Below are 107,868 nucleotides of genomic sequence, written 5' to 3'. Positions count from 1 at the left end.
CTGCTGAGCCAAACACGGCCAATCGTTCCGCTGAGCCTGAGGCTCGCCCCCTCCACCAGTCGCTCTCCGCTGCGCTCGGCGACTGGTCCCCCTCCCGCCGCTTCGCGGGGGAGGTAAGGGAGTGCGATCGGGTCCAACGCGGAGCTTGCGTCCGGCGCTGCGCCGCCCTCTCCCGGCCTCTCCCACAGCGCTTCGTGCTTGGGAGAGGAGCTCCGGTCACGTTCTTCGGGTGGCGGTTCGTCGGCTACGGCTGGGCGTTGAGGCGGTAGCCGACGCCGGGGACGGACGCGATCCGCGCTCCGCCCAGCTTGTGGCGGAGCTGGCCGATGTAGACCCGCAGGTACTGGACGTCGGCGCTCTCGCTGCCCCACACGGCGCGCAGCAGGTCGGCGTGGCGGACCGGCCGGTCCAGCTGGAGGGCGAGCTCGCACAGCAGGTCGTATTCCTTGGGCGAGAGGCTGACGGGATTGCCGGCCCGGCTGACCGTGCGCATCCCCAGGTCGATGACCAGGTCGCCCGCCGTCACGACAGGCTCGGCGCCGCGGGCCTGGACGCCGTGCCTCAGGGCGGCCCGGAGCCTCGCCAGCAGTTCGTCGACGCCGAAGGGTTTGGCGACATAGTCGTCCGCGCCCAGGTCCAGGGCCTCGACCTTCACCGCCTCTGCGTCCCTGGCCGAGAGCACCACGATCGGCGTCGTGCCCCGCGCGCGCAGGTCGCGGATGACGGTCAGGCCATCGCGGTCGGGCAGGCCCAGGTCCAGCAGGATCACATCCGGCGCATAGTGGTTGAACCAGCGCAGGCCCTCGGCCGCGGTGCGGGCCGATACGGGCCGATAGCCGGCGGCCTTTAGCGTCGCCGTCAGCGCATTGTTGAGGTGCGCGTCGTCCTCGATCACCAGCACGGTCGCCGGATCGCCGGTCATGGGGCGGGCGCCGTCAGCCGGACGGCGGCGCCGCCGTCCTCGCGGTTCCGCGCTGTCGCGTCACCGCCCATGGCGCGAAGGAAGGCGCGGGCCAGCGCCAGGCCCAGACCCGTTCCGGGCGCACGGCCGTCGCCGGCCTCGCCGCGGACGAAGCGCGCGAACAGCGCATCGGGATCGGGTCCGAAGCCTGGACCGCGGTCGCTCACCTCGACCCAGCCCTGATCATCCGCGCGGCCCGCGGCGATCTCGATGTCGCCTTCCGGGGCATACTTGGCCGCGTTGGCGAGCACATTCGCCAGGGCCGTCTCGAACAGCGCCGGATCAACCTGCAGCGTGACGCCGGGCGCGACCCGATTGAGGACCGTCCGCCCCCGCAGCACGCCCGCCGCCCGCGTCAGGGCCGTCTCCACCAGGTCGGCGGCGTCGCAGGCCTCGCGACGGTCGCCCAGCGCGCCGGATTCGACCCGGTTCATGTCGAGCAGATTGTCCACCATCCCGGCCAACCGGGAGGTCTCGGCCTCGGCGCCGGCCAGCAGTTCGGCGCGGGCCTGGTCGTCGTGCTGGCCGCCGAACCGCTGCAGGCTCTGCAGGGTGAAGAGGATGGTCGAGAGCGGCGTCCGGAGATCGTGAGAGACCGCGGCCACCAGGTCGCTCTTCAGTTGCTCGCCGGCGACCGCGACCTGGTTCGCCATCGCCTGTGCGGCATAGGCCTCGCGATCCAGCGCCACGCCCAGATAGCCCAGCACCGTCTCCACCAGACGCTCCGGCTGAAGGGGCCGCCCGGCGTCGAGCCGCGACAGCGCGACGCCCAGAACCGCCTGCCGCCGCAGGGGCGTCTTCAGGGGCCAGAAGTCGAAGCTGGACTCGCCCACGGGATAGGCGCCGCCGCGTGTGGCCAGACCCGCCGCCGCCGCCCAGCGCGCCGCGTCCAGGTCGGCCGGCGCGAGCGCTTCGCCATCCGAGGCGCCGCCCCTCAGCTCATCGCCGTCGACGAGGAGGACGCAGGCCCGCGTGTGGAACATCCGGGCCAGGGCGTCGGCGCACCGGCGCGCCAGGCCCTCGGGACTGCGCTCGGCCATGAGGTCACGGGCGAGCTCGCGCACCGCCGCGGCCCGGTCGGCCGCCTCGACCGCCTCCTGGGTCCGGCGCCGGGCCTGCGCCGCGACGGCGCTCACCGCGACCGCGACGAGGAGCAGGAGCACCAGGGCCAGCACGTCGCCCGAGTCGGTGACCCTGAGCGTGTGGCGCGGCTCCAGGAGGAAGAAGTTGTACGCCAGCACCCCCAGGCCCGCGGCGCTCAAGGCCGGTCCGGTTCCGAAGCGGATCGCGCTCAGCACGACGGGCAGGACGAACAGCAGCGACAGGTTCGGAACCCGCACGGCCGCCTCGAGCCACAGCGCCAGCGCCGTGGCGGCGGCGACAAGGCCGGCGGCGACGGCATAGCCGAGACCGGGGCTGGGGGTTCGCGCGGGTTGCGTTTCGACGGCAAGGCTCATGGCCAGGCCCCTTCAGGACTTCGCCCTCAGAAATGCGATCCGGTGGCCCGGCTGCAAGCGCTTCCGACGTTCGCGCCCCGCAACCACATGGGATCTTTATGTGGCCCGGCGCGAGAAGGCGGCTCCGCTCACACTGAGGGCTCCATGTCCGGCATCACCGCCCCCGACGAGACGCCGACCGCGCCTCCCAGCCTCAAGACCTTCCTCGCGCTGGCCCTCGGTTCGGCGGGCGTGGTGTACGGGGACATCGGGACCAGCCCGCTCTACGCCTTCAAGGAATCGATCTCGCACCTGCGCGGCCCCGGCGGCGCGCTCGCGCCCGCCGACGTGACCGGCGTCGTCTCGCTGATGTTCTGGGCGCTGATGGTGATCGTCACGCTGAAGTACGTGCTGATCCTCATGCGCTTCGACAATCGCGGCGAAGGCGGGACGCTGTCGCTGATGGCCCTGGTCCAGCGCGCCGGAGGCCGTGGCGCCGGTCTGGTCATGCTGATCGGCATGCTGGGCGCCGGGCTCTTCCTCGGCGACGCGATGCTGACGCCGGCGGTCTCGGTGCTGTCGGCGGTGGAGGGCCTTCGCATCATCGACGGACTCTCTGGGCGGATCGATCCCTTCATCGTTCCGATCGCGCTGGCCGTCATCGTCGCCCTCTTCGCCGTGCAGCGGCGCGGCACTGGCGGCGTGGGCCGCTGGTTCGGGCCCGTCTGCGTCGTGTGGTTCGTGGTGCTGGCGGTCCTCGGCGTCAGGTCTATCGTCGAGGCGCCGGAGATCCTCTGGGCGCTCGATCCCTCGCGCGGCTTCGAGGTCTTGCGGGGGCACCCCGGACTGGCCGCGCTGATCCTGGGCTCGGTGTTTCTCACCGTCACGGGCGCCGAGGCGCTGTACGCCGACATGGGCCACTTCGGGCGCAAGCCGATCAACGCGACCTGGTTCGCGCTCGTCTTCCCCTGCCTGACGCTCAACTACCTGGGTCAGGGCGCGCTGGTGCTGAGCGACGCCGAGGCCGCCGAGAGCCCGTTCTTCCTGCTGGCGCCGGAGTGGTTCCAGCTTCCGCTCGTGGCGCTCGCGACCGCCGCCACCGTGATCGCCAGCCAGGCCGTGATCTCGGGCGCCTTCTCGCTGACTCAGCAGGCGGTCCAGCTCGGGCTGCTGCCGCGCCTGACGCTCAGGCCCACGTCCGAGCATCACGCGGGCCAGATCTATGCGCCGCAGGTCAACTGGATCCTGCTCCTGGGCGTCACCGCCCTGGTGCTCGGCTTCGGTTCGTCCAGCGGACTGGCCAGCGCCTACGGCATCTCGGTGGTCGGCGCGATGATCACCTCGTCGATCCTCGCCGTCGTCGCGATCCACCGGCTGCACAAGCGGTCGATTCTGGTGTCGCTGCTGGTGTTCCTGCCGTTCCTGCTGGTCGAGGCCGGCTTCCTCGCCGCCAACCTGATGAAGGTGGCGCACGGCGGATACATCCCCCTGCTGATGGCCGCCGGGCTGATCTTCGTGATGTGGACGTGGACGCGCGGCCGCGCCCGCCTCGCGCGCGCCGAACAGAGCGACCTGGACGTCGCCGACGTGGCGGCGATGCTCAAGGCCCGTCCGCCGATGCGGGCGAGAGGGACCGCGGTCTTCCTCGCCGCCGACCCGGGCAAGGTTCCCAGCTCGCTGCTGCACAACCTGAAGCACAACCAGGTCCTGCACGAACGGGTGGTGCTGCTGACGGTGAAGACCGTTCGGCGGCCGCGGGTCTCGGACGCCGATCGGGTGGAGATCCACGAGCCCGCGCCGGGCTTCACCGCTCTGACGCTCACCTTCGGCTACATGGAGACGCCGGACGTGACGCGCGGGCTCGCGCTGGCCCGCGCCAGGGGGCTGAAGTTCGACATCATGAAGACATCGTTCTTCGTCAGCCGGCGCAGCCTCGTCCTTCGTCCCCGCAAGGGCCTCGCCCAGGTCCAGGACCGGCTCTTCGCCTACCTGCTGCGCAACTCGGAGCGCGCCGCCGACTACTTCCGCGTGCCGCCGTCCCGGGTCGTCGAACTGGGGGCGCAGGTGTCCATCTAGGGGCGCTCAGCCCTTCAGCGGCACGCCCTTGGTGGTGAACTTGGTCCCCGGGTGGCGGTTGGGGCGGCGGGGGCCATTGCCGCCGCCGGGCTGGTGCGCCGGGATCAGCTGGTCCGGCCTCGGGCCGATCAGGTCGGCGCGGCCCATGGCGCGCAGGGCGTCGCGCAGGATCGGCCAGTTCTCGGGGTCGTGGTAGCGCAGGAAGGCCTTGTGGAGGCGGCGCTGGCGCAGGCCCTTGACCACCTCGACCTTCTCGCTGGCGCCGTGGCGCACACCCTTCAGCGGGTTGACGCCCGAGTGGTACATGGCCGTGGCGGTGGCCATCGGCGAGGGCAGGAACGTCTGCACCTGGTCGGCGCGGAAGCCGTTCTTCTTCAGCCAGATCGCGAGGTTCATCATGTCCTCGTCGGTCGTGCCAGGGTGGGCGGCGATGAAGTACGGGATCAGGTGGTACTTCTTGCCCGCCTTCTTGGCGGCGGCGTCGAACATCTCCTTGAAGCGGTCGTAGCTGCCGATGCCCGGCTTCATCATCTTGTCGAGCGGGCCGTTCTCGGTGTGCTCGGGCGCGATCTTCAGCAGGCCGCCGACGTGGTGGGTGACCAGCTCCTCGACGTATTCCGGGCTGGTGACGGCCAGGTCGTAGCGGACGCCCGAGGCCACCAGCGCCTTCTTGACCCCCTTCACCTCGCGGACCTTGCGATAGAGCCGGATCAGGTCGTCGTGGCTGGTGTTCAGGTTGGGGCAGATGTCGGGGAACACGCAGGACGGAAGGCGGCAGGCCTTCTCGATCTTGGGGTCCTTGCAGGCCATCCGGTACATGTTGGCGGTGGGGCCGCCGATGTCGGAGATCACGCCGGTGAAGCCCGGGGTCTTGTCGCGGATCTGCTCGATCTCCTTGAGGATCGAGGCCTCAGAGCGGCTCTGGATGATCCGGCCCTCGTGCTCGGTGATCGAGCAGAACGTGCAGCCGCCGAAACAGCCGCGCATGATCGTCACCGAGAACCGGATCATGTCCCAGGCGGGGATCTTGGCGTCGCCGTACGACGGGTGCGGGGCCCGGGCGTAGGGCAGGTCGTAGACCGCGTCCATCTCCTCGGTGGTGAGCGGGATCGGCGGCGGGTTCAGCCAGATGTCGCGGTCGCCGTGGCGCTGGACGAGGGGGCGCGCGTTGCCGGGATTGCTCTCGCGGTGGAGCACGCGGGAGGCCCGCGCGTAGGCCTCGGAGTCGGCCTCGACCTGTTCGTAGGACGGCAGTCGGATGACCACGTCGCCGGGCTTGCGGGCGGCGCCCTCGTCGGAGGAATCGAGGTCGTCGGCCGGCAGCTCGGCGTAGTGCTCGGGGACCTTGCGGAAGAGGGCGACGCCGCGGACGTCGGCCAGGTCGCGCGGGGCCTCGCCGGCGGCCAGCCGGTTGGCCACCTCGATCACCGCCCGCTCGGCGTTGCCGTAGAGCAGCAGGTCGGCCTTGGCGTCGGCCAGGACCGAGCGGCGGATCTTCTCGGACCAGTAGTCGAAGTGGGCGATGCGGCGCAGCGACGCCTCGATGCCGCCCAGGATGATGGGAACGTCCTTGTAGGCTTCGCGGCAGCGCTGAGCGTAGACCAGGGTGCAGCGGTCGGGCCGCTTTCCGCCCTCGCCGCCGGGGGTGTAGGCGTCGTCGCTGCGGATCCGGCGGTCGGCCGTGTAGCGGTTGACCATCGAGTCCATGTTGCCGCCGGTGACGCCGAAGAAGACGCGGGGGCGGCCCAGCGCCTTGAACGGCTCTGCGGATTGCCAGTCGGGTTGGGCGATGATGCCGACGCGGTGGCCCTGGGCCTCCAGCAGGCGGCCGATGATCGCCATGCCGAAGCTGGGATGGTCGACATAGGCGTCGCCGGTCACCAGGACGATGTCGCAGGCGTCCCAGCCCAGGACATCCATCTCGGCGCGGCTCATCGGCAGGAACGGCGCGGGCGGGCGCGTCCGGTGGGAAGTCCCGGAAATCAGGGGGGTTTCGGGAGGAACTTCCATGGCGGCCGACGGATAGGCTCAAGGCGCCCGGAACACAACCGGCCAGACAGCCTCACCGCGGCCGAAATTAGGGCTTCGGCGGGTACTTCTTCGCCGCATCCTCCCAGCGGAAAGGCAGGACGTCGGGCGTGACGGCGATCTCGGTGGTGACCTTCAGGGGATAGCGGCCGCCGCTGTCGAAGGTGACCTCGATGAAGTAGGCGGTGTAGCCGGCCGTCGGGGGCTTTGGTCTTGCCGCATAGGTCAGGTCGGCGCGGACCGGCACCGCGGCGCTGGTGTAGGCGGCGCCGATCGTGTCCATCCGGAAGTCGCGGGCCCTGGGATTGGTGGCCTGCCAGAGGCGGACCTCCTTCGGCGGGATGCTGGGCTTCACCACCAGCGTGCCGTCCGGCTGCTTCGTCCACGTGATGGTCGGGCGGTCGCGGCCGCTGATCACCGCGTCGTAGAAGGCGATCAGGGTGTCCTGGGCGTCGGAGCCCGCCAGGTTGTGCCGCGTGTTGGGCACATAGCGAATGTGTTTTTCCTCCGGGATGCCGGCCCAGTAGAACTGGGAATTGTCGGGGAGGAAGAACTGGTCGCCCGAGGCGTTGATCAGCATCTTCGGCATCTTCAGCGCGGCGCGGTGTCGGTAGTTGTAGGGGTCCTCGATCGCCAGGACGGCCTGGTACTCGGGCGTGCCGATCTTGCCCGGGAAAAGGCCGTGCTCGACGTAGTCGTCCAGGGCCGAGGAAAAGAAGCCCATGGCCTCGAAGTGGTGCTTTGTAATCGCCTCGCTGTTCAGCGCGTCGATCACCAGCGGGATCAGGGCCACGACCCGGGGGTCCACGGCGGCCACCAGCCAGGCCGTCCAGCCGCGCTTCGAGGCGCCGGTGACGACGAACCGTTCCACCTTGGTGCGACCGCCGGCGTCGGTGGCGAGGAAGGCCTGCACGGCGTCCATCGCGCGGACGCCGCTCTTCACCATGGCCAGGCGGACCAGCCAGGTGTCGTCCTTCGTGGAGAAGTGCTTCACCCGCGTGTAGGCGATGATGTCGTCCTCGACCCTGGGCTTATCGGGGCTGTCGGTGAACCGCAGCGGCTGGTTGGGGACCATGGCCAGCTCGGCGACGACGGTGTGGGTCTCGGTGGCGATGCGCATCGCGCGCTCCGAGGCCTTGGCGGGCGCGGGGTCGTTGTTGTCGCCCTGCCAGATGATCAGCATGCCCGTGGCGCCGCGCACCTCCTTCGGCTTCACGATGGTGAGCCAGTGTTTCCAGACCGGCTTGTCCACGTCCGCGGCGGTGCGCCAGCTCTGCGACGTGAGTTCCAGGACGTAGGTGGTGGCCTGGCCCTCGTCGACCGTGCGGATCAGCGTCCAGCCAAAGGCCGGGTCGGGCGCGTGGACATAGGCGTCGAGCGCGTTCGGCTGGGCGGCCGCCGGCGCCGCCGCGATCAGGAGCAGTCCCAGGGCCAGAGCCCGTAGCCATGCCGCCATCGCCAGCCTCCCCTGCCGATCCGTCCGCGCGGACCTGCCACAGGGGTATCCCAGACCGCGGGGGTTGCGAAGCCGAACCTAGAGCTTGGGCGCGATGTAGCCGCGGACGTTTTCGTCGATGGCCTGAGCGATGGCGAGGGTCTTGGCGTCGCCGCCGATCGGGCCGATGAGCTGGGCGCCGACCGGCAGGCCCGATGCCGTCAGCCCGGCGGGCACCGCCGTCGCAGGAAGGTGCAGGGCCGTGGCGGGCGCGATCCAGGTGAGGATCGAGTTGTAGGGGATCGCCTTGCCCGTCGACAGTTTGAGCTCGCGGCGCTGGAAGGGGCGCTTGTCGTGCGGGAAGGCCGGGACCGGGGTGATGGGCGCCAGGATCGCGTCCCAATCGCCGAGGGTCTCGACCATCTCGTGGCGAAGGCGGGCCCGAACGGCGTCGGCGGCCAGCCACTCGCGGTGGCGGGCAGTGTAGGCCATGGCCATGGCGGCGTTGGACAGAGGCCCCGCGCCGCGCTTGATGGCGCCCTTGGCGAAGAACCGCAGCCGCTCCATGCCGCGGATGAAGCCGGGCGGCATGTCCTCGCCCAGCACGCCGCCCAGCAGCGTCTGGTAGGCGAACAGCAGCGCGCGCATGTCGACAGGGCTGGCGATCGGCTCGACCGTGGCGCCGGCGGCGCGCAGCTCGTTCGCGAAGGCCTCCAGGGTGGCGCGGACCTCCGGATCGAGCGGACACTCGGGGTCGTCGAGCCAGAGGCCGATCTTGGTTTCCTTGAGGTCCGCGGGCGGGGCCTTGGGGGCCAGCGGGCCGTCCTCGAGGATCGACAGCAACAGGCGCAGATCGCGGGCCGAGCGGGCCATGGGTCCCACGACGTTGAGGTCGCGCTCAGCGTACGAGCCCGGGTGCGGCGGGACGTGCCCGCGCTGCGAGACCATGCCCCAGGTGGGCTTGTGGCTGAAGACGCCGCAGAAGCCTGCGGGCACCCGCAGCGAGCCGCCGATGTCGGAGCCGATCTCCAGCGGCGTGACCCGGGCGGCCAGGGCGGCCGCCGCGCCGCCGGACGAGCCGCCGGGCGTGCGGGTGGGATCCCACGGATTGTTGGTGGGTCCGTAAAGCGGGTTGGTCGACTGCCAGTCGCCGGCCATGACGGGCACGTTGGTCTTGCCCCAGATCACTGCGCCGGCGTGACGGGCGTGGGAGACGGCGACCGCGTCTTCCGTCTGGCGGCGGCGCAGCTGGGCGATCCCGGACGACGCGGCCATGCCCGCCACGTCGAAGGTGTCCTTGACGGTCATGGGCAGGCCCGAGAGCGGGCCCAGGGTCTCGCCGCGGGCGCGGGCGTCGTCCAGGGCGCGGGCCCGCTCCAGGGCGCGCTCGGGGTCGGCGGCGACGACGGCGTTCAGAGTGGCGTGGGTCTCTGCGTGGCGGGCCAGCGAGGCCTTCAGCAGCTCGACCGCCGAGATACGCTTTTCGCGGAGCGCCGCCAGCTGGGCGGTGGCGTCCTGGTCGAGGACATCGCGCGCCATCGTCAGGCGTCCTTCATGCCCAGCACATCCTGCATGTCGTAGAGGCCGGGCGGCTTGTCCGCCACCCAGCGGGCGGCGGCTACGGCGCCCCGGGCGAACAGGCCGCGGTCGCGGCCCGAGTGGCTGAGGGTGAGGATCTCTTCCTCGCCGGCGAAGATGACGCTGTGCTCGCCGACAATGCCGCCGCCGCGCACGACCGAGAAGCCGATCTCGCCCGACGGCCGGGCGCCGGTGATGCCGTCGCGGGCGCGGCGCTCCACCTGGCTGAGCCGGACGCCGCGGCCCCTGGCGGCGGCCTCGCCCAGCATGAAGGCGGTGCCCGATGGGGCGTCGACCTTGTGGCGGTGGTGAGCCTCGAACACCTCGATGTCGAACAGGTCGGCCGGCAGCGCGCGGGCCGCCTGGGCCACCAGGCCCATCAGCAGGTTCACGCCCAGGGAGTAGTTGCCCGCGAAGACGATGGGATTGCGCGCGGCGGCCTGCGCGATCGCGGCGCGTTCGGCGTCGGACGCGCCGGTGGCGCCGATCACCAGGGCCACCGGCTTGCCGGCGGCCTGGGCCGTAAGGGCGACCGAGGCGGCGGGGGTGGTGAAGTCGATGACCACCTGGGCGGCGTCCAACGCCTCGGCGGCCGAGACCAGGCCGTCGCCTTCCGCGCCGGGACGATCGAAGCGAGCGACGAGGGCCAGCGCGGGATCGGCGCGGACGACCTTCTCGACCGCCTGCCCCATGCGGCCCAGAGCGCCGGCGATGGCGATGCGGATCGGGTCGGACAAGGCGGCGGTCTCCAGCGTGCTGCGCTTAGGTCGCGCGTGGCGAAGGTCGGGTCAACCTTCCCTGGCGCTGAACACGCCTCGGGCCGCGGGTCTGAATCGAAGCAGCCCGCACCGGTTCGCGATGCGGGCTGCTCGATACGCGGAGCTATGAAGGCTCAGGCCGCGGCCAGATCCCTGCGACGGCTGCGCAGCATGGCGCCGGCGGCGCCGAAGCCCAGGATCATCAGCGCCCAGGCGCCGGGCTCGGGAACGGCCGTGTTCTCGATCGGCCAGCCGATGGCGAAGGTCTGGCGCATCGGGTTCCGGGACTGGTCGGTGATCGTATAGACGCGGTCGTTGGCGTCGGCGAGGCTGGTGTAATTGCCGCTCACGTAGTCGCTGAAGTAGGTCTGATACTGCAGGAACTGCGAGGCGTTGAGGTTGTTGCTCTTCACCGTGACGACGCGGTCGGGGTTGGCCACCTGCCAGATCGCCGCCTGGATCGCCGCCGTGCGCATCGCGGTGTCGTAGTCATTCGGCTGTGCCTGGTGCAGCAGCCAGCCGGTGTCGACCAGGTTGGTCAGGTCGTCGATCTGCGCCGCGTTCAGCTGGTTGGCGGGCGCGTTCGGGCCGTAGTTCGTGAACAGCGGCTGGCCGGCGTCGCCGTAGGTCGACGTGTACGTGTAGTTCAGCGTCGTGTTGATGTACATGCTATGGTAGATGTCGATGCAGAAGCCATAGATGTAGTAATCGCTGGCGTCGAAGGCCGGGCTGTACCCGTTGTCGTTCACGCGGAACGTCACGCCGTTCGAATAGACGTTGCCGAGGCCCGAGATGTTGGCCTGGAACGTCGTGTTCATCGTAGCGTATTCGAGATAGATGTTCTGCACCGCCGCCGCGGGCGTCGCCATCGTCGCGACCGTGGCCGCCGCGGCGAACGCCGCCAGCATCTTCGTCTGGATCTTCACCCCAACCCCCTGAAATTCCCGGCGCTCATCATCGACGACGCCCCAGCGCACACCCCCGTGGCGCCAGTCCTCATTGGCCGTAGTTCAGGGTGCATTGCAAAACGACTCTCCCCTAAGGCGAGCGGCGATTGGCGGAACGTCGCGGTCAATTCTCGCGCGCGTCGCGGCTGAGATCGTGAAGCTCGGAGATGCGGGCGACGTAGACGTCCTCGACGGCCCAGGGCGCTTCGCGGGCGGCGGCCGCGCGGGCCTGGACCCAGCGGGTCTGCTGGCGGCGCAGCGCCGAGGCGGGCACCCCGGCGGCCTCGGCGTCGCGATAGGCCTGCTGCAGCTGGCGGTCGCGGGCTGCCAGACGGCGATCGGCGCAGACCAGGGCCTCACCGGGATCCGCCGCCGCGCAACGGTCGGCGCGGGCGACGCGCATGGGCCCTTCGCCGCGTGGCGCGATGCGGCGCGGCGTGGGCGGGACGGTCCTGGGAGGCGAGGTCTTGGCGACCTTGGCCTTGGTCATCGTGGGCTTCGCCTTCCGGGCGGGCTCGGCCTTTGCCTTCTGGATCCTGGCTTTTTCCGCCGTCGCCTTCTGGAGCTTCGCCTTCTGGAGCCGCGCCGCCTCGGCCTTGGCGGCGACCTTGACGACCTTGGCCTTCGCCGGCCTGGCCTTCGCATCGGCCTGCTGGATGGGTTTCTTGCGGCCGGCCGCGGCCTTGGCGAGCGACTTTTCCGGCTTGGCGACGACGGTCCGCCTGGGGGGGCTGGCTTCGGCGCGGGCCCTGGGTTTCGGCTCGGCCCTGGCGAGCTTGACGGCTTTCGCGGGTTTGGCCTGCGCAGGCTCGGGGGCGGCGCCGGCGACGCGGGTCGGGGGCGCGGGCCTGGCCTTCGGCCTGGCGACGACCGTCTCGACGGCCTTCGGCGCAGGCGGCGGCTCGCGCCTGACGGCGAGCTTCGGCCCGGCGAGGGCGGGATTCGGGGCCGGCGCGACCACGGCGTCCACGCGCACCAGACCGGCGGCGCCGGCGGCGAGCGGCTCGACCGGGATCAGGCGGGCGACGGCGCGGGCGCGGTCCGCGGGCGTCACATCGGCCGGCAGCACCTCGAGCAGGGGGCCGGCCGGGGCTGGGCGGTCATCGACCACCACCTGCAGCGTGGGCGGCGCCGGCTTCGCCACGGCGAGCTGCGGAGGCGCGGGCGACGTCGGCCGGGCCCACAGCCCCAGGCCGACGCCCAGCACGCAGGCGCCGAACGCGCCCGCGATGACGAACCGGCTCGGGCGAAACGGACTGGCGAGCGGCGGCGGCTCGGTTGCGGTCGTAGGCGGTGGGGGCAGAGAGTCCTGCGCCATGAAAGAACCCTTGTACGAACGGGTCCCTCGACGCACATGGCAGAGCTAAGTGAACGCGCACGCGCGTTCGACGACGCCCCAACCCCGAACTCTCTCCCACGTTCAATTTGAGGCCAAATCGTGCCCACGACAATCCCCACCCTGGAGACAGAACGCCTCATCCTGCGGGCGCCAGAGCCGGCGGATTTCGAGCCCTGGGCGGCCTTCTGCGCCGACCCCGAGGCCGCCGAATTCCTGGGGGGAGCGCAAGAGCGCCCCGGCGCCTGGCGGATCATGTCGACCATGGCCGGCGCCTGGCTGAGCCGCGGCTTCTCGATGTTCTCGGTGGTGGAGAAGTCGTCCGGCCGGTGGGTGGGCCGCGTAGGGCCCTGGCAGCCCGAGGGCTGGCCGGGCACCGAGGTGGGCTGGGGCATCGCGCGCGAGTTCTGGGGCCGGGGCTATGCGCCCGAGGCCGCCGAGGCGTCCATCGACTGGGCGTTCGACACCCTGGGCTGGACCGAGGTGATCCACACCATCGAGGCGCCGAATGTGAAGTCGCAGCAGGTGGCGCGGCGCCTGGGCTCGCGAATCCTGCGCCAGGCGGTGCTCCCGGCCCCGTTGAACGTGGCCGTCGACTGCTGGGGCCAGAGCCGCGAGGAGTGGCGGGCGCGGAAACGCTAGCGTTCTCCTCTCCCTCTCCGCTTCGCCGGGGAGAGGAGGCCGACTTCAGATCCAGCCCTTGTCGCGCAGTTTGCCGGCATAGGTGCGGCTGACCGGAACTTCAGAGCCATCCCTGAGGGTCAGCGTGGCCCGGCCGTCGCCGCGCCGGGCGTCGGCGATGGCGTCGCGGGCGACCCACCAGGAGCGGTGGACCTGGGCCCCCTCGATGCCCTCCAGCTCGGAGACCGCGTCGGCCAGGCGCATCAGGATCAGGTCCTGGCCCTTGGAGGTGTGCAGGCGCAGATAGTGGTCCTCGGCTTCGACCGCCCAGACCTCGGCGCCGCGCAGCTTGAGAGGCAGGCGCTCCAGGAATTTCACCGGCGCCGGCGCATCGACACCCGCCACGCCGCTGCGGTTCTCGATCAGCACGTTGATGGTCGTGATCGCCAGAGAGACCAGCAACACCGGCCCAAACAGGATCGGCAGCGTGCTGAGCGGCGCGTTGGAGTTGAAGATCGTCCGCGAGGCCGCCCACACCACGACGGTGAACGGCCCCGACATGACCAGGGACGCGACGATGGCGTCCAGCCAGATGTTGCCGGTGCGCCCGCGGCCGCCGTTGAAGAAGTAGCGCGCGACGAAGGCGCCCCAGAGGTAGCCCAGGAACATCAGGCCCATCCAGTAGGCCAGCCGCAGGCTCAGCGGCGCATCGTCGGTGCCGAACGCGCCCGAGAAGGTGAGGAACAGGCCGGACACCACGGCGACGACGGCGCCCCGGATCCAGCCGCGGAGCTCCTCGTAGGGGCCCAGGCGCAGGAAAATCGTCTTCATCGGCCTGCCGCTCGCGAAGCGTGAACGGCGCGGCGCGGTCGTTCGCGTAGCTCCGCCGTCATCCGACGCATCCGCGCTCGCACCGTTTCCAGACCGCCGTCATGTCCTGGCTCAACGGGCCGCGGACCGCCGCGCCACCCTTACGAAGCTGGAGATAAAGGATGTCGTCTGTTTCGCAAACGCCGGGCCGCGTGACGGTCAACGCCCCGACGAGGTTCGCGCTGTCCATGGTCGTGGTCGCCGTGATCGTGGGCGCCTCGCTGAGCGGCGCCTGGGGCGCGGTGGCGCGGATGGCCATGTCGGCCCGCCTGCATGCGCCCGACATGGCGCTGTTCGAGACGCTGTCGCCCGCGATCAAGATCCACCTGCTGACGGCGCTGGCCGCGCTGGTCCTGGGCGCGGCGCTGATGGTCGTGCGCAAGGGCCGGACCTTCCACCGCGTGGCGGGCTGGGCGTGGGTGGCGCTGGTGGCGACGACGGCGGGCGCCACGCTGTTCATCACCAGCCTGAACCACGGCGCATGGTCGATCCTGCACCTGTTCACCGGCTGGGTGCTGCTGACCCTGCCGCTGGCGGTGATCTGGGCCAAGCGCCACGCCGTGCAGCGGCACCGCAAGACGATGATGGGCCTGTTCTACGGCGGGTTCGCGATCAACCTGTTCATCGCCCTGATCCCCGGCCGGACCCTGTGGATGATGTTCCTGGGCTGAACCCAAGCCTGCGCCCGCCGCGGGCCCATTCGGCCGGGACTGCGGCGGGCGGCCTTGTTGGGGGCTGCTCTCTATCGGTGAGCACAGACGTTCCGTCACGTGAACTTCGTGCGCGTGAGGGGCGTTTCTGCCCCTCACGCGGTTGTCATCGCAGGGGCCGGCGCCTATAAGCCCGCACACTCGCCGCAGGGGCGAGCCTCCCTGACAGCCGCCCCCAAGGCCTCATGAACATCCACGAACACCAAGCTAAAGCCGTCCTCGCGGAGTTCGGCGTCGCGGTTCCGCGCGGACATGCCGCGTTCACGGTCGACGAAGCGGTCCAGGCCGCAGAGAAACTGGGCGGACCGGTGTTCGTCGTGAAGTCGCAGATCCACGCCGGCGGGCGCGGCAAGGGCCGCTTCGAGGGCCTGGGCCCCGACGCCAAGGGCGGGGTTCGCGTCGTCAAGACGGTGGCCGACGTGAAGGCCAACGCCGAGGAGATGCTGGGCCGCACGCTGGTGACCATCCAGACCGGGCCCAAGGGCAAGCAGGTGAACCGCCTCTACATCGAGGAAGGCGCCGCCATCGCCAAGGAATTCTACCTGTCGCTGCTGGTGGACCGCGAAACGAGCCGGGTCTCGGTCGTGGCCTCCACCGAAGGCGGCATGAGCATCGAGGACGTGGCGCACGAGACGCCCGAGAAGATCGTCACCTTCTCGATCGACCCGGCCACCGGCGTGTGGGGCCACCATGGCCGCACGCTGGCCAATGCGCTGGGCCTGAAGGGCGGCCTGGCCAAGGAAGCCGCCACCCTGCTCGGCCAGCTCTACGAGGCCTTCGTGGCCAAGGACATGAGCATGCTGGAGATCAACCCGCTGATCGTCACCGAGGACGAGCACCTGCGGGTCCTGGACGCCAAGATCAGCTTCGACAGCAATGCCCTGTTCCGCCACAAGGACATCCAGGCGCTGCGCGACGAGACCGAAGAGGACCCGAAGGAGATCGAGGCCTCGAAGTACGACCTCAGCTACATCGCCCTCGACGGCGAGATCGGCTGCATGGTCAACGGCGCCGGCCTGGCCATGGCCACCATGGACATCATCAAGCTGTACGGCGCCGAGCCGGCCAACTTCCTGGACGTGGGCGGCGGCGCCGACGAAGCCAAGGTGACGGCGGCCTTCAAGATCATCATCGCCGACCCGAACGTGAAGGGCATCCTGGTCAACATCTTCGGCGGCATCGCCCGCTGCGATATCCTGGCCCAGGGCGTCGTCGCCGCGGTGAAGCAGGTGGGTCTGAAGGTGCCGCTGGTCGTGCGCCTTGAGGGCACCAACGCCGAGCTGGGCAAGAAGATCATCAACGAGAGCGGCCTGAACGTCATCGCCGCCAACGACCTCTCGGACGGCGCCGAGAAAATCGTCAAGGCCGTGCGGGGCGCTGCGTAAGACATGTCGATCCTGATCAACAAGAACACCCGCGTCATCTGCCAGGGCATCACCGGCGCGCAGGGCACCTTCCACTCGGAACAGGCCATCGCCTACGGGACGAAGATGGTCGGCGGCGTCACGCCGGGTAAGGGCGGGACCACCCACATCGGCTTGCCGGTGTTCGACACCGTGGCCGGCGCGGTGAAGGAAACCGGCGCCGACGCCAGCGTGATCTATGTGCCGCCGGCGTTCGCCGCGGACTCGATCCTGGAAGCCATCGACGCCGAGGTGCCGCTGATCGTCTGCATCACCGAGGGCATCCCGGTGGCCGACATGGTCAAGGTGAAGCGCTCGCTGAGCGGCTCGAAATCCAGGCTGATCGGGCCCAACTGCCCGGGCGTCCTGACGCCGGATGAGTGCAAAATCGGCATCATGCCGGGGAACATCTTCAAGCGCGGCTCGGTGGGGGTGCTTTCGCGCTCCGGGACGCTTACCTATGAGGCCGTGTTCCAGACCACTCAGGCAGGGCTCGGCCAATCCACGGCCGTCGGCATCGGCGGGGATCCCGTCAAGGGCACCGAGTTCATCGAGGTGCTCGACTTGTTCCTGAAGGACCCCGAGACGGAGTCGATCATCATGATCGGCGAGATCGGCGGTTCGGCCGAGGAAGACGCCGCCGAGTTCCTGAAGAACCACGCCGTCAAGAAGCCGATGGTGGGCTTCATCGCCGGTCGTACGGCGCCTCCGGGCCGCCGCATGGGCCACGCCGGCGCGATCATCTCGGGCGGCAAGGGCGGCGCGGAAGACAAGATCGCGGCGATGGAGGCGGCGGGCATCCGCGTGTCGCCGTCGCCGGCGGCGCTGGGCACCACGCTGGTCGAGGTGCTGAAGGGTAACTAGCTGTTTTCACGACGGTCGGGGCTGGCCGACGTGGTAAACGGTTAATCAATACGGGGTATGGGCATGCGGGATCCCTCGCGTGCCTGGGGGGCAAAACTTAGGTATTGGGCGGTCCGCGCTCGGCTCCTTCTTCCGAAGTCCGTGGGCCCGCCCCCATAAGGCGGACGAAATGGCGGACGACGCAGGCCTGATCAACGAAGTTCTGGCCGAAACCTCTTTCCTCTACGGCGGCAACGCGGCCTTTGTGGAGGATCTCTACGCGAAGTGGGAGGCGAACCCCGCCTCGGTCGAGCCCTCGTGGCAGGCCTTCTTCGCCTCGCTGGGCGAGAGCGGCGCGGCCGCCAAGCCCCAGTGGGTGAAGCCCGCCGCTCCGGCCCCGCGTCCCGACTGGATGAGCGCGATCGACGGCATGTGGCCCGCGGTCGAGGCCAAGCTGGCCAAGGGCGTAGAGGCCCGCAAGCCCGGCGTCAGCCAGGACGAGGTCCGCGCCGCCACGCTGGATTCGCTGCGCGCGATCATGATGATCCGGGCCTACCGGATGCGCGGCCACCTGAAGGCCAACCTGGATCCGCTGGGCATCGCGACCACGCCGGGCGATGCGTCCGAGCTCGAGCCCGCCAGCTACGGCTTCTCGGAGGCCGACTTCGACCGTCCGATCTTCCTGGACTACGTGCTGGGCCTGGAGACCGCGACGATCCGCGAGATCCTGGCGATCCTGCGCCGCACCTACTGCGGCAACGTCGGCGTGCAGTACATGCACGTGTCGAATCCCAAGGAAAAGGCCTGGCTGCAGGAGCGGATCGAGGGCCGCGACAAGGAGATCACCTTCACCAAGGAGGGCAAGGTCGCCATCCTGAAGAAGCTGATCGAGACGCAGGGCTTCGAGGCCTTCCTCCATCGCCGGTTCCCCGGCACCAAGCGCTTCGGCCTGGACGGCGGCGAGGCGATGGTCCCGGCGCTGGAGCAGATGATCAAGCGCGGCGGCGCGATGGGGGTGAAGGACATCGTCATCGGAATGCCGCACCGGGGCCGCCTGAACGTGCTGGCCGCGGTGATGGGCAAGCCCTACCACATCATCTTCCACGAATTCCAAGGCGGCTCGTCGCTGCCCAGCGACGTCCAGGGTTCGGGCGACGTGAAGTACCACCTGGGCGCCAGCTCGGACCGCGACTTCGACGGCAACAGCGTCCACCTGTCGCTGACCGCCAACCCCAGCCACCTGGAAATCGTGAACCCGGTGGTGATCGGGAAGGTGCGCGCCAAGCAGGCGTTCACGCTGCGCGAACAGCCCGACGCCGGCCGCGGCCACGTGCTGCCGCTGCTGCTGCACGGCGATGCGGCGTTCGCCGGCCAGGGCGTGGTGTCGGAGTGCTTCGCGCTGTCGGGCCTGCGCGGCTACGGCGTCGGCGGGACCATGCACTTCGTGGTCAACAACCAGATCGGCTTCACCACCAGCCCCAAGAACAGCCGCAGTTCGCCCTACCCGACGGATGTGGCGCTGGCGGTCGAGACCCCGATCTTCCACGTCAACGGCGACGATCCCGAGGCCGTGACCTTCGCGGCCAAGGTGGCGACCGAGTACCGCCAGCTGTTCGGCAAGGACGTGGTGGTCGACATGTTCTGCTACCGGCGCTTCGGTCACAACGAGGGGGATGACCCCACGATGACCCAGCCGCTGATGTACGCGAAGATCAAGAACCACCCCTCGGTGCGCGATCTTTATGCGGCGCGCCTGATCGGCGAGGGCGTCTGCACCCAGGCCGATGTCGACGGCTGGATCGCCGAGTTCGACAAGTTCCTCGACGCCGAGTTCGAGGCCGGCCGCAACTATGCCGCCAACAAAGCCGACTGGCTGGACGGCAAGTGGTCGAGCGTGAAGCTGGCCTCGGGCGACGAGCGTTACGCCACCGGCGCGCCCAAGCAGAAGCTGCTGGACCTGGGCCGCAAGCTGACCTCGATCCCGAGCACGGTCGCGGTCCACAAGACGGTCGAGCGCGTGATCGCCGCCCGCCGCGAGGCGATCGAGAGCGGTGAGAACATCGACTGGGCGACGGCGGAATCGCTGGCCTTCGCGACCCTGCTGGACCAGGGCTACCCGGTGCGCCTGTCGGGCCAGGACAGCGTGCGCGGCACGTTCAGCCAGCGCCACTCGGGCATCATCGACCAGAAGACCGAGGAGGTTTACTTCCCCCTCCGCAACCTGGGTCCGAACCAGGCCCACTTCGAGGTGCTGGATTCGGCGCTGTCGGAAGAGGCGGTGCTGGGCTTCGAGTACGGGTTCTCGCTGACCGACCCCGACACGCTGACCATGTGGGAAGGCCAGTTCGGCGACTTCGTGAACGGCGCCCAGGTGGTGATCGACCAGTTCATCAGCTCGGGCGAGCGCAAGTGGCTGCGGATGAGCGGCCTCGTCATGCTGCTGCCGCACGGCTACGAGGGCCAGGGTCCCGAGCACAGCTCGGCGCGCCTCGAGCGCTTCCTGCAGCTGTGCGCGGAAGACAACATGCAGGTCGTCAACTGCACGACGCCCGCCAACTACTTCCACGTCCTGCGCCGCCAGCTGCTGCGCGAGTTCCGCAAGCCGCTGGTCGTGATGACGCCCAAGTCGCTGCTGCGCCACAAGCGGGCGGTGTCGAACCTGTCGGACCTGGTGACGGGCACCGGCTTCCACCGGGTGATGATCGACGGGGCCGAGGCCGACTGCGAGGTCGGCGGCGTGACGCTGCGCCCGGACGCGGAGATCAAGCGGGTCATCCTCTGCTCGGGCAAGGTCTACTTCGACCTGGTGGAGCAGCGCGCCAAGACCTGCCGCGACGACGTCTACATCCTGCGCCTGGAGCAGTTCTATCCGTGGCCGCTGAAGTCGCTGAGCAACGAGCTGAAGCGCTTCAAGAACGCCGAGCTGGTCTGGTGCCAGGAGGAGCCCAAGAACATGGGCGGCTGGCAGTTCGTCGACCCCTGGCTGGAGCTGACGCTGGAGCGCCTGAGCATCAAGGCCAAGCGCGCCCGCTACGTCGGCCGCCCGGCCTCGGCCTCCACCGCCGCCGGCCTGATGAACCGCCACCTGAAGGAACTCGAGACGTTCCTGACAGAGGCGTTTGCCTAGGGTAAACCCCGCCCGTCTTTCCGAACTCTGTTTGTGTGATCCAAGGAGCGCTACCCCCCGATGGCCGACATCATGACCCCGGCTCTGGGTGAATCCGTCACCGAAGCGACCGTCGCGCGCTGGGCCAAGAAGGCCGGCGACGCGGTTCGCAAGGACGAGATCCTGGTCGAGCTCGAAACTGACAAGGTGAGCCTGGAAGTCGCCGCGCCCGCCGACGGCGTGCTGGCCGAGATCAGCGCCGAGGAAGGCGCGACGGTCGAGCCCGGCGCGGTGCTGGGCAAGATCACCGAAGGCGCTGCAGCCGCGACGGCCCCCGCTGCGGCGTCGCCCAAGACCGAGGCGCCCAAGGCCGAAGCCAAGCCCGCGCCAGCGCCCGCGCCCGCTCCGAAAGCCGCCGCCGAGCCGGTGCTGGCCCCCTCGGCGCAGCGCGTGGTCGCCGAGAACAAGCTGGACGCCGCCGCGATCCCGGGCACCGGCAAGGACGGCCGCGTGACCAAGGGCGACGCGCTGGCGGCGCTGGAAGCCCGGGCGAAGGCCCCCGCCGCGCCGGCCGCGCCCGCCGCCCCGCGCGCTATCCACGAGCGCGAAGAGCGCGTGAAGATGACCCGCCTGCGCCAGACGATCGCGCGCCGGTTGAAGGAAGCCCAGAACAGCGCCGCCATGCTGACCACCTTCAACGAGGTGGACATGTCGGGCGTCATGGCGCTGCGCAACCAGTACAAGGACGTGTTCGAGAAGAAGCACGGCGTGAAGCTGGGCTTCATGTCCTTCTTCGTGAAGGCGGTGACCCACGCGCTGAAGCAGGTGCCGGACGTCAACGCCGAGATCGACGGCACGGACATCATCTACAAGAACCACTACGACATCTCGGTGGCCGTCGGCACCGACAAGGGCCTGGTCACGCCGGTCGTCCGCGACGCCGACATGATGGGCCTGGCCGAGATCGAGAAGGAGATCGGCGCCCTCGGAAAGAAGGCCCGCGACGGCCAGCTTTCCATGGAAGACCTCCAGGGCGGCACGTTCACGATCTCGAACGGCGGCATCTACGGGTCGCTGATGTCGACGCCGATCCTGAATCCGCCGCAGTCGGGCATCCTGGGCATGCACAAGATCCAGGAGCGGCCGATGGTCGTGAACGGCCAGATCGTGGTGCGGCCGATGATGTACCTGGCCCTGAGCTACGATCACCGGATCGTCGACGGCAAGGGCGCCGTCACGTTCCTGGTCCATGTGAAGGACGCCATCGAAGACCCGCAACGCCTGTTGCTGGACGTCTGATCCCGGCCTCGGCAGACTGGCGGCCAGCATGCCGCTGGTCGCCGTCGCCCATTTCATCGACCTCCCGGAAGCCCAGGTGGCGGCCTCGGCGCTGCACGCGTCGGGCATCGACGCGGTCGTGCAGAACGAGGTGGTGGGCCAGAGCTTCTACCATCTGCAACGTGCGTTCGGCGGCTTCCGCATCCTGGTCCCGGAAGAGGACGCCGCCGACGCCCGCGCCTTCGTCGCCGCTGGCCGGTCAGAACCGCGCCCGCCGCCTGAACCCGGCGTCCCGCCGCCGCGCACGCGCACCGCGGTCGGCATGTTCCTGGCGCTGTTCCTGGGCTGACCGCAGCCGCGGCGTCTTGACGCTCCTGGCCCCCGATTTCCGAGGCTTCGAAGGCGAAGCACGCCTGAGGCAAGCGACACGAGACGGGCTTGCCTAACGTCGTTTCCCAGAATTCACAGAAAATTCAGCGTGCGAGTGAAATGGTCCCGGGTCGAGACTTGGGGGGATGCATGAACGCGCCGATCGTGGGAGCCAGGGCCTGGGCGCCAGATGTCGCCGTGACGCTGGACGTGCTCGCGGCCGAGATCGAGTTGTCGGCGGCGCGCTGCATCTTCCTGGACCGCCTCATCGGCGAAGTGATGGAAGGCCTGCCCGAGGCCGACCGCGCCCGGATGGTGCAAGGTCTGCATGCGGTGGACCTGCTGTCCCAGCACCTGACCGGCCTGTCGGCGTTCGCGCGGGGCGTCAGCGCCGCCGCGCCGCCGGGGCTGGGCGTGCCGGTGGACGCCGCGATCTCCGAGATCACCCTGGGTGCGCTGGCCGAGCGGTTGACCGCCGGCCTGGGCGGCGCAAACGATGACGCGGGCGACGAGCCCGACGACGGCGACGTGGACCTGTTCTAGGAGCGCGCCGCACATGCATTTCGACGGACGCGGAAGCAAGATCATGGTCGTCGATCATGATCGCACCACCCTGGAGATGGTCCAGATCCGGCTGGACGTGGCGGGATTCCACCCGCTGGCCGCCCGGAGCAGCCTGGCCGCGCTGGAGGCGCTGAAATCCAGCCGGCCCGACGCGGTGATCCTGGAACGCAACATGCCGGTGCTGGATGGTCTGGCGTTGCTGCGCGAGATGGCGTCGCTGCCGGGCCGGCAGATGCCGCCGGTGCTGCTGGTGGGCCGCAACATCGCCGCCGAGGATGTCCGCATCGGCGTCCAGCTGGGCGTGCGCGACGTGCTGGCGAAGCCCTACAGCGGCGCCGCGGTGCTGGAGCGCCTGACGCGGATGCTGAAGAAGGGCGCGATGGCTCAGCCATCGGCGCCCGCCGCCGCCCAGGCCCTGGGCGATCCCCGCCAGCAGGTCTATCTGAACTGCTGAGGCGTATCGGCGATCCTTGCCGGCTCATCTGACGCTTTCGAGGCTTCAAGGCCGGCGAATGGGCGCAAGGCACATTTGTCTTGTGCGCATCCTTCAAACCGGACTCCACTTTTGCGGGGCGCGCACTAGGTTGCGCGCCCATCTGAGGCTTAGGCAGCACCATGGCTGACACCATCACCTACGACGTCGTCATCATCGGGGGCGGTCCCGGCGGCTACAACGCGGCGATCCGCGCGGGCCAGCTGGGGCTCAAGGCCGCCTGCGTCGAGAAGCGCGTCACCCTGGGCGGCACCTGCCTGAACGTCGGCTGCATGCCCTCGAAGGCGTTGCTGCACGCCTCGGAGATGTTCGCCGCCGCCAGCGGCGAGTTCGCCCACCTCGGCATCGAGGTCCAGCCCAAGCTGAACCTGCCGCAGATGATGAAGCAGAAGGGCGAGTCCGTGACAGCCCTGACCAAGGGGATCGAGTTCCTCTTCAAGAAGAACAAGGTGGACTGGGTGAAGGGCGCGGGCCGGATCGCCGGCGCGGGCAAGGTCGAGGTGACCGGCGAGGACGGCAAGGTCACGACGCTGGAGGCCAAGAACATCGTCATCGCCACGGGCTCGGAGCCTTCGAGCCTGCCGGGGGTCGCGGTCGACCAGCAGCGGATCCTGGACTCGACGGGCGCCCTGTCGTTGGCCGAAGTGCCGAAGCATCTGGTGGTGATCGGCGCCGGCATCATCGGCCTGGAACTGGGCTCGGTCTGGCGCCGCCTGGGCGCCAAGGTGACGGTCGTCGAGTTCCTGGACCGCATCACGCCCGGGATGGACGCCGAACTGGCCAAGACCTTCCAGCGCGCGCTGACCAAACAGGGCATGACCTTCCAGCTGGGCGCCAAGGTGACCGGCGCGAAGACGTCGAAGAAGGGCGTCACGCTGACCTGGGAGCCCGTCGCCGGCGGCGCGTCGCAGGAGATCGAGGCCGACTACGTCCTGCTGGCCATCGGACGGCGCCCCTACACCGAGGGACTCGGGCTGGAGACTGTGGGCGTCACCCCTGATAAGCGCGGCTTCATCGAGACCGACCACCTGCAGACGTCGACGCCCGGCGTCTGGGCCATCGGCGACGTCACCTACGGGCCCATGCTGGCCCACAAGGCCGAGGAGGACGCGGTCGCCTGCATCGAGATGATCGCCGGCAAGTACGCGCACATCGACTACAACCTGGTGCCGAGCGTGGTCTACACCAGCCCCGAGGTCGCCTGGGTGGGCAAGACCGAAGAGCAGCTGAAGGCCGAGGGCCGCGCCTACAAGGCCGGGAAGTTCCCCTTCACCGCCAACAGCCGCGCCAAGATCAATCACGAGACCGAGGGCTTCGTGAAGGTTCTGGCCGACGCCGCCACCGATGAGATCCTGGGCGCGCACATGGTCGGGCCGCAGGTGTCCGAGATGATCGGCGAGTACTGCGTGGCGATGGCCTTCCGCGCCGCGTCGGAGGATGTGGCGCGCACCTGCCATCCGCATCCGACCCGCTCGGAGGCGCTGCGCCAGGCCGCGATGGGAGTCGAAGGTTGGACGATGCAGGCCTGACCGGTCCGGGCCGCCTCGTCCCGGTGGGGAGGAGGCTGAGCCTTCCGCGCCATGTCCCTCGGGCCTGACCTCACGCTCCGCCGCGCGCGGGCGGATGAGCTGGCGGCCTGCGCCGCCCTCTACGTCCGCGTCCTGCGCGACACGTTTACCTGGGTGCCGCGGGAGCGGCACCGCCCGGAGGATTTCCTGAGCGCCGCGCGCGACGAGGAGATCTATGTGGCCGTCGAGCGTGGACGGATCGTGGGCCTCGCGGCCCTCTACAGGCCGCAGATGTTTCTCCATTCGCTGTACGTCGACACCCGTGGACGCGGCGTGGGCAAGGCGCTGCTCGACCACGTGCTGGCCCAGACCGGCGGGGTTCTGGCGCTCAAGTGCCAGGCCGCCAACCTGGGCGCCCAGGCCTTCTACGACCGAGAGGGCTTCGTCTGTATCGAGGCGGGCGAGGACAACGGGGTGAAGTGGCTGCGCTACGTCCGGACCTGAATGGCGGGCCTGCCAGCCGGGTGATGCGTGATGAGGGATTGACGGGCGCCGCGTGACCGAACCTTAACTTGGCCGACGCACGGCATGGTGGCAGTTTGCTGCGGCCTCGCGATAGGGAGATCGCAATGCTCGCCATGATCGTCGCCGCGGCTGTGGCCTCGAACCCCGCCCCGCGGGTGTTCGTTGCGCCGTCCGCCGAGTCGGCGACGAGCGTGTGCAAGGCCGAGGGCCGCTACGAGATCGCCGACCCTGCGCTGCTCTATCGCGACGACGGCAAGGCCAGGCTGCGCTCGCTGGGCGACCTGCCCCGGGCCAACCATGAAAAGGCGGTGATGCGGATGATCGGGCCCTGCTCAAACCCGATGGTCGTGCGCTACGGTGTCGGTCGCTGATGAGTTTCGCAGCCTTCATCTTCGCGGCCACCGTGGTCGTCTCGGGCCCTTCGGGCGAGCCGGTCGACGCGACCGAACGCGCCCAGATCCGGTGTCGCCCCGCGCCCTATTTCGTGGCCGAGCGCGGCGAGCGCCGGAAAGCGCAGAAGTCCATCCTGACGGGCACCCGGGTGCCGATCCGCCGCGGCTGGTACGAACGCCGCGCGCGGCCTTGCCACCTGATGCACGCGCCCATGCCGCCGGGCGGCTACGGCCCCCTCAAGGTCGCCGACGAATAGTCCTCAGCCCCCTCCGCGAGGCGGGGTCTCACGCATGCGGATGGGCACGGCTGTAGGCGCCGAGCAGGGCCGTCGCGTCGACCTCGGTGTAGCGCTGGGTGGTCGACAGCGAGGCGTGGCCCAGCAGTTCCTGGATCGACCGCAGGTCGGCGCCGGCGCCCAGCAGATGGGTGGCGAACGAGTGGCGCAGCGCGTGGGGCGTGGCGCTCGCGGGCAGGCCCAGCCGGCCGCGCAACAGCTGGACTGTGGCCTGGACATGTCGGGGCGACAGGGCGCCGCCGCGCTTGGCCCGGAACAGAGCCGCATCGCCGTCGATCACCTGCGGCAGCAGGGACAGGTAGGCGTCCACCGCCTCGCGCACCGCCGGCAACACCGGAACCATGCGGGTCTTCGAGCCCTTGCCGGTGATGCGCAGCATCTCGGGCAGCGGGGCGTCGGATCGCTTGAGCGACAGCGCTTCCGAGATGCGCAGGCCGCAGCCGTAGAGCAGCGACAGCACCGCCTGGTCGCGGGCGGCCTCCCAGTCCTCACGGTCGGGGTCCAGGGCCGGCTCGGCCAGCAGGCCCTGAGCCTGGTCCTCGGTGACCGGGCGCGGCGCGCCGGGCGTCACCCGCGGCCCGCGGACCAGCGAGATCGCGGCGTTGGGGGCGTCCAGCCGGCGGTCGAGGAAGCGGTGGAAGGTGCGGATGGCCGACAGGGACTGGCTGAGCGACCGCGGCGACAACGGGTGATCGCCGGTGCGCAGATGGGCCAGCCAGGCGCGCACTTCCGCCGGCGTGACGGTGGTCAGGCCCTTGACGCTGAGGCTCTCGCCCCGATGGCGTTCCAGGAAGGCGATGTAGCGGCTGGCGGCGAAGCCATAGGCTTCCAGCGTGCGCGGCGAGGCGCGGCGCTCGTGCGCCAGGTGCTGGAGCCAGGCCTGGCGGGCCTGTTCGGCGCTCAGAGCAGCGGCCATCGCTCGGCCGTGCGCTCGACCACCCGGGCCAGGAACGCGATGAGTTCGGAGCCCATCTCGGGCGTGAAGCCGTCGGGGTCGGCCGAGCCGAAGGCGAGCAGGCCCTGGCGCGAGGGCTCCCACAGGGCCATGCGCACCATGGCGACCGAGGCGATCGGTCCGGCTGCGTCGTCGAACAGGCCGAAGGCGGTGGGCAGGAGGCCCATGCGGACCATGCGGCGCGGTCCGTCCAGCAGGAGGTCGACCTGGCCCTCCACCAGCGGACGCCATCCCGCGGGCGGCAGGTTCTCGCACTCCAGCGCGATCACCCCCGCGGCCAGGCCGAAGCGCAGGCGCGCCAGATCGTCGACGCGGCGCGCGAGGTCGGAATGATTGCGCGCGTCCAGCAGGTCGACCACGGCGCCGTGCGTCTGGGCCTGGGCGGCGAAGTTGGCGCGGGCGGTCTCTTCCAGAATCTGGCGCTGTTCGGCCTCGCGCTGGTGGGCGGCGTGCACGCGCGCCATCGGCGCGAACTCGACGACATTGCCGCCGGCGACCGAGAGCCCGAGTTCCGCCAGCAGGCCGGCGTCGGCCTTCAGGAAGTCGGGGTTGTCGGCCAGGAACCGGCGGACCGCCGACGGGTCCAGCGCGTCCTGCGGGACGGCCGCCGCCGGCGCTGCGTCCGCGCGCGGGACGGTCAGGGCCTCCGCTGCGTCCGGACGGGAAGCCGGCTTCGGTTCCGGCTGACGGGTCGGCGGGGACTCGAAAGCAAACTCACCCTGCGACCCGTCCATGACACTCAAGCCCCTACAGAATCGACTGACCCGTCTTCGACCAGTCGGCCATGAACTGTTGGAGACCCGCTTCGGTTAACGGATGCTTGAAAAGCGCCTCGAAGACCGCCGGCGGGATGGTGGCGCAGTCGGCGCCGGCGAGGGCGGCTTCGGTCACGTGCTTGGGCGTGCGGATCGAGGCGGCCAGGATCTCGGTGTCGAAGTCGTAGTTGTCGTAGATCGCGCGGATCTCGTTGATCAGGTCCATGCCCACCGCGCCCTGGTCGTCGAGGCGGCCAATGAAGGGGCTGATGTAGGTGGCGCCCGCCTTGGCGGCGAGCAGGGCCTGGGCGGCGGAGAAGCACAGGGTGACGTTGGTCTGGATGCCCTGGGCCGAGAATTCCCGGGTGGCGATGAGACCGGCGCGGGTGAGCGGCACCTTGACAACCACGTTCGTGGCGACGGCGGCCAGCTTCTGGCCCTCGGCCAGCATGCCGGCGGTGTCCATGGCGGCGACCTCGGCCGAGACCGGACCCTCAACGATCTCGCAGATCTCGGCGATCACCTCCAGCATGTTGCGGCCGGACTTGGCGATCAGCGTGGGATTGGTGGTGACCCCGTCGACCAGGCCGGTGGCGGCGAGGTCCTTGAGGACGGCGGTGTCGGTGGTGTCGAGGAAGAGCTGCATTGTCTGACCTTGGAGGCTTGCCATCTTCAGGCACTTGTCGGGCCTGCTTGTAGCTGCGAAGCCCGTGACAAGAAACATGAGCCGCATCGCTTCCGTCCTCATCCCCATGCCGCTGCCCGAGGCGTTCGACTATGCCGAGCCCGAAGGCATGGGCCTCGCGCCCGGTGACCAGGTGGCCGTGCCGCTGGGCCCGCGCCTGATCCGGGGTGTGGTGGTGGAGGTCCGGGACGCGCTGGGCGGGAATCGCCCGCTGAAGCCGGTGGCCGAGCGACTGGCCGACCCCGCGCTGCCGCCGGGCACCGTGGAGTTCATTCAGTGGGCGGCCCGCTATGCCGTGGATGCGCCCGGCCAGCCGCTCGCGATCGCGCTGCGCGGCGCGCGGGCGCCCAAGCCGCGACCCATGCGGGTGCTCGTGCCGACGGGCGTGCCGCCGGCCCGGCCCACGGCGGCGCGGACCAAGGTGCTCGAAGCCGCCGTCGCGCCGATGTCGGCGGCCGATCTGGCGCGCGCGGCGGGGGTCTCGTCCGGCGTCGTGAAGGGCCTGCTGGACGAAGGCGCGCTGGACGTCCGCGAGATCGTGGCCGAGGCGCGCTTCGATCCGCCCGACCTGGGCCGCTCGGGCGCGGAGCTGAACGCCAGCCAGGCGGCCGCGGCCGAGGCGCTGAAGGCCGTGGTCGGCGGCTTCAACGTCACCCTGCTGGACGGTGTGACCGGCTCGGGCAAGACCGAGGTGTACCTGGAGGCGGCCGCCGCGGCGCTGGCCGCCGATCCGGACGCCCAGGTGCTGATCCTGCTGCCCGAGATCGCGCTGACCCAGGCGGTGATCGCGCGGGTGGCCGCCCGCTTCGGCGCCCAGCCGGGCGAGTGGCATTCCGACGTCGCCCCGCCGGCCCGGCGGCGCGTGTGGGAGGCGGTGGCCTCGGGGAACTGCCGGATCGTGGTGGGTGCGCGCTCGGCGCTGTTCCTGCCCTTCCGGCGGCTGAAGCTGATCGTCGTCGACGAGGAGCACGACGGGTCGTTCAAGCAGGAAGAGGGCTTCATCTACCATGCGCGCGACCTGGCGGTGGTGCGCGGGCGGATCGAGGACGCCGCGGTGGTGCTGGCCTCGGCCACGCCGTCGCTGGAGAGCCTGCGCAACGCCGAGACCGGGCGTTATCGCTGGCTGCGGCTGTCTACGCGCCACGGGACAGCCCGGCTGCCCGACATCGAGCTGATCGACCTGCGCGAGACGCCGCCCGAGGCGGGCCGCTGGCTGTCGCCGCCGCTGGTGCGGGAAATGGCCGAGACCTGGGCGCGGGGCGAGCAGACGCTGCTGTTCCTGAACCGCCGGGGCTACGCGCCCCTCGTGCTCTGCAAGGCCTGCGGCGAGCGGATGACGGCGCCCGACACCGACAGCTGGCTGGTGGAGCATCGCTATACGGGACGGCTGGTCTGCCACCTGACCGGATTCTCGATGCCGAAGCCCTCGGCCTGTCCGCACTGCGGGGCCAAGGACAGCCTCGTCTCGATCGGGCCGGGCGTCGAGCGAGTGGAAGAGGAAGCGCGCGCGCTGTTTCCGGAGGCGCGGATCGCCGTCTTCTCGTCCGACACGGTGTTCGACGCCCGCGAGGCGCGCCGGCTGGTCGAGGCGATGGCGGCGGGCGAGTTCGACATCCTGGTGGCCACCCAGGCGGCGGCCAAGGGCCACAACTTCCCGAAGCTGACCCTGGTGGGGGTGGTGGACGCGGACCTCGGCCTGCGCGGCGGCGACCTGCGGGCGGCCGAGCGGACCTATCAGCTGCTGGCCCAGGCCACCGGGCGGGCGGGGCGCAGGGACCGGCCGGGGAAGGCGCTTTTGCAGACCTACGCGCCCGAGCATGCCGTGATGCAGGCGCTGAAGGCCCAGGACCGTGACGCCTTCGTCGAGGCCGAGATGGCCGAGCGCGAACTCTCAGGCCTGCCGCCGTTCGGCCGGCTGGCGGCGGTGATCGCGTCGGGCCCGGACGCGGCCCAGCTGGAGGCGTTCGTCCAGGGGATGGCCAGCCAGGCGCCGAACACCCCGGGGGTGGAGGTCTACGGGCCCGCCGACGCGCCGCTGGGGCTGGTCCGGGGGCGCCGCCGCAAGCGGTTCCTGGTGCGGGCCGACCGGACGGTGGACCTGTCGGCCTACATGGCGGCCTGGCGGGCGCGGGTGCGGCCCCCAGGCCAGATCCGTGTGGCGATCGACATCGACCCCTACAGCTTTCTCTGAGCCTTCCTCCCCTTTCGGGAGGGAAGGGTCAGTGCAGCGTCTTGTCTTCGAGCGCGGGCTTGTTGCGCCGGCGCGCCAGCATGTTCAGGGCCTCGACCCCCGCCGAGAACGCCATGGCGGCGTAGATGTAGCCCTTGGGCACGTGCACCCCGAAGCCGTCGGCGATCAGGACCGCGCCGATCATCAGCAGGAAGCCCAGGGCCAGCATGACGATGGTCGGGTTCTCGTTGATGAAGTTGGCCAGGGGGTCGGCGGCGACCAGCATGATGGCGACGGTGATGACCACGGCGGCGATCATGATGGGCAGGTGGTCGGTCATGCCGACGGCGGTCAGGATCGAGTCGATCGAGAACACGATGTCGATCAGAATGATCTGGAAGATCGCCGATCCCATGTTGGCCACGACCTTTCCGCCGGCGTCCATGACGCCGTGGCCGTCGCTGGGCTCGACCTTCTCGTGGATCTCGGTGGTGGCCTTCCACACCAGGAAGAGGCCGCCCGCGATCAGGATCAGGTCGCGCCAAGAGAACGCGAAGTCCATGCCGGGGGGCGCCGGGAAGGGCAGGGTGAAGACCGGCTTCACCAGGCCCACGATGAAGGCCAGCGTCGACAGCAGGCCCAGGCGCATGATCAGCGCCAGCGCGATGCCGATCCGCCGCGCCTTGGCGCGCTGATGCTCGGGCAGCTTGTTCGAGAGGATCGAGATGAAGATCAGATTGTCGATGCCGAGCACCACCTCCATCACAATGAGGGTGATCAGTGCGGCCCAGGCGGCCGGGTCGCTCAGCAGCGCAGCGATGTCCATCTATCTCTCCCCTCGAGTGCGGGCATACATGTAACGGCTCACGTGCGAAAATCCAGCCCCGGACGTTCGATCGGGCGGGCGCCACATTTTTAGGCGCTCTTCCCGCTCACGGGTTCGTGACGAGGAATATTCTCCTCTTGGGCGAGTCTGGCCAGGAACTTTCTGCCGACCGGCCACCTCTTGTTTCGCCTTGTTACCGTTGCGTGAGGCGGGCGTATCAAAAGGTTACAGGTGGTTAATGAGAAGTCCAGACCGAGCTGTCGTTTAGCTGAATTGGGGAATGCAAACGGATGTTCGCCAATAGTTTTCTTGAGAGGATGTTAGTCCGCGCTCGAAAACAGGCGAATACTAATCTGTTGGGGAGTCTTCCGCTGCACATGCCTAAGCCAAGCTGTGGATAAACAGGGCGCGACGTCTCGACGCGCGGCGTAAACCCTCTTTTCACTGAGCGCAGATATCGTTACCCCTTCACGCCGAGAGTTCGGGGAGTCACCGAGTATGCGCAAACGGACGCGGACCCTTGTGGGTTCCTTGGCCGCTGCGGTCTTCTTTGCAGTCGCGCCAGCTGGCGCGATCGCCGAGACGTACTGGCAGTGCGTGCCCTTCGCGCGCCTGATTTCGGGCATCCAGATCTTCGGCGATGCGCGTACGTGGTGGAGTCAGGCCGTCGGCAAGTACGAGACGGGCGTGGTTCCGCGCGCGGGCGCCGTGCTGTGCTTCAAGCCGACGTCGCGTATGCGGCTGGGCCATGTGGCTGTGGTCAGCCAGGTGCTGACCGACCGCGTCGTGCAGATCACCCATGCCAACTGGAGCCCGATCGAAGGCTCGCGCGGCAAGGTGGAAAAGGACGTCACCGTCATCGACGTGTCGGCCAACGGCGACTGGAGCCAGGTGAAGGTCTGGTACGACCCCAACCGCGACCTCGGCGGCTCGACCTATTCGGTGCACGGCTTCATCTATCCCGACGCCACGTCGCGGATGCTGGCCGCCAGCGGCGTGACGCGCTTCCAGAACGGCGCGATCGCCGTGGCTCAGCAGGCCGCCCAGCAGATGGCCAGCGCCGTGCGTCCGAACAGCCAGGGCCCGATGAGCGTCCTCTCGCAGGCCGCCGACTCGACGGATCGTATCGCGGCGCTGATCGCGGCCGCGACGCGGCAGGACAACGGCTCCAACTGATCTTCCGCAATTGACGGCTTCGCCGACGCGCCTTCACAGAAGGGCGCGGAGGCGGCGCCATGCACAATGTCCTTCGGCGCGGACAGAGCGCCTTCCAGGTCGAGACCCCGGGCCCCGGCTGGCGGCCCGACGCCGAGGTCGTGTGGATCGACCTCCTCAGGCCCACCCGCGAGGAAGAGCTGGCCGTCGAGGCGGCCCTGGGCGTCGATCTGCCCACGCGCGAGGAGATGGCCGCGCTGGAGCCGTCCAGCCGCCTCTACCAGGAGGGCGGCGCGACCTTCATGACCGCCACGCTGCTGGCGCGGAGCCACGAGAACAAGCCGTTTGGGACGCCCGTCACCTTCGTACTGGTCAAGGGCCTGATGGTGACGCTCCGGTACGAGGAGCTGCGGGCGTTCACGGTGTTCTCGGCCCGGGCGCTGGAGGAGGAGAAGACCAGCGCCTCGGAGACGCTGCTAGGGCTGCTGGACGCCGTGGTCGAGCGTCTGGCCCAGGTGCTGGATGACACCGGCCGAAACGTCGAGGACGCGTCCACAGCCATCTTCGACCGCCCGCGCGCCGGCAACTTCCGGCCCTTGATGACCAGCCTGGCCCAGGCCCAGTCGGTGACGGCCCTGGCCCGCGCCAGCCTCGTCAGCGTGGGCCGCCTGCTCAGCTTCGCGGCCCTGGCGCCCGAGATCGCCGACCAGCACGCCTGCCGCGCCCATCTCAAGACGCTCCAGCGCGACACTCAGTCGCTGACCGAACACTCCAGCCATCAGTCGGCCCACGTGGCCTTCCTGCTGGATGCGGCGCTGGGTCTGATCAACATCGAGCAGAACGGCATCATCAAGTTCTTCTCGGTGGTGGCCGTGGTGTTCATGCCGCCGACCCTCGTCGCCTCGATCTACGGAATGAACTTCGACGTCATGCCCGAGCTGCACTGGGTGTTCGGCTATCCGATGGCCTTGGTGGCGATGGTGGTGGCCGGGATCCTGCCGGTGCTTTGGTTCAAGAGACGGGGCTGGCTCTAGGTTGTCATTACACATCCTGAGGTAGCATTTCGGCTTTCCTTAAGGCTGTCCCGCAACCCATCCTTAAACGCGCTGGGCCATGGTGAACGACAGGCTCCCATGTCGTCCGTCCCGCAACAGCATCATCTGGCTCTCGACGTCCACGCGCTGCGCGAGGCGCTGGACGCCCACCAGCGCTATCTGGCCGGCCGGTCAGGCGGGCGACGGCTGTCGCTGCACTATGCCGATCTCGCCAACTGCAGCCTCGAAGGCATCGACCTGCGCGACGCCGACCTGACCGGCGCGAAGCTGGCCGGGGCCACCCTGGCGCGGGCCAATCTGAGCCGGGCGATCCTGTTCGGCGCCGACCTGCGCGAAGCCGACATGCGGCACGTGAACCTGAAGCGCGCCGACCTGCGCGGCGTGTGCATGCGCGGCGCAAACCTGGCGGGCGCCGAGCTGGCCGGCTGTGATCTGCGCGAGGGACGTATCGCGTTGCAGGACAAGCTGGACGGCTTCCGGATCCTGCGCCACGAGCACCGGCCCGGCGAGCTGAACTACGCCGTGCTGTCTGGCGCCAACCTGCAGGGCGCGCAGATGAGCGGGGCCGTGGCCATGACCTCGGACTTCACCGACGCCAACCTGTCGGGCGCGGTGCTGACGGGCGCCAAGCTCATGCGGGCGGTCCTGGATGGAGCGGATCTGTCGGGCGCCGACCTGGCCGGGGCCGACCTGTCGGGCGCCTCGATGAAGCGGGCGGTGCTGAACGGGGTGAACCTCAACCAGGCGCGGCTGGACGACTGCGACCTGACCGGCGTGCTGCGGGCGCCGCCGCCGATCTTCTACATCGACGACAAGTCGCTGACCGAGGTCCTGGCCGAACATGAGGCCTATTGCGACTCGGGCGGCCGTCGCGGTCAGGTGATGAAGCTCTCCGAGGTCGACTTCCGGCCGGTCCGGACACTGAAGCGCCGTCGGCTGTCGGGCCTGTCGGCGCCCGTCTCGATCTTCTTCGGGATGGATCTGGAAGGCGTGCAGCTGCAGGGCGCCGACCTGTCGGGCTGCGATTTCCGGGGCGCCAACCTGCGCGAGGCCGACCTGCGCGGCGCGCGATTCACCGACGCCCAACTGGCGCGGGCCGACCTGCGCGGCGCCAAGATGGGGCCGCTCAACATCGCCGAGGGCCGCTACGTGCGGACCGACTTCACCCGCGCTTCCCTGAGAGGGGCCGACCTGCGGGGCGCCCACGCGCCCAAGGCGCGCTTCCTCGAAGCCGAGATGGATGGCGCCCGCGTCGCCGGCTGTGACCTGGCCGGCGCCGAGCTCGAGGTCTGACGACAGCCCTAGAGGGTCGATGGTTCCAGGTTCTCGACGGCGAAGTCGGCGGCCTGCAGCATATGCTCGACCACGATGGACCGGTGGCAGCCGCGGTGGTCGGCCTCGTAGCAGAGCAGGGCGGTCTTCTTCTCCCGGGCGATCTCGATGGCCTGCGCCAGCTGCAGCTGGGCGGCGGGCTCGGCCATGTGGGCCTCGAAGATCTCGCGCATCTCGGCGGTCTTCCCGCGCCGGGCGGCCAAGCGGCCTTCCTTGGGCGTGCCCAACTCTCGGAGGTGCACGTACCGGATGCCGGCGTCCTCCAGGCTGGATGAAAGCAGACCCTTGGAGAACCCGGCGCGGCGCGAGGCCGCCACGGCGCGCACATCGATCAGCACCTCCACGCCCGCGGCCTTGAGGGTGTCGATCACCCTGGCCTGAGGCGCGCTCTCGTAGCCGATCGTGGCCAGAGGGATGGCGCTGGAGGTCGGAGTCACGGAGCTTCCTTGGCGCCCTCGCGGGTGTGGGCCTCGATCAACGCTTCCGCCGCCCCCTTGGCTGCACCGGCCGGGCCATCGTCGCCGAAGAGCTGGCTGGTGACGTAGACGCCCTCGATCAGCAGCAGCAGGCTGTCGGCCAGCTTCTTGGGCTTCCGGGCCCCCATCGCCTTCGTCATGCTTCGCAGGCGGTCGCGCATCTGGGCCTTGTGGTCGACGGCCACCTTGCGCCCGGGATGCTTGCGATCGGGATACTCGACCGCGGCGTTCGTCAGGCCGCAGCCGCGATAGCCGGGTTTGGCGGCGCGGGCGCCCAGATCCTCGAAGAACGCCATCAGGCCCGCCCGCGGATCGTCCGGATGCCGGTCGACCGAGGTCTGGAAATAGCCCCAGAACCTCTCGGCCTGCCCCTGGAGGTAGGCGGCGATCAGCTGGTCCTTGGATTCGAAGGCGCGATAGAGGCTGGGCTTGGTGGCTCCCGCGCGGGCGACGATTTCGTCCACGCCGACGGCCCGCGCCCCCTCGCGGTAAAACAGGTCGCTGGCGGTCGACAGGATCCGATCCGCGGCCTTTTTCGGCGCTTCTTCCGGGGTTGTCAGACCTTTTGTCATGGCAGGGCCTTGTGTGTTACTGACCGGTACGTATCTAGTGCTCGAGGTTCGAGGGGACACCGGTCGGTAACATGAAGATAGTCGCACGCCGGCCGTTCGGCCAGAACTACGCCTGGGTGGTCGCCGGCGTCACATTTCTGGCCCTCCTTGCGGCGGCCGGCCTGCGATCGGCGCCCGGCGTGCTGCTGACGCCGTTACACGACGCCTTCGGCTGGAAGCGGGGCGCATTGTCGGCCGCCGCCGCGGTCGGCATCTTCCTTTACGGCCTGGTCGGACCCTTCGCGGCGGCTCTGATGCAGACCCTGGGACTCAGGCGCACGCTCCTCGCCGGCCTGACCCTGATGAGCGTCTCGACCGCGCTCAGCCTCTTCATGGCCCAGCCGTGGCAGTACGTGGTCACCTGGGGCGTGCTGTCGGGCCTGGGCAGCGGGGCGGTGGCGCTCTCGATGGGCGCGACCGTGGTCAACCGCTGGTTCGCAACCCGGCGCGGTCTGGTCATGGGCCTGCTCAGCGCGTCCACCGCCACCGGTTCGCTGATCTTCCTGCCCGGCATGGCGGCCCTGGCCCAGACTGGCGGCTGGCAGCCGGTGGTGATCACCGTCTCCCTGGCGGCCGCGGCGCTGGTCCCGCTGGTGTTCTTCCTGATGCCCGAGCGGCCGTCCGACATCGGCCAGGCGCCGTACGGCGCGACCGAGGTCGAGCCGCCGCCGCCCCCCGGGCGGCCCCGGGACGCGGTGAAGCTGGCGCTGGGCGCGCTGGCGCGGGCGTCGCGCAACCCGGCCTTCTGGCTGTTGTTCGGCACCTTCTTCGTCTGCGGCTTCACGACGAACGGGCTGATCGGAACCCACCTGATCTCGTTCTGCGGCGACAAGGGCCTGGTGCTGGTTCAGGCCGGGCTGTTGCTGGCGGCCATGGGCGTGTTCGACATGGTGGGCACGACGGCGTCGGGCTGGCTCACCGACCGCTACGATCCGCGCAAGCTGCTGTTCGTCTACTATTCGCTGCGTGGCCTCTCGCTGATGGCGCTGCCGTTCCTGGACTTCAATGTCATCAGCCTGTCGATCTTCGCGGTGTTCTACGGCCTGGACTGGCTGGCGACAGTCCCGCCCACCGTGCGCCTGGCGACGGAGAACTTCGGCGAACGCGAGGGGCCCATCGTGTTCGGCTGGGTCGCGTGCGGCCACCAGATGGGCGCGGCGACGGCGGCGTTCGGCGCGGGCGTGCTGCGCGACCTGCAGGGACGCTACACGGAGAGCTTCGTGATCGCCGGCATGCTCGCCCTGGCGGCGGCGTTCGCGGCGCTGGCCATCGCCCGGGGCGGCGCGCGGCCTGCGACGCCCGTGCCGGCGTGACCGGGTTTCCTCTCCCCGGGGAACCCCGCTAGTAGGGGCGCTATGGACGCCAAGGTGGATTTCGAGCCGCGGTCGCGGCAGGTCGCGCTTCCGACGCGGGGCGGGAAGATGGCGCTGCTGGACTTCGGCCCGGCGGACCGACCCATCGACATCGTCTTCTCCCATGCGAACGGCTTCAACGCCCGCACCTACCGCAGCATCCTGGCCCCGCTGGCGGGGTCCCTGCGGGTCGTGGCGATCGACATGCGCGGCCACGGCGGCTCGACTCTGCCGGCGGATGTCGAAACCCGCGGCGGCTGGAACGACTTCCGGGACGACCTGCTGGCCTTCCTCGACGCCGAGACCCAAGGCCCGGTGGTGCTGGCGGGGCATTCCATGGGTGGCACCGCCAGCCTGCTGGCCGCCGCACATGCGCCCGAACGGGTGAAGGCGCTGGTGCTGTTCGATCCCGTGATCTTCGCCATGGGCATGGCGCGCGACCCCGCCAACGACAACCCGTTGGCCGAGGGCGCCCTGCGCCGGCGCGCGGTCTTCCCTTCGAAAGCCGCCGCGGTCGAGGCCTACACCGGCCGGGGCGCGTTCCGCAGCTGGAGCGCCGAACAGTTGGCCGACTACGTCGAGGGCGGATTCCGCGAGACCGACGCGGGCGAGGTGACGCTGACCTGCGCGCCGGCGTGGGAAGCGTCGAACTTCCGCACCCACAACTACGACGTCTGGTCGGCGTTCCGGGCGACGCGCTGCCCGGTGCGCATCCTGCGCGCCGCAGCGGGTTCGACCGCGCGGCTGGACGAGGGCCAGGCCGAGCTCGAGGCGACCGGCCGCTTCCGCATCGACGTGATCCCCGGGACCAGCCATTTCCTGCCGATGGAGCGCCCCGAACTGGTGCGCGAGACGCTGGTGGCCGTCGCGGCGGGCTGACAGTCGACGCCATTCCGGCCCATCCTGCGCCCGGTTTGCAGGAGGGCGCTTATGGCCGAACAGCTGAAGGGCAGGACGCGGGCCGTCGATATTCTCATCCGGGGCGCCAACAGCGTCGGCGAGCTGCTCCTGATCTACGCCGGTTTGGTGGTGATCGCCGCCGCGGGATTCGCCTTCTTCGAGGGCAAGTCGTTCGGCGATGCGCTGTGGTGGTCGGTCGTGACGACCACCACGACCGGCTATGGCGACATCAGCCCGCAGACGCTGGGCGGTCGGGTGATGGCCGGCTTCGTCATGCTGACGGCGATCCTGTTCGTCCTGCCGCTGCTGATCGGGCGGATCGCGCTGGCGCTGATCGAGAACCGCGACGCCTACACCCACGAGGAGCAGGAGGCGATGAAGGCCGAGCTGGCCGCCATCCGCGCCGAACTGGCCCGGCTCAACGCGGCGCGGGACTCACAGCCCTAGCCCCGGCACGGCGTCGGCCTCCACGCGCGCCAGCTCGTCGTCGGACAGGGTGATGAGCTTCCGGGTGGTCAGGTCGAACGACACCGCGATGGCCTCGGCGCTGGCCCATGGACGGCCGGTGTCAGGGTCCAACATCCAGTGGACCAGCCTGCGGATGCGCGCATCGCCGCCGGCCGAGCCCGAGCGCAGCTCCAGCCGGTCGCCGACGCGGGGCCAACGATGGTGGACGAGGCGGTACTCCACGGCCGCGCCGCCGATCCTGGGCGGGCCGTCGTCGACGTTGCCGGGGCGGCGACCGGAGAACAGGTTGGGGATCGCGTCCGAAAGGCGGTGCATGAACCCCTCGGTGCGCAGACGGCCGAACGCGTCGCAGTGGGCGAGGTCGACCACGCCCAGGCCTGTGCGGCGCAGGCCCAGCGCCTCGGCGCGGACCAGGCTGGCCTGGGTCTCGACGGGACCGAGCCCGATGGAGCGGGGTCCGGCCCCCTCCGGCGCCTCGGTCATCAAAGCCTCGGCGCGGGCGCGAATGCGATCCGGCCAGGGGAAGGGGTGGCCGTCGCGGGCCGTGGCGTGGGCCACGACGGTCTGGATCGCCGCCGCGAGCGTCCCGTCGTGGTGGCGCATCAGGAACGAGAGCCGAGCTTCGGTCGCGCCGATCTCCAGCACCCCGCCGGTCATCGAAAGGGCCGCGCCGGGGCGCGCCTCCTTCAGAAACCGGATGTGCTGCTCGCGGACGATCAGCGTCGCCTCGGTCGAAGGCGCGAACACGCGCGGCATGCCCAGCTCGGCCGCCAGGCCCGCCAGGGCCTCGATCGACTTGGCGACATAGAACCCGACGTTCAGGTGGCCCATGGAGTCGCTCTCCCAGGCCGCCACGCCGCCGCGCCAAACCTCGATCGCCGCCATGCCCATCCCCACCGTTGCGCGGGGAACTTACGGGCGCCCGCCGGAGGCCGCTACCTCGCGCGCGCCATTCAACTGCGGTGGCGCGTCAGCGCCGGTCATGTTCGACCACGAACCATACGAACGCGCGGTTTGGTCCGCACCGCGAACAGCAGGCTCCGTTCGTGTGGTTCGTGGTCGATTAGGACAGCGCCTGCGGCGCGCCCTGAACCGGCCAGGTCAGCGCCTGGCGGCGGATGGGTCGAGGCTGGGGTCGGATGGGCGAGGGCCGCCGTCCCCGGCCCCTTGGCGAGGTTCGGGATTGGCGGCGCCCGGGTCGATGGAGTCGTCCCTGTTGACCGAGGGGTAGCGCTCGGCGCCGGCGTTGTCGGGGGCGTCGTTCAGCGGCCGGGCGGCGTTGTCCTTGCGGCCCTGGCTCTGGATCTTGTCGTCGGCGTGCGTCTCGGCGCCCATGGGGAAACTCCTTGCGCGTGTAGGATCGTGTCCAAAGCGCAACTGCGGGCGGTATCGTTCCGATGCGTTTTCCGGGGTCGAACGCGCGCGCGGGCGGCGCCACAATGTGGAGACTGATTTGAGGGGGCCGAAGGCGGCGATGGCGGGCAAGCCCACAAAGGTCCTGGTCAAGCGCCACGCGCTGGTGACCAGGCTCACGCACTGGCTGAACGTGCTGGTGATCAGCCTGCTGCTGATGAGCGGGCTGCAGATCTTCAATGCGCACCCGGCGCTGTACTGGGGCGCCAAGTCCACCTTCGCAGAGCCGTGGCTGGCGATGACCAAGGAGGAGATCGGCGACCAGCCGCGCGGGATCACCACCGTCGGCGGGCTGAAGTTCGACACCACCGGCGTGCTGGGATGGTCGGGCCCTGAGGGCATGCGCGAGCAGCGCGGCTTTCCCTCCTGGGCCACGGTCCCCAGCTGGCGCGACCTGGCGACGGGCCGCAACTGGCACTTCTTCTTTGCCTGGCTGTTCGTGCTGAACGGCTTCGTCTACCTGGCCTGGGGGCTGCTGGGCGGCCATCTGCGAAAGGATCTGCTGCCCAATCGCGACCAGCTCGCGCCCGGCCACATCCTTCACGAGATCAGCACGCACGCGCGGCTCAAGTTCGCCAAGGGCGAGGAGGCGCGGCGCTACAACGTGATCCAGAAGTTCACCTACCTCGCGGTGATCCTCGTCCTGCTGCCGACGATGGTGGCGACGGGGCTCTGCATGTCGCCTGGGTTCAACGCGGCGGCGCCGTGGCTGGTGGATGTCTTCGGCGGGCGGCAGTCGGCGCGCTCGATCCACTTCATTTCAGCGGGGCTGATCGTGGCGTTCGTGGTGGTCCATCTGGTCCTGGTGGTGCTCTCGGGCCTCTGGAACAACATGCGCTCGATGATCACCGGCCGTTACGCCATCGAAGTCGAAGGAGGACGGTCGTGAGAAGGAGGTCGGGCGTGAGCCTCAACCGCCGCCACTGGCTGACCGCCGCCGGCGCGACCGTGACGTCGCTTTGGCTGGCCGGTTGCGACAAGCTGGCCACCAATTCCACCTTCACCGGCGTGCTGCGGGTGGCCGAAAAATGGACCTACCGGGCCCAGCGGCTGGTCGCCGACCGCAACGCGCTGGCCGCCGAGTTCACGCCGGCCGACATCTCCAAGGACTTCAAGGCCAACGGCACACTGCGACCGCAGGACGACGAGTACACAGAGCTGATGGCGGGCGGCTTCGCCGACTACAGGCTGGTGGTGGATGGACTGGTGGAGCGGCCGCTGGAGCTGACGCTGGGCCAGGTGCGGGCGTTGCCGTCGCGCACCCAGATCACGCGGCACGACTGCGTCGAGGGCTGGTCGTCGATCGGCAAGTGGAAGGGCGCTCGGCTGTCGGCGCTGCTGGCCCAGGCCAAGCTGAAACCCGAGGCGAAGTACATCGTCTTCCACTGCTTCGACACGCTGGAGCAGACGCTGGACGGCTCGGGCCGCTACTACGAGAGCATCGACCTGGTCGACGCCATGCACCCGCAGACCATCCTGGCCTACGAGATGAACGATGCGACCCTGCCCGTGCGCCACGGCTATCCGCTGCGCCTGCGGGTGGAGCGCCAGCTCGGGTACAAGCACGCCAAGTACGTGATGCGGATCGAGGCGGTGTCCGACTTCAGCCAGATCGGCCGCGGCCAGGGCGGCTTCTGGCCCGACCGCGGCTACGAGTGGTACGCGGGCATCTGACCCTGCCCTTCCCACGCAGTGGGAAGGGGGACCGCCCGCCGAGGCCGTAGGCCGAAGAGCGGGTGGTGGGAAGGGCAAGCAGCCGGCAGAGCGCCGGCTTCATCCGCCCAAGGTTTCAGCACATCAGCTCGCAAAGTCGTGGATGAGGCATGCCCTCTCCACCCCCCCCCCCGCTCTTCGCCTCCGGCTCGGCGGGCGGTCCCCCTCCCCCACTTCGTGGGAAAGGCAAGGCGTGGCCCTAGAACGGGCTCTTGTTGAGCTCGGCCTCCTTGGCGCACGTCGCCGCGTCGGGCTTGGGGCCCGAGGCGCGCAGGGCGGCCAGCTCGGCGCGTGCGGCTTCCAGGTCGGCGCGGTAGGCCGGCGACGACTGGGTCAGCGCGAACTGGGCCGAGGCCAGCAGCATCCCGGCGTCGACGGCGCTGACCGTATGCACGCCGCAGACCGCGCGGCTGTCGGCGAAGGCCCGGCCGCGGGCCAGCACCTCGGCGGCCCGGTCGGGCGCGATCTCGGCCACCACCAGCGCGTCGCCCCATCCCAGCTGGGCGTGGCCCGACGGATAGTCGAAGCTGTTGTCCAGCGCTGGGCTCTTCTCGGTGCAGATGTTCCCACCCCAGCGCTTGTACGGCCGGGCGCGGCTGTAGACCGCCTTGGCCGCCGTATTCAGCCGTCCCACGTCCATGGAGGTGCGGGTCAACACCAGCGCCAGCTTGGGGGCCGAGGCGGCGTCCAGCTTCACGCCGACGGCGCATGAGAAGTTCGCGACGCGGTTGGTGATCGCATAGGGCACATCGGCCTGAGCCTGGGCCCAGCGGGGACTACCCTCCAGCTTGCGGGCCGCCTCGTACAGGCGCTTGTCCTCGAGATCGCGGGCGTCGCCCTCCTTGGGCGCGGGCCGCAGGATCTGGGCCGGGTCGGGCGTGGTGGTCAGATAGCCCGATGGCGGCGGCTGTCCCGTCGCCGATCCGAAGGCCGCAATCCCGGCGACCAGCGCCGCCAGCCCGACACGCACCCGCATGACTCTCTCCCAGTTTCTTTCGCCAAGGGGTGTCGCAAAGCGCGGCCGCGGGCGCAACCGCCCGCTCGGCGAACGGCGGAATTGAATAATCTTGACATAGGAATTGATTTTCTTAAGCTCAAGCCATGGCGGAAGAGAAGAAACAGGATTGGCAGGCGCTGACCGAGCTCACTCAGGGGCGGCCGATGACGGTGGAGCGCGTCCGACTGGCGGACAGCGGCATCGCCATAGAAGGCGCTTTCGAGCTGCCCCGGTTGGCCCAGCTGTCGGCCGAGGACCAGATCTTCGTCGCCGCCTTCCTGCGCAGCCACGGCTCGATCAAGGAGATGGAGCAGGTGTTCGGGGTCTCGTACCCGACCGTGAAGGCGCGCCTGAACCGCATCGCCGGCATGCTTGAGCTGGTCGAGATCAACGTGCCGCCCAGCCGCAGCGAGGTGCTGGAGCGCCTGGGCCGCGGCGAGATCACCGCCGACCAGGCGGTCGCCGAACTGGAGGGGCGCCGATGAACGCACCCATGGCTGTGCGCCGTCATGGCGACCTGGCCGCGATCCGCGATCGCGCCGCGCGTCACCGCCGCCCGCACGCCGTCGAAGGGCGTCCGACACGGGTTACCCTGTGGCTTCCCCTGACGCCGCTGTTCGCGGCGCTCTCCCCTTTCGCGATGCTCCTGGCGCCGCTGCTGCTGCTGGCGCCGCCGATGTGGCGAACGAACCCGTACCAGACTGCCTTCAACGTCGGCTGGGTCCTGCTCTCGCTGAGCGGGACCGAGATCGACGTCGACACCCACGACGCCAAGATCCGCATCCGGATCTTCTGAGGAGCTTCCCATGAGCGAAGATCGCCGCACGATCCTCGAGATGCTGGCTGCAGGCCGGATCACGGCCGACGAGGCCGACCGGCTGCTGGCGGCGATGGAGACCCGGGGGGGCAGGTCCGGCTCGGACCCCGCCGGCTCCGGCTATCCGGCCAACCGCGCCGCGCCCAAGTACCTGCGCATCTCGGTCGACAGCGAAGAGCCCGACGACGACGGGCCGACCAAGGTGAACATCCGGGTGCCGATGCAGCTGCTGCGCGCCGGCGTGCGGCTGGCCAGCATTATTCCGCCCAAGGCGCGCGACGAGGTGAACGCCGCGATGCGCGAGAACGGCGTGCCCTTCGACCTCCACCAACTGAGGCCCGAGAACCTCGAGGAGCTGGTCGAGCACCTGGGCGACCTGCAGGTCGACGTCGACGAGAAGCGCACCAAGGTGCGCATCTTCTGCGAATAGCGTCCGAGCCGGCGATGGCTCGCCGGCTCGGTTTCCCGGGGTGCTACGCCTTCAGGAAGAGGTCGGCCCAGCGGGGCTTCTTGCGGGCCTTGTGGCTGCCGCGGTGCCAGGCGTCGGAGGCGATCAGCGGGACCACGGTGGTGGCCTCGGCGAACACCATCTGCTCCCAGGTCACGTCGACCTTGCCCCACGAGCAGGCTTCCTTCAGCGTCGAGGACGAGCAGGCGCCGTCGCGCACGTCGGCCACGGTGATCTGGACGGCGTACTTGTGCATGTCGACCTCGTGGCCGAGGATCTCGGCGCAGACGACGGTGTCCTGCGCGAAGTTCTTCGGCACGCCGCCGCCCACCATGAAGAGGCCGGTCGCGCCGGCCTTCAGCTTGATCTCGGTCAGTTCGCGGAAGTCGGCCACGGCGTCGATGGTGAGGTAGGGCTTGCCCGCCTTCATCCGCTCGACCTGATGCTTCACTAGGCCGAAGCCGGCCGACGAGTCGACGAAGGCCGGGCAGAAGATCGGCACGCCCTCCCGATAAGCCACCTCGACCAGGCTGTCCGGCTTCTTCGCGTTGCCGGCCGCCAGCCACTTGCCCATCTCGTGGATGAACTCGCGGCTCGAGTAGGGGCGCGGCTCCAGCAGTTCGCACAGCGCGTAGATCGTGCCGTCGCAGTTCTGGAGCTCTTCCTCGTCGATGTAGGTGTCGTAGATGCGGTCGATGTACATCTCGCGCAGCTCACGGTCGTCGACGGTGGAGTCGGCCTGGTAGTGCTTGAAGCCGAGGGCTTCGAAGAAATCCATGTCGACGATCGAGGCGCCGGTGGCGACGATCGCGTCGATCATCCCGTACTTCACCATGTCGCGGTAGATGTGCATGCAGCCGCCCGCGCTGGTCGAGCCGGCCAGGGTCAGCCAGGTCGAGCAGTCGGGGTCCTGCAGCGACATCGACCAGATGTCGGCGGCGCGCGCGGTGTCGCGGCTGGTGAAGCTCATCTTGCGCATGGCGTCGATGACGGGCCGGGCGTCGTACTGGTCGATCGCCACGTGCTCGACGGTGTTGGCCAGGAGCTCGGCCTTGCGGTTGGTGTTCGCCGGAGCGTTCATCTTCTGAAGTTCCCTTCTGAGGGTGATCGCCCGTCGCCATAGAAAAAGGCGCGACCGGGACGGAGCGACCGGCCGCGCCTATAACACTTGAATCCGACAGTTGTTACCGCTTGCGGCGGCTCTTCCCGGCGCGGCCCTTGGGGCGCGAGAGGCGAACGACCTTGCGGTCTTCCTCACGCTCCTCGCGGGGCAGTCGGATGGTGCGACCGGCCAGGCCGAACATCGAGGCCATCGGGGCGTCGCGGACCTCGACGATCTCGGCTTCGCCGAAGCCGTTGAAGTTGGTCGTCATGGCCACGCCGTACGCGCCCAGCATGCCGATCTCGATGTAGTCACCCTCGCGGATGTCTTCCGGCAGCCAGAACGGGCCCGGCATGTGGTCGATCGAGTCGCAGGTCGGGCCGTAGAAGCGAAAGGGCTTGAGGGCGCCTTCCACTTCGTGGGCGTCGTCGCCTTCGCCGCGGTAAAGCTTCACCGGGAAGGGCCACTTCATGTGCGCCGCATCGAACAGCGAGCCGTAGCTGCCGTCGTTGAGATACAGCGCGTCGCCCTTCTTGAGCTCGACCTTGGTCAGCACCGAGGAGGCTTCCGCCACCAGGGCCCGGCCGGGCTCGGCCCACAGCTCGGTTTCCTCGTGCACGCTCATCTCGCCGAAGCCGCGCTGGATGGAGTCGACATAGTCGCTCATGTCCGGCGGGATCATGCCCGGGTAGACCGACGGGAAGCCGCCGCCGACGTCGACGATGTCGACCATGACGCCGGCGCGCACGATGGCGCGCTGGGCCTGGGCCATCGCCGCCTGGTAGGCGGTGGGCCGCATGCACTGGCTGCCGACGTGGAAGCTGACGCCCATCTTGCCCTGGGTGGCGCGGCGCGCGGCCAGCAGCAGGGCCGGAGCCTCGTGCAGGTCGACGCCGAACTTGCCGGCCAGGGAGTAGGACGCGCCTTCCGCGACGACCGCGAGGCGCACGATCAGGGTCAGGTCCTCGGCGCCGCCAGTGGCCTCGAGAATCTTCGCCAGCTCCTCATGCGTGTCGAGCGCGAAGGTCTTCACGCCGAAGCGGTTGTACGCCTCTGCGATCGCCTTGCGGCTCTTCACCGGATGCATGAAGGCCATGCGCGCGCCCGGGGCGAACTGCGCCACGAGCTCGATCTCGCGGATCGACGCCACATCGAACGAATTCACGCCGTTCTGCACGAGGGTCTCGATGACCCACGGCGAAGGGTTCGCCTTCACAGCGTAGAAAACGTCGCCCTTAAAGCTGTCCTGGAACCAGCGCGCCGCTACCGCCACCGCGTCGGGTCGCGCAAAGGCGACGGGACGCTCCGGTGACCGCTCACGGACAAGGTCCAGGGGCGTATGGTACGTCTGCACCTCACGCAACCCCCAACGGATTGTTGAACCAAGTCCGGCGTTAGCAGCGCTTTTGAGGACATCGGGTCCGCCGGAAGGCGCGCATTTAGGGGCAATGGACCCCCATGTAAAGTCTCGTGTTTGCGACTTTTTGCGCGTTGTCTCGCGTGGGCGAGCGCGAGGCGCCGTCCAGGGGGCCGCGACGGGGGCCCCCGAGGGGGCGACCGGTCCTTACTCTTGGCGCAGTTGTAGGCCGTTCGCCCGTTAGGGGGCGCCGTTTTGGCCGAAGGGCTCGCGAGCCCGGGCCCGCGCTAGACCGCATGGCGCCAGACGTGCCATGAAGCCGGGTTTGTTACGGGAAAGCTCCGACCGACCACATGCCTGACGCCGCCGTTCTGTCGATACGGAACGTCTCCAAGACCTTCGGCCAGCGCCGGGCCCTCGACGGGGTGTCGCTGGACGCCAGGAAGGGCGAGATGATCGCCCTGATCGGCCCTTCGGGATCGGGGAAATCCACCTTGCTGCGCTCGATCAGCGCGCTCCAGACGATCGACGCCGGTCCCGGCGAGATCGTGGCCTTCGACGGCCCGGTCCAGAAGGACGGCCGCATCGACTCCAACGTGCGCAAGACCCGCACGCGGATCGGCATGATCTTCCAGCAGTTCAACCTGGTGGGCCGGCTGTCGCTGTTCACCAACGTGGCGCTGGGCTCGCTGGGCCGCATCAGCTTCTGGCAGGCGGCGCTGGGCCTCTGGCCCGCCGAGACCAAGCAGGCGGCGATGGCGGCCCTGCACCGCTTCGGCGTCTCGGACTACGCCACCCAGCGCGCCAACACGCTGTCGGGCGGCCAGCAGCAGCGGGGCGCGATCGCCCGCGCGCTGGTCCAGAAGGCCAAGATCATCCTGGCCGACGAGCCCGTCGCCTCGCTCGACCCCGTCTCGGCCCGCCGGGTGATGGAGATCCTGCGCGAGCTGAACAAGAATGACGGCCTCACGGTCCTCGTCACACTCCACCAGGTTGACTACGCCCTGCGCTATTGCGACCGCGTGGTGGCGCTGAAGGCCGGCAAGGTCGTCTACGACGGCCCCTCCGATGGCCTGAAGCGCGAACAACTCATCGACATCTACGGCCCCGAATTCGAGGACGTCTTCTGGGAAGGAGCGCCCACATGATCCGCCGCACCCTCATCCTCACCCTCTCCGCGGCCGCGCTGGCGCTCAGCGCCTGCGGCAGGCCCCAGGAGAAGGCCGCCGACACCGGCGCGCCCACCGAACTGACTTTCTCGATCCTGTCGGCCGAGAACCAAGCGTCGATGGAGCCGCTGTGGACGCCGCTGCTCACCGATCTGTCGGAGTCGATCGGCGTGAAGGTGAAGCCCTACTTCGCCACCAACTACACCAGCCTGGTCGAGGCGATGCGCTTCAAGCAGGTGCACATGGGCTGGTTCTCGGCCTCGCCTGCGTTGCAGGCGGTGCGTCGGGCCGACGCCGAAGTGCTGGGCCGCGTGGTCGATGCCGGCGGCGAGGCCACCTACAAGTCGGTGATCATCGTCAAGAAGGGCAGCGGGATCACGCTCGACAAGGTCCTGTCCTGCGACAAGACCCTGAACTTCGGCCTTGGCGACACCCAGTCCACCTCGGGCACGCTGGCGCCGATGACCTACCTGTTCACGCCGCGCGACATCGAGCCGGCCAAGTGCTTCAAGTCGGTGCGCTCGGCCAGTCACCAGGCCAACGCCTTCTCGGTGGCCAACGGCGTTCTGGACGTGGCGACCAACAATTCGGTCGGCCTGCTGTTCTTCGCCCGCCAGAGCCCCGAGCTGGCCGCCAAGGTCGAGACGATCTGGGAGAGCCCGCCGCTGCCGGAGTCGTCGATCGTCGTGCGCCGCGACCTGGACCCGGCGCTGAAGGAGAAGATCCGCCAGTTCTTCCTGACCTACGGCACGGGCACGGACGAGAAGGCCGCCCGCCAGCGCGAGGTCCTGAAGGGCCTGGCCTATGGCGGCTTCAAGCCGGCCGACAACAGCTACCTGGATCCGGTGCGCGAGATGGAGGCCGGCGAAGCGCTGGCCGCCGCCAAGCGCTCGGGCGACGCCGGCCGCATCGCCAAGGCCCAGGCCGAGTTCGACAAGATCCGCGCCGAAGCCGCCCAGAAGCGCGCCATCGAGCCCGCCGCCGCCCAATGACCGCGACGACGAGTCCCGCCGGCGCGGTTCCGCCGCCGCCACAGAAGACGCTGGCCCAGAAGGTCCCGGATCTCCTGATCTGGGGCGTGCTGGTCGCTCTGCTGCTGATCGCGTTCGGCCCGGCCGAGCTCTACAAGCTGCCGCTGCTGTTCTCGAACTCGTCCAACATGCAGGAGCTGGGACGCGGGTTCGTCACCCCCGACTTTACCAACTGGCAGCTCTACGTCTCCAAGATGTGGCAGACGATCCAGATGGCGATCTGGGGCACGTTCCTGGCGATCCTGACGGCGATCCCGCTGGGCCTGCTCGCCTCGCGCAACATCACGCCGTGGTTCATCCAGTGGCCCATCCGCCGCGCGCTCGACATCGTCCGATCGATCCCGGATCTGGTCATCGGCATGATCTTCCTGGTGGCCGTGGGGCCGGGGCCGCTGGCCGGCGTGATGGCGCTGGCGATCGGCACCTCGGGCGTGCTCGCGAAGCTGTTCTCGGAAGCCACCGAGTCCATCGATCGCGGCCCCGTCGAGGGCGTGCGCGCCACCGGCGGCGCCAAGCTGCATGAGATCGTCTGGGGCGTGATCCCCCAGGTGGCGCCGCTGTGGACCAGCTATGCGCTGTACCGGTTCGAATCCAACAGCCGCAGCGCCACGGTGCTGGGCCTGATCGGCGCGGGCGGCATCGGCCAGGTGCTGTACGAGAGCATGAACAGCTTCAGCTATTCCGAGACGGGCGCCATCGTGATCGTGATCATCGTGGCGGTGGTCGGCATCGACATGCTGAGTCAGGCGATCCGCGGGCGGCTTCTCTAGCCTTCCCTCCCTCCGAGGAGGGTGGACGAGGCGGAGCCGAGGCCGGGCGGGGGCGTGTTGATCCTCCCTGACCTCTGCATTCCGGCCCACACTTCCCCACCCTGATCGCTCCGCGATCTGTCCCTCCCCGACGGGGAGGGATGGGGCTCAGCTCTTGAACTTCGCCAGCAGTTCCCGCAACTCGGGCTCGTCGACCAGGCTCGCGGCCTCGGCGGGCGACGACCACAGGCGGTCGCGCTCGGCCATCTCGGGCCAGATGTCGCGGGCCTCGGTGACCTTGAGCGGGAACACCATCACCCGCACGTGCTGCAGCCGGCCCGAGGCCAGGCGCTTGTCGTAATGATAGACGCCCAGCTGCTTGTGGCGCGGCTCGCCCAGCACGCCGGCCTCTTCGTAGGCTTCCTGGGCCGCGGCGTGCTCCGGCGCCATGTCCTTCATCGGCCAGCCCTTGGGGATCACCCAGCGGCGGCTCTCGCGCGACGTGATGAGCAGGATCTCGACGGCGCCGTCCGCGCCCTTGCGCCAGGGCAGGGCGGCGTACTGGGTGCGCGGCTCCCGATCGGGCTCGGGCCGCAACCTGTCCGTCTTCTTGCCCATCGGCTGGCTTCGACGCTCCTGCGCCGCTCGAACGTCCGTCGAGCCTGGAGCCGGGCGATTTACGCGGGGTTGCGGCCCGCGCCAATCCCGGATGTCACAAAAGCGTCATAGAGCGGCGCGGTCAGCCGGCGTCCTGCCCGCGCCGGCGCACCCGGGCCAGCCGCCGCAGGCGCCGCCAGAACCGCGTCTTCTCGGGCTCGGGATAGGGCTGCAAGTTCTTCACAAAATCCTCGGCGCAGGCCCGCCACGAGAACTTCTCGGCGAAGGCGCGCACCCGCTTGCGGTCAAGCTCCAGGCACTGGAGGCAGGCCTCGCGCAGGCCCTCGGTGGCGGTCAGCGCCAGGACGCCCGCGGCCGAGCCCGGGATCAGGTCGATCGGCCCCGGCGCCGGATAGGCCGCGACCGGCGTGCCGGCCGCCATGGCCTCCAGGATCACCAGCCCGAAGGTGTCGGTCAGCGACGGGAACACGAAGACGTCGGCGCAGGCGTAGTGGTCGGCCAGCTCCTTGCCCGACTTCGGCCCCTTGAAGACCACGTCCGGGTACTTCTCCTTCAGCTCCTCCAGCTGCGGTCCGGGCCCCACGACCACCTTCGTGCCGGGCAGGTCCAGGGCGACGAAGGCCTCGATGTTCTTCTCCACGGCCACGCGGCCCACGTAGAGGAAGATCGGCCGGGGCAGGTCGGCGAAGATGTCGGGCTCGCCCTCCGCCCGGGGTCGGAAGATCTCGGTGTCGACCCCGCGCGACCAGGCCGAGATGTTGCGGAAGCCGTGGTTCGACAGCTCCTCGCGCATGGTGGGGGTGGCGACCATCAACCGGCCCGACGGCTTGTGGAACCACTTCATGTACGCATAGCCGGCGGCCAGCGGCAGGGGCAGGCGGGCCGAGACGTATTCCGGGAAGCGGGTGTGGTAGCTGGTCGTGAACGGCAGCTTCCACTCCACGCAGATGCGCCGCGCCGCCAGGCCGATCGGGCCTTCGGTCGCGATGTGGATGGCCTCGGGCTCGAACGCCTTGAACCGCTCCTGCACTGGCTCGTAGACGCCGATGGCGACCTTGATCTCGGCGTAGGTGGGCAGCGGGAAGGTCTTGAACTGGCCGGGGTGGATCACCTCCACCGTGTGGCCCATGCCCTGGAGCTCGCTGACCACGCGGGTGAGCGTGCGGACCACGCCGTTGACCTGCGGCTCCCAGGCGTCGGTGGCCACCAGGATGCGCATGGGCCGCAGGGCGTCGCGCGGCGCTGTGATCGCCTCACGCAGGCGGCGGTCCGACCGCACCGGCTTGGGCTTGTCGGGCTGGCGGATGGCTTCGTTCTGCAGGAAGGCCCAGAAGGCCCCCAGCAGCGCTTCCTTGGTGGGGAAGTGGCGATAGACCGTCCGCTCGCCCACGCCCGCATCGCGCGCGATCTCGGCGAAGTTCAGGTCTTCCAGGCTGCGGGTTTCCAGCTGGCGGCCCACGGCGCGCAGGATCTGCTCGCGGGTCTCCTCCCGCTGGCGGTCGCGCAGGTTCGGCAGGGGGGCTTTCATGACAGTGGCACTGTCATGAGTTCGAGCGGTAAGTCAACGCTGAGCGCCGTTCGCCCAAACTGGCGCTAAGGGCCGCACCTGGCGCCCAATCCGCGCACAAAGAGCCACTCCGGCGCATCCGGCCCTGCCTGCGGCGACGTAGGGTCTGGCATGACACGCCCTCATATTGCTAGGGGCGTAGCGTGAGCAGGCCCTCCCCAGGTCGCTGAAAATTGGGTCCGATGGACGCCAGAACCTATTCCATGCGGGCGACGCCCAAGTCGCAGAGAACGCGCGCGCGCATTCTCGACGCGGCGATGCGTCTGTTCGCCGAGATCGGCTACCACGCCGCCTCCAACGCGGTGATCGCCGACGCCGCGCAGCTGACCCGTGGCGCGATGCTCTATCACTTCGCCACCCGCGAGGAGCTGGTCGAGGCGGCGGTGGCCCACATCGACCTCGCCCGCGCGCGCCTGTTCGAACAGGCCGCCACAGCCCCGGCGCCGCCCGGCGTCGACGCCGCCGAGCAGGCGATCGATTCATACTGGGCCCTGCTGCACGAGCTGCCGTTCCGCGCCTTCGCCGAGCTGGAGGCCGCCGCGCGCACCGATCCGATGCTGGCCGAGCGGCTGGCAGGCGCCCAGAGCGCCTTCGACCACGCCCAGCTGGGCGGCGACCGCGTGGGCGCCCTGGTCTCCGCCGGGGACGATCCCCGCTCGCAGACCAGCCGCGACCTGGGCCGCTTCCTGCTGGAAGGCCTGGCCAAGGGCTCGATGACCTACGACGAGACCGCCCGGCGCGAACGCCTGCTGCAGGTGGTGAAACGCGCCGTCCGCATGCTGAACCGCAAGGGCGACCTCCACGACCTCTGGGGGGATTGAATTCACCTCCCGCCGCTTCGCGGCGGAGGCTAGCCCGCCAGCACGTCCTTGGGGTCGGCCTCGTTGGCCAGGGGTTCGCCCGTCACGAAGCGGGCGAGGTTCTCCAGGAACAGCGCGTCGTTGCGGGCCGCGTTGCCGGTGCTCATGCCCGATGAGTGCGGGGTCAGGGTGACCCGCGGGTGGTCCCAGAACGGGCCGTCGGCGGGCTGGGGCTCGGCCTCGAAGACGTCCAGGACGGCATGCTCAGGCGCGCCCTTGTCCAGGGCCGCCAGCAACGCCGGTTCGTCCACCAGGCCGCCGCGGCCGACGTTCACGAAGATCGCGCCCGGCTTCATGGCGCCGAAGAAGGCGGCGTCGGCCATGTGGCGGGTCTCTGCGGTCAGCGGGCAGGCCAGCACCACCACGTCGGTCTGCGGCAGGATCGAGATCAGGTCGGCCGGTGGGATGATCTGGTCGGCTGAGGCGTCGGCGGCGGGATTGCGGCGGACGCCGGTGATGTGAGCCCCGAACGCGCGGGCCCGGTCAGCCACGCCCCTGCCGATGGCGCCGAAGCCGACGATGGCCCAGCGCGAGCCCGAGATTTCGCGGAACGGATAGCGCTCCCACTTATGCGCGGCCTGGGCGGCGCGGCGCCTGGCTCCGCCCTGCAGCGCGTCGAGCACGCCCCAGAGGACATAGTCGGCCATGCCCACCGCCTGGCCGTGGCTGGTGGTGAGCCGGGCGCCCTTCTGGACGATCTGCTGGAAGACCGGATTGTCGAAGCCCGCCGCCCCGCTCTGCGCCCATTTCAGGCTGGGCGACTTCAGCATCGTCACCATGAAGGTGCGTGCTTCCGGGACGAAGAAGACATCGCCGTTGATCCAGGCCGCGTCGGCGTCGATCTGATCCGGGGGAAGGATGCGGCCGTTGGAGACTGTGGTTCCGCCGGGGCCCATCACCAGGGGTTCGACGCCGGGGATCGCGTCGATCTGCGCCTGCAGCCGGCGGTACGACGTTTCGAAGATCAGCAGGCGCATCGATCTCTCCGGCCACGGTCCTGGCGCTGCGGCGCCGCTAAAGCAGAACCGCAGAGATCGCAGAGATGCGCAGAGGGATCGAGCGATCCGTCATCTCTGCGTGTCTCCGCGCTCTCTGCGGTTTGTCCGAGAGCGCCTGCGGCGCGCGAGGGCGCCGCAGGATATATCAGCGTCCGCCGCCGGGCTTGGCCGCGGGGGCCGCGCTGGTGGTGGCGGCCGGGGCCGACGGCATCGGATGGCCCGAAGCCTGCTGGCGCATCCGCTGGCGCATGACCTGCAGCGCCGCCATCAGTTCGTTGTTCTCGACGCCGCCCGACTTGTCCTGGTCCATCTGAGCGTAGAAGGGCTTCAGGCGGTCGCCCAGTTCACCCTTGAACTCGGCCTGCTGGATCTTGCCGTCGAGGTTGTCGTCGAACATGCCGAACAGGCGGTTCTGGTCCATCAGCTCGTCGTAGTTGGTGAGCTTGGTCGCCGTCTCGTCCACCCAGCGGTAGCGGATCGCCGTGTAGAACATCTCTTCCCAGGACTGGTCGCCCCAGACGATGGTCTTGCTCGGATCCGGGTTGGCCGGGTTCTGCTTGGAGTTGTCGTACCAGTAGTTGGCGATCAGCTTCGAGCCTGCGGGAACCTTCAGCGGCTCGGCGAAGGTGTATTCGCGCTGCCAGTTGAAGTCGTAGCGCGGCATCGCCAGCACCTGCTTCTTCGAGCCGTCCGGATACTGGATCCAGAGGTCCGAGGCATAGCCGCGGTAGTGAGCGTGCGGGAACGCCGAGTACAGCAGCATTTCCTTCGGCACGTCGAGCGAGGCCGTCTCCTTGTGGCGCGCCTCGCCGGCAGGGATGCGGATCGAGTTGTCCACGATCACCGAGTTGCGCATCACCAGGCCGGGCTTCTCGTTGTCCTTGTAGAAGTAGAGGCCCAGGTACGACTTGTCGGTCACTTCCTTGCCGAAGGGGGTGTAGTGAGCCTGGAAGCCCACGGCGCCGCCCGGCGGGAGGTAGGTGCCGATGTTGGAGGGCCACAGCGTGGCCTCGGCGCCGACCGCGTAGCCGCCCATCGAGGCGCCCCAGCGGCTCTCGTTGCCCTTGCCGTCCTTCGGCATCTCCTTGAGGTAGCCGGTCAGGAAGTGGTGCACCGCCTGACGCTCGCCCACCTTGTAGGCCGAGGCCTTGACCCACTTGCCTTCGGTGAGCGGATTGGCCACCGCGGGGCGCTGATAGTCGACCACGCCCGACGCCGGGATGGTGTAGGCCGGAATCTCGAGAATCAGGTCCGGCTTGCCCATCGGCCACTCGGCCAGGGCGGGCCGCTTCTTGGCCAGCGGATCGGGGCCCGCGCCGCGCTCGGCGCCCTGCTCAACCCAGCGGACGATCGTCTTGATCTCGGACGGGGTGAGGCTCTTGTCGTCCTGCCACTTGCCGATGTGGGCGTCGACGTTCCAGGGCGGCATGCGGTCGGTGCGGATGACCTCGCGGATCATCGGCGAGAAGCCCTTGACCTTCTCGTAGCTGGTCATCGCGAAGGGGCCGATGCCGCCCTCGATGTGACAGGCCACGCACTTGGCTTCCAGGATCGGCGCGACGTCCTTGGCGTAGGAAATCTTGGCCACCTTGCCGCGGTCGGGGAAGTCGATCAGGCAGCCCGGGCTTGGCTTGCCGGCGGCCATGGCCTGGCGGCCGGCCAGCGTCGCCTCGATGGCGTCGGCGGTCCAGGTATGGCTCGCCACGGCCTTTTGCGCGCCGTAGTCCAGCCGATCGTCCAGCGGGCCGCGATAGACGACCTTCCAGGTCTTCGGATCGATCACGAAGAACTCGGCCGTGCGCGTGACGCCCAGCTGCTCGCCGACCAGCTGGTTCTTGTCCATCAGGATCGGCAGGTCGTAGCCGTACTCGGCGGCCTCCTTGGCCACCTCCTCGGCGCTGTCCTGCAGGTTCGAGTTGAGCATCATGAACTTGACGCCCATGGGCTCGTACTTGGCGCGCAGCTCCTTCACCTTGGGCGCCAGGTTGCGCACGATCGGGCAGCCGTTGCCGTGGGTGATCAGCACGACGGCCTTGGCGTCGCCCGCCTCGCGATACAGCTCGTGACCCATGTAGTTCTGGTCGGCGAGCATGAAGTTGTCGATCTGCAACGGCATCGCCGTCGCGGCGCCCTCGGACGTCGAGGTCGGGGTCGCGGCGGAGAGCGCGTTGGGCGCCGAGCTGTCGCTGGCGCAGCCGGCCAGCAGGGCGGTCGCGGCCGCCGTGGCCAGGGCGGAAAGGCGCACCTGCATCATTCCATAGTCCTCCCAAGGGCCGCGGCGGAGGTTCATGCCCCGTCCGGGTCCAACCCTAGAATTGCGTGTTACTCGAAAACATAATCCAGCAGACCGACGTTGCATCATTATTTCTAATCAATGTTCAGATGCAGATTGACGGGTGTGTCATCTTCGCGACAGGCGTGTGGCTGCGTCTGCCCGGCGAGCCGTATCCCCCTACCTTTGAACGTCATGGCCGGCCTTGTGCCGGCCACCCAGAAGCACCGCCGTTCGGAGGTTCGCAGCGGCGCCTCCGCCGATAGCCTTTAAGCGCCCGCGTATCTGGGTGGCCGGGACAAGCCCGGCCATGACGTTCAGAGAGTTGGAGTTGGAAGGTCTGCTACCGCGCCGCCTCGGCCGCGATCCAGGCGTCGATGCGGGCGTCCAGCATGGACATCGGCAGGGGGCCGGCCAGCAGGACGGCGTCGTGGAACTTCCGGATGTCGAAGCGCTCGCCCAGCCGGGCCCGGGCGCGCGCCTTCAGCTCCAGGAACTTGAGCTCGCCGATCTTGTAGGCCAGCGCCTGGCCGGGCCAGGAGATGTAGCGGTCGACCTCGACGGTGATGTTGAGCGGGGCCAGCGCGGTGTTCTCCAGGAAGCAGGCCTCGGCCTGTTTCCTGTCCCAGCCCTTCCAGTGGATGCCGGTGTCGGCCACCAGCCGGCAGGCGCGCCACATCTCGTAGCTGAGCTGGCCGAAGCGCTCGTAGGCGTCGCGGTAGATGCCCATGTCGCCGGCCATCTTCTCGGAATAGAGGCCCCAGCCCTCGACGAAGGCGGTGACCCCGCCCTCGCGCCGGAACATCGGCACGTCCTTAAGCTCCTGGGCCAGGGCGATCTGCAGATGGTGGCCGGGGACGGCCTCGTGGGCGGTAAGGGCCGGCAGCTCGTAGAGCGGCCGCTGGTCCAGCGCATAAGTGTTGACCATGTAGCCGCCGGCGACGCCCTGGTCAGGGCTGCCCTGGAAGTAGCGGCCGGTGGTGTAGGCCGCCTCGATCTCGGGGGGCACGGGCCGCACGCCGTAGGTGAGGCGGGGCAGGGTCCCGTAGTAGCCGGGCAACTTGTCGTCGATCCGCTTGGCGATCTCGGAGGCCTTCTCCAGCAGCTCCTGGCGGCTCTTGGCGTAGAACTTCGGGTCCTTGCGCAGCATGGCGATGAAGGCCGGGAGGTCGCCTGTGAACCCCGTTTCCTTCATGACCGACAGCATCTCGGCGCGGATGCGGGCCACCTCGGATTCGCCCAGGGCGAAGACCTCGTCGGGCGTCTTGTCGGTGGTCGTGAAGTCCTTCACGGCGAAGCGGTAGAAGGCTTCGCCGCCCGGGGTGACGCGGACGCCCAGGCCCTTGCGGGCGGCCGGCGCATACTCGGTCTCGATGAAGGTCGCGAACTCGCGCTGGACGGGGCGGATCCTGTCTCGGACGACCGCCTCTGCACGCGCGGCCAGCGCCGCCCAGCGGTCGGCGGCGACGCCGTCGGGCCGGGCGCGGAACGGCCGCAGCAGCGGGTCGCCCTCGATCGGCGCGGCCGCCGCGGCCTTGGCGCGGGCCATGATGATGTCGATGGTGGGCCTGGGCTGGGTGAAGCCGGTCCTGATGCCGCGCCGGGCGTTGGCGACGTTGTCGCGATAGTAGCCGGGCAGCGCCTCCAGCCGGGCGATCCAGGCTTCGGCGTCGGCGATCCCCCGCATCGGCGTGGTCGAGGCCACATAGTTCAGCAGATCCTCGAAGCCGCCGTCCGACGAAACCGGCATGCGGGCGGTGTCGAACTGGATCTGCCCCACCCGGCTCTCCAGCTCCCAGGCCATGTAGCCGCGATTCAGCGCGGCGCTGTCCGACAGCCCCTGCGCCGGGATCGCCGCCAGCCGCGCCTGGAACGCCTTCAGCGCCGCCAGCCGGCGCGCATCGGCGGCGGGAGTCACCTCGGGCAGCTTCGACAGCGCGGCGCGGTCGCCCTGCCGACCGGCCGTGATCGGGTCCTCGGCCAGCAGCCAGGCGTCATAATCCGAGGCCAGTTTCGAGATCGCGGCATCGTCGGCCAGCGCCGGCCCGGCGGCCATCACGAACACGGCGGCGGCGAACAGGTGGCGGCGCATACGTTTTCTCCCCGAAAGGCGGCCAAGCTGGCGCGTGTTCGCCCGCGCGACAAGCGTTTCAGGGCAAGGCTTGGCAGCCCCGTCAAGCTCAGCGCAAATGACGCCTCAGGAACCGGCGAACCCAGGCAAGAGGGGCCGGAGAGGGGATGCACATGAGTTTCATCACGCGCCGCAAGCCGCTCGAGCTGGCGGCGCCCGCCCATGGCGGCGGGCTGAAGGCCACGCTGGGCTGGCCGCACCTGATGGCGCTGGGCGTCGGCGCCATCATCGGCACCGGCATCTACACGCTGACCGGCGTGGCGGCGGGGCTGGCGGGCCCGGCGGTGATCCTGTCGTTCGCGGTCGCGGGCGTCATCTGCGCCGGCGCGGCCCTCTGCTACGCCGAGATGGCCAGCCTGACCCCCCAGGCCGGCAGCGCCTACACCTACTCGTACGTCACCCTGGGCGAGACCCTGGCGTGGATCGTCGGCGTCGGCCTGATCCTGGAATACACCCTGGTCTGCAGCGCCGTGGCCGTGGGCTGGTCAGGCTACGCCTCGGGCCTGCTGCGCGGCGCCGGCGTGCCCGAGCTGCTGCTGAACGGCGGGGCGATCGACGTGCCGGCGATCTTCATCGCGCTGGTGGTCACCGGCGTGCTGCTGCTGGGCACCCGCGAGAGCGCGACGGTCAACTTCATCCTGGTGTGCGTGAAGCTGGTGGCGCTGGCGGCCTTCGTGGCCTTCACGATCCCGCACTTCGATGCGGCCAACTTCCAGCCGTTCGCGCCGTTCGGCTTCGGCGCCCACGAGATCGACGGCAAGAAGTACGGAGTGATGGGCGCGGCGGCGATCATCTTCTTTGCCTTCTACGGCTTCGACGCCATCTCGACGGCGGCCGAGGAGGCCAAGAACCCCAAGCGCGACCTGACCATCGGCATCGTGGGCTCGATGGCGCTGTGCACCCTGATCTACATGGTGATCGCCGCCGCAGCCCTGGGCGTCGTGCCCTACGAGCCCTTCTCCAAGAGCCCCGAGCCGCTGGCCTACGCCCTGAAGCAGCTGGGCCAGCCCGGCCCCGCGGCGATCATCGCCGGCGCGGCGGTCGTGGCCATGCCGACGGTGATCATGGTCTTCATGTTCGGCCAGAGCCGGGTGTTCTTCGCCATGGCCCGCGACGGCCTGCTGCCGCAAGGCCTGGCCAAGGTGGACAGCCGCGGCGTGCCGACCATGGTGACCATCTTCACCGGCGTCGTGGCCGCCGTCTTCGCCGGGCTGGTGCCGCTGGACGAGATCGCCTCGCTGGCCAATGCGGGCACGCTGGTGGCCTTCATCGCCGTGGCCTTCGCGGTGATGGTGCTGCGCCGCCGTTCGCCCGAGCTGCCGCGCCCCTTCGTGACCCCGCTGGTCTGGGTGGTCGCGCCGCTGACCATCGCCGGCTGCATCTACCTGTTCGCCAGCCTGCAGACCCAGACGATGCTGTTCTTCCTGGGCGCCAACGTCTTGGGCGCGGTGGTGTACCTGCTCTACGGGCGGGTGAAGAGCCGGCTGGCCAGCCCGTCCTAGTTCGGAGATCTAGGTCGCGGCCCGCAGCTCGGCGACGATGTCGCCGAGCGCCTCTTTCCAGTGCCGGGGCGTGAAGCCGTACACCTGCTCCAGTCGCGACAGGTCCATGGTCGCCCGCAGCGGGCGCCGCGCGGGGGTCACGTAGTCCGCCGTCTTCTGGCCGCCCACCTCGGGCGCCTGGTCGCCCAGCGCCTGGGCGAAGATCTCGATGGCGAAGTCGCGCCAGGTCACCTCGCCGGAATTGGCGAAGTGCACCAGACCGAACAGGGGGGCGCCGGCCTTCGCAGCCGCCAGCTTCGGCGCGATCTGCAGGATGAAGCCCGCGAGGTCCGCGGCGGAGGTCGGCCGCCCCGACTGGTCATCGACCACCTTCAGCGGGTTCCCGGCGGCGGCCACCCGCAACATGGTCTTCACGAAGTTCTTGCCGTGGGGCGAGACCACCCAGGACGTTCGGATGCTGAGCGATCGCGGGTTCGCGGCGGCGACGGCGCCCTCGCCCTCCAGCTTGGTCCGGCCATAGGCGTTCAGCGGGTTGGTCGCCGCCGTCTCGGGGTAGGGCGCGCCGCCGTCGCCGTCGAAGACATAGTCGGTCGAGACATTGATCACCGCCGCGCCCACCTCGGCGGCGGCCGCGGCGATGGCGCCGGGCGTGACCGCGTTGATGGCGCGGGCCAGCTCCGTCTCGCTCTCGGCCAGGTCGACGGCGGTGTGCGCCGCGGCGATCACCACCACGTCGGGCCGGGCCTCGCGCACCTTCGCGGCGCAGGCGGCGGGATCGGACAGGTCGGCCTCGGCGCGGCTCAGCGCGGTCACCGAAACGTCGTGGCCGGGCGCCTGGCGCAACAGCTCCACGCCGAGTTGGCCGGTGGTTCCGAACTGCAGGATCTGGACGGTCATGCCGCTTCCATAACGCGAAACGATGACGCCTCAAGCCGGGCTGTGGCCGTGCGCCACGCTTGAACCGAAGGGCGGGCGGCCTTTAGAAGCGTCGGTACATAGGGGGAGCGGTCAGTTGAGCAGTCAGGCGGGAGCGGCGCGCGGACCGGGCATGGGCCCCGGCGGGCGCAAGATGCCCGACCTGACCACGGGGCCGATCGGCAAGACGCTGATCCTCTTCGCCCTGCCGGTGCTGGCCACCAACATCCTGCAATCGCTGAACGGCTCGGCCAACGCCATCTGGGTCAGCCACGTGCTGGGCGAGGCGGCGCTGACCGCCACGTCCAACGCCAATCAGATCATGTTCCTGATGCTGGGAGCCGTGTTCGGCCTGTCGATGGCGTCGAACATCATGATCGGCCAGGCGATGGGCGCCCGTGACGAGGCGACCGCCAAGCGGGTGATCGGCACCTCGACCGCCTTCTTCATCGTGGTGTCGCTGACCGTGGGGGCGCTGGGCGTCTACCTCACGCCCCACATCCTGGACGCCATGGGCACGCCGGCCGACGCGCGCCGCGACGCCATCGCCTACCTGCGGGTGATCTTCTCGGCGATGCCGTTCATGTACTTCTTCTCGTACGTGATGATGGCCCAGCGGGGCACGGGCGACAGCCGCACGCCGTTCTACTTCTCGCTGGTGATGGTGGGGATGGACGTCGTCCTGAACCCGCTGCTGATCACCGGCTTCGGCCCGTTCCCCGAGCTCGGGATCGCGGGCTCGGCCACCGCCACCCTCGTGTCGCAGACGATCACCCTCTTCGCGATGATCGTGCACCTCTACCGGAGGAAATCGATCCTGGTGCTGCGGCCGGGCGAGTTCCACCTGCTGATTCCCGACCTGACGATCATCAAGGGGCTGGTGCTCAAGGGCCTGCCCATGGGCTTCCAGATGATGGTCACCTCCCTGGCGGCCGTCACCATGATGAGCCTGGTCAACCAGCACGGCGTCCACACCTCCGCGGCCTACGGCGCGGCGGCCCAGCTGTGGACCTATGTCCAGATGCCGGCGATGGCGCTGGGGGCGGCGGTCTCGTCCATGGCGGCGCAGAACATCGGCGCGGGCAAGATGGACCGCGTCGAGCTGGTGGCCCGCTCGGGCGCGCTGTACGCGCTGCTGTTCACGGCCGTGCCGGTGGTGCTGATCTACCTGGCCGACCCGTGGGTGCTGCGGGCCTTCCTGCCGGCGACCAGCCCGTCGCTGCCGATCGCCATCCACATCAACTCGATCGTGCTGTGGGGCTTCATCCCCTTCGGCATCGCCTTCATTTTCTCCGGCGTCGTGCGCTCGACCGGCGCGGTGTGGCCGCCGTTGCTGGCGATGATCATCTCGCTGTGGGGCGTCCGCGTGCCGCTGGCCAACCTGCTCGAGCCCAGCCTGGGCGCCGAGGCGATCTGGATCGCCTTCCCGATCGGCTCGACCACGACGCTGCTGCTGGCCGGCAGCTACTATCTCTGGGGCGGCTGGCGGAAGGCGCGGATGCTGCCGACCACGCCCATGGCCACCGAAGAGCCCGACACCGGCTTCGGCCAGCCCATGATCGAGGAGGCCGAAGCGATGGCCGACGCCGCCTCACGCGCGCCGGCGAAGGAAGAGGCGAAGGGCTAGCCCCACTTCAGGGTCGTAGGGGAAACTACCCGTACGTCTCCATCAGGGCCGAGTACGTCAGCGTCCGTAGTTCGCGGCGGATCGGGTAGGTGGACGAGGGCAGCAGCTGGGTCATGAAGACCGCCGTCACCTGCTCGACCGGATCGACCCAGAAGGCCGTCGAGGCCGCGCCGCCCCAGTAGAACTCGCCGTAGCTGCAGGGGATCAGGGTCTGCGGCGGATCGAACACGGTGGCGAAGCCCAGGCCGAAGCCGACGCCGGCATTGGTGCTCTCCGAGAACAGCGAGCGCGACAGCTCGGTCAGGTCCTTCCCGCCGGGCAGGTGGTTGGACGCCATCAGCTCGATGGTCTTGGGCGCCAGGATGCGCGCGCCGTCCAGTTCGCCGCCATTCACCAGCATGGTGGCGAAGCGCATGTAGTCGGCCGCCGTACCCACCAGCCCGCCGCCGCCGGACAACAGCCTGGGCGGCGCGAGGTAGGGGCTCTTCTGGGCGTCGTCCTGCAGCTTCAGCTTGCCCCCCGGGCCGGCGTCGTAGCACGCGGCGAAACGGCTCCTCTGGTCGTCGCGGACGTGGAAGCCGGTGTCGACCATCTTCAGGGGATCGAAGATGCGTTCCTGCAGCGCCCGGTCCAACGGCTTGCCCGAGAGCTTCTGCACCAGATAGCCACAGACGTCGGTGGCCACCGAGTAGTTCCACGCCTCGCCCGGCGAGAACTCCAGCGGCAGCTTGGCCAGCATATCGATCATCGCTTCCAGGTCGTGCTCGCCGTGCATCGCCTCCAGCTTGAGCTTGCGATAGGCCGCGTCGACGTTGGTGCGGTTCTGGAAGCCGTAGGTCAGGCCCGACGTGTGGCGCAGCAGGTCGACCACCTGCATGGGCCGGCTGGGCGGCGTGGTCAGGTAGGGGCCCGTGCCGGCGGAGAAGACGCCCAGGTCCTTCCACTCGGGGATATGGCGCGCCACCGGGTCGTCCAGGGCGACAGCGCCTTCCTCGACCAGCTGCATCAGCGCCACCGAGGTGACCGGCTTGGTCATGGAATAGATGCGGTAGACCGTATCCTCGGCCAGCTTCACGCCCCGCTCGGGGTCCTGCTCGCCCAGGATCGTCTGGTGAACCACCTCGCCATTGCGGGCGAGCAGGAACTGGGCGCACGGCAGGCGGCCGGCGGCCACGTACTTCTCGTCCAGGAACCTGTCGATCCGCGCCAGGCGCTCCTTCGAGAAGCCGTGCTCTTTGGCTTTGCCCATACCGTTCCTCCCAAACTTCCCGCATTTGCCCTTGCGTTCCCCGCTGTCGCAAGCGTGACGATGCGCAAGCAGCAGGAGGCGCCCCCATGTCGAACGTCAGCTACGAGACCGATGGCCGCATCGCGATCGTCACCGTCGAGCGCCCCGAGCGGCGCAACGCCTACGACGGCGCCACGGCGCGCGAGCTCTACGACGTCTTCAAGCGGTTCGATGCCGACGAGAACCTGGACGTGGCGGTGCTGACCGGCCGGGGCGGCTATTTCTGCGCGGGCGCCGACCTCAAGGGCATCAGCGAGGGCCGGGGCAATCCGGTGAAGCCGGACGGCGACTTCGGGCCCATGGGCGTGACCCGCCTCCGCCTCGGCAAGCCGGTGATCGCCGCCGTCGAGGGCCATGCGGTGGCGGGCGGCCTTGAGGTGGCCTGCTGGGCCGACCTGCGCGTGGCCGCCGAGGATGCGATCTTCGGGGTCTTCTGTCGCCGCTTCGGCGTGCCGCTGATCGACCTCGGCACCATCCGCCTGCCGCGCCTGATCGGCCACTCGCGGGCGATGGACATGATCCTCACGGGCCGGCCGGTCGGCGCGCCCGAAGCCCTGCAGATGGGTCTCGCCAACCGCGTCGTGCCGAAGGGCGAGGCGCTGAACGCCGCTCTGGAGCTCGCCCGCCAGCTATCGGCCTTTCCGCAGCTATGCCTGCGCAACGACCGGCTCTCGGCCCTGGAGCAGTGGTCGCTCGATTGGGATGAGGCCACCGCCTACGAGGTCAAGGTCGGCATGGAGACGCTGCGCACCGGCTCGGCCGTCGAGGGCGCGACGCGGTTCGCCTCGGGCCAGGGCCGCGGCGGCGCATTCTGAGATCCTCCCCCTTTCCGCATTGCTGGGCAAGGCGAGGCCACAAACCAGCGTTTGACATCCTGCGCTGCGGGTCTAGCGTACCCATAATACGAAAAATTGCCGCCGGGGGAGAGCGCGCATGGCGTGGGATTTCGAGACCGATCCCGAGTTCCAGAAGAAGCTGGACTGGATCGAGGACTTCATGCGCGACGAGGTCGAGCCGCTCAGTCACCTCGGCATGGCGGTCTTCTCCAGCGAGGGCCGGAAGAAGTTCATCAAGCCGCTGCAGGACAAGGTGAAGGCCGAGGGCCTTTGGGCCTGCCACCTGGGCCCCGAACTGGGGGGCCAGGGCTATGGCCAGCTCAAGCTGGCGCTGATGAACGAGAAGCTGGGCCGCAACAGCCTGGCCCCCAGCGTCTTCGGCTGCCAGGCGCCCGACAGCGGCAACGCCGAGATCATCGCCCACTACGGGACCGACGCTCAGAAGGAGAAATACCTCTGGCCGCTGCTGAACGGCGAGATCCGCTCGGCCTTCTCCATGAGCGAGCCGACCGGCGGTTCGGATCCGCTCACCTTCACCACCCGCGCTGTGCTGGACGGCAATGAATGGGTGATCAACGGCGAGAAGTGGTTCTCGACCAACGCCCGCTATTCCAAGGTGCTGGTGCTATACGCCATCACCGATCCCGACGCGAAGGACCCCTACCGGCGCACTTCGATCTTCCTGGTGCCCACCGACACCCCCGGGGTCGAGATCATCCGCAACGTCGCCGTGGGCGCGGGCGGCGAGATCGGCGGCGGGAACGAGGCCTATGTCCGCTACAACAACGTGCGCCTGCCGTACGACGCGCTGTTGGGCGACCGCGGCGCGGCCTTCGTGATCGCCCAGGTGCGGCTGGGCGGCGGCCGCGTGCACCACGCCATGCGCACCGTCGGCGCCTGCCGTCACGCCCTGGACCTGATGTGCCAGCGGGCCGTGTCGCGCACCACGCGCGACGGCCGCCTGGCCGACCTGCAGATGGTGCAGGAACAGATCGCCGACAGCTGGATCGCGGTGGAAAGCTTCCGCCTGCTGGTGCTGCGTACCGCCTGGCTGATCGACAAGCACAAGGACTACCAGAAGGTCCGCAAGGACATCGCCGCCATCAAGGTGGCCATGCCCAAGGTCTACGGCGACGTGGCCCAGAAGGCGGCCCACCTGCACGGCGCGCTGGGCGTCTCGAACGAGATGCCGTTCATGCGGATGGTCAATTCGGCTCTGGTCATGGGCATCGCCGACGGCCCCACCGAGGTTCACAAGGTGACCCTCGCGAAGCAGGTCCTGAAGGACTACACGCCCGACAACGACCTCTTCCCGAACTACCACATCCCCAAGCTCCAGGAGGAAGCCCGCAAGCGCTTCGCCAAGGAACTGGGCGAAATCCGCGACCATTACGCCAGCCGCCGGACGGAGAAGGTCTAGCGCGAACGGGCCAGACGGCGCGGCGGCCGACATCCGTGTTCATCGGTGTTCGTCCGTGGTTCCAATGACAGCGCCGCGGCGCGCTTGGCGGCCAGGTTGGAGGGCGTCTGCGACGGCCCTGCAATCCTGCCGCAAAGGGAGGGGTCCTTTAGGGGACCTGGAACGGCCTTCAAACGGCCGTTAGGATTCGCGCTTCCTTCGCTGCCTGTTGTTTCTCGAGGTAATTCCGTGACCGATAAGTCCTGGCCCGTGATGTCGATCGCCGAGGCGCATGCGCGCCTGACCGGCCCGGGTTCGCCCTTCGAGATCGAGGAACAGGTCATCCGCGGTATCCCGACGAAGACCTGGAAGAACGCACCGCCCACCCTTCGCGACGTGTTCCTGAACGGCCAGCGGTTCAAGGACCGCGAGTTCCTGGTCTACGACGACGACCGCGCCACCTACGACGCGTTCGGCCGCGCGACGATCACCCTGGCCCACCGCCTCATCGCCGACGGCGTGAAGAAGGGCGACCGGGTCGCCGTCATCATGCGCAACCTGCCGGAGTGGGCCGTATGCTTCTGGGCCGGCCAGTTGGTCGGCGCCATCGTCACGCCGCTGAACGCCTGGTGGACGGGCGCCGAGCTGGAATACGGCCTGGCCGACTCCGGGACCAAGGTCGCCTTCGTCGACGACGAGCGCCTGGACCGCGTCGAAGAATTCCTGGCCAAGCTGCCCGACCTCGAGAAGGTCTACGTCACCCGCCACGCCGCCCAGGGCCTGCCGGCCAAGTGCCATCGCCTGGAGGACGTCATCGGCGTCGTGAACAGCTGGGGGAGCCTGCCCGAGCTGGCCCTGCCCGACGTGCCGCTGGGCCCCGAGGACGACGCCACCATCCTCTACACGTCCGGCACGACGGGCCGGCCCAAGGGCGCCCTGGGCACCCACCGCAACATGACGTCCAACATCGGCGCCGGCGGCATCTCGGCGGCGCGGAACTTCCTGCGCGCGGGCGAGCCGCTGCCCGAGATGGATCCGCTGAAGGTCCCCCAGCGCTGCACCCTGCTGGTCGTGCCGATGTTCCACGCCACCGGCCTGTCGGCGACCCTGGGCCCGACGATGAACTCGGGCGGCAAGATCGTGCTCATGCGCCGCTGGGACGCCGAGCCCGCCATGAAGCTGATCGAGCGCGAGAAGGTCACGGCGACCGGCGGGGTCCCCACCATCGCCTGGCAGCTGATCGAGCATCCCGCGCGGTCCAGGTACGATCTCTCCTCTCTGGTCGCCGTCACCTACGGCGGCGCGCCGTCGGCCCCCGAACTGGTGCGCAAGATCGCCGAGATCTTCCCCGGCTCGCAGCCCGGCAACGGCTGGGGCATGACCGAGACCACGGCCACCTTCACCAGCCACCTGGGCCGCGACTACGAGAACCGCCCCGACAGCGCGGGGCCTGCGGCCCCCGTGGGCGAGATGCACGTGCGCGACCCCGCCGACGGCAAAACCATCCTGCCCGCCGGCAGCGTCGGTGAGCTGTGGGTCAAGGGCCCGCAGGTGGTGAAGCTCTACTGGAACAAGCCCGAGGCCACCGCCGAGACCTTCCAGGACGGCTGGCTGCGCACCGGCGACCTGGCGCGGATCGACGAGGAGGGCTTCCTCTTCATCATCGACCGGGCCAAGGACATGCTGATCCGCGGCGGCGAGAACATCTACTGCGTCGAGGTCGAGAACGTCCTCTACGACCACCCCGACGTGATGGACGCCGCCATCGTGGGCATCCCGCACAAGACCCTGGGCGAGGAACCCGGCGCGGTGGTCCACCTGAAGCCGGGCGGTACGGCCACCGAGGCCGAGCTGCGGTCGTTCGTCCGCGAGCGGTTGGCGGCGTTCAAGGTCCCGGTGAAGGTGGCCTTCTGGCCCGAGACCCTGCCGCGCAACGCCAACGGCAAGATCCTGAAGACCGAGCTCAAGAAGGTCTTCGCGACCGAAGAGGTCTAGCGCTCCGGCACCACCTCCAGGAACCGCGCCAGCGTCGGCGTCGTGTCGGCGGTGCGCCAGGCGACGCCGGTCTCCAGCGCCGGCGGCTCGCCCGCGAGGTCCAGGTAGCGCACGCCCGTGCGGGCGAGATTGCGCAGCGACGTGGGCGCCAGCGCCACGCCCAGGCCGGCCGAGACCAGGCTGATGATCGTCTGCATCTGGATCGCCTCCTGCACCACGCGGGCGGTCCCGCCGTGGACAGCGAAGTAGCCGGTGACCAGGTCATGGAACGCGGGCGCCACCCGGCGGGGGAAGATGATCAGCGGCGCCGCGATCACCTGCTGGGGCGCCAGTCGTCCGCCCTCTGCGACGATCCGGCCCTCTTCGATCCAGCTCTCGGGCACGGCCGCCACCAGCGGTTCGAGCAAGAGACGCCGGTAGCTGAGCCCGGGCGGCAGAACCCCGCCCGCCGGCGGGATGACGAGACCGGCGTGGCCGCGGCCCTCCGAGAGCGCGGCGATCTGCACGTCGCTGGTCGCCTCGGTCAGGGCGATCTCCACGTCCGGGTGCAGCGCCGCGTAGCGCCGCACGATCGTCGGCAGGACGCTGTAGTCCGCGGTGGATACGAACGAGAGCTCCAGTCGCCCCACCTCGCCGTCTCGCAGGCGCCGCGCGATCTGCGGCAGCTCCGAGAAGCCCGCCAGCGCCGCCTGGGCCGGGCCCAGCCAGCGCTCTCCGAACGGCGTCAGGGTCACGCTGCGCTTGGTGCGCTCGAACAGCGCCGCGCCGAGCTCGCGCTCCAGCGCCTGGATCGACTGGCTGAGGGGCGGCTGGGTCATGCCCAGCCGCTCCGCCGCCTTCCCGAAATGCAGGGTCTCGGCGACCGTCGTGAAATGCCGCAGCTGGCGAACGTCCATATTGATATGTGATACGACCTAATAACGACGTAACAATATATTTTGCCAATGGCGCGCCGGGCCTTATCGCCGTCCGGTCCAATCCGGAGGCTCCCCATGCCCGCTCTGCGTTCCCGCACGTCGACCCACGGCCGCAATATGGCCGGCGCCCGCGGCCTCTGGCGCGCGACGGGGATGAAGGACTCCGACTTCGGCAAGCCGATCATCGCCGTGGTGAACTCGTTCACCCAGTTCGTTCCCGGCCATGTCCACCTGAAAGACCTGGGCCAGCTGGTGGCGCGCGAGATCGAGGCCGCGGGGGCCGTGGCCAAGGAGTTCAACACCATCGCGGTCGACGACGGCATCGCCATGGGCCACGACGGGATGCTCTACAGCCTGCCGTCGCGGGAGATCATCGCCGACAGCGTGGAATACATGGTCAACGCCCACTGCGCCGACGCCATGATCTGCATCTCCAACTGCGACAAGATCACCCCCGGCATGCTGATGGCCGCGCTGCGGGTGAACATCCCGGCGGTCTTCGTCTCGGGCGGGCCCATGGAGGCCGGCAAGGTCGTCAAGGCCGGCAAGACCACCAAGCTGGACCTGATCGACGCCATGATCGCCGCCGGCGACGACAACGTCTCGGACGAGGAGGTCCAGGCGATCGAACGCGCGGCCTGTCCCACCTGCGGTTCGTGCTCGGGCATGTTCACGGCCAATTCCATGAACTGCCTGACCGAGGCGCTGGGCCTGTCGCTGCCCGGCAACGGCTCGGTGCTGGCCACCCACGCCGACCGCGAGGCCCTGTTCCGCCGCGCGGGCCGTCTGGTCGTCGAGATCACGAAGCGCCACTACCAGGAGGACGACGCCTCGGTGCTGCCGCGCGCCGTGGCCAACTTCCGGGCCTTCGAGAACGCCATGAGCCTGGATATCGCCATGGGCGGCTCGACCAACACGGTGCTGCACCTGCTGGCCGCCGCCCACGAGGGACAGATCGACTTCACGATGGCCGACATCGACCGGCTGTCGCGCAAGGTGCCTTGCCTGAGCAAGGTGGCCCCCGCGAAGTCGGACGTGCACATGGAGGACGTCCACCGGGCCGGCGGCGTCATGGCGATCCTGGGCGAGCTGGACCGCGGCGGCCTGATCCATCGCGACACGCCCACCGTCCACACGCCCTCGCTGGGCGAGGCGCTCGACACCTGGGACATCCGCCGCACCAACGACGACGCCGTCCGCACCTTCTTCCGCGCCGCGCCGGGCGGGGTGCCGACTCAGACGGCGTTCAGCCAGTCCGAGCGTTGGGACGCCCTGGACGAGGACCGCGCCGGCGGCGTCATCCGCGACATCGACCACGCCTTCTCGAAGGACGGCGGCCTGGCGGTGCTGAAGGGCAACCTCGCCCTCGACGGCTGTATCGTGAAGACCGCGGGCGTCGACGAGAGCATCCTGAAGTTCACGGGCAAGGCGAAGGTCTACGAAAGCCAGGACGCGGCGGTGAGCGGCATCCTGACCGGTCGGGTGAAGGCCGGCGACGTGGTGGTCATCCGCTACGAGGGTCCCCGCGGCGGTCCAGGCATGCAGGAGATGCTCTATCCGACCAGCTATCTGAAATCGAAGGGCCTCGGGAAGGACTGCGCCCTGATCACAGACGGCCGCTTCTCGGGCGGCACCTCGGGCCTGTCCATCGGCCACGTGTCGCCAGAGGCGGCCGAGGGCGGGCTGATCGCGCTGGTCGAGGACGGCGACGTGATCGAGATCGACATCCCCAACCGCGGCATCACGCTGAAGGTGGCCCCGGCTGTCCTGGCCGAGCGTCACGCCGCCATGGTCGCCCGCGGCCCCAAGGCCTGGCAGCCGGCGGTGGACCGCGTCCGCAAGGTCTCGACCGCGCTCAAGGCCTACGCCGCCTTCGCCACCAGCGCCGCGCGCGGGGCCGTCCGCGACCTGGATGCGGCGCCGCGGGTGATCGCCCCGGCGCCGGCGAGGTCGTCCGAGACGGCCTGATCTCCCGCTGCGGGAACTGGCGTTCCGGCGACGCGCGGCCTACAGCAGTGCCTATGACCAAGCGTCCCCTTATCGTCGGTCTGGGCGGAACCGTCCGCGCGGGCTCGACCACCGAGAAAGCGCTGATCTGCGCGCTCAAGGCCGCCGAGGCGAAGGGGGCCGAGACTCACCTTCTGGGCGGCGCGTTCCTGTCGGGCCTGCCGATCTTCGATCCGCGTCCGGGTGAAACGAACGCGGCCCAGCAGGAGCTGGCCGACGCCATCCGCCGCGCCGACGGGGTGATCGTGGCCAGCCCGGGCTATCACGGCTCGATCTCGGGGGTGATCAAGAACGCCCTCGACACGCTGGAGCTCACCCGCACCGACGCCGAGCCCTACCTCAGCCACAAGGCGGTGGGCACGATCATCACGGCCGACGGCTGGCAGGCCGCGGGCACGACCTTGATGGCGCTCCGTGCGATCATACATGCCCTCAGGGGCTGGCCGACCCCGTTCGGAGCGGCCCTCAATGCGGGAGTCAGCCTCTTCGACGAGGCCGGCGACTGCCGAGACCAGAAGGATGCCTGGCAGCTCGCCACCGTCGCCGAACAGGTGGTGGAGTTCGCCCAGATGAAGGCCCTATCGCGATGAAGCGCCCTTTCCTCGTGCCGCCCTCGGGCTCCGACGAAGACCCCGTGCAGGGCGCGATCAGCCCCATCGAGGACATCATTGAGGACGCCCGCAACGGGCGGCCCTACATCCTGGTCGACGCCGAGGACCGCGAGAACGAGGGCGATGTCATCATCCCGGCCCAGTTCGCCACACCGGAACAGATCAACTTCATGGCCAAGCACGCGCGCGGCCTGATCTGCCTGTCGATCACCGGCGAGCGCGCCCGCCAGCTGCGCCTGCCGCCGATGGCCCACGAAAACGCCTCGGGCCACGGCACGGCCTTCACCGTCTCGATCGAGGCCCGCGAAGGCGTGACGACGGGCATTTCGGCCCACGACCGGGCCCACACGATCGCGGTGGCGGTCGACCCGACCAAGGGCGTGGACGACATCGTGTCGCCCGGCCACGTGTTCCCGCTGGTGGCCCGCGACGGCGGCGTGCTGGTCCGCGCCGGCCACACCGAGGCGGCCGTCGACATCAGCCGCATGGCCGGCCTGAACCCCGCCGGCGTGATCTGCGAGATCATGAAGGACGACGGGTCGATGGCGCGCCTGCCCGATCTGGTCGCCTTCGCCCAGCTGCATGGCCTGAAGATCGGCACGATCGCCGACCTGATCGCCTATCGCCGCCGCACCGAGCGGCAGGTGGAGCGGGTGCTGGAGACGCCGTTCGAGAGCGCCTACGGCGGCAAGTTCCGGATGGTGATCTACCGCAACTCCATCGACCAGACCGAGCATGTGGTGCTCACCAAGGGCAAGATCGATCCCGACAAGGCCACCCTGGTGCGCATGCACCGCGTCGACATGGCCGCCGACATGCTGGGCGCGGTCGAGACGCGGCGCGAGTATGTGCCCCGCGCCCTGAAGGCGCTGGCCGCCTACGACGGCGCCGGCGTCGCGGTGTTCATCCGTGACTCGAACCCGCACTGGCTCAGCGAGCGCTACGGCCAGGCGCAGGTGGACCACACCGAAAACGTCCTTCGCGACTACGGCATCGGCGCCCAGATCCTGCTCGACCTGGGCGTGCGCGACATGATGCTGCTCAGCAGCTCGCAGACCGTGCTGCCGGCCTCGGCCGGCTATGGCCTGAAGATCGTGGGGCGGATGCCGCTGGCCTAGTCGCCTGCCCCGGCGCAGCGGAGGCCGGGAGGGCCACGGCCCCGGTTCCTCTCGCAAGGCCCCGCCCAGCCTCAGCGACGCCGACCGGTAAAAGCCGATGAGGGCGGCTCATCTAGCCGTCCAGCGGAAAGTGCGTCAGTGTCGGCAAATCCGTGACCCCCGCCCGGACGTATCTTCGTCGCGTGCGCCGCACGGCCGCACGGCGTCCGCATTGTGCGGATTTTCCCGTTCCCTTAAGAAATTGAAGGGGATGGGTCGACCTAGAGTGTGGAAATGCCCAGCGAGTCCAGTCCCGCCTCCCTGACCGACACCGACCTCGCCGTCCGCGCCTTCGCCGCCGATGGCGCGGGTTGCGCCTGCCCGCTGTGCGCCGGCCTGGCCGACGTCGTCGAGACGGGCGCGCCAATCTTCGGGTCCTATCTGAACGCGGATGAGCGCGCCGGGACGACAGTGAACGGCAAGCCCAGCTTCTCGATCGACCGCGCGGGCCTGCAGATGACCGGATTCGACCCGGTGACCATGCAGCCCTACCCCGGCTGGGGCGGCGTGGCGGGCCAAGCCTACACCGTGACCTACGCGTTCCGCGCGTCCGAGCCGACGCAGATGCCGTCTGACACAACCGGCTTCCAGCGGTTCAATTCCGCGCAGATCACGGCCACCGAGCTTGCGATGCAGGGCTGGTCGGACGCGGCGAATATTCGGTTTCAGCGTGTGGGCGTCGGAGACACCGGCGAGGAGGCCTACTCCAACGCCGCCCAGATCCTGCTCGCCAACTATACGGCTGGCGCCAAGGGCTCCTCGGCCTTCGCCTTCTACCCCGGACGGTCTGAAACCAGCGGCGACGTGTGGGTCAACCTGACCGTCGGCTCCAACGCGTTCCCGGTCGTCGGCAACCAGGGCCTGCAGGTGCTGCTGCACGAGATCGGTCACGCGATCGGCCTCGCCCATCCCGGCGACTACAACGCCGACGAGGACACGGTGATCACCTATGCGGACGACGCCGAGTATTTCGAGGACAGCCGCCAGTACACGGTGATGAGCTACTTCTCGGCGACCAACACGGGCGCGAACTACGGGACGACGTTCCCGGCCGCGCCGCAGCTGGACGACATCCGGGCGATCCAGATCGAGTACGGCGCCAACATGTCGACCCGCACGGGCGACACGGTCTACGGGTTCAACTCCAACGCCGAGCGCGCGTGGTTCACGATCGCGAACAGCTCGTCGCGCGCGGTGTTTGCGGTCTGGGACGCCGGCGGCAACGACACGTTCGACTTCTCGGGCTACTCCCAGAACCAGACCATCGATCTGCGCGAGGGCTTCTTCTCGAATGTCGGCGCGCTGGTGGGCAATGTGGCCGTGGCCCAGGGCGCGAAGATCGAGAACGCTATCGGCGGCTTCGGCTCGGACACCATCAACGGCAACGCGCTGGACAATTCGATCCAGGGCAACGCCGGGGGCGACCGCATCTTCGCGGGCGCCGGCAACGACACGGTCGATGGCGGGCCGGGTGCGGGCTATCTGCGCGGCGACGAGGGCAACGACTCCATCCTGGGCGGCTCGTCGTTCGACGACATCAACGGCAACATGGGCAACGACACCGCCTTCGGCGGCGGCGGCGACGACTGGGTCGTGGGCGGCAAGGACAACGACGTCCTCTACGGCAACGAGGGGACCGACCTCGTGTACGGCAACCTGGGCGACGACGTCCTGATCGGCGGCGACGGGGCCGACACCCTGCGCGGCGGCCAGGGCGCCGACAGCCTGATGGGCGACGCCGGAAACGACTATGTTTCGGGCGACCGTGGGAACGACACCGTGGCCGGCGGCGCAGGGGCCGACCTGTTCCACAGCTTCACCGGCGCCGACATCGACCGCATCACCGACTTCAATTTCGCGGAGGGCGACCGCGTGCTGCTGGACGTGGGCACGACCTACACCGTGGCCCAGGTGGGCGCCGACACCGTGCTGACCCTGGGCGGGGCCAGCGACCAGGTGATCCTGGTGGGCGTGCAGATGAGCGCGCTGGGCGACGGCTGGGTGATCATCGGCTAGCGGCGAGAAATCCCGTTTTCAGTCGGCGCTATCCGGCCTATAGAAAGAAACCCACCGCCCGGCCGAAAGGCCGGGCGCCTTCGTTTTCGAGACACGAAAAATGACCCAGATCCTGATGCCCAAGGCGACCGCCGTCTGGCTGGTGGACAACACCTCGCTCACCTTCGAGCAGATCGCCGATTTCTGTGTTCTGCACCCGCTCGAGGTGAAGGGGATCGCCGACGGCGAAGTGGCGCGCGACATCCGCGGCGCCGACCCGATCGCCAACGGCCAGCTCTCGCGCGATGAGCTGGACGCGGCCGAGAAGAACCCCAGCTACCGGATGAAGGCCCAGAAGAGCCGGCACGCCGAGCTGCTGAAGCCGGTCAAGAAGTCGCCCCGCTACACCCCCGTGTCGCGCCGCCAGGACCGTCCCGACGCCATCGCCTGGTTCATCCGCAATCACCCGGAAGTTCCGGACAGCCAGGTCGCGCGCCTGTTGGGCACCACCAAGGCCACCATCGACCAGGTGCGCAACCGCCAGCACTGGAACTCGGCCCAGATCAAGCCGGTCGATCCCGTGACCCTGGGCCTCGCCACCCAGCTTGAGCTGGACGCCGTGGTTCGCAAGGCTGCCGACAAGAAGGCCAAGGACGACGCCCGCAAGGGGATCGTCGAGCCGGAGGGCGCCACCCTGCGCCCCGCCGCCGAAACCGGCGCGCCCGTCGAAGAGCCCGAGGACGATCACGAGGATCACCGCACGCACACCGCGGCGTCGGTCTTCGCCGACCACGGCGACGACGACGGCGACGAGGACTAGGCGAATCTTCCCTCCCCTCTGGGGACGGGCAGCTCGCCAAAGGGCGAGCTGGTGGGGAAGTCACGGATAGGCGCGGACAGTGGGGATGATCCACACATCCCCACCCGTCTCGCCCACCGGGTCGCGCCGCGACCCGGCGCCCCCCTCCCTATGCGAGCCACCCCCCAAGGAGGGTGAATTGCTCGCCACCCTCCCCAGAGGGGAGGGAAATCCGTCAGTGCATGTGGCCGCGAAGGGTCTCGATCTCTTCCTTCAGCCTCAGCTTCTGTCGCTTGAGCTCCTTGAGCTTGATGTCGTCGGCGTAGGGCCTTCTCATCTCGTCCTGAATGGCCTGTTCCAGGGACTGGTGACGGGATCCGAGTTCCCGGATCCGGGCATCTAGCGCCATGCGTAGTGCCTCCTCTCAGTTGGACAGTCGCCGAGTGAACACCCGCTTCCCGCCGCTGTCAGATCACATATGTTTGCAATCGGTCCCGCTGGAACCGGATCGCGTCGGGGGTCGGTAGTTTTCGTATGGCCAACTCGGAAAAGCCGCGCCTGATCGTGGCCATCTCGGGCGCGTCCGGGATCGCCTATGGGCTGCGCGCTCTGGACGCGTGTCGCGAGCTGGGGGTCGAGAGCCACCTCGTGATGAGCCGCTCCTCGGCGCTCACCCTCGACCAGGAGACCGAACTCACGGTCGCCGATGTCCAGGCCCGGGCCGACGTGGCCCATAAGGCGGGCGACGTGGGCGCGTCCATAGCCTCGGGCTCGTTCCAGACCCTGGGAATGATCGTCGCGCCGTGCTCGGTGCGCACGATGAGCGAGATCGCCACCGGCGTGACGGCTTCGTTGCTGACCAGGGCCGCCGACGTCACCCTGAAGGAACGTCGCCCGCTGGTGCTGATGGTGCGCGAGACGCCGCTGCATCTCGGCCACCTGCGCACCATGGTGAAACTGACCGAGATGGGCGCCATCATCGCCCCGCCGCTGCCGGCCTTCTACGCCAAGCCCCAGTCCCTGGAGGAAATGGTGGACCAGTCGGTGGGCCGCGCGCTCGATCTCTTCGGCCTGGCCTGGAAGCCGGTGAAACGCTGGGGCCTCGACGTGGGCCCCGTGAAGGGTGGAGCCTGAGATGTCGATCTGGGAGTGGGCGCTCGGAGCCTATGCACAGCCGGGCGTGCCCGAAGCCTGCCTCAGGCTGCAGGATGAGTACGGCCAGAACACGTCGCTGCTGCTGTGGGCCGTCTACGCCGAGACAAAGGACCCGGCGCTGCTGGCCCGCGCCGCCGAGGCCGCCCGCGCCTGGGACGCCACCGCGCTGAAGCCGCTTCGCGAGGTGCGCCGCGCCCTGAAGCCGCCCCTGCCGCCGTTCGACGACGAAGCCCGGCTGAGCCTTCGCGAGGAGGTCAAGGCCCTCGAACTGGCGGCCGAGCGCCTGCTGCTGGAGACCCTGGCCGATCTGTCGCATGGCCAGGGCGGGGCGCATGCGCTGGAAGCTCTGGAAGCCGCCTCGCTGGCGTGGGACAAGCCCGCGCCTGCCGACGCGCTGGCCGAACTCGCCGCCGCCCTGAGCTAGGATATGGCGTATATGATCGACTACTCGACCTTCACCGAAGAGGCCCTCGAGGCTCGCTGGAAGGACCTGAGCCAGGATCACGCCGACCTGGACGCCGCCATCCAGGCCCTGGCCGCCAGCCCGGTTCCCGACCTCGTCGTCATCGGCCGCCTCAAGCGCAAGAAGCTGGCGCTGAAGGACGAACTGGCCCGGATCGAGCACTACCTGAACCCCGACATCATCGCCTGATCTGCCCTCTCCCACTGCGTGGGAAAGGCAGACATCACCGAATGCTCTGCCAGCTCTTCGACAGCAGGTTGGCGCAGTTGATCAGGCCCACCAGGGAGTAGGTCTGGGGGTAGTTGCCCCACAGTTCCTGGCCGTCGAGCGAGATGTCCTCCGACAACAGGCCCGCGCGGGTGCGCCGGCCCAGCATCTCCTCGAACAGCTGCCGCGCCTCGGCGGTGCGGCCCGACAGGTGCAGCGCCTCGATCAGCCAGAAGGTGCAGAAGTTGAACGCCGTCTTCGGCAGGCCGAAGTCGTCCGGGATGGCATAGCGCAGCATGTAGGGGCCGCGCCGCAGGCCCTTTTCCACCGCCGCCATGGTCGCCGCCATCCGCGGATCGTCGGCCGGCAGGAAGCGCACATCCACCAGCTGCAGCAGCGAGGCGTCCAGCTCGTCGCCCTCGAACGTCGCGGCGAAGCGGCCCTCCGCCGCGTTCCAGGCGCGCGTCTCGATGGTCTGGCGCACTTGTGCCGCGCGGGCGTTCCAGTACGCGGCCCGGTCGGCCAGCCCCAGGCGGCCCGCCGCATTGCCCAGCCGGTCGCAGGCCGCCCAGCACATCACCGACGAATAGGTGTGCACTGCCTCGCGGCCCCGGAACTCCCAGAGGCTGGCGTCCGGCTTGTCGTGCAGCTCGAAGGCCCGCTCGCCGATCGGCTCCAGGGCCCGGAAATCGTCGGCGTTGGCCGGCCGAAGCAACCGCTCGTCGAAGAACGCCTGCACCGTCGACAGCACGATCTGGCCGTAGACGTCGTGCTGCATGTGCTCGTGCGCCTGGTTGCCCACCCGCACCGGCCCGATCCCCCGATAGCCCGGCAGGTGCGGGGCGATCCACTCGGTCAGCACGGGCTCCAGGCCCACGCCATAGACCGGCTGGACGTGTCCGGCCCGGCCGTTGGCGGGTGTTCCCGGCGTCAGCCCCGGAAGCTCAGGCTGCGGCGAAGCCGGCGCGCGGGGCCGCATGTCGCCGCGGTTGGCCAGGTCCACCAGGTTGCGCAGGTAGACCAGGTAGTTCTCCAGCATGTCGGCCGCGCCCAGCCGGTTCAGCGCCTGGACCACATAGTAGGCGTCGCGCAGCCAGCAGTAGCGGTAGTCCCAGTTGCGGCCGGCCCCGGCGGCGGCCTCATGCTCGGGCAAAGAGGTGGTCAGCGCCGCCACGATGGCGCCGGTCTCCTCGTAGGCGCACAGCTTCAGCGTGATCGCCGCACGGATCACCGCCTCCTGCCACTCCAGCGGCACCGACAGCGTGCGCACCCATCCGCGCCAGTAGTCGGTGGTCTCGCGCAGCATGCGCGCCGCCGTCGTCGAGACGTCGGCGTCCAGCCCCTCGTCGGGCCCCAGGAACAGGCCGATGGGCTCTTCCAGCCGGAACGCGCGCTCCTCCAGGATGTGGCTCACCGGCGCGTCGGTGGTCAGCCGCAGCGTGGTCTCGTCGCTGGTGTAGCGGATGTGGTTCGACCCGGCCGTCGTGGGACAGGGCCGCTCGCCGTAGTTCATCGTCGGCCGCAGCCGGATCCGGATCCGCGGCGCGCCCCTCAGCGGCCGCACGATCCGCACGAAGGCCAGCGGCCGGTACTGCCGCCCCAGGTGGCGATAGCGCGGGGAGAAGTCGATGACCTCCACGGCCGCGCCGTCGGCGTTGACGATCTCGGTCCGCAGGATCGGCGTGTTGCGCAGATAGGCTTGGGTGGTCTGGGTCGCGCCCTCCACCTCGATCGCCCAGATCCCCGTGGCGTCCTCGGCGTCGGCGGCCTTGCCGCTCAGCAGGCCCGAAAAGAACGGGTCGCCGTCCACCCGCGGCACACAGGCCCACACATAGCGGCCGGCGCGGTCGATCAGGGCGCTGGCGGCGCAGTTGCCGATCGGGAACAGGTCCAGGGACTGGGTCAGGGCGTTCCTCCGCAAAGATCACGATCCAGCCGCCGCGCCCCGCCAAGGTCGGCTGCCCGACCAAGAAACGCGCCCGGCGGACGTTGGCTCCGGCGGCCGGCGGCCGGCGTTCGCGCCTACCCGCCGTACCGCACGCGCAGGCTGGGGCCGCGGCTGTTGGAGTGGACGGCCACGCGGCCGCCCTGGCGTTCGAACGTCAGGTCGATGGCGCCGTCGCCGATGCGCAGGTCGCGGATGCTGAGCTGGTCGATGCCGGTGGGCAGGACGGGGTCGCGCACCTCGACCTGCGAGCACTCGGCGTCGATCGACAGACCCAGGCAGGCCTGCAGCAGCATGAACACCGACCCGGCCGCCCACGCCTGCGGCAGGCAGGCCACCGGATAGGCCACCGGCGGCTCGCCCGCCGCGCGGGGGAAGCCGCAGAACAGTTCGGGCAGGCGCATGTCCAGCTGTGAGGCCGCCTCGAACAGGGCCGCCGTCAGCTTCACCACGCCGGCCCGCTCGCCATAGTAGGACAGCCCCAGCGCGGCCACCGCCGTGTCGTGCGGCCAGACCGAGCCGTTGTGATAGCTCATCGGGTTGTAGCGCGGCTCGTGCACCGCCAGCGTCCGCAGGCCCCAGCCCGAGAAGAAGTCGGCGCTGAACATCCGCTCGGCCATCAGCTGCGCCCGGTCGGCGCGGGGCAGGCCCGTCAGCAGCAGGTGGCCGGGATTCGAGGCCATCACCCGGCAGAGCTCGTTCTGGCCGTCCAGCGCGATGCCGTAGAAGCCGGCCTCGTCCATCCAGAAGCGCTCTTCGACCACCTGCCGCAGGTGCTGCGCCCGCGCGCTCCAGGCCTCGGCGGCCGCGTTGTCGCCGCGCCGTGCGGTAAGGTCGGCCATCGTCCGATACGCCGCGTAGGCGTAGCCCTGCACCTCGACCAGGGCCACCGGCCCCTCGGGGAAGCGCCCATCGGCGTGGAAGATCGAATCGCCCGAATCCTTCCAGCCCTGGTTCACCAGCCCGCCGTCCATCGCCCGCGCGTAGGCGATCAGTCCAAGCGGGTGACGCTCGGCCATCATCACCAGCCAGCCGGCCGCCCGCTCCAGCGCCGGCCACCACTGCTCGATCTGGGCGTAGTCGCTCGTGCGCTGGGCGTAGGCGCCGGCCAGCGCCACGAACAGCGGCGTCGTGTCGACCCCGCCGTAGTAGCGGCCGAAGGGCACCTCCCCCAGGGCGGCCATCTCGCCGCGCCGGGTCTCGTGCATGATCTTGCCGGGCTCGGAGTCGCGGAACGCCGACGTCTCTTCAGCCTGCCACGACGCCAGGTACGACAGCACGCCCTTGGCCAGCGCCGGCTCCAGCCACAGGATCTGCCAGGCGGTGATGATCCCGTCGCGGCCGAAGCAGGTCGAGAACCAGGGAATGCCGGCGTAGGGGTAGGGGCCCGTCGGCATCGGCGTGGTCAGCAGCGCCAGGTCCGCGCGCGACTTGTCGAGCCACCCGTTGAACAGCCGGCCGTTGGTGGTGACCCGCGCCCCTTGCCGACGGCGCTCGCGCATGGCGAACCGGGCCCGGGCTGCGGCGGCGCGGAATCGCGCCCGCGACGGCGGCTCCGCGCCCGAGTCGCCCACCTCCACATAGAGTTCGCGACACTGCTCCGAGCCGATGGTCATGCGGAACGCCGCCTCGCCCGCGGCGATGACGTCCGGTCGCTCGGAGAACGCCACCACGCTGGTCCGGCCCACACCGTCCAGGCCCTGGTAGCGGAAGCAGACCGACTGGGTCAGCACCTCGGGCGCGAACAGCTCTCCGCGCCCCCGGCGTCGCGCGCCGCGTACCTCGAACATGTCCCGGAAATCCGCCTCGAACACGAAGACCAGCGGCAGCTCGATGGTCTCGGGGGCGTAGTTGGTCAGCCGGATCCGCTCGTACAGCCGCTCGTTCCAGAGGAACCGCTTGCGCTCGATGTGGGCCACGCCCGGCGGTCCGGCGGGTCCGGCGGGCGCCGGGATCGCCCGGTTCAGGCCGTGGCTCGTGAAATAGACGTTGTCCTGGCTCACCGCGCCCGACAGCAGCGTGGGTGAACGTCCGCCCAGGGTCAGCTCCCAGCGCGAGAGGATCCGCGTGTCGTCGTGGAACAGCCCGTCGGCCGCGCCCGCGATGTCGCCATGGCTGTCGGCGACGATGAAGGTGTCGCGGTCCTTCAGCGCATAGAGCCGCTGAGGAACGCGGGGTTCCTCGATCTCGCCCCATTCGACAGGGGCTCCGTGGGCGGGCGCCAGGTCGTTCATTGGGTCAACCGCCGGTCAGGCGGCCTCGGTCATCGGTTCGTCGTTGGCCAGGCGGAGGCGCTCGTAGATCTCGACGTAGCGATAGGCCATCGCGATCGCCGAGAAGCGCTCCTCGAAGCGGTCGCGGATGGCGCGGCGGTTCAGCGTCGGCAGGCGTTCGACGGCCCGCGCCGCCTCGGCCTCCGAGCGGACGATGAACCCCGTCACGCCGTCCTCGATCACCTCGGGCACCGACCCGTTGTCCCAGGCGATCACCGGCGTGCCGCAGGCCATGGCCTCGATCATCACCAGGCCGAACGGCTCGGGCCAGTCGATGGGAAACAGGAGCGCGTCCGCGCCGCCCAGGAAGGCCGACTTCTGCCCGTCGCCGATCTCGCCCACGAACTCGACCAGCGGATTGGCCATCAGGGGTTCGATCTCGTCCTCGAAATAGGCGCGGTCAGCGTTGTCGACCTTGGCCGCCATGCGCAGCCTGCGGCCCGCGGCCGTGGCGATGGCGATGGCGCGGTCGGGCCGCTTCTCAGGCGAGATGCGCCCCAGGAACGCCAGGTAGCCTTCGCTGCTCGGGTTGAAGCGATACAGCTCTGCGCTCATCCCGTGGTGCACCGTGGCGGCCCAGTTCGCGCCGGGCAGGGGCAGGCGCTGGTTGTCGCTGATCGAGACCAGCGGGAACTGCGGCCAGCGGGCGTAGACGTTGGGCAGGTCCTTCAGGTCCAGCCGGCCGTGCAGGGTGGTCAGCGTGCGCCGGGCCATGTCCTCGAACATCGGGAACTGGATCATGTCGGTGTGAAAGTGGATCACGTCGAACTCGCCGGCCCGCGCCCGCACCAGGGCCAGCTGATGCAGATGGGCCGCCAGGTCCGACTTCAGCGGCGCGGGGTCCAGGCGGATGGCCTGGTCGCGCACCGGGGCCAGGGTGGCGGTGGTCTGCGCCTCGGCGCTGGAGAAGAGGGTGACGTCATGGCCCAGGGCCACCAGCGCGTCGGTCAGGTGCGCCACCACCCGCTCGGTGCCGCCGTACAGTTTGGGCGGCACGGCCTCATACAGAGGGGCGACCTGGGCGATACGCATTCACAAAACTCCCTGGCAGGGCGCCCCGTCCCGAACGCGGCGCCTGGCATCCGGGAAGTGAGACGCGGGGGCCCTGGGGAAGTTCCATAGAGCGCGCGGAATCTGGCGCCATGCGGCGCGGCTGCGCGTTATGAGGCGCGCATGATCGAGACCTATCCCACCCCCGACGCCCTGGCGGACGCCGCGGCCGGCGCGATCTCCGGCCTTCTGGCCGAGGCGATCGGCCTGCGCAGCCGCGCCTCCCTGGTGGGAACCGGGGGCCGATCGCCGGGGGCGGTCTACGACCGGCTGGCCCGGGGCGGGCCCGACTGGAGCCGGGTCAACGTCACGCTGTCGGACGAGCGCTGCGTGTCCCCCGACGATCCGGCCTCCAACCAGAAGCTGGTCCGCGAGCGGCTGCTGGCGGGGCCCGGCGCGAAGGCCCACCTGCTGCCCCTGTGGCCCACGCCCGACCCCGCCGCGCTGGCGGCGCTCCGCCCGTTCGACGTGGTCATGCTGGGCATGGGCGAGGACGGCCACATCGCCTCCCTGATCCCCGGAGACCCCGGTCTCGAGGACGCCATGACCACGGCCGACGCCACCCGACCCGTGCCCGCCGGCCTGGGCAAGCCGCCTGTGCCGCGGATCACGCTCACCCTCAGCGCATTGCTCGATGCGCGGGCCATCTTCCTTTTGGTCGCGGGGGAGACTAAGCGCGGGGTCGTTCAGCGGGCGCTGGCGGGCGAAGACCTGCCGGTGGGCCGGCTGATCGCACAAGCCAAGACTGCCCCAAACGTCAGACTTCGCATCTTCTGGACCCCCGACGGAGGTTGAAGCTCATGCATCCTGTCACCGCCGAGGTCACCGAGCGGATCGTCGAGCGCAGCCGCGAGACGCGCGCCGACTATCTCGAGCGCATGGAAGCCGCCCGCCAGGCGGGGCCCGGCCGCGGCAAGCTCAGCTGCGCCAACTGGGCCCACGCCTTCGCCGCCTCGCCCGATAGCGACAAGCAGCGCATGCGCGACCCCACCGCGCCCAACATCGCCATCGTCTCGTCGTACAACGACATGCTGTCGGCCCATCAGCCGTACGAGCGCTTCCCCGATGTGATCCGCGCCGCCGCCCACGAGGTGAAGGCCACCGCCCAGTTCGCCGGCGGGGTGCCCGCCATGTGCGATGGCGTCACCCAGGGCCGCCCCGGCATGGAGCTCAGCCTGTTCAGCCGCGACGTGATCGCCATGTCGACGGCGGTGGCGCTGACCCACGACGCCTTCGACGCGGCCCTGATGCTGGGCATCTGCGACAAGATCGTGCCGGGCCTGTTCATCGGCGCCGCCGCCTTCGGCCACCTGCCGACCATCTTCGTGCCGGGCGGCCCGATGAGCAGCGGCATCTCCAACGCCGAGAAGGCCCGCGTGCGCGGCCTCTACGCCGAGGGCAAGGCCACCCGCGAGGAGCTGCTCGACAGCGAGATGAAGAGCTACCACGGGCCGGGCACCTGCACGTTCTACGGCACCGCCAACTCCAACCAGATGATGATGGAGATGACCGGCCTGCACCTGCCGGGCGCCGCCTTCGTCAGCCCCAACACCCCGCTGCGCGACGCCCTGACCGCCGCGGCCCCCAAGCGCGCGGTCGAGATTCGCGACGGCGGCAACGACTACACGCCCTTCTCGGCGGTCATCGACGCCAAGAGCATGGTCAACGCCATCGCGGGCCTGCTGGCCACCGGCGGCTCGACGAACCACACGCTGCACATCCTGGCGATGGCGCGGGCCGCGGGCCTGCTCATCACCTGGGAGGACATGAACGACCTCAGCCACGTGACCCCGCTGATCGCGCGCGTCTATCCGAACGGGTCCGAGGACGTGAACGCCTTCCACGCCGCCGGCGGGATGAGCTTCGTCACCCGAACGCTGCTGGACCACGGCCTGGTCCACGACGACGTCCACACGGTCGCCGGCAAGGGCCTGCGCCGCTACCAGCAGGAGCCGTTCCTCGACGGCGGCAAGCTGGTCTGGCGCGAGGGCACGGCCGTCAGCCTCAACCGCGACATCCTGCGTCCGGCCGACGACGCCTTCGAGTCCGAGGGCGGAATGCGGCTGGTGACCGGCGGCCTGGGCCGGGGCGTCATCAAGACCTCGGCGGTCAAACCCGCCAACCGCATCGTCGAGGCGCCCTGCATCGTGTTCGAGGACCAGGACGAGCTCCTGGCCGCCCACAAGCGCGGTGAGCTCGAGCGCGACTTCGTCGCCGTCGTCCGCTTCCAGGGCCCGCAGGCCAACGGCATGCCTGAGCTGCATTCGCTCACGCCGCCGCTGGGCGTTCTGCAGGACAAGGGCTTCAAGGTGGCGCTGGTCACGGACGGCAGGATGAGCGGCGCCAGCGGCAAGGTGCCGGCGGCGATCCACGTCACACCCGAGGCGGCGGTCGGCGGCCCCCTGGCCTATGTCCGCACCGGCGACGTGATCCGTCTCGACGCCGAGGCCGGGACGCTGGAGATCCGCGTCGAGCCCCGCGAGCTGATGGGCCGCGAGCGGGCGCGCCGCCCCAACCTGGGCCAGGATCACGGCTATGGCCGCGAGCTGTTCGGCTGGATGCGCCGCGCCGCGGGCCCGGCCGACGCCGGCGCGTGTTCGCTGTTCGAGGCCGCCTGATGCGATCGCAATGGACGGGGCTGGTCGGCGATGTCGGCGGCACCAACGCGCGCCTGGCGCTCACCGACGCCCAGGGCCACATCCGCCATCCGCGCACCTTCCCGTGCAGGGACTACGCGAGCCTCACCGACATCATCGCCGAGTACATCGAGACGACCGCCAGGAAGCGGCCGCCCCGCGCGGTGCTGGCCGTGGCCGGGCCGGTGGTGGACGGCGAGATCGAGTTCACCAACCTCGACTGGGTGGTTTCCGAGGGCGAGCTGCTGGCCCACTTCGAGTTCGAAGCGATCGAGCTGATCAACGACTTCGCCGCCCAGGCGCTGGCCTGCCCGCTGCTGGAGGGCCAGGACCTGAAGGTGCTGGGCCCCACGCTGCCGCGCGGCTCGCACGAGTGCCCGATGGTGGCGCTGGGCGCGGGCACCGGCTTCGGCGTCGCCGGCCTGGCGCGCAGCGACCGGGGCGACGTGCCGATCCCCACCGAAGGCGGCCATGCCTCGTTCGCCCCATCCGACGACGTCGAGGTCGAGGTCTGGAAGCGGCTGGCCGCCAAGTATGGCCGCGTCTCCATCGAGCGCATCCTGTCGGGCCAGGGCCTGTATGACCTCTACACGATCCTCTGCGAGCTGAAGGGCGTCGCGCCCACCCTGGCCGACGAGGCGGCGGTCTCCGTCCAGGGTCTCGCAGGCGATCCGCTGGCCTCCGAAGTGCTGGACCGGTTCTGCCTGATCCTCGGCGCCGCGGCGGGCGACCTGGCGCTCACCTTCGGCGCCCGTGGCGGCGTCTTCGTCTCGGGCGGCATCGCCCCGCGCCTGGGCGATCGCCTGGCCAAGGGCGGCTTCCGGGCCCGGTTCGAGGACAAAGGACGGCTGTCGGACTACCTCAGCGCCATCCCGACCTACCTGGTCGTCCACCCCTACCCGGCGATCGTCGGCGCCGCGCGCGAGCTGGAGCTGCTGGAGCGGCTCTAAAGCGTCTCCCCTCTCGCGACGCAGGGGAGAGGAGGCTGGCGGTCAGGCGTCGCGGACAACCCGGTTTTCCGTCAGGCGCGGGCCTGCTGGGTCTTCATCACGTCGACCACCCCGGCGAGATAGTCGCAGGCGGCTTGGCGGGCTTCGGGCGTCATGGTCTCGGCAAAGGCTGTCATGGCCTCCAACACGGGGACCAGGTCGAGGCTGGCGCGTTCCCGGGCGTTGTCAGTGATCTCAAGCAGATAGCCGCGCCGGTCGGCGGGGTTGCGATTGCGGACGACCATCCGCTTGTACTCCAGGCGGTCGACCAAGGCCGTGATCGAGGCGGACGGCATCGACAGGGCGCGACCCAGGGCGCCGGGCGTCATGGGGCCATGGACCACCAGTTGCTCCATCGCCGCAACCTCGGCCAAGCCGAGCTTCATGCGCCGCGCAGCGAAGGCGGTGAAGCTGAAAAGGGCGGCCGAATGCCGTTCCCACGCCTGGGTCATCTCGCTGGCGGACAGCATAATATCTCCAATATCGAGATTATAGATAAATAAGAATATCGAAATGCGATAGAACTGGCTAGCCCTCGGTCCAGACCGCAACGCCTCCCGAGGAAGATCAAATGCCCTGGACCCACCGCGCCGCCGCCGCGACGAGCCTCTGGCTCTTCGCTGCAACGGCAGCCCATGCCCAACCGCCCGCCGATGGCCTGGACGTCACGCTCGGCCTGGGCGCCGCGCCGGACTATCTCGGATCCGACGACTACGTGGCCGCGCCCTTGCCCGGATTTCAGTACCGGCGTGGAGACATGGCGGTTCGCAGCAACAACCTCGGCGTCGAGGCCAAATGGAGTCTGGGTCCAGCGTCGATCGGCGCCATCGCGCGGCTGGATCCCGGACGGAACGACCTGTTCGACGTGAAGGATCGCGCCGTCAAACGGCTGGGACGTGTCAAGGCCGCCGCAGAAGTCGGTGCGCTGGCGGAAGCGGCGTTCCCGCTTGGCGAACCTGGGGGCGCCATGCTGGTCAGCCGCATCTCGCTGGTGCGCCGCGTTTCCGACAGCGACGGCTGGCTTGTGGAGGCCTCGGCCGGTCCGCTTGTCCAGCTGTCGCCGGAGCTCAGCGTGTCCGCCTTCGTCAGCGCCAGCGTCCAGAGTGACGGCTATGCCGACACGTTCTTCAGCGTCGATGGCGCGGGCGCCGCGCGGAGCGGCCTGCGCCGGTTCAAGGCCGGCGGCGGGTGCCGGGACGTGGGGGTCTTGCTGCTGGCGACGGGCACGGTCTCAGAGCGGGTCGCCGTCTCCGTCATCGCCTCCTACACGCGGTTGCAAGGCGATGCCCGGCGTAGCCCCATCGTGAGCGACCGCGGCGCGGCTGGCCAGCGCTTCGCGGGCGTCTCACTCACCTACCGGTTCGGACGATGAGCTCTCCCGATCAACCCTGCCCGTGTTTCAACGGATTGCGGTGGAAGACGTGAAGTATACAGAGACTGAAGCGGTTTTGATGTCGATACACGGGATCATCGGCACAGGTATTGTGATCTCGGGTATCATCGCGCTGATTTCAGCAAAGGGCGGAAACACTCATAGCAAAAGTGGTATAGTGTTTGCACTTGCGCTGTGCGCCATGGCGGCCGTCATTCTCGCGACGGCATTTCTGGCGTCTCATCTGATATCGACGCTCGGAATAACATTCACCGCCTTGGCGTGTTATCTGGTGCTGACGTCATGGGCGACTGTTCGGGCCCCTTCCGCCACGCTTGATCAATTCAGTTACGTCGCCCCGATCGTGGCCGGCGCCATCGGCATGATCGCGTTGTACTGGGGGTCCATGGCGGCGCTGGGCTACGAGGAAGTTGACGACGACATTCCCGTCGCGGCCTATTTTGTATTCAGCGGTCTCGCATTTCTCAGCGCCTGCGGCGACATCGCGACCATTCTGAAGGGTGGCGCGGTCGGCGCACAGCGATTGGCCAGACATCTTTGGCGTATGTGCTTCGCGCTCTACCTGTTCACGGCAACCCTGTTCACCGGCCCAGGTTCTGTTGTTTTTCCGGAACAGATCCGGGAGTCCTGGGTGTTCATGGCGCCCGAGCTCTCGGTGCTGGTCTTGAGCCTCTATTGGCTGACGAGAGTGTTCGGAAACAGGACGTCGCAACTTGGGAGCTTTAGGAAACTGCGTTGACGAGGCGGCCGTTCAGCCCGCGGGGTCTCGCCCCGGTAGGTCGAACACCAGCAGCCCGGGCGCATCAAGCGGCAGCTGGGCCGCGACCTCGCCGGCCGGGTTCAGGATCGCCGTCGGCCCCCAGGCGATCCGGTCGCCGCGCGCGCCGGTCACGTCCGACGACATCATCCAAACGCCGGTCTCTCGGCAGCGCGCGCCGCGCACCGCATTATGCCGGTCCTTCCACGCCGTCGCGGCCGGCTGGCGCAGCATGTTGTTGGCCGGACACAGCAGCAGGGACGCGCCCTGCCGCGCCACTTCCACGGCAGCCTCCGGAAAGTTGGTGTCGAAGCAGATATTGATCCCGAACCGCAGCCCGCCAGCCTCGAACGTCGGCGTCTCTTCGCCCGCTTGAAAGCAACGCTCGCCAGGCAGCAGGTGACGCTTGCGGTAGCGCCCCTCGACGGACCGGCCCCGGATGACTACGGCCGTGTTGTACAGCACGCCGTCTTCCACCTCGATGAGGCCGACGACGGTCGTCGGCGCTTGGTCGGGCAGCGCGGCCAGGATCTCGCCGAACCGCGCCGAACCCAGATCCAGCGCATGGCGCCGCGCCGGCTCGTCTTCGGTAAGATAGCCCTGCAGATAGCCCTCCGGCAGGCAGAGCAGCGTGGCGCCTTCGCGCTGCGCCTGCATCATCACCTGGGCGAGATAGGCCAGGGCGCCGGCGACGTCCTCGCGAAACTCCGGCGTCTGCGCGGCGGCGACGCGGAACGATGCTGTAGCCTCCTTCATCGCATGACCCCCGCTTCCCACCTCAGAACACGCGTCCCGGCGAGTGACATCGCCGATCCACAGCCTATATCCACGGCATGATTCTCTCGCCGACCGCCCGGCCGTCCTCCGCCTTCAGGCCCGGCACGTGAGGTCCACCCCCGACACCCCGGCGCCGGGCCAGGAGAGCGTCTGGGCCTATCCGCGTCCGGCCCGGGCCGAACTCACCCAGGCTCATGTTCTCATCGAGCATGCCGGCGTGGTGGTGGCCGACACGCGCGCGGCGGTGCGCACCCTCGAGACCAGTCATCCGCCCAGCTACTACATTCCGCCGTCCGACATCGCCCCGGGCTGTCTGTGGCGCGCGGCGGGGAGCTCGTTCTGCGAGTGGAAGGGCCACGCCGTCTATTGGGACGTGGTGATCGGCGACCGGGTGCTGCCCCGCGTCGGCTGGAGCTATCCCGACCCGACGCCGCCGTTCGCGATCCTGCGCGACCATGTCGCCTTCTACGCCGCGCCCTTCGACCGCTGCAGCGTCGACGGCGAGACCGTCACGCCCCAGGCCGGCGGCTTCTACGGCGGCTGGATCACCTCGAAGGTCGCGGGGCCCTTCAAGGGCGGCCCCGGCAGTCTGGGGTGGTGAGGCGATGAGCGACGATCCCACCGATCCGCCCGGCCGCCCCGTCGCGACTGGTCGCCAGGTTCCCCGGGGACGGCTGTCGCGGCTGGGCCAGTTCGGCCGGCTGGCCGGGTCCGTCGCCGGCGGCATGATCGCCGAGGGCGGCCGTCGGATCGCGGCGGGCGAGCGGCCCCAGTTGCGCGACATGCTGCTGACCCCGGCCAACGTCGGCAAGGTCGCCGACCGGCTGGCGCACCTGCGCGGCGCGGCGATGAAGCTGGGCCAGATGATCTCGATGGACGCGGGCGACCTGCTCCCCGCCGAACTCTCGGCGATCCTGGCGCGGCTGCGCGACAACGCCCAGCATATGCCGGCGGCCCAGCTGCAGCAGGTCCTGGCCCGGGAATGGGGGCCGGACTGGCGCGGGCGGTTCCTGAACTTCGACCTTCGCCCCGTCGCCGCCGCCTCCATCGGCCAGGTGCACCGCGCGGTCGCCCGCGACGGGCGCAAGCTCGCCATCAAGGTCCAGTATCCCGGCGTCCGCGAGAGCATCGACGCCGACGTCGACAACGTCGCCACCCTGCTCAAGGTGTCGGGCGTCCTGCCGAAGGGCTTCGAGATCGCGCCGCTGCTGGACGAGGCCAAGCGCCAGCTCGCCGAGGAAGCCGACTACGAGCGTGAGGGCCGCCAGATGACGCGGCTGGGCGCCCTGCTCGCCGACATGCCCGAGGTGATCGTCCCCACCCTGGATCCGGATCTGACCACGACCGGCGTGCTGGCCATGACCTTCCTGGAAGGCCGGCCGATCGAGTCGCTCGAGACCGCGACCCAGGACGTCCGCAACGCGACGATGCAGACGCTGATCCGCGTGGTCCTGCGCGAGCTGTTCGAGTTCGGCGTCATGCAGACCGATCCCAACTTCGGCAACTATCGCGTCCAGCCCGGTTCGGGCCGCCTCGTCCTGCTCGATTTCGGCGCCGCCCGCGATGTCGCGCCGCAGACGGCGGCGGGCTATCGCGACCTGCTGCGCGCCACGCTCTCGGGCGACCGCGCCGCGGTGCGGGACGCGGCCCTGGCGGCCGGGTTCCTGGGCCAGGCGGTCGTGGCGCGTCACGGCGGCGCCGTCGACCAGATCATCGACGTGATCCAGGGCGAGCTCAGCCGCCCCGGCCTGTTCGACTTCGGCGATCGCCGCTTCGTCGAGGCCCTGCGCGGCCGGGGCGCCGAGATCGCCGCCGATTCCGCCGCCTGGCATCTCCCGCCGACCGACATCCTCTTCGTCCAGCGCAAGATCAGCGGCACCGCCCTCCTGGCCGCCCGCCTCAAGGCCCGCATCGACATCCACAAGACCGTCGAACCCTGGCTCGGCCCGCCCTCGACGCCGGAGACTTAGGCGACGCGCCAGGCGGCGTGCGCGGCGTCGGTTGACAGGTCCGTCGACGGCCAGACTATGCCCCGGCACGCGCGGCGCAACGCGCGGCGGCCTTTCAGTAACTCGGAGAAACGCCCTCATGTCCCAGCCCATGTCCTCGGCGGAGGAAGCGATCGCGTTCGTCCGTGCGCAGCGGGTGGAGGGCCGGTCGAAATGGCGCCGCCACGATGGGGCCGACTCCGGATCCGACTACAGCCTCTATCACGGCGCCTGCGGCATCATCCTCGTGCTGCTGGAACTCCACGCCGCCGGACGCGACGAGGGCGCCCTGGCGGAGGCGGTCGCGGCCGGGGAGGAGGTCCAGGCCTACCTGGCGCGCAAGGAATGGCTTTCCGTCAGCCCGTCGACGGGCTGGCCGGGTTACGCCTTCGCGCTCAACGAACTGGCGCGGGCGTCCGGGCGGGAAGATTTCCGGGCGACGGCGGCGGCCTGCCTGGACCGCCTGCACGGCCAGGCCACGCGCCTCGGCGCCGGGATCGGCTGGATCGAGCCCATGCCCTTCTCGGAGATCACGGGGCTCACCGGCGAGCGCGAGATCTACGACCAGTCGGTCGGTGCGGCGGGCGCGGGCCTCGTTCTGCTCTATGCCCACGCGGAGGGCCTGCACCCCGCCGCGCTGGAGCACGCGATCGCGGTGGGGGAACGGCTGCTCGAGGTCGCCGAACCCGATCCGGAGGGCCTGCGCTGGCGCATGATGGCCGACATGCCGTTCGACTTCACGGCGCCCAACTTCGCGCACGGCGGCGCCGGCGTCGGCTACTTCCTCCTGCAGCTTCACAGGGCGACCGGCGAGCCCCGCTACCTGGAGGCCGCGCGCGAGGCGGCGCGTTACACGCTCAGCCGCGCGACCGCGGCGGGGTCCGGCCGGCTGATCTGCCACACCGAGGAGGCGCGCAAGCCGATCTTCTACCTGGGCGCCTGCCATGGCCCGGCGGGCACGGGGCGCCTGCTTCTGGAACTGCACGCGGTCACCGGCGAGCCCCAGTGGCTGGACGCCGCGCGCTCGCTGATGGACGGCCTCGTCTCGACCGGCGCGCCGGAAGTCCGCTCCAAGGGACTCTGGAACAACTACGGCCAGTGCTGCGGCGACGCCGGCATCGGCGACTTCGCGCTGCTGATGGCGGCGCGGACGGGTGATGCCGCCTATCTGGATCTGGCGCGACGTTGCGCCCACGTCATCCTGGCGCAGTCGTCGGTGTCCGCCGCCGGCCGCAGCTGGCGCCAGGCGGAGCATCGCGACCGGCCCGACTTCGTGCAGGCCCAGACCGGCTACATGCAAGGCGCGGCCGGCATCGCCAGCTTTCTCATCCACCTGGCGACGACCGAGGCCGGCCGACCCGTCAAGATCGCGATGCCCGACTGGCCCCGGTAGGATCGGCGGACGCCCGTCACGGAATCATGCCTGAATCAGGACACACACCACAACTCAGTCCGAGCGGCGGAAGAAGTGGTGCGCGCCGCAGGCGCTGTATCGTTTGACCACGAACCACACGAACCACACGAACGAGGTTGCACCCACAGGCTCCCTGAGCGTCGAGCACCGTTCGTGTGGTTCGTGTGGTTCGTGGTCGATTCCAGCGGCGCTGACGCGCCCCCGCGCCTGGGTCAGCACACCGGCGCGGGGACGCAAACGACTTCGCTGGTCGAGGTTCACTGAGGGGCGCGCGGCCCTGCTTCCTGTCCCGACTTCGCCCCGGCTTTTGGCTCCTTGAGCAACCCCTTCACCCTCGCGATCGCCTTGCGTCTGAAAGGCTCGGTCGCTCTATCCACCACTATGATTTCAAGCGTCTGCAACAGTTGCGGCAGGTCGCCCCGATAGCCGCGATCGAGCAGTTCGTTGACCAGCTCCATTTGCCCGATCACGGCGGCGTGGATCACAACGTCGCGGCCGTTGGATTTCTTCATGGTCATGTCCGCGCCATGATCGAGCAGCGCGTAGAAGATGGCGAGGTTGCCGCGCGGCGCCCCATAGGTCAGCGCGATATCGAGCGCCGTGGCGCGACCGTTACCATCGGCGACATAATTGACCTCAGAGCCATGATTTATCAGCAACTTGACCGCATCGTCGCAATCGAGTTGCGCCGCCACCATCAGCGCGGACCAGCCGCCCGGACGCAACGGCTGGTTGGGCGATTGGCCCTGCTCCAGCAGCCTCTTGAGGCCATCCAGGTCCCCATCGATCACGGCCTTGAACAGCGGCGCAGCGGGCCCGTCGCGTTGGCCGTCCGGCACGGATGCGGACCGCCATGCAAAGTCCTTGTCCGCGGCCGGCGCGACGCAACGGGACGATCCGCCAATCGGCGTCTGACCCGTGCTCGCTGTTCCCCAGGCTCCTGCTAGCGCAGCGGCGGCGACAATCGGCCAGAGCATCATCCACCTCCCCCTCATCGCGCCCCGCACCCATCACATGGCCAGTCTCGGAAGCTGCCTCAGCACACCGGCGCGGGCGACAGGCGCTTGATCGTCACGTGTTCCTCGCTCGAGTCCCCGCCGGCCTTGTCGGCGCGGCGCTGGGTGAGCGAGAGGGTGCGGCCGTCGCGGATCGAGATCTGGGCCTCGGTGGTCAGGTCCTGGATCACGCCCGGCGTGCGCGAGGCGCTGATGCGCACCACCCGGACCACGCAGCCGGGCTTGCTGACCGTGATGTCCGACATCGCGCGGCCCGGCGGGCGGCGGCGGTTGTCGACCACTTCCGACATGCCCAGCGGGGCGGCGCCGCGCGGCTCCATCACCGCCATCAGGCGCACGTCGGCCAGCACCATGTCCTCGGCGGCGTTGATCGGCTCCTGGGCGAAGCGCTGGTGGTAGGTGTTGCGGATCGGGTCGCCGGGCGGGAGGCTGGCGTCCACCGCGGCCAGGACGCGGGTCTTGAAGTCGTCCCAGTTGTCGAGGCCGGCGATCATGCCGTCGCCCCGCACCCGGAACTCCAGCGGCACGCCCACCAGCGCCTTCAGCGCCGTGGCCATGGCCGGCCCCGAGCTGTCTGTGAGGCTGGCCGCCTTCAGGGTGTAGCGCAGGCGCAGGCCGTCGCCCGACACCCCCAGCACCTGGACCTCGAAGACCTGGGTGTTGGTCTGGGTGGCGTGGCCCTGGAGGGCGTTCTCGGAATAGCGGCTGTCCGACTGGAACCGATAGACGTCGCCCACCGCGTCGGCGCGGGTTCGCACTGCCACCGACGGCTTGTCCTCCGCCAGCGCCGGCGTCGCCGCCAGCGCCGCCGCGAGGATCAGGGCGGCCCTAGCGCCCAACGAAGTTCCCGGGCCGGCGCTCGGCCACCGAGCGGACGCCTTCCTGGAAGTCCTCGGTGGCGCGCAGCACGCTCTGCTTGGTGTGCTCGATATCGGTTCGCGCCTTGATCGCGGCGGCCAGGCCCTCGCGCAGGGTCTTGCGGGTCTCGACCACGGCCAGGGGCGCGTTCTCGGCGATCTCGGCGGCCAGGCGCAGGGCCGCGGCGCGCAGGTCTTCCGCCGGGACCAGTTCGTCGGCCAGGCCCATGGCCAGGGCCTCGTCGCCCTTCACGCGGCGGCCGGTCAGCATCAAGAGCGCCGCCTTCTGCTCGCCGACGATCCGGGGCAGGGCGTAGGTGATGCCGAAGCCGGGGTGGAAGCCCAGCTTCACGAAGTTGGCCGAGAAGCGGGCCTCGGGGCTGACCACCCGGAAGTCCGCCACCAGCGCCAGGCCCAGGCCCGCGCCGATCGCCGCGCCCTGCACCGCCGCCACGATCGGCGTCGCCACCGAATAGAGCCGCACGGCCTCGACGTAGAGGGCGTTGATCCCCGCCATGCCCGAGGCCACCGCATCCGTCGACGAGCTGAAGTCGGCCCCGGCCGAGAAGCTCTTGCCCTCGGACTGCAGCACGATGGCCCGGGCGTCGGGGTTGGCGTCGACCGCGTCGCAGGCGTCGGCCAGGTCGCGCATGAAGTCGACCGAGACGAAGTTGTGCGGCCCCCGGTTCAAGGTGACCACCGCCACATTGCCGTTGAGCGCGACGCTCACATGGTCGCCGAATTGCGTCTTCATCAGCGTCTCGTCCCCAACAGGTTTCTGGCCACGACCCACTTATGGACCTCGGTGGGCCCATCGTAGATCCGCATCGTCCGCAGCTTCGCCTGCATCAGCTGCAGCGGTAGTTCCTTGGTCATACCCATGGCGCCGAACGCCTGCATGGCGCGGTCCACGGTCTCGTACGCCATCTCGGTGGCGAACCACTTGATCATGCTGATCTCGGAGCGGACGTCACGCCCGTTGTCCAGCTTCCAGGCGCAGTCGTAGGTCATCAGCCGCGTGGCGTGGATCTTGGTCGCCGCCTCGGCCACCCAGAACTGGATCGCCTGGCGCTCGCTGAGCGGCAGCCCGAACGTCTTCCGCTGCGGAGCATACTCGATGACCATGTCCAGCGCCCGCTGCGCCATGCCCACCGACCAGGCCGCCATCTGGATCCGCCGCGTGCCCAGGCGCACCTGCATCGGCGCGAAGCCCTGGCCCTCCTGGCCCAGCAGCTTCCAGCCCTCGACCCGGCAGTCCTCCAGCGCGATCTCGTAGCTGTACTGCCCGCCCAGCATCGGGATCCGCCGCAGGATGTTGAACCCCGGCGTGCCCCGGTCGACCAGGAACGCGCTCATGCCCCCGCGCGCGCCCTTCTCCTTGTCGGTCACGGCCATCAGGATCGTGAAGTCCGACTCGGCCGCCCGCGTGATCCAGATTTTCCGGCCGTTAATCACCCAGTCGTCGCCGTCGCGCACCGCATAGGTGGTCATACCGGCCGGGTCAGACCCGGCGCCCGGCTCGGAAATCCCGATGGCCGAGCTGATCTTGCCGGCCACATACGGCGCCAGGTAGGCCTCGCGCTGGCGGTCGTTCACGGTCGCCATCAGCATCCGCAGGTTCGGGCTGTCCGGCGGCAGGGTGTAGGGGGTCATGCACCGCCCCATCTCCTCCTCGACGCCCACCATCGCCTGCATCGGCAGGTCAGACCCGCCCACGTCCTCAGGCGCGTCCAGGCCGAACAGGCCCAGCTCGTGAGCGCGGGCGTCCAGGCGGGCATGGTCGGCGGGGTCCAGGGTCATGCCCTTGCCCTCGGCCTCGCGCTGCATCACCCCGGCTTCCAGCGGCGCCAGCTCGTCGCGCACGAACTTCGCCACCAGGTCCTTGAGCATGCGGTGCTCTTCGGAAAGCTCGAAGTCCATGGCGCTTCCTCGTCTGCCTTTGTTCCGGGCCATTGAACAGGCCGACGCAAGGGGATACTAGCTCCATCGAGTTTCGCCCATATGTGGATGTCATTTCCATATATGTGGACGGTTGGCGTAAGGATCTGGGAATCGTGGCGGACGGCGCGGTCAAGTCGGCCCAGCGGGCGCTGGAGATCCTCGAGGTCTTCGCGCGCCACAAGCGGCCCCTGGCGCTGAAGGAGATCCTGGACGAGCTGGGCTATCCCACCTCGTCGGGCTCGGCGCTGATGAAGTCGCTCGTCCAGCTGGGCTACCTCGACTACGACCGCGAGCGGCGCACCTACTTCCCCACCATGCGCATCGCGGTGCTGGGCGCATGGGTGCCGGGGGCCCTGTTCGGCGACGGCCAGCTGCTCCCGGCGCTGGAAGACCTCCACAGGAAGACCGGCGAGACGGTCATACTGGCCGTCCAGAGCGACCTCCACGCCCAGTACGTCCACCTGATCCATTCGGCCGAGCCCCTGCAGGTCCGGGTGCCGCCCGGCACGCTGCGGCCCCTGGCCCGATCGGGCCTGGGCCTGGTCCTACTGTCCGGTAAGACCGACGCCGAGATCGAACGGCTGCGCAGGCGTATCAATGCCGCTGGGGAAGGCGGCGTACAGTCGCGCGAGGAACTGATGGCCCGGGTGGGCGAGGTGCGGGCCCGCGGCTACGCGCTCTCGAAAAACGCCATCTCGCCCGGCGTGGGCGTGATTGGCGCCGCCCTGCCCAAGGGGCCGTTCGGCCGGGTTGCGGCCGTGGGCGTGGCGGGCGCGGTCGCGCGCCTCGACGAGAAGAAGGATGCGATCGTCGCCGATCTCCAGGCGATGATCCAATGGCTGGAACACGCGTGAGAGGAATGAGATGACCGCCAGGACGTTCGCCGACAAGCCCACCGGCCCCTTGAGCGGCATCCGCATCCTCGACCTGACCAGCGTCGTGAACGGCGCCTACGGCACCCAGATCCTCGCCGACCAGGGCGCCGACGTGATCAAGCTGGAAGACCCGGGCTCAGGCCGCGGCGACGGCGGCGACATCATGCGCTGGGCCGGCCACCTGCCCGAGGGCGCGCCCAAGGGCATGGGCCCCATCTTCCTCACCATCAACCGCAACAAGCGCTCGATCCTGCTCGACCTGAAGTCCCCCGCCGGCAAGCGGGCGCTGACCAAGATCATCAAGGGCTGCGACGTCATCGCCTCCTCGGTCCGCTACGAGGGCATGAAGCGCCTGGGCCTCGCCTACGAGGATGTCGCGGCCATCAAGCCCGACATCGTCTTCGTCCACGCCGCCGGCTACGGCTCGGATGGCCCCTACGCGGGCGAGCCGGCCTATGACGACCTGATCCAGTCGGCCTCGGGCATGGCCGACATCCTGCCCCGCACCGACGGCGACCCCACCCCGCGCATCCTGCCCACCCTGGTGGCCGACAAGGTCTCGGGCCTGTTCCTGTCGCAAGCCGTCACCGCGGCCCTGCTGCACCGCGCCCGCACGGGCGAGGGCCAGTTCGTCGAGGTGCCGATGTTCGAGTGCGTGACCAGCTTCCTCCTGGTCGAGCACCTCTACGACCACACGTTCCAGCCGCCGACCGGCCAGTGGGGCTACCAGCGGGTGGTCAATCCCAACCGCAAGCCGTTCAAGACCAAGGACGGCTACATCGGCCTCCTGCCCTACACCGACAAACAGTGGGACCAGTTCTTCGACGCCGCCGGCTTCGGCGAGCAGGTCAAGAGCGACCCCCGCTTCGCCGACTACGCCACCCGCGCCAAACACACCCGCGAGCTCTACGGCATGATCGAACAGGCCGCGGCCACCAAGACCACTCAGGAGTGGCTCGATATCCTCAAGCCCCTGTCGATCCCGGTGGTGAAGACCAACCAGCTCGACGACCTCCCCGACGATCCCCATCTCAAGGCCGTGGAATTCTTCCAGACCTACGCCCACCCCGACGTCGGCGCCTACCGCCTCATGAAGCCCCCGGTAAAGTTCGCCAGAACCCCCAGCAACCTCCGCCGCCACCCGCCCAAGCTGGGCGAACACACCGACGAGGTGATGGCCGAGTTCGGGATCGACCTGGGGGAGGGGTAGGCCGGGGACACTACCCACCTGACCTTACCTCCCCCGCGAAGCGGCGGGAGGGGGACCACCCGCCGAGGCCGCAGGCCGTAGAGCGGATGGTGGAGGGGGCGGGCGGCCGGCAGAGCGCCTCAACCGTAAAGGCGGGTCCCATGTCGCGGCCGCGTTCGGCGAGCCGCTGTTCACCGGCCCGACGGCGCGCCCGACGCTCCGGTTGCGGAGGAAGCTTCGACCAACAGGGCTTGAGCCGTCGCCCCTGGGCGGCGCGCTTCAGTTTTCCGCGGGCGCCGTTCCGATCCCGCGCGGAGCCTCGGGTTGCACCTTGGCGCTCACCGTGGCTGGCTTGACCAGCCAGATCGCAGCAGCGCCGCCCGAGAATATCGCTGCGACCAAGAAGAAGAAGATTTCCGGAGCCGGCCCGCCGGTCGTTGCCCCGGATAGCCACGCGCCAATGGGACGACCAAAATTGGCTAGCGCCATGTAGATGGTGAACTGGGTGGCGGCGACGGCGGGTGAACAGAGGCGCATGGCTATGGGTATCGTCGCGGTCGCGATGGCGATGCCGATGAATTCCTTCGACCAGATCGCCAACGCCATGAAGCCGCCGTCGCTCCAGAGCGGCTTCCCAAGACCGAGGACCAGCATCAAAGCCGCCATCATCGGCAACAGGATCGCGAGAGCGCGCTGGCCCCCCAGCTTCGCGACCATCCATCCCCCGATCGTGAGGGCGAAGACAGCGGACCCGAGCTTTGCTGCTGCATTGACGCCCGTGTAGTCGGTCATCGTCCAACCGGTGAGCTCCCGGGTGAGCACTGGATAGTAGGCTTCAGTGCCCCCGATAGGGATGGCTCGGATCAGCAGGAATGGCACGAAGAACAGGCTCATGGGCAACAGGATCGCCCGGAAGCTCGACTTCAGGAGAGGGAGCCACGCATCGATCTGGATTTCTACGTTTCGGGGGTGAGCGGCCCCCTCTGACCAGGGCGTGAGCTTTTCCCCCGGACGCTCCCGCAACGCCAGGCCATAGGCCAGAACCACGGCGAGCCCGATGGCGCAGGCCGCGAAACCGGCGGCTATTCCATAGGTCTGGATCAGGAAGCCGCAGATCGCGCCGGCCCCGGCCATGCCGAGGGCCTGCGCCCCAAACATGACGCCGCCAGCCGTCGCCTGCTCCTCCTCGGTCATGATATCGACGGCCAGGCTGTCGATCGCCACGTCCTGGAAAGTCGTCGCCAGGCTGATGGCAAACGCCAGGCATGACAGCACGAAGACGTCCTGCCCCCCTGGCTGCAGCCCAAGACCCAGCAGGCAGCCAAGCACGATCATGGATTGAGCGCCGACGATCCACATACGTCGACGGCCCATCGGCAAGTAGGCGTAGCGATCGATGATGAACCCGTTCACCAGCTTCAGTGACCAGGGCAGCGATGTCATCCCGACAACTGCGGCGATCTGTGCTGGGCTGGCGCCGCTCTTGGCCATGTAGGCGGGAATAGCGACGTAGAAGAAGCCGAGGGGGATGCCCTGCGCCACATAGAACAGGAACACCGTGAGCATTCGTAGCCGCGGGCTTTCCACCAGCGGCAAGAAGCCCTGCGTCACCGGCAGGAACGCCATTCTGAACCCCCTGGGCCATCAGATGACGATCCGAGTACCGGGGCCGGTCAGGCGCCGATACGGCCAGAAAACGATGGTTTGCCGATGATTTGCCGATGTGGTTCCCGACGTGACGAATCCCGCGCTCGGGTCGCGGCATTCACCCTCGCGAAGGGGCTCTATCTCACCACGTCGTCCGCGCTGGTCGGGCAGCGTCGAGAGGGCGAGGGCGGCTCTTAAGCCAATTCCCGAAGCAGCGCCCTCGCCGCCTGAACGTCGGGGGTCTCATCGCCCGAGGCCATCACATCGAGCCGCGAGGTGAGCAGGGCTCGCGCGGCCTCCACGCTGCCGCGTCCGGCCATCGACCGCGCCAGACCGGTGGCGGCGCGCAGAGCATAGGCGGCGGCGCCCATGACGTCGGCCTCATCGATCGCGGCGCGAAAATCCCCTTCCGCTTCGGCGTGGCGTTGGAGCCGCAGGTTGATCTCACCGCGGCAGATGAGGACGTAGGGCCGATAGACGCGTTCGTCAGGGCTGGCTGCGAGCGCCTTGTCGAGGGTCGCGAAAGCCGCCTCCGGGTCGCCGTCCAGGGCCTGGGCTTCGGCGAGGTATGCCAGGAAGAGGGGCGCGGAGACCCGCGTCTGCAGCCCTTCGAGGTCGCCGATGGCCTGCTGGATCAGCCCTGCGCCTTCACGCGACGCGCCGCGTTGGGCGCTGGCCCAACCCAGCACGGCTCGCGCCCAACCGGCGATCTGGGGAAACCCCTTCTCCTCGCAAAACCGCACCGCTTCGGCAGCGATGGCCTCTGCGCGGGCGGCGTCGCGGAGGTTCACCTGCAGAAGCGCGTCCAGGGCCTCGGCGAACATCACCTCATAGGCGTTGTCGGCCTGTGCGGCCCATCCCCGGGCCATGGCCATCCGCTCGCGCGCCACGGCCGGCTGTCCCAGGCACCAGGCCAGCAGGGCGCCGTTGCAGAAGCCTATCGTGGTCGTGATGCGCTGGTCGTAGTCGCCCTCGGCCTGATAGGTCTGCCACTGGCGGTATTGCGCCTCGGCGGTTCGCAGATCCCCCGTGTAGTAGGCATGGTTGAACGCGGTGAAGGGCGCCATGGCGTGGGCGAACCGGAACCACTTTCGGTCCGTCTCCGGGCCGAGGCTGTCGGCGAAGGCCCGGGCCTGCCTGGCGTAGGCCGCCACCGTCGTCCAGTCGGCGGACATCAGGTGCAGCGAGAACGCCATCATGCGCATGCCGGTGTTGGCGCCCAGGAAACCGCCGCGCTCGGCCAGCGCGTGATTGCGTGCGCGCAACGCCACCGTCTCCGGAGACTGGTAGCCCTGGGTGGTCATCGTCACCTTGACGAGGGCGAGCCCCAGGTCGAGCTCGTGCTGATCGCGGGCGGGCGTCTCCGGCGTGGTGCTCAGCAGGGCCAGCGCGCGGCGGTAGTCGTCCTCGGCTTCGACGAAGGCGTGGCGGGCTTCGGCCGTCACGGCCGCCCGGGTCCAGGCGGTGATCGCTTCGGCGGCCTCGCCGGCTTCCGTCCAATGCCGGGCGATGACCTCGGGCCGCGCCTCGGCGAGGTCGGCGAACCGCGTCGTCAGGGTCCGAGCTGCGGCGGCATGCAAGGCCTGGCGGTCAGCCTCCAGCAGCCCCGCATGGGCCGCGTCCTGGATCAGGGCGTGCTTGAACTGATAGGTCGCCTCGGGCGCAATCCCCCGCACATAGATCAGCTCGGCATCGGCAAGCTGCGCCAGCCCCGCCTGCAGGTCGTGCTCCGAAAGCGACGAGACCGCGGCCAAGACGCCATGGTTGAACTGCCGGCCCAGCACGGACCCCAGCTGGGCGACCGCCTTGCCGTGGCCCAGCCGGTCCAGCCGCGCGGCCAGCGAATCCAGAAGGGTGGCGGGGATGAAGCCGGCCTCCACAGGACCGGGCGGGCGGTTGCCCTCGCCGTCGAGGATCAGGCGCGTCAGCTCCTCGGCGAACAGCGGCACGCCATCGGCGCGCCGGACCACCGCGTCGACCAGCTCGTCGTCCATCCCGGCGCGCGCCACCAGGCCGTCCACCAGGGCGCGCATCGGCCGTGAAGCCAGGCCCGCGAGCGTGATCCGGGTGTGATGCGAACGCGCCGGCCACGGCGCCTGGAACTCCGGCCGCGCCGTGCAGAGCAGCATCATCGGCGACGTGGCGCCCTGATCGGCGAGCATCTTGATCAGCTCGGCCGACGACGGATCGACCCAGTGCAGATCCTCCACCACCAGCATCAGGGGCCGCTCCTGAGACAAGGCGAACACCCAGGCCGCCAGCGCCGCGAGCAGCCGCGTGCGCCGCTCGTCCGGCGCCAGCGTCAGGGGCGGATAGGCCTGGTCGGTCGGCAATCCCAGAAGGTCCGCGACCAGCGGAACCGCGCCGGCGGGCTCCAGGCCCGCCCGCGCCATGGCCGCCTCGAGCGTCGCGAGGCGCTCGGCGGCGGTATCGGCGTCCCGCCAGCCCAGCCCCTGCCGCACCACCTCGGCCACCGCGTGGAAGGGCGTATTGGCGAAGAGCGGAGCGCCCGCGCACTCGATGCTCAGGTGCGCGCCATCCTGCACGCGCGCCATGAACTCCTGGACCAGGCGCGTCTTGCCGATGCCCGGCTCGCCGACCGCCACCACGAACTGGCCTTCGCCGTCCTGGACCCGCTCCCAACTCCCCAGCAGCATCCGCATCTGGTCGTCTCGCCCGACGAAGGGGCTGAGTTCGCGAGGCCCGAAGCCGCGGCCGGTCGCCACCGGGACGCCGACCGCGCGATAGAGCCGGGCGGCCGCGCCGGTCCCGTCGGGCGGCAACGCCCCGGACGGCTGCGCCGCGACGATGCGGGACACCATGTCGTGGACGGCCCCGGTCATGATCACGGCGCCGGGCGGGGCGCTGTCCTGCGCCCGCGCCGCCACGTCGGGGGCGTCGCCGAACATCTCGGTCTCGCCGGCCTCGTCACGGCCGACGACGACGATGCCGGCATGGATCCCGACCTGCACTGAGGCGCCGTGCGGCTTCATCCGCGCGATGTCGAGCCCGGCGCGCAGGGCCCGCTCGGCTGCGTCCTCCTGGCCGTCCGGGTAGCCGAAGTAGGCGACCAGCCGCTCGCCGCGGGCCCGTTCGACGTGCGCGCCGAACCCCCGCGCGACCTGCGACGCCTCGCGCCGCCACGCGCGGTTTGACGCGTACCAGGCTTCAGGCCCGAAGGCGGCGCCCGGTTCGCGCGCCAGTCCGCAGGACAGCACCGTCACGTGGCGCCGCTCGTCGCTCGCCGGCCTCGCGGCTGACGCGGCCGACGTCGGCGGGACCGACTCGACCGGTGGCCCAGGGTCAGCCGAAGCGTCCTCGTCCAGCCGAAAGCCCACCCCCCGAACGGTCAGGATGGAAAACGCGCCACGCATCTGGCCCAGCCGCCGCAGCGCCTGGATGCACCGGTTGATGGCGTCGTCGCCGACCACGACCCCCGCCCAGCAGCTCGCGATCAGATCGCCCCGCGACACCACCTCGCCGCGCCGGCGCGCCAGGGTGACCAGCACCTGCATGACGCGGGGCTCCAGCAGCTCGACGCCGCCGTCGCCCGCGACCTCGCGCGTCGCAGGCCGCACGGTCATCCCGCCCAGCGCGAACGCCGGCTCGTCCGCCAGTTGGCCCGCCCCTGTCGCCGTCAATGGATACTCATGCCCCGTTGCCCGCTCACCCGGCCCCGCCGGGTTCCCCGTCCCGAGGTTCGGCGACTTCCATTATGGATTAGCGGCGCCGGCGCCCCACGCCAAGAACGACGTTCCCCCCAAGTCCGCCCGCGCGCCATCGGCAAATCATCGGCGTCCCATCGTTTCGGCGTCGCAGAACCGGCCCGACGTCCCGCGGCAAGGTCCGCACCAGTGTCCCGCCTGGGACAGAGTCTGTGGTTTGGGGGTTTGTGATGAAGTTTGCAGGGTTGGGCGCGGTGCTGGCGCTCGTCTTGTCTGCGTCGGGCGCGTCCGCCCTCGCCGCGACCCACACCATCGTCTACGGCCCCGGCGCCTGCGCCGGCGGGTGCGTCAACGATGGCGACCAGATCTCCGAACTGTTCGGCAGCGTCCCCGACGTCGCGGTGCAGAACCTGCGGCTCGCCGACGGCTACGTTCCCGTCGACGGGGGGCTGAACTACTGGCCTGGCGACTTCAGCGGCAGCTCCGTGGCCTATGTCGAGGATTCGAGCGGGACCACCCGGGGCGCGGTGGCCCTGTTCAACAACAACCTGGGGGGCGGCTACATCACGCTCGTCTCGGCGGACTTCGGCGGCTACCCCAACGCGGCCGTCGACATCGGCTGGGAGCTCTTTTCGACGACGGGCACGATTTCCACCGGGTCGGTGACCACCAATCCGACGGCCCTGACGACGGTCAACTTCAACGTGACGGCCGCATACAACCAGCCGATCGTGCTGATCTTCGGCCCCGACGCCTACAACGGCGGCGTCCAGAACATCGTCTTCCGGTTCGACTCCACGCTTCCCGGCGCCGTCCCGGAGCCCACCACCTGGGCCCTGATGATCGCCGGCTTCGGCCTGGCGGGTGCGAGCCTGCGCCGGCGGGTGAGGGCGACGGCCTGACGCGCTGGCGGCACCTCAGCGCGCAGACGCTGCCGTCCGGCGCGGTCAGCACTTCCACGGCTCGGCATGTGGAGGGGAGAGGTCGTCCCCGAGCCCACAGGGTAGCGGTTGCGCAGAAGCATAAGACCGACAACCACTATTCGCACCAAACGACGCGGCCTCGTTTCAACCAGAAATGAGACCTGCATCCCACCTTGAGCCAGACCGACGGCGTGAGGCTCGCGGCGCCATCTTCGTCCACTTCGACATCCCATCGCGGCTTGGCCTCTGGGATGACGAGGAGTTCGATGGGGCGGCGACAGCCGCACGGGCACCGGAACCCTACGCACCAGTCTTCGCCGTCCTCGCGAGCCAGGACCAGATCACGGCGTGGGAGAGTACTGGGCAGACTGTCCCCTTCGATCAGGCGAAGCCGCCGCGAGGGCGCGATGCGCGCCCAGCTGCGGCGCCACCAGCGACCAAGGTTCACCGCCCACCTCGGCGACGCGGCGCGAGGGAGGGCAGGCCTAGTAGGGGCTCCCGTGCTCCGCGGCCTAGTACCGGGTTCTCGGAGACAGGAAAGTCATCTTCGGCGGTGAACTCCTCTTCGCAGGCGGCGAGGCTAAACGCCGTCCTAGCGTAGAGGCGGTTGGGCTCCAGCCGGAAGGGATAGGCGCGCGCGATGAACTCGTTCACGCAAGCTGACGCGGCTCGCATGTTAAGGGTGATGACCGCGGGGGCTTCCTCGACCAAACCTTTGATGTAGCCGGCTTCCAACTCTTGCTGATGTGCCTCAGGAGCGTGTCGTCGCAGGTACTCGGCTCTCAGGCTCTCCGGGCTGTAGACCCCGCGATCCAGCAGCGTGGAGCGCCCGGGCTGGACGTAGTCAACACGACCGCACACATCCGCGATGGCGACACCGTCGCCAGCTTGGCGGACCGGGATCACCACGCCTACGTCGAACAACGGGATCGCGAAAGCGCTGGCCAGGAGGTCTGCGATCTGGCGTGCTTCTAGAGTATCAACGCAGCAGAAGATCACGTCAGCCTGGCTGGCCGCCAGGATGGCCTCGCGGGTCAATACGGAAGCCGGGATTGGCTGGGCGACATCCCCCGCCCGATAGGCCGCGACCGCCTCCGCGAACATCTCCACCTTAAGCCGCCCGTCCTGGGCGTCGCGAATGCGAGAATTCAGGATCCGATTGAGGTTCTTCAACTCTAAGCGGTCAAAATCAATCAGCGTGACCCCGCCGAATCCAAGGCGCGCAAGCTGCTCAGCAGTGATCGAGCCAGTTCCAGACACGCCGATCACGGCGGCCCGCAGCCGACCAAGCTCGCCGCTCATGGCTCCGGTAAAGGCGACGGGCCTCCGCGATGGACCCGTCAACCGTGCGCCATCCTCCCACCAGTAGAGCAGGTCGTGGCCGGCTACAGTGACTAGGTCGATGGGCCGGGGCGAAATGGCATGGTCGTAGAGGCGCGCGCGGACTGCGCCATCCGCGGTCATGATCGCTGATCCATGCATGTCACCGTGCGCATGGAGCAAGCTCGGCATGACCTGGCGGTCGCTGGCGTCGTCCGCATCGGAGAAGGCGAACAGACCACCTGGGTGCGAGTGGATCAGCACAAGAGCCAAGCTGTCCTGCTCTGCCCGATCCAGTGCATCCTCCAGGTAGGCGCCCGGCCAGGTGATGGCATCTCGCTCCCGCCGGCCGCAGGCGCTGTGCGGAATGAATAGCGCCTCTCGAACCAGGAGCCGGCGCCGGGGTTCAGGCGTGCGGGCGCACAGGAGGATCGCGGCTGCTTCCAAGCCGTCCGGCGGGAACAGATGCTGGCGCGTGTCCTCGTGCAGGACGCCGGCGAAGGCCAGGGTGGTCTCCGGGATCATTCCCCCACCTCCTTGGCAAGGGCGGCGTCCACCAGGGCAAGCTGGGTGGCGACATTGTCGAGCGACGCATTCCAGGGCGTTAGGCCGCGGTTGCGGGACCAGCCATGGAACTCTTGGCCATCGATAACGCCGCGCATCTGGGTGCTGGGGATTTGGCCGCCTGCCGCCAGCGCCAGCGGCGGAAATGCGTAGAACCCATAGATCTGCGCGCCAGGATAGGTCGGCGGAACCTCAAGGCTCAGCAGAATGCGCTTCACCGTGTAGCCGGCCGGCACCGGGTAGTCGTGGACCAGCAGCCAGCGCCGTTCACCCTGGATCAGGGTCTCCCAGCGCAAAGCCAAAGCCGCCAGATGCCGGTCGTCAGCCTCCAAGAGATCAAACTCGCGGCGAGGCGCGGGTGGGATCTCGCCGTTGTTCACCTCTTTCGGGGTCAGCCGCAGCTTCTCGATGCCCGGCGTCCTAAGGTCGACCGTATCCCCCAGTTCGACGGCGCGCTTGGGTTGACCGGCCACCTTTAGGAAGATGTGCCAGCCCTGATCGGGATTGAAACCCGCTTGGACCAATGCGTCCCGGACGACGATCGTCGGCACCGGTACGTCCAGGACAACTCCCTGCACGTTCAGCTTCCAGGTCGGCTTGCGGCCGGCGAACGACTCCACGCCAGGCGCGTCGAGATCGACCAGCTCATACGGCTCGATCTGCCTGTCAGGCTCATCCGTCCGCTCGAGGAACACCGCCAAGTCGGGGGCGATCCGGCCCAGCTTGCGGATTACCGCGCCCGATATGACGCGGCACGGCCAATCGAAACGCTCTCCGTCGATGAGGAGGCGATAGATGCGGTCGCTCGCGACCACTACAAACCGCCCATCGCTCTGGCGGAGATCCGCCACCTCGTCGGGCCGGATGTCTTCCAGCTCACCGTTGGGGAGGAACTGCAGGACGGTCGCCTCCTGGTTCGGTTTGACGCCTGCCACGGAGGCTATCTGCGCGCCGGTGGGCGTCAGATCCGAGATCGTCAGCGACCGGAAGGTCAGCGTCTCGTCAGCCACTTCGATGTTGTGCCGCGCATCACCGCGAGAGAGCGCGGCCTCGGGAAGATTGCTCATCGTGATCTCCACGTCGCCGGCCAATCGCCGGTATCGCTAACGTGAGAACGCGCGCTAAGTTCGTCAAGCAATATTTAGCGCGCTTGACAGACTTAGCAGTTCGGTCCATAGAAGCGACCGTCGGATTTTGCGTCTGGCGGTCCAGCAAGGAGGATTGATGACCGATGGGAAAAACAACGAACCAGCCCCACCGAGCAGACTAGGACAATTCCTAAAGAAGGCGCGTCAGGACGTAAGGATGTCTCTGCGAGAGGTCGAAGAAGCCACTGGAAGAGAAGTGTCTAACGCTTACTTGAGTCAGCTCGAAAGCGGGAAGATCACCAAGCCTTCTCCACACATACTTTATGCTTTGTCGACGTCTCTCGGGGTTGCGTATGACGCTCTGATGGAACATGCAGGATACATCGTGCCCAACTCACCGAGGACTGAGGGCGAGAAGCACGGCAGAGCCGCGACTTTCGCAATCGATAATCTCTCCGCTGAGGAAGAGGCCGAACTCCTCGATTACCTGACTTACATCCGCTCTAAACGGAGGTAGCGAATGCCAAAGCCGGACGATTCGAGTTTGACGCCCGGCCAATTGGCACGTGTTCGTAAGGAAGCCGAGCGCGCGCTGCGTGAAGCAGGCGCGCTCGGTGTTTTTCCAACCCCGATTCACCTGATCATGGCTGCGGCCAAGGTTGAGGAGGTCAGAGAAGACGTTCTCAACCCAAGTTTCATCGCCAGACTTAGGGCCAAGGCCGGCGCGGCCGGCGAAGCAATAAAGCGAGCGGCTGGAAAGGTTCTGGGCCTTTTCCATGCCTCCGAAGGCCTAGTCTTCCTCAACCAGACTCTGATCGCCGTGAAGAAGCGATTCGTGCGCCTTCATGAGGCGGGCCATGGCTTCCTGCCATGGCAGCGGCCGATCTACGCCGTGGTGGAAGACTGTGAAAAGGCGTTGGACGGCTCAACAGCCGAACTATTCGATCGCGAAGCCAACGTCTTTGCCTCGGAGGTGCTCTTTCAACTCGACGCATTTAGTGAGATGGCGAACGACGAGCCTTTCGAGATATGGACGCCCGTCAAGTTGGCACGTCGATTCGAGGCGTCGAACTATGCCGCGATCCGCCAGTTTGTAGCCAAGAACCACCGTGCATGCGCAGTGGTGGTCCTGAACATGCCCGAGCTTGTTGAGGGCTACGGGTTCCGAGCGGC

99 protein-coding genes and 1 pseudogene are annotated in these 107,868 nt (G+C 69.2%); 56 read left to right on the top strand and 44 right to left on the bottom strand.

Translation table 11 applies throughout. The features are described 5' to 3' along the window. Window positions 1–244 precede the first annotated feature (244 nt). On the bottom strand, window positions 245–922 hold the full coding sequence (locus EPN98_RS06460) for a response regulator transcription factor (protein WP_293361715.1): 678 nt from the start codon (window positions 920–922) through the stop codon (window positions 245–247). Beyond that, the gene (locus tag EPN98_RS06455; RefSeq protein WP_293361713.1) at window positions 919–2,418 is read right to left on the bottom strand and encodes a DUF4118 domain-containing protein; all 1,500 of its coding nucleotides are present in this window, start codon (window positions 2,416–2,418) and stop codon (window positions 919–921) included. The genes EPN98_RS06460 and EPN98_RS06455 overlap by 4 nt, the downstream gene beginning before the upstream one ends. Before the next feature lie 144 nt (window positions 2,419–2,562). Here EPN98_RS06455 and EPN98_RS06450 point away from each other — a divergent pair, with 144 nt between their 5' ends. Beyond that, entirely contained in the window at window positions 2,563–4,473 is a 1,911-nt protein-coding gene (locus EPN98_RS06450) for a potassium transporter Kup (RefSeq protein ID WP_293361711.1), read from the top strand. A gap of 6 nt (window positions 4,474–4,479) precedes the next feature. On the opposite strand, the gene EPN98_RS06445 is transcribed toward EPN98_RS06450, so the two are convergent. From EPN98_RS06445 to EPN98_RS06420, 6 genes are all read right to left on the bottom strand, one after another. Beyond that, window positions 4,480–6,408, bottom strand: a complete 1,929-nt coding sequence (locus tag EPN98_RS06445) for a YgiQ family radical SAM protein (RefSeq protein ID WP_293361709.1) — start codon at window positions 6,406–6,408, stop codon at window positions 4,480–4,482. Window positions 6,409–6,550: 142 nt separating this feature from the next. After that, entirely contained in the window at window positions 6,551–7,957 is a 1,407-nt protein-coding gene (locus tag EPN98_RS06440; protein ID WP_293361707.1) for a PhoPQ-activated protein PqaA family protein, read from the bottom strand. 78 nt (window positions 7,958–8,035) lie between these two features. Then, entirely contained in the window at window positions 8,036–9,475 is a 1,440-nt protein-coding gene (locus EPN98_RS06435; protein WP_293361705.1) for an amidase family protein, read from the bottom strand. A 2-nt stretch (window positions 9,476–9,477) separates the two neighbouring features. Next, window positions 9,478–10,251 (bottom strand): 4-hydroxy-tetrahydrodipicolinate reductase, encoded by a 774-nt coding sequence (gene dapB, locus EPN98_RS06430; protein ID WP_293361704.1) that lies wholly within the window; start codon window positions 10,249–10,251, stop codon window positions 9,478–9,480. A 155-nt stretch (window positions 10,252–10,406) separates the two neighbouring features. Further along, window positions 10,407–11,198 carry a PEPxxWA-CTERM sorting domain-containing protein gene (locus EPN98_RS06425; RefSeq protein ID WP_293361677.1) on the bottom strand — a complete coding sequence of 264 codons (792 nt, stop codon included), beginning with the start codon at window positions 11,196–11,198 and terminating at the stop codon, window positions 10,407–10,409. A 145-nt stretch (window positions 11,199–11,343) separates the two neighbouring features. Beyond that, window positions 11,344–12,537 (bottom strand): hypothetical protein, encoded by a 1,194-nt coding sequence (locus tag EPN98_RS06420; RefSeq protein WP_293361675.1) that lies wholly within the window; start codon window positions 12,535–12,537, stop codon window positions 11,344–11,346. A 117-nt stretch (window positions 12,538–12,654) separates the two neighbouring features. Between EPN98_RS06420 and EPN98_RS06415 the strand changes: the two genes are divergently transcribed. Next, on the top strand, window positions 12,655–13,197 hold the full coding sequence (locus EPN98_RS06415; protein ID WP_293361725.1) for a GNAT family N-acetyltransferase: 543 nt from the start codon (window positions 12,655–12,657) through the stop codon (window positions 13,195–13,197). Window positions 13,198–13,242: 45 nt separating this feature from the next. Here EPN98_RS06415 and EPN98_RS06410 read toward each other — a convergent pair whose 3' ends face one another. Beyond that, a complete protein-coding gene (locus EPN98_RS06410) occupies window positions 13,243–14,007 on the bottom strand; it encodes a LytTR family DNA-binding domain-containing protein (RefSeq protein WP_293361673.1) in 765 nt (254 codons plus the stop codon). A 161-nt stretch (window positions 14,008–14,168) separates the two neighbouring features. Between EPN98_RS06410 and EPN98_RS06405 the strand changes: the two genes are divergently transcribed. The 12 genes from EPN98_RS06405 (at window position 14,169) to EPN98_RS06350 (ending at window position 25,494) form a co-directional block, all read left to right on the top strand. Next, entirely contained in the window at window positions 14,169–14,717 is a 549-nt protein-coding gene (locus EPN98_RS06405) for a hypothetical protein (protein ID WP_293361670.1), read from the top strand. A gap of 224 nt (window positions 14,718–14,941) precedes the next feature. Next, entirely contained in the window at window positions 14,942–16,141 is a 1,200-nt protein-coding gene (sucC, locus tag EPN98_RS06400; RefSeq protein WP_293361668.1) for an ADP-forming succinate--CoA ligase subunit beta, read from the top strand. A gap of 3 nt (window positions 16,142–16,144) precedes the next feature. Continuing rightward, a complete protein-coding gene (gene sucD, locus EPN98_RS06395) occupies window positions 16,145–17,023 on the top strand; it encodes a succinate--CoA ligase subunit alpha (RefSeq protein ID WP_293361666.1) in 879 nt (292 codons plus the stop codon). Window positions 17,024–17,192: 169 nt separating this feature from the next. Continuing rightward, window positions 17,193–20,129 carry a 2-oxoglutarate dehydrogenase E1 component gene (locus tag EPN98_RS06390; protein WP_293361665.1) on the top strand — a complete coding sequence of 979 codons (2,937 nt, stop codon included), beginning with the start codon at window positions 17,193–17,195 and terminating at the stop codon, window positions 20,127–20,129. A gap of 60 nt (window positions 20,130–20,189) precedes the next feature. Continuing rightward, on the top strand, window positions 20,190–21,407 hold the full coding sequence (gene odhB, locus EPN98_RS06385; protein ID WP_293361663.1) for a 2-oxoglutarate dehydrogenase complex dihydrolipoyllysine-residue succinyltransferase: 1,218 nt from the start codon (window positions 20,190–20,192) through the stop codon (window positions 21,405–21,407). Between the two features lie 28 nt (window positions 21,408–21,435). Further along, the gene (locus EPN98_RS06380; RefSeq protein WP_293361661.1) at window positions 21,436–21,735 is read left to right on the top strand and encodes a DUF2007 domain-containing protein; all 300 of its coding nucleotides are present in this window, start codon (window positions 21,436–21,438) and stop codon (window positions 21,733–21,735) included. 170 nt (window positions 21,736–21,905) lie between these two features. Beyond that, on the top strand, window positions 21,906–22,298 hold the full coding sequence (locus tag EPN98_RS06375; RefSeq protein WP_293361659.1) for a hypothetical protein: 393 nt from the start codon (window positions 21,906–21,908) through the stop codon (window positions 22,296–22,298). A 13-nt stretch (window positions 22,299–22,311) separates the two neighbouring features. After that, window positions 22,312–22,773, top strand: coding sequence for a response regulator (locus EPN98_RS06370; protein ID WP_293361657.1), 462 nt, complete (start codon window positions 22,312–22,314; stop codon window positions 22,771–22,773). 161 nt (window positions 22,774–22,934) lie between these two features. After that, on the top strand, window positions 22,935–24,341 hold the full coding sequence (lpdA, locus tag EPN98_RS06365; RefSeq protein WP_293361655.1) for a dihydrolipoyl dehydrogenase: 1,407 nt from the start codon (window positions 22,935–22,937) through the stop codon (window positions 24,339–24,341). Window positions 24,342–24,392: 51 nt separating this feature from the next. After that, entirely contained in the window at window positions 24,393–24,824 is a 432-nt protein-coding gene (locus EPN98_RS06360) for a GNAT family N-acetyltransferase (protein WP_293361653.1), read from the top strand. Between the two features lie 125 nt (window positions 24,825–24,949). Next, entirely contained in the window at window positions 24,950–25,216 is a 267-nt protein-coding gene (locus EPN98_RS06355; protein ID WP_293361651.1) for a hypothetical protein, read from the top strand. Next, the gene (locus tag EPN98_RS06350; RefSeq protein ID WP_293361649.1) at window positions 25,216–25,494 is read left to right on the top strand and encodes a hypothetical protein; all 279 of its coding nucleotides are present in this window, start codon (window positions 25,216–25,218) and stop codon (window positions 25,492–25,494) included. The genes EPN98_RS06355 and EPN98_RS06350 overlap by 1 nt, the downstream gene beginning before the upstream one ends. 28 nt (window positions 25,495–25,522) lie before the next feature. Here the strand turns inward: EPN98_RS06350 and EPN98_RS06345 are convergent, their stop codons facing one another. From EPN98_RS06345 to fsa, 3 genes are read right to left on the bottom strand one after another with little or no spacing between them, the layout of a single operon-like run. Beyond that, the gene (locus tag EPN98_RS06345; protein WP_293361647.1) at window positions 25,523–26,449 is read right to left on the bottom strand and encodes a tyrosine recombinase XerC; all 927 of its coding nucleotides are present in this window, start codon (window positions 26,447–26,449) and stop codon (window positions 25,523–25,525) included. Next, entirely contained in the window at window positions 26,434–27,222 is a 789-nt protein-coding gene (locus EPN98_RS06340; RefSeq protein ID WP_366558462.1) for a DUF484 family protein, read from the bottom strand. The genes EPN98_RS06345 and EPN98_RS06340 overlap by 16 nt, the downstream gene beginning before the upstream one ends. A gap of 13 nt (window positions 27,223–27,235) precedes the next feature. Then, a complete protein-coding gene (fsa, locus tag EPN98_RS06335) occupies window positions 27,236–27,889 on the bottom strand; it encodes a fructose-6-phosphate aldolase (RefSeq protein ID WP_293361645.1) in 654 nt (217 codons plus the stop codon). A gap of 76 nt (window positions 27,890–27,965) precedes the next feature. Between fsa and EPN98_RS06330 the strand changes: the two genes are divergently transcribed. Continuing rightward, on the top strand, window positions 27,966–30,119 hold the full coding sequence (locus EPN98_RS06330) for a primosomal protein N' (protein WP_293361643.1): 2,154 nt from the start codon (window positions 27,966–27,968) through the stop codon (window positions 30,117–30,119). A gap of 28 nt (window positions 30,120–30,147) precedes the next feature. On the opposite strand, the gene EPN98_RS06325 is transcribed toward EPN98_RS06330, so the two are convergent. Then, window positions 30,148–30,924 (bottom strand): TerC family protein, encoded by a 777-nt coding sequence (locus EPN98_RS06325; RefSeq protein WP_293361641.1) that lies wholly within the window; start codon window positions 30,922–30,924, stop codon window positions 30,148–30,150. A gap of 498 nt (window positions 30,925–31,422) precedes the next feature. Here EPN98_RS06325 and EPN98_RS06320 point away from each other — a divergent pair, with 498 nt between their 5' ends. The 3 genes from EPN98_RS06320 (at window position 31,423) to EPN98_RS06310 (ending at window position 34,427) form a co-directional block, all read left to right on the top strand. Beyond that, window positions 31,423–32,100, top strand: a complete 678-nt coding sequence (locus EPN98_RS06320) for a CHAP domain-containing protein (protein ID WP_293361639.1) — start codon at window positions 31,423–31,425, stop codon at window positions 32,098–32,100. 59 nt (window positions 32,101–32,159) lie between these two features. After that, window positions 32,160–33,113: a magnesium transporter CorA family protein gene (locus EPN98_RS06315; protein WP_293361637.1), complete on the top strand. Its 954-nt coding sequence runs from the start codon at window positions 32,160–32,162 to the stop codon at window positions 33,111–33,113. 99 nt (window positions 33,114–33,212) lie between these two features. Beyond that, on the top strand, window positions 33,213–34,427 hold the full coding sequence (locus EPN98_RS06310) for a pentapeptide repeat-containing protein (protein WP_293361635.1): 1,215 nt from the start codon (window positions 33,213–33,215) through the stop codon (window positions 34,425–34,427). 8 nt (window positions 34,428–34,435) lie between these two features. Here the strand turns inward: EPN98_RS06310 and EPN98_RS06305 are convergent, their stop codons facing one another. Both EPN98_RS06305 and EPN98_RS06300 read right to left on the bottom strand, forming a co-directional pair. Continuing rightward, a complete protein-coding gene (locus EPN98_RS06305) occupies window positions 34,436–34,903 on the bottom strand; it encodes a DUF488 family protein (RefSeq protein WP_293361633.1) in 468 nt (155 codons plus the stop codon). After that, window positions 34,900–35,514 carry a TetR/AcrR family transcriptional regulator gene (locus tag EPN98_RS06300; protein WP_293361631.1) on the bottom strand — a complete coding sequence of 205 codons (615 nt, stop codon included), beginning with the start codon at window positions 35,512–35,514 and terminating at the stop codon, window positions 34,900–34,902. Before EPN98_RS06300 ends, EPN98_RS06305 begins: the two co-directional genes overlap by 4 nt. A gap of 71 nt (window positions 35,515–35,585) precedes the next feature. Here EPN98_RS06300 and EPN98_RS06295 point away from each other — a divergent pair, with 71 nt between their 5' ends. The 3 genes from EPN98_RS06295 to EPN98_RS06285 are packed head-to-tail and all read left to right on the top strand — an operon-like array spanning window position 35,586 to window position 38,252. Then, on the top strand, window positions 35,586–36,866 hold the full coding sequence (locus tag EPN98_RS06295; RefSeq protein WP_293361629.1) for an MFS transporter: 1,281 nt from the start codon (window positions 35,586–35,588) through the stop codon (window positions 36,864–36,866). Window positions 36,867–36,908: 42 nt separating this feature from the next. Next, window positions 36,909–37,784, top strand: coding sequence for an alpha/beta hydrolase (locus EPN98_RS06290; RefSeq protein WP_293361627.1), 876 nt, complete (start codon window positions 36,909–36,911; stop codon window positions 37,782–37,784). Between the two features lie 51 nt (window positions 37,785–37,835). Beyond that, window positions 37,836–38,252, top strand: coding sequence for a potassium channel family protein (locus EPN98_RS06285; protein WP_293361625.1), 417 nt, complete (start codon window positions 37,836–37,838; stop codon window positions 38,250–38,252). Here the strand turns inward: EPN98_RS06285 and EPN98_RS06280 are convergent. Continuing rightward, window positions 38,241–39,158 (bottom strand): thioesterase family protein, encoded by a 918-nt coding sequence (locus tag EPN98_RS06280; RefSeq protein WP_366558461.1) that lies wholly within the window; start codon window positions 39,156–39,158, stop codon window positions 38,241–38,243. The genes EPN98_RS06285 and EPN98_RS06280 overlap by 12 nt on opposite strands. Before the next feature lie 216 nt (window positions 39,159–39,374). After that, window positions 39,375–39,608 (bottom strand): hypothetical protein, encoded by a 234-nt coding sequence (locus EPN98_RS06275; protein WP_293361621.1) that lies wholly within the window; start codon window positions 39,606–39,608, stop codon window positions 39,375–39,377. Between the two features lie 118 nt (window positions 39,609–39,726). Between EPN98_RS06275 and EPN98_RS06270 the strand changes: the two genes are divergently transcribed. Next, window positions 39,727–40,575 (top strand): cytochrome b/b6 domain-containing protein, encoded by an 849-nt coding sequence (locus EPN98_RS06270; RefSeq protein WP_293361619.1) that lies wholly within the window; start codon window positions 39,727–39,729, stop codon window positions 40,573–40,575. A 14-nt stretch (window positions 40,576–40,589) separates the two neighbouring features. Next, window positions 40,590–41,360, top strand: a complete 771-nt coding sequence (locus EPN98_RS06265; protein WP_293361617.1) for a molybdopterin-binding protein — start codon at window positions 40,590–40,592, stop codon at window positions 41,358–41,360. 238 nt (window positions 41,361–41,598) lie between these two features. Here EPN98_RS06265 and EPN98_RS06260 read toward each other — a convergent pair whose 3' ends face one another. Beyond that, window positions 41,599–42,375: a phosphatase PAP2 family protein gene (locus EPN98_RS06260; protein WP_293361615.1), complete on the bottom strand. Its 777-nt coding sequence runs from the start codon at window positions 42,373–42,375 to the stop codon at window positions 41,599–41,601. Window positions 42,376–42,500: 125 nt separating this feature from the next. Here EPN98_RS06260 and EPN98_RS06255 point away from each other — a divergent pair, with 125 nt between their 5' ends. Genes EPN98_RS06255 through EPN98_RS06245 form a run of 3 tightly spaced genes read left to right on the top strand, consistent with a single transcriptional unit; the run spans window position 42,501 to window position 43,643 of the window. Then, a complete protein-coding gene (locus EPN98_RS06255; protein ID WP_293361613.1) occupies window positions 42,501–42,881 on the top strand; it encodes a DUF2089 domain-containing protein in 381 nt (126 codons plus the stop codon). Continuing rightward, on the top strand, window positions 42,878–43,192 hold the full coding sequence (locus tag EPN98_RS06250; RefSeq protein ID WP_293361611.1) for a hypothetical protein: 315 nt from the start codon (window positions 42,878–42,880) through the stop codon (window positions 43,190–43,192). Before EPN98_RS06255 ends, EPN98_RS06250 begins: the two co-directional genes overlap by 4 nt. 10 nt (window positions 43,193–43,202) lie before the next feature. Beyond that, the gene (locus tag EPN98_RS06245) at window positions 43,203–43,643 is read left to right on the top strand and encodes a hypothetical protein (protein WP_293361609.1); all 441 of its coding nucleotides are present in this window, start codon (window positions 43,203–43,205) and stop codon (window positions 43,641–43,643) included. Window positions 43,644–43,686: 43 nt separating this feature from the next. Here the strand turns inward: EPN98_RS06245 and EPN98_RS06240 are convergent, their stop codons facing one another. Both EPN98_RS06240 and EPN98_RS06235 read right to left on the bottom strand, forming a co-directional pair. Then, window positions 43,687–44,742 carry a deoxyhypusine synthase gene (locus EPN98_RS06240; RefSeq protein WP_293361607.1) on the bottom strand — a complete coding sequence of 352 codons (1,056 nt, stop codon included), beginning with the start codon at window positions 44,740–44,742 and terminating at the stop codon, window positions 43,687–43,689. A 103-nt stretch (window positions 44,743–44,845) separates the two neighbouring features. Continuing rightward, the gene (locus tag EPN98_RS06235) at window positions 44,846–46,117 is read right to left on the bottom strand and encodes a type III PLP-dependent enzyme (RefSeq protein ID WP_293361605.1); all 1,272 of its coding nucleotides are present in this window, start codon (window positions 46,115–46,117) and stop codon (window positions 44,846–44,848) included. A 356-nt stretch (window positions 46,118–46,473) separates the two neighbouring features. Here EPN98_RS06235 and phnC point away from each other — a divergent pair, with 356 nt between their 5' ends. The 3 genes from phnC to phnE are packed head-to-tail and all read left to right on the top strand — an operon-like array spanning window position 46,474 to window position 49,090. After that, entirely contained in the window at window positions 46,474–47,268 is a 795-nt protein-coding gene (gene phnC / locus EPN98_RS06230; protein WP_293361603.1) for a phosphonate ABC transporter ATP-binding protein, read from the top strand. Then, complete coding sequence (gene phnD / locus EPN98_RS06225) at window positions 47,265–48,281, top strand: phosphate/phosphite/phosphonate ABC transporter substrate-binding protein (RefSeq protein WP_293361601.1); 1,017 nt, start codon at window positions 47,265–47,267, stop codon at window positions 48,279–48,281. The genes phnC and phnD overlap by 4 nt, the downstream gene beginning before the upstream one ends. Continuing rightward, the gene (phnE, locus tag EPN98_RS06220) at window positions 48,278–49,090 is read left to right on the top strand and encodes a phosphonate ABC transporter, permease protein PhnE (RefSeq protein WP_293361599.1); all 813 of its coding nucleotides are present in this window, start codon (window positions 48,278–48,280) and stop codon (window positions 49,088–49,090) included. Before phnD ends, phnE begins: the two co-directional genes overlap by 4 nt. Window positions 49,091–49,237: 147 nt before the next feature. Here phnE and EPN98_RS06215 read toward each other — a convergent pair whose 3' ends face one another. The 3 genes and pseudogenes from EPN98_RS06215 to EPN98_RS06205 all read right to left on the bottom strand — a co-directional run. Next, complete coding sequence (locus EPN98_RS06215; RefSeq protein ID WP_293361597.1) at window positions 49,238–49,687, bottom strand: NUDIX hydrolase; 450 nt, start codon at window positions 49,685–49,687, stop codon at window positions 49,238–49,240. Window positions 49,688–49,808: 121 nt separating this feature from the next. After that, window positions 49,809–50,906, bottom strand: coding sequence for a glycosyltransferase family 1 protein (locus tag EPN98_RS06210; RefSeq protein ID WP_293361721.1), 1,098 nt, complete (start codon window positions 50,904–50,906; stop codon window positions 49,809–49,811). A 126-nt stretch (window positions 50,907–51,032) separates the two neighbouring features. After that, window positions 51,033–51,215: pseudogene (locus EPN98_RS06205) on the bottom strand (helix-turn-helix domain-containing protein); the annotation flags it as partial. A gap of 221 nt (window positions 51,216–51,436) precedes the next feature. Between EPN98_RS06205 and EPN98_RS06200 the strand changes: the two are divergent. Next, the gene (locus EPN98_RS06200; protein ID WP_293361595.1) at window positions 51,437–52,075 is read left to right on the top strand and encodes a TetR/AcrR family transcriptional regulator; all 639 of its coding nucleotides are present in this window, start codon (window positions 51,437–51,439) and stop codon (window positions 52,073–52,075) included. Between the two features lie 29 nt (window positions 52,076–52,104). On the opposite strand, the gene EPN98_RS06195 is transcribed toward EPN98_RS06200, so the two are convergent. The 3 genes from EPN98_RS06195 to EPN98_RS06185 form a co-directional block, all read right to left on the bottom strand. Then, complete coding sequence (locus tag EPN98_RS06195) at window positions 52,105–53,091, bottom strand: D-2-hydroxyacid dehydrogenase (protein WP_293361593.1); 987 nt, start codon at window positions 53,089–53,091, stop codon at window positions 52,105–52,107. A 166-nt stretch (window positions 53,092–53,257) separates the two neighbouring features. Next, window positions 53,258–55,402, bottom strand: a complete 2,145-nt coding sequence (locus tag EPN98_RS06190) for a redoxin family protein (protein WP_293361591.1) — start codon at window positions 55,400–55,402, stop codon at window positions 53,258–53,260. Window positions 55,403–55,727: 325 nt separating this feature from the next. After that, on the bottom strand, window positions 55,728–57,476 hold the full coding sequence (locus tag EPN98_RS06185) for a DUF885 family protein (RefSeq protein WP_293361589.1): 1,749 nt from the start codon (window positions 57,474–57,476) through the stop codon (window positions 55,728–55,730). 152 nt (window positions 57,477–57,628) lie between these two features. On the opposite strand from EPN98_RS06185, the gene EPN98_RS06180 reads away from it, so the two are divergent. Next, complete coding sequence (locus tag EPN98_RS06180; protein WP_293361588.1) at window positions 57,629–59,017, top strand: amino acid permease; 1,389 nt, start codon at window positions 57,629–57,631, stop codon at window positions 59,015–59,017. Window positions 59,018–59,026: 9 nt separating this feature from the next. Here EPN98_RS06180 and rfbD read toward each other — a convergent pair whose 3' ends face one another. Beyond that, complete coding sequence (gene rfbD / locus EPN98_RS06175; RefSeq protein WP_293361586.1) at window positions 59,027–59,914, bottom strand: dTDP-4-dehydrorhamnose reductase; 888 nt, start codon at window positions 59,912–59,914, stop codon at window positions 59,027–59,029. Window positions 59,915–60,029: 115 nt separating this feature from the next. Between rfbD and EPN98_RS06170 the strand changes: the two genes are divergently transcribed. Further along, window positions 60,030–61,559 (top strand): MATE family efflux transporter, encoded by a 1,530-nt coding sequence (locus EPN98_RS06170; RefSeq protein WP_293361584.1) that lies wholly within the window; start codon window positions 60,030–60,032, stop codon window positions 61,557–61,559. Window positions 61,560–61,584: 25 nt separating this feature from the next. On the opposite strand, the gene EPN98_RS06165 is transcribed toward EPN98_RS06170, so the two are convergent. Beyond that, window positions 61,585–62,808, bottom strand: coding sequence for a serine hydrolase domain-containing protein (locus EPN98_RS06165; protein WP_293361582.1), 1,224 nt, complete (start codon window positions 62,806–62,808; stop codon window positions 61,585–61,587). Between the two features lie 86 nt (window positions 62,809–62,894). On the opposite strand from EPN98_RS06165, the gene EPN98_RS06160 reads away from it, so the two are divergent. The 3 genes from EPN98_RS06160 (at window position 62,895) to EPN98_RS06150 (ending at window position 67,077) form a co-directional block, all read left to right on the top strand. Then, complete coding sequence (locus EPN98_RS06160) at window positions 62,895–63,662, top strand: crotonase/enoyl-CoA hydratase family protein (protein WP_293361580.1); 768 nt, start codon at window positions 62,895–62,897, stop codon at window positions 63,660–63,662. Window positions 63,663–63,780: 118 nt separating this feature from the next. Next, window positions 63,781–65,103 (top strand): acyl-CoA dehydrogenase family protein, encoded by a 1,323-nt coding sequence (locus EPN98_RS06155; protein ID WP_293361578.1) that lies wholly within the window; start codon window positions 63,781–63,783, stop codon window positions 65,101–65,103. A gap of 252 nt (window positions 65,104–65,355) precedes the next feature. Beyond that, the gene (locus tag EPN98_RS06150; protein ID WP_293361719.1) at window positions 65,356–67,077 is read left to right on the top strand and encodes a class I adenylate-forming enzyme family protein; all 1,722 of its coding nucleotides are present in this window, start codon (window positions 65,356–65,358) and stop codon (window positions 67,075–67,077) included. Here EPN98_RS06150 and EPN98_RS06145 read toward each other — a convergent pair. Next, window positions 67,074–67,973, bottom strand: a complete 900-nt coding sequence (locus EPN98_RS06145) for a LysR substrate-binding domain-containing protein (protein ID WP_293361576.1) — start codon at window positions 67,971–67,973, stop codon at window positions 67,074–67,076. The two genes, EPN98_RS06150 and EPN98_RS06145, sit on opposite strands and share 4 nt — an antisense overlap. A gap of 96 nt (window positions 67,974–68,069) precedes the next feature. Here EPN98_RS06145 and ilvD point away from each other — a divergent pair, with 96 nt between their 5' ends. From ilvD to EPN98_RS06120, 5 genes are all read left to right on the top strand, one after another. Further along, a complete protein-coding gene (gene ilvD / locus EPN98_RS06140; RefSeq protein ID WP_293361574.1) occupies window positions 68,070–69,962 on the top strand; it encodes a dihydroxy-acid dehydratase in 1,893 nt (630 codons plus the stop codon). 53 nt (window positions 69,963–70,015) lie between these two features. Then, window positions 70,016–70,591 (top strand): NADPH-dependent FMN reductase, encoded by a 576-nt coding sequence (locus EPN98_RS06135; RefSeq protein WP_293361572.1) that lies wholly within the window; start codon window positions 70,016–70,018, stop codon window positions 70,589–70,591. Continuing rightward, the gene (ribB, locus tag EPN98_RS06130; RefSeq protein WP_293361570.1) at window positions 70,588–71,730 is read left to right on the top strand and encodes a 3,4-dihydroxy-2-butanone-4-phosphate synthase; all 1,143 of its coding nucleotides are present in this window, start codon (window positions 70,588–70,590) and stop codon (window positions 71,728–71,730) included. The genes EPN98_RS06135 and ribB overlap by 4 nt, the downstream gene beginning before the upstream one ends. A 273-nt stretch (window positions 71,731–72,003) precedes the next feature. After that, window positions 72,004–73,785, top strand: a complete 1,782-nt coding sequence (locus EPN98_RS06125) for a M57 family metalloprotease (protein ID WP_293361568.1) — start codon at window positions 72,004–72,006, stop codon at window positions 73,783–73,785. Window positions 73,786–73,885: 100 nt separating this feature from the next. Then, window positions 73,886–74,584, top strand: coding sequence for a cell cycle transcriptional regulator TrcR (locus EPN98_RS06120; protein ID WP_293361566.1), 699 nt, complete (start codon window positions 73,886–73,888; stop codon window positions 74,582–74,584). 214 nt (window positions 74,585–74,798) lie between these two features. Here the strand turns inward: EPN98_RS06120 and EPN98_RS06115 are convergent, their stop codons facing one another. Beyond that, the gene (locus tag EPN98_RS06115) at window positions 74,799–74,972 is read right to left on the bottom strand and encodes a DUF465 domain-containing protein (RefSeq protein ID WP_293361564.1); all 174 of its coding nucleotides are present in this window, start codon (window positions 74,970–74,972) and stop codon (window positions 74,799–74,801) included. A gap of 125 nt (window positions 74,973–75,097) precedes the next feature. On the opposite strand from EPN98_RS06115, the gene EPN98_RS06110 reads away from it, so the two are divergent. From EPN98_RS06110 to EPN98_RS06100, 3 genes are read left to right on the top strand one after another with little or no spacing between them, the layout of a single operon-like run. Next, a complete protein-coding gene (locus tag EPN98_RS06110) occupies window positions 75,098–75,697 on the top strand; it encodes a UbiX family flavin prenyltransferase (RefSeq protein WP_293361562.1) in 600 nt (199 codons plus the stop codon). A 1-nt stretch (window position 75,698) separates the two neighbouring features. Next, window positions 75,699–76,142 (top strand): TIGR02444 family protein, encoded by a 444-nt coding sequence (locus tag EPN98_RS06105; protein WP_293361560.1) that lies wholly within the window; start codon window positions 75,699–75,701, stop codon window positions 76,140–76,142. Window positions 76,143–76,154: 12 nt separating this feature from the next. Then, complete coding sequence (locus tag EPN98_RS06100) at window positions 76,155–76,370, top strand: DUF465 domain-containing protein (RefSeq protein WP_293361558.1); 216 nt, start codon at window positions 76,155–76,157, stop codon at window positions 76,368–76,370. A gap of 34 nt (window positions 76,371–76,404) precedes the next feature. On the opposite strand, the gene EPN98_RS06095 is transcribed toward EPN98_RS06100, so the two are convergent. From EPN98_RS06095 to EPN98_RS06085, 3 genes are all read right to left on the bottom strand, one after another. Further along, on the bottom strand, window positions 76,405–78,294 hold the full coding sequence (locus EPN98_RS06095) for a glycoside hydrolase family 15 protein (protein WP_293361717.1): 1,890 nt from the start codon (window positions 78,292–78,294) through the stop codon (window positions 76,405–76,407). A gap of 116 nt (window positions 78,295–78,410) precedes the next feature. Then, on the bottom strand, window positions 78,411–80,567 hold the full coding sequence (locus EPN98_RS06090; protein WP_293361556.1) for a glycogen debranching N-terminal domain-containing protein: 2,157 nt from the start codon (window positions 80,565–80,567) through the stop codon (window positions 78,411–78,413). Between the two features lie 15 nt (window positions 80,568–80,582). Further along, window positions 80,583–81,638 (bottom strand): glycosyltransferase family 4 protein, encoded by a 1,056-nt coding sequence (locus tag EPN98_RS06085; RefSeq protein ID WP_293361554.1) that lies wholly within the window; start codon window positions 81,636–81,638, stop codon window positions 80,583–80,585. A 141-nt stretch (window positions 81,639–81,779) separates the two neighbouring features. Between EPN98_RS06085 and pgl the strand changes: the two genes are divergently transcribed. From pgl to glk, 3 genes are read left to right on the top strand one after another with little or no spacing between them, the layout of a single operon-like run. Then, window positions 81,780–82,451 carry a 6-phosphogluconolactonase gene (gene pgl / locus EPN98_RS06080; protein WP_293361552.1) on the top strand — a complete coding sequence of 224 codons (672 nt, stop codon included), beginning with the start codon at window positions 81,780–81,782 and terminating at the stop codon, window positions 82,449–82,451. Between the two features lie 5 nt (window positions 82,452–82,456). Next, window positions 82,457–84,274 carry a phosphogluconate dehydratase gene (gene edd / locus EPN98_RS06075; protein ID WP_293361550.1) on the top strand — a complete coding sequence of 606 codons (1,818 nt, stop codon included), beginning with the start codon at window positions 82,457–82,459 and terminating at the stop codon, window positions 84,272–84,274. After that, window positions 84,274–85,242: a glucokinase gene (glk, locus tag EPN98_RS06070; protein ID WP_293361548.1), complete on the top strand. Its 969-nt coding sequence runs from the start codon at window positions 84,274–84,276 to the stop codon at window positions 85,240–85,242. Before edd ends, glk begins: the two co-directional genes overlap by 1 nt. Window positions 85,243–85,313: 71 nt before the next feature. Here glk and EPN98_RS06065 read toward each other — a convergent pair whose 3' ends face one another. After that, window positions 85,314–85,751 carry a MarR family transcriptional regulator gene (locus EPN98_RS06065; protein ID WP_293361546.1) on the bottom strand — a complete coding sequence of 146 codons (438 nt, stop codon included), beginning with the start codon at window positions 85,749–85,751 and terminating at the stop codon, window positions 85,314–85,316. Window positions 85,752–85,852: 101 nt separating this feature from the next. Here EPN98_RS06065 and EPN98_RS06060 point away from each other — a divergent pair, with 101 nt between their 5' ends. Further along, window positions 85,853–86,653 (top strand): MipA/OmpV family protein, encoded by an 801-nt coding sequence (locus EPN98_RS06060; protein ID WP_293361544.1) that lies wholly within the window; start codon window positions 85,853–85,855, stop codon window positions 86,651–86,653. Between the two features lie 40 nt (window positions 86,654–86,693). Then, window positions 86,694–87,413 (top strand): hypothetical protein, encoded by a 720-nt coding sequence (locus EPN98_RS06055; RefSeq protein ID WP_293361542.1) that lies wholly within the window; start codon window positions 86,694–86,696, stop codon window positions 87,411–87,413. Between the two features lie 12 nt (window positions 87,414–87,425). Here EPN98_RS06055 and EPN98_RS06050 read toward each other — a convergent pair whose 3' ends face one another. Beyond that, window positions 87,426–88,187, bottom strand: a complete 762-nt coding sequence (locus EPN98_RS06050; protein WP_293361540.1) for a carbon-nitrogen hydrolase family protein — start codon at window positions 88,185–88,187, stop codon at window positions 87,426–87,428. Between the two features lie 127 nt (window positions 88,188–88,314). On the opposite strand from EPN98_RS06050, the gene EPN98_RS06045 reads away from it, so the two are divergent. The 3 genes from EPN98_RS06045 to EPN98_RS06035 all read left to right on the top strand — a co-directional run bounded on the left by EPN98_RS06045 (window position 88,315) and on the right by EPN98_RS06035 (window position 91,589). Continuing rightward, window positions 88,315–88,809, top strand: a complete 495-nt coding sequence (locus EPN98_RS06045) for a DUF427 domain-containing protein (protein ID WP_293361538.1) — start codon at window positions 88,315–88,317, stop codon at window positions 88,807–88,809. A 4-nt stretch (window positions 88,810–88,813) separates the two neighbouring features. Then, on the top strand, window positions 88,814–90,178 hold the full coding sequence (locus tag EPN98_RS06040; protein ID WP_293361536.1) for an AarF/ABC1/UbiB kinase family protein: 1,365 nt from the start codon (window positions 88,814–88,816) through the stop codon (window positions 90,176–90,178). A gap of 118 nt (window positions 90,179–90,296) precedes the next feature. Then, complete coding sequence (locus EPN98_RS06035; RefSeq protein WP_293361534.1) at window positions 90,297–91,589, top strand: lanthionine synthetase LanC family protein; 1,293 nt, start codon at window positions 90,297–90,299, stop codon at window positions 91,587–91,589. Between the two features lie 278 nt (window positions 91,590–91,867). On the opposite strand, the gene EPN98_RS06030 is transcribed toward EPN98_RS06035, so the two are convergent. Genes EPN98_RS06030 through EPN98_RS06015 form a run of 4 tightly spaced genes read right to left on the bottom strand, consistent with a single transcriptional unit; the run spans window position 91,868 to window position 95,403 of the window. Next, on the bottom strand, window positions 91,868–92,590 hold the full coding sequence (locus tag EPN98_RS06030; protein ID WP_293361532.1) for an ankyrin repeat domain-containing protein: 723 nt from the start codon (window positions 92,588–92,590) through the stop codon (window positions 91,868–91,870). Window positions 92,591–92,646: 56 nt separating this feature from the next. Then, a complete protein-coding gene (locus tag EPN98_RS06025) occupies window positions 92,647–93,465 on the bottom strand; it encodes a hypothetical protein (protein WP_293361530.1) in 819 nt (272 codons plus the stop codon). Next, entirely contained in the window at window positions 93,455–94,237 is a 783-nt protein-coding gene (locus tag EPN98_RS06020) for an enoyl-CoA hydratase/isomerase family protein (RefSeq protein ID WP_293361528.1), read from the bottom strand. Before EPN98_RS06020 ends, EPN98_RS06025 begins: the two co-directional genes overlap by 11 nt. Further along, the gene (locus EPN98_RS06015) at window positions 94,237–95,403 is read right to left on the bottom strand and encodes an acyl-CoA dehydrogenase family protein (protein WP_293361526.1); all 1,167 of its coding nucleotides are present in this window, start codon (window positions 95,401–95,403) and stop codon (window positions 94,237–94,239) included. Before EPN98_RS06015 ends, EPN98_RS06020 begins: the two co-directional genes overlap by 1 nt. A 134-nt stretch (window positions 95,404–95,537) precedes the next feature. Between EPN98_RS06015 and EPN98_RS06010 the strand changes: the two genes are divergently transcribed. Together EPN98_RS06010 and EPN98_RS06005 are read left to right on the top strand one after the other, a co-directional pair. Beyond that, a complete protein-coding gene (locus tag EPN98_RS06010; protein WP_293361524.1) occupies window positions 95,538–96,278 on the top strand; it encodes an IclR family transcriptional regulator in 741 nt (246 codons plus the stop codon). 10 nt (window positions 96,279–96,288) lie between these two features. Continuing rightward, a complete protein-coding gene (locus EPN98_RS06005; protein ID WP_293361522.1) occupies window positions 96,289–97,509 on the top strand; it encodes a CoA transferase in 1,221 nt (406 codons plus the stop codon). 258 nt (window positions 97,510–97,767) lie between these two features. Here the strand turns inward: EPN98_RS06005 and EPN98_RS06000 are convergent, their stop codons facing one another. Both EPN98_RS06000 and EPN98_RS05995 read right to left on the bottom strand, forming a co-directional pair. Continuing rightward, on the bottom strand, window positions 97,768–99,114 hold the full coding sequence (locus EPN98_RS06000) for an MFS transporter (protein ID WP_293361520.1): 1,347 nt from the start codon (window positions 99,112–99,114) through the stop codon (window positions 97,768–97,770). A 215-nt stretch (window positions 99,115–99,329) separates the two neighbouring features. Further along, window positions 99,330–102,776, bottom strand: coding sequence for an AAA family ATPase (locus tag EPN98_RS05995; protein WP_293361518.1), 3,447 nt, complete (start codon window positions 102,774–102,776; stop codon window positions 99,330–99,332). Window positions 102,777–103,030: 254 nt separating this feature from the next. On the opposite strand from EPN98_RS05995, the gene EPN98_RS05990 reads away from it, so the two are divergent. Beyond that, window positions 103,031–103,702: a PEPxxWA-CTERM sorting domain-containing protein gene (locus EPN98_RS05990; RefSeq protein WP_293361516.1), complete on the top strand. Its 672-nt coding sequence runs from the start codon at window positions 103,031–103,033 to the stop codon at window positions 103,700–103,702. Between the two features lie 136 nt (window positions 103,703–103,838). Here EPN98_RS05990 and EPN98_RS24500 read toward each other — a convergent pair whose 3' ends face one another. Genes EPN98_RS24500 through EPN98_RS05980 form a run of 3 tightly spaced genes read right to left on the bottom strand, consistent with a single transcriptional unit; the run spans window position 103,839 to window position 106,674 of the window. Then, window positions 103,839–104,171 (bottom strand): DUF6527 family protein, encoded by a 333-nt coding sequence (locus EPN98_RS24500; protein ID WP_366558460.1) that lies wholly within the window; start codon window positions 104,169–104,171, stop codon window positions 103,839–103,841. Next, window positions 104,168–105,568: a ThiF family adenylyltransferase gene (locus EPN98_RS05985; RefSeq protein WP_293361514.1), complete on the bottom strand. Its 1,401-nt coding sequence runs from the start codon at window positions 105,566–105,568 to the stop codon at window positions 104,168–104,170. The genes EPN98_RS24500 and EPN98_RS05985 overlap by 4 nt, the downstream gene beginning before the upstream one ends. Continuing rightward, window positions 105,565–106,674, bottom strand: coding sequence for a multiubiquitin domain-containing protein (locus EPN98_RS05980; protein WP_293361512.1), 1,110 nt, complete (start codon window positions 106,672–106,674; stop codon window positions 105,565–105,567). The genes EPN98_RS05985 and EPN98_RS05980 overlap by 4 nt, the downstream gene beginning before the upstream one ends. A gap of 157 nt (window positions 106,675–106,831) precedes the next feature. On the opposite strand from EPN98_RS05980, the gene EPN98_RS05975 reads away from it, so the two are divergent. Both EPN98_RS05975 and EPN98_RS05970 read left to right on the top strand, forming a co-directional pair. Then, the gene (locus EPN98_RS05975) at window positions 106,832–107,212 is read left to right on the top strand and encodes a helix-turn-helix transcriptional regulator (RefSeq protein WP_293361510.1); all 381 of its coding nucleotides are present in this window, start codon (window positions 106,832–106,834) and stop codon (window positions 107,210–107,212) included. Between the two features lie 3 nt (window positions 107,213–107,215). Further along, the coding region (locus EPN98_RS05970; protein WP_293361508.1) for an ImmA/IrrE family metallo-endopeptidase at window positions 107,216–107,868 on the top strand (653 nt) is incomplete at its 3' end.

Source organism: Phenylobacterium sp. (genome assembly GCF_004299445.1).
Taxonomy (GTDB): domain Bacteria; phylum Pseudomonadota; class Alphaproteobacteria; order Caulobacterales; family Caulobacteraceae; genus Phenylobacterium.
The sequence above is the reverse complement of the archived record's forward strand: the minus strand, read 5'-3'. Positions and strand labels throughout refer to the sequence as shown.

Bases quoted from the DNA above. Each gene is read 5' to 3' on its own strand.
- EPN98_RS06215 (WP_293361597.1), bottom strand. From the start codon at position 49,687: ATGGGCAAGAAGACGGACAGGTTGCGGCCCGAGCCCGATCGGGAGCCG.
- EPN98_RS05990 (WP_293361516.1), top strand. From the start codon at position 103,031: ATGAAGTTTGCAGGGTTGGGCGCGGTGCTGGCGCTCGTCTTGTCTGCG.
- edd (WP_293361550.1), top strand. From the start codon at position 82,457: ATGCATCCTGTCACCGCCGAGGTCACCGAGCGGATCGTCGAGCGCAGC.
- sucD (WP_293361666.1), top strand. From the start codon at position 16,145: ATGTCGATCCTGATCAACAAGAACACCCGCGTCATCTGCCAGGGCATC.
- EPN98_RS06440 (WP_293361707.1), bottom strand. From the start codon at position 7,957: ATGGCGGCATGGCTACGGGCTCTGGCCCTGGGACTGCTCCTGATCGCG.
- EPN98_RS06100 (WP_293361558.1), top strand. From the start codon at position 76,155: ATGATCGACTACTCGACCTTCACCGAAGAGGCCCTCGAGGCTCGCTGG.
- EPN98_RS05975 (WP_293361510.1), top strand. From the start codon at position 106,832: ATGACCGATGGGAAAAACAACGAACCAGCCCCACCGAGCAGACTAGGA.
- EPN98_RS06255 (WP_293361613.1), top strand. From the start codon at position 42,501: ATGGCGGAAGAGAAGAAACAGGATTGGCAGGCGCTGACCGAGCTCACT.
- EPN98_RS06190 (WP_293361591.1), bottom strand. From the start codon at position 55,402: ATGAACCTCCGCCGCGGCCCTTGGGAGGACTATGGAATGATGCAGGTG.
- EPN98_RS06015 (WP_293361526.1), bottom strand. From the start codon at position 95,403: ATGGACTTCGAGCTTTCCGAAGAGCACCGCATGCTCAAGGACCTGGTG.
- EPN98_RS06275 (WP_293361621.1), bottom strand. From the start codon at position 39,608: ATGGGCGCCGAGACGCACGCCGACGACAAGATCCAGAGCCAGGGCCGC.
- EPN98_RS06450 (WP_293361711.1), top strand. From the start codon at position 2,563: ATGTCCGGCATCACCGCCCCCGACGAGACGCCGACCGCGCCTCCCAGC.
- EPN98_RS06200 (WP_293361595.1), top strand. From the start codon at position 51,437: ATGGACGCCAGAACCTATTCCATGCGGGCGACGCCCAAGTCGCAGAGA.
- EPN98_RS06110 (WP_293361562.1), top strand. From the start codon at position 75,098: ATGGCCAACTCGGAAAAGCCGCGCCTGATCGTGGCCATCTCGGGCGCG.
- EPN98_RS06065 (WP_293361546.1), bottom strand. From the start codon at position 85,751: ATGCTGTCCGCCAGCGAGATGACCCAGGCGTGGGAACGGCATTCGGCC.
- EPN98_RS06410 (WP_293361673.1), bottom strand. From the start codon at position 14,007: ATGAAGACGATTTTCCTGCGCCTGGGCCCCTACGAGGAGCTCCGCGGC.
- EPN98_RS06390 (WP_293361665.1), top strand. From the start codon at position 17,193: ATGGCGGACGACGCAGGCCTGATCAACGAAGTTCTGGCCGAAACCTCT.
- EPN98_RS05985 (WP_293361514.1), bottom strand. From the start codon at position 105,568: ATGATCCCGGAGACCACCCTGGCCTTCGCCGGCGTCCTGCACGAGGAC.
- EPN98_RS06195 (WP_293361593.1), bottom strand. From the start codon at position 53,091: ATGCGCCTGCTGATCTTCGAAACGTCGTACCGCCGGCTGCAGGCGCAG.
- EPN98_RS06145 (WP_293361576.1), bottom strand. From the start codon at position 67,973: ATGGACGTTCGCCAGCTGCGGCATTTCACGACGGTCGCCGAGACCCTG.
- EPN98_RS06260 (WP_293361615.1), bottom strand. From the start codon at position 42,375: ATGCGGGTGCGTGTCGGGCTGGCGGCGCTGGTCGCCGGGATTGCGGCC.
- EPN98_RS05980 (WP_293361512.1), bottom strand. From the start codon at position 106,674: ATGAGCAATCTTCCCGAGGCCGCGCTCTCTCGCGGTGATGCGCGGCAC.
- EPN98_RS06245 (WP_293361609.1), top strand. From the start codon at position 43,203: ATGAGCGAAGATCGCCGCACGATCCTCGAGATGCTGGCTGCAGGCCGG.
- lpdA (WP_293361655.1), top strand. From the start codon at position 22,935: ATGGCTGACACCATCACCTACGACGTCGTCATCATCGGGGGCGGTCCC.
- ilvD (WP_293361574.1), top strand. From the start codon at position 68,070: ATGCCCGCTCTGCGTTCCCGCACGTCGACCCACGGCCGCAATATGGCC.
- odhB (WP_293361663.1), top strand. From the start codon at position 20,190: ATGGCCGACATCATGACCCCGGCTCTGGGTGAATCCGTCACCGAAGCG.
- EPN98_RS06085 (WP_293361554.1), bottom strand. From the start codon at position 81,638: ATGCGTATCGCCCAGGTCGCCCCTCTGTATGAGGCCGTGCCGCCCAAA.
- EPN98_RS06330 (WP_293361643.1), top strand. From the start codon at position 27,966: ATGAGCCGCATCGCTTCCGTCCTCATCCCCATGCCGCTGCCCGAGGCG.
- EPN98_RS06345 (WP_293361647.1), bottom strand. From the start codon at position 26,449: ATGGCCGCTGCTCTGAGCGCCGAACAGGCCCGCCAGGCCTGGCTCCAG.
- EPN98_RS06290 (WP_293361627.1), top strand. From the start codon at position 36,909: ATGGACGCCAAGGTGGATTTCGAGCCGCGGTCGCGGCAGGTCGCGCTT.
- EPN98_RS06310 (WP_293361635.1), top strand. From the start codon at position 33,213: ATGTCGTCCGTCCCGCAACAGCATCATCTGGCTCTCGACGTCCACGCG.
- EPN98_RS06355 (WP_293361651.1), top strand. From the start codon at position 24,950: ATGCTCGCCATGATCGTCGCCGCGGCTGTGGCCTCGAACCCCGCCCCG.
- EPN98_RS06435 (WP_293361705.1), bottom strand. From the start codon at position 9,475: ATGGCGCGCGATGTCCTCGACCAGGACGCCACCGCCCAGCTGGCGGCG.
- EPN98_RS06050 (WP_293361540.1), bottom strand. From the start codon at position 88,187: ATGAAGGAGGCTACAGCATCGTTCCGCGTCGCCGCCGCGCAGACGCCG.
- EPN98_RS06240 (WP_293361607.1), bottom strand. From the start codon at position 44,742: ATGAACGCTCCGGCGAACACCAACCGCAAGGCCGAGCTCCTGGCCAAC.
- EPN98_RS06000 (WP_293361520.1), bottom strand. From the start codon at position 99,114: ATGGCGTTCCTGCCGGTGACGCAGGGCTTCTTGCCGCTGGTGGAAAGC.
- EPN98_RS06115 (WP_293361564.1), bottom strand. From the start codon at position 74,972: ATGGCGCTAGATGCCCGGATCCGGGAACTCGGATCCCGTCACCAGTCC.
- EPN98_RS06120 (WP_293361566.1), top strand. From the start codon at position 73,886: ATGACCCAGATCCTGATGCCCAAGGCGACCGCCGTCTGGCTGGTGGAC.
- EPN98_RS06445 (WP_293361709.1), bottom strand. From the start codon at position 6,408: ATGAGCCGCGCCGAGATGGATGTCCTGGGCTGGGACGCCTGCGACATC.
- EPN98_RS06405 (WP_293361670.1), top strand. From the start codon at position 14,169: ATGTCGTCTGTTTCGCAAACGCCGGGCCGCGTGACGGTCAACGCCCCG.
- EPN98_RS06005 (WP_293361522.1), top strand. From the start codon at position 96,289: ATGACCGCCAGGACGTTCGCCGACAAGCCCACCGGCCCCTTGAGCGGC.
- phnE (WP_293361599.1), top strand. From the start codon at position 48,278: ATGACCGCGACGACGAGTCCCGCCGGCGCGGTTCCGCCGCCGCCACAG.
- EPN98_RS06320 (WP_293361639.1), top strand. From the start codon at position 31,423: ATGCGCAAACGGACGCGGACCCTTGTGGGTTCCTTGGCCGCTGCGGTC.
- EPN98_RS06315 (WP_293361637.1), top strand. From the start codon at position 32,160: ATGCACAATGTCCTTCGGCGCGGACAGAGCGCCTTCCAGGTCGAGACC.
- EPN98_RS06460 (WP_293361715.1), bottom strand. From the start codon at position 922: ATGACCGGCGATCCGGCGACCGTGCTGGTGATCGAGGACGACGCGCAC.
- EPN98_RS06375 (WP_293361659.1), top strand. From the start codon at position 21,906: ATGAACGCGCCGATCGTGGGAGCCAGGGCCTGGGCGCCAGATGTCGCC.
- EPN98_RS06340 (WP_366558462.1), bottom strand. From the start codon at position 27,222: ATGGACGGGTCGCAGGGTGAGTTTGCTTTCGAGTCCCCGCCGACCCGT.
- EPN98_RS06030 (WP_293361532.1), bottom strand. From the start codon at position 92,590: ATGATGCTCTGGCCGATTGTCGCCGCCGCTGCGCTAGCAGGAGCCTGG.
- EPN98_RS06180 (WP_293361588.1), top strand. From the start codon at position 57,629: ATGAGTTTCATCACGCGCCGCAAGCCGCTCGAGCTGGCGGCGCCCGCC.
- EPN98_RS06135 (WP_293361572.1), top strand. From the start codon at position 70,016: ATGACCAAGCGTCCCCTTATCGTCGGTCTGGGCGGAACCGTCCGCGCG.
- glk (WP_293361548.1), top strand. From the start codon at position 84,274: ATGCGATCGCAATGGACGGGGCTGGTCGGCGATGTCGGCGGCACCAAC.
- sucC (WP_293361668.1), top strand. From the start codon at position 14,942: ATGAACATCCACGAACACCAAGCTAAAGCCGTCCTCGCGGAGTTCGGC.
- EPN98_RS06350 (WP_293361649.1), top strand. From the start codon at position 25,216: ATGAGTTTCGCAGCCTTCATCTTCGCGGCCACCGTGGTCGTCTCGGGC.
- EPN98_RS06280 (WP_366558461.1), bottom strand. From the start codon at position 39,158: ATGGCGGCGATCGAGGTTTGGCGCGGCGGCGTGGCGGCCTGGGAGAGC.
- EPN98_RS06040 (WP_293361536.1), top strand. From the start codon at position 88,814: ATGAGCGACGATCCCACCGATCCGCCCGGCCGCCCCGTCGCGACTGGT.
- EPN98_RS06295 (WP_293361629.1), top strand. From the start codon at position 35,586: ATGAAGATAGTCGCACGCCGGCCGTTCGGCCAGAACTACGCCTGGGTG.
- EPN98_RS06360 (WP_293361653.1), top strand. From the start codon at position 24,393: ATGTCCCTCGGGCCTGACCTCACGCTCCGCCGCGCGCGGGCGGATGAG.
- EPN98_RS06160 (WP_293361580.1), top strand. From the start codon at position 62,895: ATGTCGAACGTCAGCTACGAGACCGATGGCCGCATCGCGATCGTCACC.
- EPN98_RS06125 (WP_293361568.1), top strand. From the start codon at position 72,004: ATGCCCAGCGAGTCCAGTCCCGCCTCCCTGACCGACACCGACCTCGCC.
- EPN98_RS06150 (WP_293361719.1), top strand. From the start codon at position 65,356: ATGTCGATCGCCGAGGCGCATGCGCGCCTGACCGGCCCGGGTTCGCCC.
- EPN98_RS06155 (WP_293361578.1), top strand. From the start codon at position 63,781: ATGGCGTGGGATTTCGAGACCGATCCCGAGTTCCAGAAGAAGCTGGAC.
- EPN98_RS06165 (WP_293361582.1), bottom strand. From the start codon at position 62,808: ATGGGCAAAGCCAAAGAGCACGGCTTCTCGAAGGAGCGCCTGGCGCGG.
- EPN98_RS06325 (WP_293361641.1), bottom strand. From the start codon at position 30,924: ATGGACATCGCTGCGCTGCTGAGCGACCCGGCCGCCTGGGCCGCACTG.
- rfbD (WP_293361586.1), bottom strand. From the start codon at position 59,914: ATGACCGTCCAGATCCTGCAGTTCGGAACCACCGGCCAACTCGGCGTG.
- pgl (WP_293361552.1), top strand. From the start codon at position 81,780: ATGATCGAGACCTATCCCACCCCCGACGCCCTGGCGGACGCCGCGGCC.
- EPN98_RS06105 (WP_293361560.1), top strand. From the start codon at position 75,699: ATGTCGATCTGGGAGTGGGCGCTCGGAGCCTATGCACAGCCGGGCGTG.
- EPN98_RS06060 (WP_293361544.1), top strand. From the start codon at position 85,853: ATGCCCTGGACCCACCGCGCCGCCGCCGCGACGAGCCTCTGGCTCTTC.
- phnD (WP_293361601.1), top strand. From the start codon at position 47,265: ATGATCCGCCGCACCCTCATCCTCACCCTCTCCGCGGCCGCGCTGGCG.
- EPN98_RS06370 (WP_293361657.1), top strand. From the start codon at position 22,312: ATGCATTTCGACGGACGCGGAAGCAAGATCATGGTCGTCGATCATGAT.
- EPN98_RS06285 (WP_293361625.1), top strand. From the start codon at position 37,836: ATGGCCGAACAGCTGAAGGGCAGGACGCGGGCCGTCGATATTCTCATC.
- EPN98_RS06380 (WP_293361661.1), top strand. From the start codon at position 21,436: ATGCCGCTGGTCGCCGTCGCCCATTTCATCGACCTCCCGGAAGCCCAG.
- EPN98_RS06300 (WP_293361631.1), bottom strand. From the start codon at position 35,514: ATGACAAAAGGTCTGACAACCCCGGAAGAAGCGCCGAAAAAGGCCGCG.
- EPN98_RS06210 (WP_293361721.1), bottom strand. From the start codon at position 50,906: ATGCGCATCCTGGTGGCCACCGACGCCTGGGAGCCGCAGGTCAACGGC.
- EPN98_RS06020 (WP_293361528.1), bottom strand. From the start codon at position 94,237: ATGAAGACGCAATTCGGCGACCATGTGAGCGTCGCGCTCAACGGCAAT.
- EPN98_RS06455 (WP_293361713.1), bottom strand. From the start codon at position 2,418: ATGAGCCTTGCCGTCGAAACGCAACCCGCGCGAACCCCCAGCCCCGGT.
- EPN98_RS06035 (WP_293361534.1), top strand. From the start codon at position 90,297: ATGTCCCAGCCCATGTCCTCGGCGGAGGAAGCGATCGCGTTCGTCCGT.
- EPN98_RS06185 (WP_293361589.1), bottom strand. From the start codon at position 57,476: ATGCGCCGCCACCTGTTCGCCGCCGCCGTGTTCGTGATGGCCGCCGGG.
- EPN98_RS06420 (WP_293361675.1), bottom strand. From the start codon at position 12,537: ATGGCGCAGGACTCTCTGCCCCCACCGCCTACGACCGCAACCGAGCCG.
- phnC (WP_293361603.1), top strand. From the start codon at position 46,474: ATGCCTGACGCCGCCGTTCTGTCGATACGGAACGTCTCCAAGACCTTC.
- ribB (WP_293361570.1), top strand. From the start codon at position 70,588: ATGAAGCGCCCTTTCCTCGTGCCGCCCTCGGGCTCCGACGAAGACCCC.
- fsa (WP_293361645.1), bottom strand. From the start codon at position 27,889: ATGCAGCTCTTCCTCGACACCACCGACACCGCCGTCCTCAAGGACCTC.
- EPN98_RS06090 (WP_293361556.1), bottom strand. From the start codon at position 80,567: ATGAACGACCTGGCGCCCGCCCACGGAGCCCCTGTCGAATGGGGCGAG.
- EPN98_RS06250 (WP_293361611.1), top strand. From the start codon at position 42,878: ATGAACGCACCCATGGCTGTGCGCCGTCATGGCGACCTGGCCGCGATC.